Here is a 113,557-nt window from a genome sequence, read left to right as displayed (position 1 = left end):
TCCTGCAGGGCAGGACGGAGCTCCTCCCGCAGGAGCGTGAGGGCGGCGAGATGCAGGGCGGTGGGGATCACGTCGTTGCTGGACTGGCCCAGGTTCACGTGGTCATTGGGATGCACGAGCCGACTGCCCCGCGACCCGCCCAAGAGCTCCGTGGCGCGATTCGCGATCACCTCGTTGGCGTTCATGTTCGTGGAGGTTCCACTCCCGGTCTGGAAGATGTCCACCACGAACTGGTCGTCCCACCGCCCGTCCGCCACCTCCTGGGCCGCCTGGACGATCGCCTGCGCCACGCGGGCATCCAGCAGCCCCAGCTCCGCGTTCACTTCTGCCGCGTACCGCTTGATGAGGCCCAAAGCCCGCAGGAACGCCCGGGGGAACCGCAGGCCGCTGATGGGGAAGTTCAGGACGGCCCGTTGGGTGCTGGCCCCGTACAGGGCCTCCGCGGGGACCTCCATCTCGCCCAGGGAATCCCGCTCCACGCGTACATTGCCCCGGCTCTCGCTCATGGTCCTCCCTCCTCCCCGTGAGTTTTCCCTCCCCCCACTTCCGGTTCTAGCGCCAGCGACGCCCGGCGCAAGTGCTCCAGGGCCCGCACCCGCTGGTTGGAGACCGTGGTCACCTCCTGTCCCATGCGCTCCAGCTCCTGGACCGCCGCGCGGATCGCATCCCGCACGATCCCCAACACCCGCTCCTCCCGCCCCAGCCGCCCGAGCCCCATCCGCTGGCCCAGCAGGTACAGGCTCGCCGTGAAGGGGGCCAGGAGGGTGTACGGCACGAGGATGACCCGGTCCGGGATGAGATCGCGCAGGGCGCTCCGGCACAGGGCGTAGACGGGATCCGGAACCGCAGCCACGCCGAACCCCGCACAGGAGGGATCCACCAGGTAGCGTTGGGCGATCTCCTGCGCCCGCTCCCGGACGGATCGCACCAACCGCCGCTCCACCTCCCGGCGGGTCCCCTCATCCGCGGCCTCCCACGCGGATATGAGCTCCGGCGCGACCAGCTTGCTGTCCAGGGGGACCAGAAGGCCCCCCGGTAAGACCAGGGCGAACTCCACCTCCCCACCGCCCATGCGCACCCGTTCCCGAATCCAGCCCTCCGGGAGCCAGCCCAGGTGCCCTTCCATCCATCGCTCGCCGAGCTGCCCCCCGCCCCGCCCGAGCAAGGTGGACACCAGCCTGCCGACACCCTCCTCCACCTCCTGCACGCGGCGCTCCACCGCAGCCAGCCGCTCCACCTGCCGGGTCACCACCTCCAAGGTGGCGTGCAGGGCTCCCAGCCGCTCCGCGGTCCCCCGCAGGGGATCCCCGGCCTGCAGGGAGACGGCGGAGACAAGAGAGGCCAATCGGGCTTCCAGACGGACCAGGAGCAGGAGGAGGATCCCGAGACCCGCGAGGACGATCCCGACGATCAGCGGATCAATCGCCATCCCCGTCGCCCGAGGCGTGTTTCTCCAGCAAGGGAAGGAGTTCCTCGAGCGTCCGGATGAGGGGGACGTCGGATTGCTGGTAGACGTAGTCCCGGTCCAGCAGAACGGGCTGGATGCCGGCCGCCCGGGCCCCTTGGACGTCCGCCTCGTAGGAATCGCCCACGTGCACCGCGGTGTGCGGCGCCAACCGGAGGGCATCCAGGGCGACCCGGAAGATGCGGGGGTCGGGCTTGGCGGCTCCCACCACGGCACTCGCCACCACCACCTCGAAGGCATCCAGCAATCCCACCCTCCTCAACACCTCCGGCAGGTCCGGTTCCCAGTTGGAGACCACCGCGAGCCGGTATCCCCGGCGCCGCAGCTCCTCCAGGACCTCCGGAACCTCGGGATAGGGCGCGTACTCGGGGCGCACCTCCGCCAGGATCCGGTGCATGTGCTCCGCCAGCTCCTCCTCCCGCCCCGGGACCTGCAGGTGGGCGATCATCTCCCGCAGGAACCGCCGCTCCACCTCCGGGTTGACCGAGTCCGGCATGAGCGGAGTCAGCAGATCGCTCGCCCGCGCGTACGCCCGCTGCAGCGCCTCGCGATCAAGGGCCAGATCGAAGGCCGCGAGCGCCTCCTCCCAGATGTCGAACCAGGAGGGCCGACCCTCCAGGAGGGTGTGACCTGCATCCAAAAGGACCGCCCGGATGCCCACCGCGTGTCCCTCCAACTTCCTCTCATCCAAACAGGATACGCCACGGGGCTATTGTACACGGCCTCACTCCCTCCCCGTCGGCGCCCCGGCGGGCGCGTTGACAGGGCTTCCGGGGCTGGGCTACGGTAGAGGTGCAAAAATGATCTTATTGTCCGCATTACGGACAAGCCATCGATTCCGGGAAGTGGGATCCCGCGGCTTCCCGGATGGACTTTCGGGAGGATGCCCATGTCCCCAGCCGAACATCCGGAAGTCCCCCTCGCGGAGATCCTCGAAGGGTTCCGGTCCGTGACCACCCCATCGGTGGCGGATGCCGTGGACCGCGTGGTGCACCGCCCGGGCTTCATGTCCCATGAGATCAAGCCCGTGGTGGCGGGAAAGCTGGTGGGGCCTGCGGTCACGGTGTTGGAAGGTCCCGGTCTGGAGGCCGGACCTCCCCAGCACGCGCTGGAGGCCATCGACACCGCCCGTGCGGGGAGCGTGCTCGTGATCGGAACCGTGGACCCTGCAGCCGCCCGGGACGTCGCCTGTCTGGGGGGGCTGATGGCCACCGCGGCCGTGGTCCGGGGTCTTGGGGGAGCCGTTCTGGACGGAGGCGTGCGGGACGTGGAAGAGATCCGCCAGCTGGGGTTCCCCGTGTTCGCCCGAAGCGTGGTGCCCGCCACCACCGTGGGGCGCTACGGGACCCTTGCCCGGGATCTCCCGGTCCCGTGCGGCGGGGTGTGGGTGCGGCCCGGAGACATCATCGTGGGCGACACGGACGGCGTGGTGGTGGTGCCCCGGGAGCACGCCGCGGAAGTCCTGGCGGTGGCCTTGGAGATCGAGCAGACGGAGCGCCGGATGGCCGCCCGGATCCGCGAGCTCGGCTCCATCCGGCGTGCCTTGGAGGAGCTGGGACGCATCTAGTAGGAGGGAGGGTGCCGGAACTCGTCACGTTGGGAGAGCCCATGGTGGAGTTCGTGGCCCTGGAGAAAGGGCCTCTGGAGGAGGTCGTCACCTTCCGCCGCGGATGGGGCGGGGACACCAACAACGTGGCCGTGGCCGCCGCGCGCCTGGGCATGTCTGCGGGGTGCATCACCCGGGTGGGGCAGGACGAGTTCGGGCGTTCCCTCCTCGCCCTGTGGGATCGGGAAGGAGTGGACCGCTCCCGGGTGGTGGTGGATCCGGAGGGATACACCGGGATCTACTTCATCAGCTTCGACGCCGCGGGCCGACATGCCTTCACGTACTACCGAAAGGGCTCCGCGGCGAGCCGCTTGGGCCCCGAGGACGTGGATCCCGAGTACGTGGGGAACGCCCGGGTCCTCCACACGAGCGGGATCACCCAGGCCATCTCCCCCACCGCCCGGTCTGCCGCGGAAGCCGCGGTGGACGTGGCACGGGCACGGGGGGTCACCGTGAGCTACGACCTGAACCTCCGACCCCGGCTGCTCCCCCTGCCGGAACTCCGGGCGGCGGTCCTCGGGACCCTGCCGCAGGCCGACATCGTGTTTCTCAGTCTCGAAGACGCCGCCTACCTGGACGACACCTGCGCTCCCGAAGTCTTGGTGGAACGCCTCCTGGAGCAGGGGCCGCGCCTTGTGGCCCTCAAGGAAGGGGAACGGGGCTGCCTCGTGGCCGATGTGACGGGCGCCCGGGTACACGTCCCCGCCTACCCCGTGCAGCCCGTGGACACCACGGGCGCGGGAGACGCCTTCGACGCAGCCTTCCTGGCGAAGTGGACGCGGGGAGCCTCGCTGGAGGAAGCCGCGCGGTTCGCGAACGCGGTGGGAGCCCTGGCGGCGTGCGGACTGGGGGCCGTGGCCGCACTCCCGCTTCTGGCCGAAGTGGAGGCCTTTCTGCGAGAACGACAGCATGTCACAGGAAGGAGGGGATCGGGATGAGAAGACGCTCCACGGCACGGATCCGGGGAGGAACGGTCGTTGGGTTCCTGCTCGTGGCGGTGGTGTTCGCCTTCCTCCCCGCCACGCAGGCGGCTCCCGCCCTCACCAAGCTACGGGTGGGCATCGTGGCGGCCGTGGACCAGCTGGGGGTGCCCGTGGCGTTGGATCTGGGACTATTCGAGAAGTGGGGGCTAGATGTCACCATCGCCACGCCGTATCCCACAGGCGTGGACCTCCTCAACGCGCTCCAGGCGGGGGAGATCCAGATGGGGCAGGTGGGGGTCCCCATGATCGGTGCGGTCCTCCGGGGAATGGACCTGGTCATCCTGGGGAACTACAGCGGGAGCGCGGTGCGGCTCGGGGGAGACCACACCATGGCCCTGGTGGCCCGCCAGGGCAGCGGGATCCGGACCATCCGGGACCTGCGGGGGAAGCGGATCGCGGTGTCCTTCGGGACCATCAGCCACCTGTACATCCTCGGCATCCTGGAACGGGCCCGGCTCACCGTGAACGACGTCACCCTGGTGAACACGCCGCCCGCGGAGATGCCCGTGGCTTTACGGGGCGGGGCCGTGGACGCCTTCGCCACCTGGGATCCGTGGCCGGTGATCGCCCTCGCGAACGTCCCGGGAAGCTACGAGGTGGTCCGAGACGGCGGATTCATCGGCTTCATGGGGTTCAACGTCGCCCTGCGGCCGTGGGCGGAGCGCAACCAGGAGACCATCGAGCGGTTCCTGGCGGCCCGGGCGGAGGCGGACAAGTTCATGCGGGCGGAGCCCGTGAAGACCGCGGTGATCGCCGTACGCTGGTTGCCGGGCCTGCGGCCTGAGGTCGCGCTCCGGGCGGTCCGCAACAACCTCCCCACGGTGGACATCCGGATCTCCTGCTACAATTATCTGGCCCTGCACAACGCGGTGCAGACCCTGCACCGGTTGGGGTTCATTCCCGGAACCTTCGACGTCAACCGGGTGTTCATGCCCGGACCGATCCTCAACGTCATGCGCCGCCATCCGCAGCTCTTCGACGACCTCCCTCCCATCCCCCCGCGGGCCCGGGTGGGTCCCGGATTCACCTTCCAGGGCAGCTGCCCGTAGCGCCCGGTGGTGGAGGGGATGCGACCTTCAGCCTCCTTCCTCCGATGGCTCGGGGAAGTGATGTGGTTCGTGGTCCCTTTCCTCGTGCTCCTGGGGGCGTGGTGGGCGATCGTCCGGATCTCGCACGTCCCCCTCCGGGTCTTCCCCGCCCCCGGGGACGTGGCGCAGGCGTTCCAGGCACAGGCGCGCACGGGCGCCCTGACGGCCCATGTCTGGGCCAGCCTGCGCCGGGTGGCGATCGGCGCTTCCCTGGCCATCGCGGCCGGCATCCCTCTCGGCGTCGCCATCGGCACCAACCGCACCGTCGCTGCCCTCTTCACGCCCATCCTCCGGTTCTTCTCCGTCCTCGCGGGCATTGCCTGGATCCCCCTCGCCACCCTGTGGTTCGGCTACGGATTCGGGGCCATCACCTTCATCATCTTTAACGCGGTCTTCTTCATCGTGCTCTACAACACCATCCTGGGCGTCACCAGCATCCCGCAGGTCCTCCGGGACGCCGCGCGGAGTCTGGGAGCGAACCGATGGCAGGTGCTCGTGGAGGTCCTCCTTCCCGGAGCCCTCCCCAACGTCGTCACGGGGATCCGGACGGGGATGGGGTTCGCCTGGCGCGGGCTCATCGCCGCGGAGATCATCGCCACCAATGCCGGCCTCGGCTACATGCTCTTCCTGGCCCGGGATTTCTACCGAACGGAGGTCATCGTGCTGGGGATGATCCTGATCGGGATCATCTGGGTGCTCATCGACCGTCTCCTCCTCGCCCCCGTGGAGCGCCGCACCATCGAACGGTGGGGGCTCGCGCGCCCGGTCCCATGAGGCCGTTCTTCTTCCGGACCCTCCACCGCCTCCTCTCGCACCCCGCCGTGCAGGGGGCCGGTCCCTTCCTCCTGCTCATCGCCCTGTGGACCCTGGTGGCGGAGCTGAGGATCTACCCCCGGGCCTTCTTCCCCAGCCCCGGAGAAGTGGTCTCCGCCTTCTCCGCCCTGGTGTACAAGGGGATCCTCCCCGCCTACCTCCAGGACAGCGTGACCCGATTGGCGGTGGGAGCCGCGGCGGGGACCGCGGTGGGGATCCCCCTCGGGTTCCTCATCGGCCTTTCCCCCACCAGCTACCGGTTCTTCTGGCCGCTCGTCCTCTTCTTCCAGGCCATCGGGGACATCGCCTGGCTCCCCATATTGCTCATCTGGTTCGGGTTCACCCTCACCACCGTGACCTTCGTCCTCGTGTACACCGTGATCTTCCCCATGATCTTCAACACCGCTCTGGGGGTCCGTTCCGTCCCCCTGGAGATGATCCGCGCGGCCCAGAGCTTGGGGGCCTCCCCGGCGCGGGTTCTCTGGGAGGTGCTGATTCCAGGAGCCCTCCCGAACATCATCACGGGGCTGCGGAACGGGCTCGGCTATGGGTGGCGGGCCCTGATCGCCGCGGAGATCATCGTGGGCACGAGCGGCATCGGCTTCATGATGTTCGACGCCCGCCGGAGCGGCAGCGTGGTCGAGATGATCCTGGGGATGATCCTGCTGGGGCTCCTGTGGTACGCGGTGGACGCCTGGGTGCTCCGTCCCCTGGAACAGGCGACCATCGAACGGTGGGGCCTCGTGCGCCCCGCATCCTGAGGGATTCCGTGGAAGGCCTGGTGATCCGCAACCTCACGAAGGTCTATTACGACCCGTACATGGGCCAGCACGTGGTGGCGGTGGAGGACATCTCCCTCACCATCGGTCCGGGGGAGTTCGTGGCCATCCTCGGACCCAGCGGATGCGGCAAGACCACCCTGCTGAACATGGTGGCGGGCTTCATCCCGCCCACCCGGGGGGAGATCCTCCTGAACGGGCGCCGGATCACGGGCCCGGGGCCGGACCGGGGGGTGGTGTTCCAGAGCTTCGCCCTCTTCCCTTGGAAGACGGTCCTGGAGAACGTGGCGTTCGGCCTCAAGATGCGAGGCCTCCCCCGGGCGGAGCGGGAACGGATCGCCCGGGAGTACATCGCCCTGGTGGGTCTGGAGGGATTCGAGCACCGCTATCCCCACGAGCTCTCCGGCGGCATGCAGCAGCGGGTGGGCGTGGCCCGGGTGCTGGCCAACGATCCGGAGCTCATGCTCATGGACGAGCCCTTCGCCAGCGTGGACGCTCAGACCCGGATGAGCCTCCAGGAGGAGCTCGCCCGCATCTGGGAACTCCGGCATCCCACCATCCTCTTCGTCACCCACGACGTGGAGGAGGCGGTGTTCCTCGCAAACCGGGTGGTAATCCTCACCCACCGCCCCGGACGGGTGCGCACCATCCTGGAGGTGCCCCTTCCAAGACCCCGCCGCTGGCGGGATCTATTGGAGGATTCCGCGTACAAGGCCCTGGTGGCCCACGTCTTCGACCTGCTGCGATCCCCGCAGGAGCCCAGTCGCCCGGCCCAAAAGCCCGCCGCGGCTTCCCCGACTCCTCACCCGGGGGAGCCGCAAAGGCCGTGGTGGCGCCGGCTCCTGGAATCGCGCCTCGGACGGGCTCTGCTCGCGGTGACGCTGGCGGCGGGCGGCTGGCAAGGGTGGCTGGAGTACCAGGCCCGCACCAAGATGCCGGTCTTCCTGGAGCACCACCTCTCCCCGCGGGGGACCGTGGACCTACTCGTGCAGCTCCCCTTCCCGCCCGAGCGGTTCCACATCCTCGCCCTGCAGCGCTTTGGCCGGGTCTCCGGAACCCGAGAGCACGCGGTGGAGCTTCGCAGCGTCCCTCCCTCCAGGGTGCGGGAGATCGCCCGGTTGTACTGGGTCCGGGGCATCCTCCCCCTCTCGGAGGTCCCTCAGATCCCCCCGTAGGACCCCGATCCTTCGGACGAGGGATCGAGCAGTCCCTTGCGCCGGAGCACGGAGAGGACGGTGGTCCACGGGAATCCCCGCCGGGCCAGGTACGCGCCCAACCGCCGGGCGGCGACCTCGGGCTTTAAGCCCCGGTACGCGCGCAGGCGCGCATCGGCGAGCCGCTCCGCCAGCTCCGCCTCGTCCTCTTCCCGGATCGCCCGGAGAGCCTCCTCCGCCACCTCGCGGCTCACGCCCCTCGCGAGCAACTCCTTCCGGAGACGGGCAAATCCGAGTCCCCGGCGGGCCCGCCGGGACGTCACCCACAGCCGTGCGAACCGGAGGTCGTCCAGGAGCCCTTCCCGTTCCAGCCGCCGCTGGACCGCTCGCACCGTCTCGGGCGGGCCCAGGCGGGCAAGGTACCGGCCGAGCTCCGCGGTGGATCGCGGCCGGCGGGCAAGCAGGTGGAGAGCCCGTCGGTAGATCCGGCTCTCCCGATCCGCTTCCCGCAGGTGCGCCAGCATCTCCTCTGACACCTCGCTTCCCCCCGCGATGCCAAGTGCCCGCAGGAGATCTTCTGGGAGGTGCAGACTCTCCCCACTCGTCAGGCGAACGCGCACGAATCCCCGTGGGGTCCGACGAAGGCGCACCACGCGATCCGCCATTTTCAGGGGATCAGGAGGATCTTCCCGGTGGACTCCCGACCCTCCAGCCGCCGCTGGGCCGCGGCGGCCTCCGGGAGGGGGAAGGTCCGGTCCACCCGCACCCGGAGCTCCCCCGTGCGGACCCAGCTGAGGACATCCCCCGCTCGCCACAGGATCTCCTCCCGCGTGGCCGTATAGTGCCAGATGCTCGGCCGGGTGAGGTAGAGGGAGCCCTTCTGGCTGAGGACGAGGGGATCCACGGGGCCCACGGGCCCGCTGCTCTGCCCGAAGGAGACCATCATGCCCCGGGGCCGCAGGCAGTCGAGGCTGCGGTCGAAGGTGTCTCGTCCCACGGAGTCGTACACCACGTGGACCCCCTGCCCGTCCGTGATCCGCTTCACCTCCTCCCGGAAGTCCACCCGGGTGTAGAGGATGACCTCGTCCGCCCCCGCCTCCTGTGCCAACCGGGCCTTCTCCTCCGTGGAGGTGGTCCCGATCACCCGGGCGCCCCGGCGCTTGGCCATCTGCACCAGCAGCAGCCCCGTGCCCCCCGCCGCCGCGTGGATGAGCACCACGTCTCCGGGCCGGATGGGGTAGGTGGAATGGGTGAGGTAGTGGGCGGTGATCCCCTGCAGCATCACCGCCGCGGCCTGTTGGCCCGTGACGCCCTCGGGGATCGGAACCAGGCGCCAGACGGGGGCTACCACGTACTCCGCATACGCCCCCTGCACGTTCGTGAACGCGACCCGGTCTCCCACCCGCACCTCCCGGACATCCGGCCCCACCGCCTCCACCACCCCCGCTCCCTCCTGCCCTAGGGTCACGGGCAGGTCAGCCCGGTAGAGGCCCCGGCGCTGGTAGATGTCGATGAAGTTCACGCCCGCGGCTTCCAGCCGGACCAGGGCCTGGCCGGGACCGGGGGTGGGCGTGGGAACCTCCTCCACCTGTAGGACTTCCGGCCCGCCGTGTTCGTGGATGCGCACCGCCCGCATTCTTCCCTCCGCACGGGTTTTTAGCCAGGACGAGCCCATTGTACAATCCGGGTCCAAAGGCGCGGGGCGTGGGGGAGACCTAACCGAACAGATCCCGGGCTCTCGGGCGGACCAGCGCCCGGGCGGATCGTCCATCCCGCTCCACGGGCGCCCCCCGGATGAGGACGAGCGGGCGCCGTTCCGCGGATTGCCCCATGAGGAGAGTGGCCCCGGAAGCCAGCTCGTCCGCCACGGCCTCCACGGACGTGCGGAGGGTGTATCCGAAGAGGTCCGTGCGGCCCCGGTGATCCAGGAACGGAGACAGACCCGAAAGCCCGATACACACCCCCACCGCTCCCTCCCGGTGCGCCCGGCCGTGGGTGTCCGACACGATCACCCCGCACCGGGCTCCGAAGACCCGCTCGATGCGCTCCCGGATCTGGTGTGCGGACCGATCCGGATCCTCAGGCAGGAGGACGACCTTCCCGGGCCCCGCGTTGGACTGGTCCACGCCCGCATTGGCACACACGAACCCGAGCCGGTGGCGGGTGATCAGCAGGCCCGGACGGCTGCGGAGCACCTCCGCGGACTCCCGCAGGATGACCTCCACAAGCCGCGGGTCCTTCCCGACCTCCCGGGCCAGGGACTGAGCCCGCGGGGAGGGGACCACGGTTTCCAGGGAGACGATCCGCCCCTCCGCGATGGAGACCACCTTGTGCGCGATGACGACCACGTCCCCATCCCTCGGGGGAAGGCTCTCCAGACACCGCACCACCATCCCGGGGAGGTCGTCTCCCGGCCGGACCACGGGGAACTGCTCCGGGGCGTGGTACCAGATCTCCATGGCTGCGGCTTATCGTCCCTCATGGTAGCACGACGTCTCCAGGCAACACCCAGAAGGCAGCGGACCAGGCCCGGGCACCGCCACGGCCCACGCACTCCACCCGCACGAAGTCCTCGTCCATCCTCGGCTCGTACTGCGCCGCCGGGCCCGGGGCCTCGTACCGGAGCCGGTGCTGGGCATCGTAGAACCGGATCCGGGAAGCGTCCGTCTCCGCGAAGACGCACCCCTCCCGAACCCCGAACCGCGCCGTGGGCCCCGTGCTGGCGTACACCGCTCCCCGGAGCAGGGCGGTCCGAAGGGCCTCCTGGGTGATGGCCTCCACCCGGACCACGATCCATCCCCGGTTGAAATCCGCCTCCTCGTGGAGGTCATCGGAAGCCACGGGGGCCACGGGACAGCCGGGACCCTGGCGACGGCACGCGGCCACCCACCGTCGCACATCCTCCTCCGGATCCGAGTGAGGGTTCCACACCTCCACCAACCGGTACCCCCGCAGGCGCCGGAGAGCAGCTTCCGTCCACTGGGCACTCCAGAGGTTCCCTTTCCAGCTGGGGTGGTTCAGACAGGCGACGCCTCCCTGAACGGCCACATCCTCCAGCAGGGCCCGGGCATTGTGCCCTTCCGGGAGCCGGCGCACGAACAGGCAGCCCAGGTGCGGCCCGAGGGGCCGCACGGGACGAGGAACGGTACGCTCCACCCCCGGGATCAGACAGAAACCAGGGTCCCCCCCTCCTTCCACCTGGGTGATCCGGTCGTGGTCCGTGAGGGCCAGGAAGGCGTACCCCGCCTCCCGGTAGCGGTCCACCGCCTCCTCCGGGCGGAGTCTCCCGTCCGAAGCGGTGGTATGACAGTGCAGCTGGGCCTTACACTCCCTGCCCGGCACCGCGTACGGATCCAGAATGCGAAGGGACGCCGCGCACACCGTAAGCCCTCCGCGTTCCAGCGGTTACAATGACGGGGGAGAGAACCGGAGGCGGGAGGATGCACCATGCGGGTCCGGGTCCGGCTCTTTGCCGTCTATCGGGAGGCCATCGGAACCTCCCTCCTGGAAATCAACACGGACGGGGTGGCCACCCCTGCCTCCCTCTGGACCCACCTCACCGCCCGCTATCCAACTCTCCGGGCCCTGCCCTCCCCCCGCTTCGCGGTCGGAGAGGAGTACGTCCCCGAAACCCACCCCCTCCGGGAGGGGGACGAGGTGGTGCTGATCCCGCCCGTGAGCGGGGGAGCTGAGGCCTTCGTGGACCTCACGGAGGTGCCCATCCCCGTGGAGGACTTGCTGCGCCACGTGCGGCACCCGAACGCGGGCGCGGTGGTCCTGTTCTTGGGGACCGTGCGGCAGAATGCGCGGGGGCAGCAGGTGCTGCACCTGGACTACGAGGCGTACACCGCCCTCGCCCGCAGGGAGATGCTGCGGATCGCGGAGGAGATCACGGCCCGGTGGCCGGTGCTGCGGGTGGCCCTGGTGCACCGGCTGGGACGCCTGGAGGTGGGAGAGATCAGCGTGGCGGTGGCGGTCTCCGCCCCCCACCGCCGGGAGGCCTTCGAAGCGGGGCGGTACGCCATCGACACCCTCAAGGTGAGGGTCCCCATCTGGAAGAAGGAGGTATGGACCACGGGGGCCCGCTGGGTCGGCGTGGACGAACCCCGCGTCCCGTAGGGCCCGGGGAAGGCGAGGATCCGCGGGGCTCACGGGCGCACGCCCGCCGTCTGGTCGGCCTCCTGGTACACCTCGATCATCCGGAGGTAATTGGCCGCGACCCGCTGAGCGGCCTCTTCCCGGCTCGTCTTCCCTTCCAGATAGCCCTGGAGGGGATCGTGCCAGATGGTGCGGCCGATGGCGAATCCGATGTATCCGGGAACCCCGGCCCCCGCCTGCAGCCAGCGGACCACCGCGGCCTCGTCCGCGCCCCGGCCCAGGACCACGCACGCCACCCGGTCGCGGCCTCCGGAGCGCACTTGCGCGCTGACCCGCTCGCAGTCCGCGCGATCTTCCAGCCCCTCGATCTTCCACACGTCCGGCTCCACCCCCGCCTCCTGGAGCGCCCGAACGGCAGCCACCATGAGTCGGGGCCGGACCTCCCGATCGTAACGGTTCACGTCTCCCCCCACGGCGGCGAGCTGGAACTCCTCCGGCGGGATCAACAGCTCGAAGAGGAACTTCCGACCTCGCGCGTGCAGCCAGTCCGAGAGCCGCCGGAGTTTCTGAATCTGGCGCCGGTTCAGTGCCTCGTCCCCTTCGGGGTTGTACCGCACCAGGACCTTTGCGAAGGTGGGGTCGAAGGCCTCGATGTGCGCCCCGAAGGCCTCCCCGTACTCGAAGTCGAACTCCCTCTGGCCGGACTTCTCCACGGGCATGGCAAAGAGATACCCCTTCGATCTGGCGGTCCGGGCGATCTCCGCCCCGAATTCCTCATCCACCAAGATCCCGCACGCCTCCCGGGGCGCGCCCTCGCCCAGGGCCCGTTCGAACCCCTCGAAGATCACCTGCTTTGCCTCGGAGATCCTCTGGCGGTCCTCCGGGGTGGGCTCGCCCTTCACCCCCACCAGCTTCTTGAAGGACTCCCGGTGATCGAAGGCCAGGATGTACAGGGGACTCGTGTACCCGAGGGGCGTGCTCATGCTCCTCCCTCCTCTCTCGGCACCACGGGTTCCCGGTCGATCTGGGCCCGCTGGAGCCGGCCACTGTAATCGATGTAGACGGACTTCCATTCCGTGAACACATCCAACACCTGAATCCCCCCCTCCCGGTGTCCGTTCCCCGTGAACTTGGTCCCCCCAAAGGGCAGGTGGACCTCCGCCCCGATGGTTCCGTGGTTCACGTACACGATCCCCGTGTGAAGATCCTCGACGGCCCGCATGGCCTTCTGGATGTCCCGGGTGAAGATGGAGGCGCTGAGCCCATAGGGGACGTCGTTCACGATGCGGATGGCCTCCTCCAGGTCTTCCGCCTGCAGGAGCGCCACCACGGGGCCGAAGATCTCCTCCTGGGCGATGCGCATGCGGGGGTCTACCCAGTCGAAGACCGTGGGCCGGAAGAAGAATCCCCGCGCGAGGTCCCCCTCCATCGCCCGCTCCCCACCCACCCGAACCACCGCTCCCTCCTCCTGCCCGATCCGCACGTACCGCTCCACCTTCCGCAGCTGCGCCTCACTCACGAGGGGCCCCACCTCGGTTTCCGGGTCCAGGCCGTTTCCCAGCCGGAGGCGTCTGGCCCGGTCCACCAGAACATCTACCATCTCCCCGTGCACCCGGGGGTGCACCACGATGCGGCTGCAGGCGGTGCACCGCTGTCCGGTGGTCCCAAAGGCACTCCACGTGAGGGCGTCGGCCGCCAGATCCAGGTCCGCGTCGTCCATCACGATGGCCGCGTTCTTCCCGCCCATCTCCAGGGACACCCGCTTGCCCCGGGAAGCGCACTTCTCCGCCACCTGCAGGCCCACCTCCGTGGACCCTGTGAAGGAGATCAGGGCCACGTCGGGATGCTCCACCAGGGCCGCGCCCGCTTCATCCCCGCCCAGAACCAGGTTCAACACCCCGGGCGGCAGTCCCGCTTCCTCCAGCAATCGCACGAACTCCACGCCCAGGATGGGGACCTCCGGCGCGGGCTTGAAGACCACCGTGTTCCCGCACACCAGGGCCGGGACGATCTTCCAGCTGGGGATGGCGAAGGGGAAGTTCCACGGCGTGATGACGCCCACCACGCCCACGGGCTGGCGCACGCAGTACGCGGCCTTGTGGGGCATCTCGCTGGGCGTGGTGTACCCGTGCAGGCGGCGTCCCTCGCCCGCGAGGAAATAGGTCATGTCAATGGCTTCCTGCACATCCCCGCGGCTCTCGAGGAGGATCTTGCCCATCTCCAGGGTCATGAGCCGTGCGTAGTGCTCCTTGCGCCGCACCAGGAGCTCCGCGGCCCGGTAGAGGATCTCCGCCCGCCGGGGGGCAGGGATCTTGCGCCACCTCGGGAAGGCCTCCTTCGCCGCGACCACCGCCTCCGCCACGTCCTCCGGGCCGGATAAGGCACACAGCCCCAGGACTTCCCCGGTGGCAGGGTTGACGGACTCGAAGACAGCACCCGATCGAGCGGGCACCCACCGCCCGCGGATGTAGTTGTGGTAGACCTCCGGCATGCCGCCTTACCTCCGCGCCCGGCTCTGGGCAAGGAGCCGATCCGCCGCCTGGAAGAAGGCCTGGGCCGCGGGAGAACTAGGGTGCGTGCGCACAACGGGCTCCCCGCGATCGCTCCCCTCCCGCACCCGGGGATCGAGCGGAACCTCGGCCAGGAGTTCCGTGCCGATGCGCTCCGCCAGCGTCCGCCCTCCGCCCTTTCCGAAGAGGTAGACGGGATCCGCCTCCGGATGGGGACGGTAGTAGGACATGTTCTCGATCACCCCGGCCACCCGCATCCCCACCTTCTCCGCCATGCGGGCGGCCCGCTGGGCCACCTCCACCGCGGCCTCCTGAGGAGTGGTCACGATGATCATCTCCCCCCACGGCAGCAGCTGTGCGATGGAGATGGAGACGTCCCCGGTCCCGGGGGGGAGATCCAGCAACAGCACCTCGATGTCTCCCCAGTGCACCTCCTGGATGAAGGTGGTGAGGGCCTTATGGAGCATGGGCCCGCGCCAGATGACGGCCTCACCCGTGTCCACCAGCATGCCCATGGAGATGGCCCGAACGCCGTCCCGTTCCAGGGGCAGGATCATCTGGTCGATCACCGTGGGCCGTCCCTGGATCCCCAGCATCTTCGGGATGCTGAACCCGTACACGTCCGCGTCCAGCACCCCCACCCGCCGCCCGCGGTGCGCCAGGGCCGCGGCCAAGTTCGCGGTCACCGTGGACTTCCCGACCCCTCCTTTGCCACTCGCCACGGCGAGCACGCGCACCCCGCTCTCCGGCCGGAGGAAGGAGGCCGGCCGGCCGGGCATCTGCGATCCCCGCAGCTTCTCGATGAGGGCCTGTCGCTGCTCCGGGGCCATCACGCCCAAGTGCACCTCCACCCCCTCCACCCCGGGAAGCCGTCGCACCCGCTCCTCGATGGACTGGACGATGGTCTCCCGGAGGGGACATCCCGCGATGGTGAGCAACGCCTCCACCCGCACCACCCCGCCCCGGATCTGCACGTCCCGGACCATGTCCAGATCCACGATGGACCGGTGCAGCTCCGGGTCCTGCACATCCCGCAGCGCCTCGAGAACCTGCTCCCGGGTGGGCCCCTTGCGAAAGCCGAGCATGCCGCCTCCTCGCACTCCGTGGTCACCTCCATCGTACCACCCTACTCCGAGGGCCGCAGGAGGACCCCTTCGTACGGCCGGAGCTCCACGGGGGCCCGCTCCGGACCGGACCGATCAAGACGGGTGGAGAGGAGGACCTCACCCGAAGCCTCCACGGACCGTGCACGGTCCGAGAAGTTGAGGGCCGCCAGGACCCGATCCCGATCCGTGAAGCGCTCGTACGCGTAGACGCCCGGCGGCGCAGGGAGGGACCGGTAAGCCCCCACCAAAAGCGCGGGGGTCTGCCGGCGAAGATGCAGCAGGCGCCGAACGAGGTGGAACATGGAGGACGGGTCTTGCCGTTGCGCCGCCACGTTCCGCACGCGGAAATCCGGAGGGAGCGGAAGCCAGGGGATCCCCGTGGTGAACCCCGCTCCCGGAGAGTCGTCCCACGGCATGGGGGCCCGGGACGCGTCCCGGGACCACCGGCCCCCGTGCTCCCGAAGTCCGGGCAGGTCCCGCACCTGGTCCGGAGAGAGCTGTAGATCCTGGAGGCCCAGCTCGTCCCCGTAGTAGAGGGTTGGGGTCCCCCGCAGGGTCAGCAGCAGGAAGTGGGCGAGCCGGGTCCGCTCCTCCCCCAGGCGGGTGGCCACCCGAGGTCGGTCGTGGTTCCCGAGGACCCAGCTGGGCCAGGCCCAACCCGGCAAGAGGGATTCGTATGCTTCCACCAGGGCTTTCAGGTCTTCCGCGGTCCACCGCTCGGCCGGGAGATCCACCAGGGCGAAGTTGAAGGGGAAGTGGCACTCCGGTGCTTCCGGAGAACCGTAGTAGGAGATCAGGATCCCAAAGGGTGCATACACCTCCCCGATGAGGACGCGTTCCCGACCGGGCTCGCTGCACCGGTCCACCAGGGCCCGGAAGTGCCGGAGCACCGCGTGGGTCTCGGGCTGGTGGTCCGTGTACAGGTGGATCAGGCGGTCCCGTTCCCGCATCCCGGGCTGCCAGGCGGGGTTGGGCGGTTCGTCCCGGAAGGAGGCATCCTCCACGAGGTGGGCTGCGGCGTCCACCCGGAACCCGTCCACCCCGCGCTCCAGCCAGAACCGCATCACCTCCAGCATGGCCTCCAGGACCTCCGGGTTCCGGTAGTTCAGATCCGGCTGCTCGGGGAGGTAGTGGTGGAGGTAGTACTGCCCGGTCTGCGGGTCCAAAGTCCACGCGGGTCCCCCGAAGAAGCTGAGCCAGTTGTTGGGAGGCCCTCCATCCGGCCGCGGGTCCCGCCACACGTACCAGTCCCGCTTGGGGCTCGTGCGGCCGCGGCGGGATTCCACGAACCACGGGTGGTCGCTGCTGGTGTGGTTGGCCACGAGATCGAGGATCACCCGCAGTCCACGTCGGTGCGCCTCCCCCACCAGGCGATCGAAATCGGCAAGCGTCCCGAAGACGGAATCCACGTTCCTGTAATCCACCACGTCATACCCGAAATCCCTCTGGGGGGAGGGATAGAAGGGGCTGAGCCACACGGCCCCCACGCCCAGGTCCGCGAGATCGTCCAGGCGCTGGAGGATCCCGGGGAGATCGCCCACGCCGTCCCCGTCCGTGTCCTGGAAGGACCGGACGTAGATGTGGTAAACGACCGCGGTCCGCCACCAGGGAATCCGCGCCCTCGGATCCACGGCCCGGAGGCTATCGCTGCGGGACGTACGACCTCCACTCAAGGCGGCAGTCGGAGCACTTCAGGGCTCCGTACACGTTGTAGTAGCTGGCGTACCCGGTGCTGGTGTCCGACTTGGCCAGGGTCATCTCATGAACCCCCCTCCTTCTTCCGGGTTTCGATGGTTCACCCCACTGCCCTCTCAACCTCCTCCAACAGCCGATCCGCCGCCTCGATCTCCGCCCTCAGCCGGGGGATCCACGCGTCTCCCCAATAGAGATAGCAGCTCGTCTCGGCCCGGAGGATGGCCTCCCGGGCCCGGCTCAGCTTTTCCCGGACCTCCTCCGGCACCCCGGCCTTCACCCGTCGCCGGATCTCGTGGGAACGCCGGCTCACCTCCCACAGCGCCCTCAGAGCCCCCTGCTGCCCTGGGCTCTCCGCCCACTGGGAGAAGTCCTCCCCGCTCCGGGGGCCGATGTTCCAGGCGCCCCGCTCCACCCTGACCACGGATGCGGGCGGGTGGTCCCGCACGTACTCCGAAAGCAAGATGGGGCGGATGGAGATCTGGCCTGCCCGCACCCGTTCCATGTACGGCGAGAAGAAGTGTCCCAAAAACCCGCCTCTTCCCGAGTCTGCCGGAACCACCCTCCGTTCTCTCCATCCGTCCAAGTGGTCACCAGGCAGGGTTTGCGGGCCCTCGCCGTTTTGTGTCGCACCGCTCCATCAAGCCAGGTCGGATCCAGGCCACTCTGTTGGGCATTGCTGAGGTCGAGGGCATCCTCCCAATCCATGCGCTCCATCGGCCGGACATGCACGCCGTCCACCACCACGTACTCGTACCCGGACCGCACCAGCACCGGAATCATCTCCATGGTGAAGGCCAGCTCGGGAGGCCAGAAGATTCGCGGGTCCCGACCGAACACCTCCCGGATCCTTCTCCTTCCCTCTTCCACTTGATCCTCCCAGTCCTCGGGGGGATGAGGAGCTCCAGATTTCCGGGAGGTTGGTGCGTGTGGAGCCCCAGCAGATGGAACACCTCGCCCATAACCTCCTCCTCATGCGGTGTACACGGAGAGGGTCTGTTCCGCTACCCGATCCCAGCTAAAAGCGGTTTCCACCGCCACCCGTCCGTTCCGCCCCATCCACCGGGCCCGCTCGAAGTCGCGGAACAACGTTCCGATCCCCCATGCCACGGATTCCGGATGGGGATAGATCTTGAGACCGTTCACCTCGTGCCAAACGAACTCGTCCGGACCCCCGTTCTTCGTGGCCACCACGGGCTTTCCCGCGCTCCATGCTTCCAGGATGGTAATGCCGAAGGGCTCGTTCCGACTCGGCACGCAGACCACATCGCATGCCTTGTACAGTTCGGTGAGCTCCCGGCCGTTCCGGTACCCCAAAAACCGGCAGGCATGCGCCACCCCGAGTGCGTGGGCCTCCTGTTCGCAGATCCACCGCATATCCCCGTCTCCCACGAATACGAATTTCGCATGAGGATAGGAGGGGAGGACCATGGGGATGGCACCGATCAGGAGATCCGGACCCTTCTGGTACGTCATCCGTCCGCAGAACAGGACCGTGGGATCTAGGGGCCCGATCCCGTACCGGGCTTTTACCGCTCCCGCATCAAGGAAACCGTCGAAGGCATGCGGGTTGATCCCGTTGTAGATCACGTGGAGTTTCCAGGCGGGAAGGTGGTAGATCCACTGGAGCTCTCCACGGAGGGCGTGGGAGACCGTGATCACCCGATCCGCCACGTACGTTCCCTGCCACTCGATGTCGCGGATCCGGGCGGATCGGCCTCCGCAGAACCAGTTCCCGCATCGCCCGTACTCGGTGGAGTGCATGGTGAGGATCCCTCTCCGCCCCCTGCCCTCCTTAATCCAGATCATGGCCGGGGCCGTGAGCCAGTCGTGGGCGTGGACGACATCGAATCCCGCTCCCATGTAGTCCTCCGTGGCGAAGAGGTGGTGCACGAAGGAGCGGCACATGTTGTGGATCTCCTCCACGAAATCGGGATGCAGATCGAAAGGGCATCGGTGGTACCAGACGCCTTGGATCCGCTCCAGCTGAGGCTGGCCAGGCCCCATGCGGGTGAACACGTGGACCTCGTGGCCCTTCCGTTCCAGGGCCGCGGCCAGCTCCGTCACATGAACCGCCACCCCGCCCACGGGGATGGAGTGCAAGGACTCCCACGCGAGGAGGGCAACCCGCATGACATTCCCTCGACCGTCCACGGCACACGAAGCCCATCCACGAGTGGGCAGCGCGATCCGGTGGCAACGCCTTCACCGTGGGAAAATCGGACAAGGTGGGTCCGCGTTCCGTCGGGTAGATCGGCTCCGCGCTGTAGACTCTACGCCTCCGGAGAGCAGGACAGCAAGACCGAACGCCTGGCCGAGGGGAAAGGTCAGGTCCGTTCGAGGCGCACCGCCTCCAGCGCGGAGAGGACCTCGGGGAGGGAGTCCAGGTCCTCCAGGGCGTATCGGAGTCTTCGGCGCCAGTTGGGGTACTGGTGGCCCAGGGTTCCCGGGAGGTTCTGGGGTCTGTGCTCCTGCCACAGGTCCTCCAGGTTCACCAGCACGCACGCGGCCCGACTCGCGGCCAGGAACCGCAGGCTCGCGCGCAGTGCCCGTGCCACGTCCGTGGGATCCACCGAAAAGGCCCGGGCCAGGCCCGCCACCACGCGTTCCCGATGTTCCCGTTCTGACCGCGCCCGCTCCGCATCCACCAAGCCCAGCGCCTCCCGTTCCCGGACGTCCTCCCCGGTCCAAAAGGCGGCAAAAGGGGGGGTGTCATGGGTTCCCAGGGAAGCCACCGTATTGGGCGCGGGCTCCCGGGGCCCCCCCGAGGGATCCCCCTCAAAGATCAGGACGTACATGCGCCACAACCCATGCCTGTCGAGCCTCGAGCGCACTGCCCGCGGGACGGTCCCGAGATCCTCCCCCACCACCCCGGCCCCATGGCGCCAGGCTTCCAGGAGCAGCAAGGCGTACAACTCGTCCGCGGGATACCGCACGTACACGCCCTCGGAGGCGGGAAAGCCCCGGGGGATCCAGTAGAGCCGGTGGAGTCCCATCACGTGATCCACCCGGAGCAGCCGGGCCACCCGGAAATGGTGGGCGAGGCAGCGGCGGAGATACGCGTATCCCTCCTCCCGGATGCGCAGGGGGTGGAGCGGCGCAAAGCCCCAATCCTGGCCCTGCGCCGCAAACGGATCCGGGGGAGCGCCGACCGAAACGCCCTCCACGAAGAGGTGCTGGAACCGCCAGGCGTCGTAGCCGTCCGGATGTACCCCGAGGGGAAAGTCCAGATACAGCCCCGGACCTGCGCGCGCCGCATGCTCGAGCTGCCGGTGGGCCAAAAACTGTCCGTACGCATACGCGCGCACCGTGGCGGGCGAGACGCCCTCGAAATTCCGGCTCTCCCGCAGGGTCTCCGGCCAGGTCCGCCACGAGGGTGGGAAGCGCTCCAAGGCGGCCCGGAACCGGGCGTAGTCCTCCACGAGGGGATGCACGGCCCGCCACGCTTGAAATTCCGCCTCCTCTGCGGGATCCAGGTGGGCGCTTCGTTCCATCAGGCGATCCCGCTTTCGGGCGAAAACCGAGGGGTAATCCACGAGCTGCCCATCTGGAGATCCGCCATCCTCGGGCAGGCGTACGAAGAGCTCACTCCACACAAGCCGGCTGAGGGGACGGTATGGACTGGGATCCTCGGGAAACACGGGCAAAAGCGGCAGGGTCCCCACCCGATGTCCCCCGCGCGCGGCCACCCATTCCCCGAACCGACGGAGATCCTCGAAGTCCCCGATGCCCTGGCTCCCGCGAGACCACAGCCCGTAAAGCGGCGCGAACACTCCCCAGATCCCGCCCTGCAGGGCGATCCTGCGGGGGGCCGAGATCACCGTGGTCCGATACCCGTTTCCGCCCACCTCCACCCGGGCCTCGTGGACCCCGAAGGGGAACCGGCCCGGCATCCGCACCTCCCACCCTCCGGATCTCCGGGGCGAGGCGGTCAGGTGGCTCTCTCCGACCTCCTCCCCGTCCTCCCGCCGCACCCAGCAGGCCAATCGATCCGGCTCCGTGCGGAGCCGTAGGAGGATCCGGATCCTTCCCTCCCACGCCACGGTCACGGGTTCCACGATGGGCAACGGAGCGCGGGGATCAACTCCCAGGGCATCCACCACCGCGCGGACAGCATCGGGAGAGGAGCGACGCAGGCGGCCCGAGATGTCCCAGTAGGCGAGCTGGATCCCGAACGGACGTGCCCCTCGATCCCCTCTCACCGCTCGTCGCTCTCCACAGACGGGATTTCCCCCCGCAACACCACCAGCTGGCGCGCCGGGACGAGGACGGCCTCCTGGACTCGTGGGAGAATAGCCCGGTCCTCCGGATCCGTACTCCACACCCGCTCCCATCCCTCCGGGACTTCCGGGAGCGTAAACCGCACGGGATCCTCCCCACCGTTGAGCAGCACGAGAAAGGTTCCTTCTCCCCCCGGAAGGAGCATGCCGAACGCCCGTAGCGCCTCCCACTCCCCGCTCGCCACCTCCCGGCCCACGGGGTGCCACCACCGCACGGGCGGAAAGGTCTGCCTGCGGAACCCGGGATGCCTTTTCCGGAATGCCACCGCTTCCTGGACGAACCGCAAAAACGCCTGTCGGCGAGGATCGAGGTCCCAGGAATACCAGGAGATCTCGTTGTCCTGGCAATAGGCGTTGTTGTTCCCCTGCTGGGTTCGGGAGAGCTCGTCCCCGCCGAGCAGCATGGGCACTCCTTGGGAGAGCAGTACGGTGGCCAGGAGGCTGCGCTTGAGGGTCTCCCGGCAACGGACGACCGCGGGAGACCCGCTCGGCCCTTCCACCCCGCAGTTCGTGCTGTAGTTCTCCTCCGGGCCATCGCGGTTTTCTTCTCCATTCGCCTCGTTGTGCTTGCGCTGGTAGCTCACCAGGTCCTCCAGGGTGAACCCATCATGGCAGGTGACGTAGTTCACGGAAGCGAGAGGACCCCGCGAAGGGTAGAGATCCGGACTTCCCACCAGCCGCGCTGCCATCTCCCTGCTCATGCCCGCATCCCCCCGCCAGAACCGGCGCACCGCGTCCCGGTACCGGTCGTTCCACTCCCGCCAGGGTGGCAGAAATCGGCCCAGTTGATACCCGTCCGGGCCCAGGTCCCAGGGTTCCGCGATGAACTTCACCTGGGAGAGCACGGGGTCTTGGGCCACCGCCTCGAAGAAGGCGGAACGGAGGTCCACCCGATCCCCCACCCGGCCCAGAGCCGGGGCAAGGTCCAGGCGGAACCCGTCCACGTGCATCTCCAGGACCCAGTACCGGAGGGTGTCCAAAGCCAGCTGCACCACGAAGGGGCGCGCGAAGTCGAGGGTATTTCCCGTGCCCGTCACGTCCTCGTAGAAGCGGGGGGCCTCCGGCCGCAGCCTGTAGTACGCGCGATTGTCAATCCCCCGCAGGGAGAGCGTGGGCCCCCGGTGATCCCCTTCCCCCGTGTGGTTCAGCACCATGTCCAGGATCACCTCGAACCCCGCTCGGTGCAGCGCCCGCACCATGCGCTTGAACTCGCGGACCGCACTCACGCCATCCCCTGCGGCGAACCGGGGGTCCGGCGCCAGAAACGCCAGGGGGTTATACCCCCAGTAGTTTGCGAGGCCCCGCTCCACCAACCGCCGATCCTGGACCGCTGCCTGCACGGGCAACAGTTCCACCGTGGTGATGCCGAGCCGTCGCAGATGGTCCAGGATGGGCTCACAGACGAGTCCCAGGAACCTCCCCCGCAGTTCCTCCGGCACCTCCGGGTGGAGTCTGCTGATCCCCTTCACGTGTGTCTCGTAGATCACCGTCTCCTCCCACGGCACCCGGGGGGGACAGTCGTCCTCCCAGTCAAAGGAAGGATCCACCACCGCGCCAAGGGGCGCATACGGGGCGCTGCTCCGGGGATCGAAGGAGAGGTCTTCCTCCGGATCTCCCATCCGGTAGCCGTAGAGGCTGGCATGCCAGTGAAGGTTCCGACCGATGGCTCTGGTGTACGGGTCCAGCAGGACCTTGTTCGGATTGAATCGGTGGCCCCGGGAGGGTTCGTAGGGGCCGTACACCCGGTAGCCGTAGAGCTGTCCCGGTCGGAGTCCCGGCAGGTATCCGTGCCAGACGGAGGCCGTGCGGCCGGGCAGGGGAACCACATAGGCGGGCTCCGGGTCTTCGGGTCGGTCAAAGAGCAGAAGCTCTACCGCCTCCGCGTGCACGCTGAAGACCGCGAAGTTCACCCCCTGTCCGTCCCAGCAGGCGCCGAGGGGGTGGGGACTCCCGGGGAGGACCTTCATCCCCGCTCCCACCGCAAGAACACCGCCCCGAGGGGTGGGAGCGTCAGATCCAGTGAGTACGGCCGGCCGTGGGCGGGGATCGCCTCCGCCCACACGCCCCCCAGGTTGCCCCATCCCGATCCTCCGTAGGTCTCCGCGTCGCTGTTGAGGATCTCCCGCCAGTACCCGGGCCGGGGCACGCCCACCCGGTAGTGGGGCCTGGGAACCGGGGTGAAGTTGCAGGCCACCAGCACCAGGTCGCCCTGGCGGCCCTTGCGCAGGAACACCAGGACGCTGGCATCCCGGTCATGGGGTTCCACCCACTCGAACCCCTCCGGCTCGCAGTCCAGCTGGTGGAGGGCGGGCTCCGTGCGGTAGGCGTGGTTCAGGTCCCGCACCCATCGCTGCACACCCCGGTGGCGCGGGTCGGTCAGAAGGTGCCAGTCCAGCTCCATCTCGTGGCTCCACTCCCGCCGCTGGGCAAGCTCCGCGCCCATGAAGAGCAACTTCTTGCCGGGTTGTCCGTACATGTAGCCCAGCAGCAACCGCAGATTCGCGAACTTCTGCCAGTCGTCCCCGGGCATCTTCTCCAGCAGAGAGCGCTTCCCGTGCACCACCTCATCGTGGGACAGGGGCAGGACGAAGTTCTCCGTAAACGCGTAGAGCATGCGAAAGGTGAGCTCCTCGTGGTGGTACTTGCGATAAACGGGATCCCGGCTCATGTACCGCAAGGTGTCGTGCATCCACCCCATGTCCCACTTGAATCCGAATCCGAGCCCTCCCAGGAAGGTGGGACGGGAGACCAGGGGCCAAGCGGTGCTCTCCTCCGCAATGGTCTGCACGTCCGGATGGTTCTGATACACTGCCTCGTTCAGCCGTCGCAGGAAGGCGATGGCCTCCAGGTTCTCCCTCCCGCCGTACTCGTTGGGGATCCACTGTCCCTCGGGCCGGGAGTAGTCGAGGTACAGCATGGAGGCCACCGCGTCCACCCGGAGCCCGTCCGCGTGGTAGCGGTCCAGCCAGAACAGGGCGCTGCTGAGGAGGAAGCTCTGAACCTCGTGGCGGCCGTAGTTGAAGATGGCGCTTCCCCAGTCGGGGTGCAGGCCCCGGCGAGGATCCTCGTGCTCGTAGAGATGGGTGCCATCGAAGAAGGCCAAGCCGTGTGGATCCGTGGCGAAGTGGGAGGGGACCCAGTCCAGGATCACCCCGATCCCGTGCCGGTGCAGGGTGTCCACCAGGTACATGAAGTCCTGGGGCGTGCCGTAGCGGCTCGTGGGTGCGAAATAGCCCGTGAGTTGATACCCCCAGGAGCCGTCGTAGGGGTGCTCCATCACGGGCAGGAACTCCACATGGGTGAACTCCATCTCCTGGACGTACGGGGCCAATCGCGATGCGAGCTCCCGGTAGGAGAGGAAGCGGCCGTTCTCCCCTCGCCGCCATGACCCCAAGTGCACCTCGTAGATGGCGATGGGGGCCTCCCGGGCGTTTCGCTTTGCCCGGTCCGCCATCCACTCCCCATCCGTCCACCCATATGTGAGATCCCATACCACGGAGGCTGTCCCGGGCGGAGTCTCTGTCCGGAACGCAAAGGGATCCGCCTTGTCCAGCACCGGCCCGTGCCGGGAGGTGATCCGGTACTTGTAGAGGGCTCCCGGCCCGACTCCGGGTACGAAGCCTTCCCAGATCCCGGAACGCCCGCGAGGAGAGAGTGGGTGCCGGTATGGATCCCACCCATTGAAATCCCCTATGACGGAGACCCGCTGCGCGTTGGGTGCCCACACCGCGAAGTACGTTCCCCCTTCCACGGGGTGTGCCCCGAGCTTTTCGTACGCCCGTAGATGCGTCCCTTCGTTGAACAGGTAGACATCCTCCTCCGTAAGCAGGTGAAGAAGCATCTCATCCCTCGGACGCGTTCATGGAACTCTCGTCCTCCACCCCCTGAGACTGCCCCCGTCCCCGCTGGAGCCGGATCTCCTCGGCCAGGATGTCCCGCTCCGCGCTCCACTTCAGCCGGTTCAGGGTGTGCTCCACTTCCTGGACGAGGATCTGGTGAACCGCTTCCGGAGAGAGGAACGAAATCCCCGGATCCAGAACCACTCCGTAGCGAAGGAGAGTGCCCTCCTCCACGAGCTCCAGCTGAAAGCTTCCCGCATAGTCCAGGAACGTCCCGTACGCCTGCTGCCAGGCCACCTGGACGTGCGGGGTCAGGGTGGCCCGGATGACGGACTCCACGGGAATTCCTGCCAGATAGCCTTTCAGGTGCACCACCACCGCGTGGGGTTTGCGCTCCACCACCTCCGCCCGCATCCACACCCCGCTCCATCTCGGCAGGCGATCCAGCCGCGCCACCATCCCGTACACCTGCCGGGGAGGGACCCGGAAGTACCGGCTGCCCGTGTACGCGACGCCCCGGGGGGGAGACACGCCCGCCGGCGCGGCAGGGGCGGGAGGGGCCCGCCGCCGACGGCGCCGGGGGGAGCCGGATTCCGTCACGGGATCATGGCGCGCACGAGGCGGGCCGCTTCCACCATGGCCTGCAGCTTCGCCACGGCCTCCTCCACCGTGCACGTCCGGAGTCCGCAATCGGGCGAGATGTGCACCCGATGCGCGGGGAAAACTTCCAGGGCGCGCTGGATGCCGGACACCACCTCCTCCACGGGTTCCACCCGGTGGCGGGTCACGTCGATCACCCCCAGCCCCACGTCCCGGGTGAAGGGGTGCGTTCGGAACACTTCCAGCAGGGCGTAACGGGTGTTGGCGAGGGCCAGGTCGATCTGGTCCACCGGGAGACGCAGCATGTCGGGGTAGATCCTCGTCACGTCTCCGTAGCAGATGTGCACAATGGTGTAGACTCCCAGGTCCTCCGTGACGTGCGCCAAAGCTTCCCGGGCGAGCTCGAAGTCCTCCTCGGGTCGGCTGTGGATGGCGGGCTCATCGATCTGGATGTACCGGGCCCCCGCCCGCACCAGATCCTGGGCCTCCTCCCTGAGGACCCGTGCGAGATCCGCGATCAGATCCCGCCGCGCCGGATAGTACTCGTTGAAGGACCACTCCGCGAGGGTGTACGGGCCCGTGAGGACTGCCTTCACCGGTTTCGAGGTCAGGGACTGGGCGAACCGGAACCACTCCACCAGGAGGGGATGCCGCCGACCCACGGGCGCGACCACCACGGGCTTCCGATAGTACCGGTTCCCGAAAGCCCGCACCAACCCCGCGATCCGAAACCCGTCCAGCTCCTCCGCGAAAAAGGTCACCATGTCCGCCCGGTACTGTTCTCCGTCCACGAGGATGTCCAGCCCCAGCTCCTCCTGTCGGCGGATCCACTCCCGGGTGGCCTGCTGCTCCAGTCCCCGGAGGGCTTCCCGATCCAGCTGGCCGCGGCGGTACTTCCGCCGGGCCGCCAGGAGTCCGGGCGGTTTCGGGAAGGAGCCCACGGTGGTGGTCGGGAGGTATGGAGGGATCATACGCCCACTCCCAGGACCGTCCGTTTGGCCTCCACCAACCGTTGCAGTTTCGCCCGGGCCACCTTCCGCGGTAGGAACTCCAGCCCCGCGCTGGGGTTGAGGTAGATCCGGTCCAGGGGAACGTACCGGGAAACGCGATCCAGGGCCCTCAGCAGATCTTCCAAACTCTCCAGGCGCGTGTTCCGTGCATCCAGGATCCCGAATCCGAGCCACTTCTCGAAGGGGGCTTTCTCGAGGGCCTCCCAGTTCCGGGGCCCCGCCACGAAATCGAGCCCGATCACATCAAAGGGCAGGTCCAGGATCTCCGGGTAGATGTCCAACACGTCCCCGAAGTAGGTGTACAGGGCGAGGGGTGCCCGCACGCCCTCCGTCAGCGTGATCATGGCCTCCCGGAAGAGGGGGAAATCGCCCTTGTGTCGGAGGATGCCGGGTTCGTCCACCTGGATGAGGGGTGGATCCTCCGCATCGAGAGCCCGCAGCTCCTGATTCAGGGCCAGAGCCAGGTTCAGGACGAAGTCCTCAAAGGTGGCGTAGTACCGGTTCTGGCTCAGGCGGGCGAGGGTATACGGCCCCGTGATGACGGGCTTTACGGGCCTGGGGCTGTGGGCCTTGGCGAACCGGTAGTCCTCCACGGTGATGGGATCCGTCCAAAGCACCTCGCCCTCGGCCACGGGCATCCGGTAGTACATGTTCGTATCGAACCATCGCTGGAGGCCGTCCAGGGTGAACCCCGTGAGGCCCCGGGCGAAGTAGGTCTGGGCGTCTTCCCACCGGATCTGCCCGTCGGTGATGAGCTCGATGCCCGCCTCCACCTGCTCCTGGATCACCTCCAGGGTGACCTCCCGTTCCACCTGGAGGAACTCCTCCGGTGAGATCTCCCCCCGCTCCAGCTTCTCCTTCGCGCTCCGCCACCGGCCGGATGCCGGCAGATCGGGAATCTTGGGGTAGCTCCCCACCACGGTGGTGATCATGAGGATCCTCCGATGGTCTCCTTCGCGATGATGAGGCGCTGGATCTCGCTCGTCCCCTCCCCGATCTCGCACAGCTTCACGTCCCGATAATACCGCTCCACCGGGTAGTCCCGGAGGTAGCCGTAGCCTCCGTGGATCTGCACCGCCCGCTCCGCGGCCCTGCGGGCGGCCTCCGAGGCGAGCAGCTTTGCCATGCTCGCCTCCTTCCGGAACGGCAGCCCTTGGTCCGCCCGCCAGGCAGCCCGCAGCACAAGCCACCACCCGGCCTCCAGTTCCGTGTGCATGTCCGCCAGCATCCACTGGATGGCCTGAAAGCGCGCGACGGGCTGCCCGAAAGCGGTGCGCTGTCGGCTGTACGCGAGGCTCGCCTCCAGGGCCGCCCGTCCGATGCCGATGGCCATGGCTCCGATCCCGATCCGGCCCCGCTCCAGCACCTGCAGGGCCTGCACATATCCGTCCCCTTCCTCCCCGATCCGGTTCTCCTCGGGAACCTCCACTTCCTCGAAGACCACCTCCGCGGTGTCCGACGCCCGGAGCCCCAACTTCTTCTCCCTCTTCCCCACCCGCACGCCGGGGGTGTTCCGGTCCACGAGGAAGGCGCTGATCCCGTACCGGCCGGCCCGGGGATCCGTTTTCCCCAGCACCACATACACCCCCGCCACGGACCCCTGGGTCACGAACATCTTCGTGCCGTTGAGGACGTAGCGATCTCCCCGGCGCTCCGCCCGGAGGGAGATCGCGGCCGCATCGCTGCCCGCATGGGGCTCCGTGAGGCACCAGGCTCCCAGGGTTTCCCCGGAGGCGAGCCGAGGGAGGTAGCGGACCTTCTGGGCCTCGCTCCCGAACCGGGCGATGTGGGCCGCGGCCAGGCCGTTGTGGGAAGCCACGGTGAGGGCCACGCTGCCGTCCGCCCACGCCAACCGCTCGATCACCAAGACCTGGCTTACGAGGTCCAGCCCGACCCCCCCGTACCGCTCGGGAACCGTCATCCCCCAGAGCCCCAGAGAGGCCAGGCGGGGAACCAGCTCTTGAGGGAACCGGGCCTCCTCGTCCCACTCGCCCGCGTACGGCCGGATCTCCCGGGCCGCGAAGGCCTCCACCGTCTGCCGCAGGATGCGCTGCGATTCCGTGAGGTCGAACTCCACTATCCCTTCACGACCCCCATGGGCCGCATCTTCGCCACCTTGCGGGAGATCCCCGCGTGGTGGCAGACCTCCACCACGTCCGCCACGTCCTTGTAGGCCTCGCTCGCCTCCTCCGCGAGCAGGCTGCGGTTCTGGGCCCGCACCAGGATCCCCCGCTCCTCCAGGACCCGGGCAATGTCCACGCCCCGCAGCTCCCGCAGGGCTGCCTTGCGGCTGCGCACCCGGCCCGCGCCGTGGCAGGTGCTCCCGAAGGTCTCCTCCATAGCCCGATCCGTCCCCACGGCCACGAAGGAGTACCGGCCCATGTCCCCGGGGATGAGCACGGGCTGCCCGATCTCCCGGTACCGGGCAGGGATCTCCGGGTGACCCGGGGGAAAGGCCCGGGTGGCCCCCTTCCGGTGGACCACCAGCCGTTCCTCCTTCCCGTCCACGGGGTAGGTCTCCACCTTCGCGATGTTGTGGGCCACGTCGTAGACCACCTCGAGCCCGATCTCCGGGAGCGGCCGATCGAGCACCTTGCTGAACGACTCCCGCACCCAGTGGGTGATCATCTGGCGGTTCGCGAAGGCGAAGTTCGCGGCACAGCACATGGCCCGGAAGTAGTCCTGGCCTTCTGGGGACTGGAAGGGCATGCACGCGAGCTGTCGGTCCGGGAGCGAGATCCCGTACTGGCGGATGGCCCGGTCCGCCACCCGCAGGTAGTCCTCGCACACCGCGTATCCGAGGCCCCGGGAGCCCGTGTGGATGAAGACCACCACCTGTCCAGGCCGCTCGATCCCCATCGCCTTCGCGGCCCGCGCGTCGTAGATCTCCTCCACCACCTGGACCTCCAGGAAGTGGTTCCCGCTGCCCAGGGTTCCGATCTGATCCTTCCCCCGCTCCTTGGCCCGCGGGCTCACCTTCTCGGGATCCGCGTCCGGCAGCCTCCCGCCCGCCTCAATGGTCTCCAGGTCCTCCTCCCGGCCGAACCCTCGGCGCACCGCCCACCGGGCGCCGTGCGCCAGCACCTCGTCGATCTCCCGCATGGAGACCCGGACCTTCCCGGTGCTGCCCACCCCGGACGGCACGTTGCGAAAGAGCTCGTCCACCAGCTCCCGCAGCTTCGGCCGGACCTCCTCCTCCGTGAGGTTCGTGCGCAGCAGTCGTACGCCGCAGTTGATGTCGTACCCCACGCCGCCGGGCGAGATGACGCCGTCCTCCACCCGCATGGCGGCGACCCCCCCTACGGGGAAGCCGTATCCCCAGTGGATGTCCGGCATGGCCAGGGAGTACCGCACGATCCCCGGGAGGGTGGCCACGTTGGCCACCTGTTCCAGAGCCTGCTCCTGCCCGATCTGGTGCAGCATCTCTTCGTCCGCGTACACAAGTCCCGGAACCCGCATCCCCGGCTTGTAATCCCGGGGGATCATCCACCGGTAGTCGTCCACCTTCCGTAAAACCCGGGTCCAAGCGGTCGCCTGGGAGGACATGGGGATCACCTGCCCGTATGGCCTTCAACCATAATGGTAAACGAAAAAGCCCCCGTGCCCCCGGGGGCTTCCTGCTCCTTTGGGGGGCTGGGTTCAGAAGGGAACCGCTTCGACCGCCTTCACCTCCGGGATCTCCTCCCGGAGCATGCGCTCCACCCCCGCCTGGAGGGTCATGAGGGAGTACATGCACCCCACGCAGGCGCCGGCCAAGCGGATCTGCACGATCCCGTCCTGCACGTCCACGAGCTCGATATCCCCGCCATCCGCCTGGATGTACGGCCGGATGGATTCCAGAACCCGCTCCACCCGCTCGTAAAGATCCCGTTCCTGGTTGTCCACCGCTTCCCTCATCCCGCTCCCCCCTCAGATGGGCTCCGCCTCGCCGCAGGGCTCCACCTGCCCCTCCTCCTCCGCCACCTTGAAGGAGTGGCCGCATCCGCAGGTGGCCACCGCCCGCGGGTTATAGACCGCGAATCCCTCCCCCATCGGGGTCCGCCGGTACTCGATGCATGCCCCCCGCATGAGCCGCAGGGTCAGGGGGTCCACCACGAGCCGGATGCCGTGCTGCTCGAAGACGGTGTCCTCCTCCCGGCGCTCGGTGTCGAAGGCCATCCCGTACGAGAACCCCTCGCACCCGCCCTGGGTCACGAACAGGCGCAGGTAGGCTTCCGGCGCCCCGCTCTGCTCCATCAGCTCCCGGAGCTTGCTCGCCGCACTCGGCGCGATGGTGATCACGGTCCCCCTCCTCCCGACGTCAAGCCGATTGTAGACGCCCGCTGACCTCGTGTCAAACACCTAACGGGTCCGTCCCGCCTCCACCCGTTCCGGGAGGCCCGTGGCCACGGGCTGCTGCGCGTTCTGCCAGGCCAGGATCCCGCCCGCCAGGTTGTACACGTTGTCGTATCCCCTGGCCCGGAGCCACTCCGTGACCTTCCCGCTGCGCTGGCCGCTGGCGCAGTAAACCACCACGGGCCGGTCCCGGGCGATCTCCCCGTACCGGGTCTCCACCTCTCCCATGGGGATCCAGTGCATCCCCGGGATGTGGGCCTGGGCCACCTCCCAGGCCTCCCGCACGTCCACGAATTGGGCCCGGCCCAGCCACTCCGAGGCCTGCGCCACGGTCACCTCCGGCTTGCGCTCCGCCTGGTGGAGGTCTCGGCCCGGCAGCGGCACCCCGCAGAACTCCTCGTAGTCGATGAGGGTCCGGATGGTCGGCTCGTCCCCGCACACGGGGCACCGGGGGTTCCGCTGCCACCGCACGTACCGGATGTCCCCCTCGAGGACGTCCACCAGCATGAGCCGGTTGACCAGGGTGGCTCCCACCCCCAGGAGGATCTTGATGGCCTCCAGGGCCTGGTAGCTCCCCAGGAATCCCGCCACGGCCCCGATGATCCCCCCCTCCGCGCAGGAGGGGACGGCCCCGGGTGGTGGCGGCGAGGGGAACAGGCACCGATAGCATCCCCGTCCGGGAAGGTAGGTGGTGGCCTGTCCCTCCCACCGCAGGATGCTGGCGTCCACCAGAGGCTTGCCCAGCATCACGCAGGCATCGTTCACGAGATACCGGGTGGGGAAGTTGTCCGAACCGTTCACCACCACATCGTAGGGCCGCAGGATCTCCAGAGCGTTCTCGCTGGTGAGCACCGTCTGGTAGGTCACCACCCGCACATCCGGGTTGATGTCCTCCAGGGTCCGTCGGGCGGACTGGGTCTTGGGCCGACCTACGTCGTGGGTGAAGTGTAGGATCTGGCGCTGCAGGTTGGTGAGGTCCACCCGGTCACCGTCCACGATCCCGATGGTCCCCACCCCCGCCGCGGCCAGGTACAGGGCCGCGGGGGATCCGAGCCCGCCCGCGCCCACGATGAGGACGCTGCTGTCGAGCAGCCGCCGCTGTCCAGTAACCCCCACCTCCGGCAGGACGATCTGCCGGGAGTACCGTTGCATCTGCTCCTCCGTAAGGAGTGGTTGCGCCTGGATCACGGTTTTGCCCTCCTCGGATCCCGAAGTGTTGACTTCACGGGAATGCGGGGGCTAGTCCCTCCGCGGGCTACCCCCGCCGCGGACAGATGCACTCACGAGGCCGGTGGACGAAGGAAGGGGTACGCATCACGTCTCCTCTAGCAGGGTACCCGAGGATCCGAGGCGTGTCAAACCTCCTCCGGACCGGTACAATGACTCTGGACGAACACCCGACGGCGGAGCGGAGGCGCCATGGACCTCTACGACATTACCATCATTGGGGCAGGCCCCACGGGTCTGTTCGCGGCCTATTACGCGGGCTTCCGCGCCCTGCGCACCAAGATCATCGACAGCCAATCGGACCTCGGGGGTCAGGTGACCGCCCTGTACCCCGACAAGTACATCTACGACGTGGCGGGCTTCCCCAGGATCCTGGGAAAGGACCTCATCCGCAATCAGATCGAGCAGATGATGCAGTACAACCCGACCATCGTGCTCAACGAGCGGGTGGAACGGCTGGACCAGCTCCCGGACGGCACCTACCGGCTCACCACCCACACGGGGCAGGAGCACTTCACCCGGGTGGTCCTGATCGCGGCCGGCATCGGTGCCTTCACCCCCAAGAAGTACAACCGCCCGGAGATCGACCGGTGGGAGGGACGGGGGTTGGAATTCGCGGTGCGGAACCGGGAGGACTACCGCGACAAACGCGTCCTGGTGGTGGGCGGAGGCGACAGCGCCCTCGACTGGGCCCTCAACCTCCTGCCGCTCGCCAAGGAGCTCACCCTCATCCACCGACGGGACCAGTTCCGGGCCCACGAGGACTCCGTGCGCAGGCTCTTCGCGAGCACCGCCCGGGTGAAGCTCTTCTACGAGCTCAAGGCCCTCCAGGGCCGGGATCGGGTGGAAGCCGCGGTGGTCTTCAACAACCGCACGGGAGAGGAGGAGACCCTGGAAGTGGACGCGGTGCTGGCCTTCCTGGGACTCGTGAGCGACCTCGGGCCCATCCGGGAGTGGGGGCTGGAGCTCCACGAGGACAGCATCGTGGTGAACACGAAGATGGAGACCAACCGCCCCGGCATCTACGCGGCAGGGGACGTCACGTACTACCCGGGGAAGCTGAAGCTCATCGCCACGGGCTACGGGGAGGCGGCCACCGCGGTGAACAACGCGTACACCTACCTCCATCCGGGCGCCAAGGCCTTCCCCGGACACTCCAGTGCCATCATGGAGAAGAAGGAGAAGGAGGCCGCGAAGGCGGCGGGGCGCTGAACGGTCATTCCGGCCGTTCCACGGACTGCGCCACGGAGAGCCCGTGGGCCTCTCGTTCCACCTCCCGTCGGGCGATCCACGTCAGCCACCCCGCCAGGGTCCATCGGGCGGGCTTGCGGGGGAGTTCCCGGAAGGCCACCGTCAGGACGTCCGCCAGGACGTGCTCCAACTCCTCCGCAGTCCCCTCCCGCCCCACGGCCCGGAGTTCCCGTTCCAGGACGCGGCGCAGGTGAGGGAGCTCCTCCTCCACGAGGGCGTGGAAGGCTTCCCGGTCCCCTGCCAGGGCCTGATCCAGGAGCGCCCGTTCCTCCATCAGGGCCTGCTCGTACGCCCGGACCGCCTCCGCCGAGAGGGAGGCCCGTTTGCGTTCGTGGGCGTAGTCGCGGCGTAGCCGGGCCTTGAAGTGGCCGATCTGTTCCTCAAGATCCTCGAAGGCGGCTTTAAGAAATCCCTCCAGAGTCTCGGCCCGGTTCCGCCGCGCCGGGAGGACGTGCGTCCCGATCCGCAGACGCACGCTGCCCGTATACTCCTCCTTCCGGGCGGCCCGCTCCACGGTCAGTTCCAGGTGCAGCAGATCAGGCGGAAAGTGCCGCAGCCGGCGCCTGATGCGCTCCAGGTGCCGCTCCAGTGCCTTCTCCGCATCCCGGCTGAACGCGCACCGCTTCGTGACGAGATGGAGGTTCATCCCACATCATCCTCCCAGAGCGCCTGCTCCCAGGCGGGCTCCACGGTGCAGGTGGCGCACTCCGGCTCCTGGACCGCCACCCACCGCACCGTCTCCTCGACCTCCCGCCAGTCCACGGGGTCCGGGTGCCGCAACCACCATCCCTCCCAGTAGATCCCCCGGGCATCCACGCAGGCCAGCACCGCCTCCGCCTCCCGCCCCCCGTAGGCCCTGCGGTTCGCCCCCGCGGGGTCCCGCAGCTGGCTGAGGGGGAGATCCAGGAAGGGATCGGGCTCCGAGTGGAGGACCACGGGCTCCCCCTCCCAGACCCGATAGGCCGGGACGCGCTGGAGGAGCTCCCGGATCAAGCGCCCGCAGGCCGGACAGGTCGGGCCGTGTACCATCACGAGCAGCACGGGGCGGTGGAACGCCCACAGAGGTCGCACCTCCGTGTCTCCGGAGGGACCCACCACCAGGAGCGGCGGCGCGGCCCGGCGGGGACGGAGCGGAAGAGGCCTCACGGTGTGGAGGCCATGGCCCGGTCCACCTGCTCGTCCGCGTGGTAGCTGCTGCGCACGAGCGGGCCGGACTCCACGTGTCGGAACCCCATTTCGAGCCCGATGCGCTTGAGCTCCGCGAACTCCTCCGGGGGGACGTACCGGTGCACGGGCCAGTAGCCCTCCCCGGGGCTGAGGTACTGGCCCACGGTGAGGATGTCACAGCCGACCGCTCGCAGGTCCCGCATGGTCTCCAGGACCTCTTCAAAGGTCTCCCCCAACCCCACCATGAGCCCGCTCTTGGTGAGACACGGATATCCCCAGGCCTTCACCCGCCGCAACAGCTCCAGGGACCGGTCGTAGTTGCCGCCCGTGCGAACGAGCCGGAAAATCCGGCGCACGGTCTCGATGTTGTGGTTGAGGATATCGGGCCCGGCGTCCAGGACGGTGCGCAAGGCATCCGGATCGCCCTTGAAGTCGGGGATGAGGACCTCCACGGTGCAGGTGGGGAGGTATGCCCGGATCTTCCGGATGGTGGCCGCGAAGATGCCCGCTCCCCCATCCCGCAGGTCGTCCCGGTCCACGGAGGTGATCACCGCGTGCCGCAGTCCCATGGCCTGCACCGCCCGCGCCACCCGCTCGGGCTCCTGCAGATCCACCTCGCTGGGCAGTCCGTGGGCGATGGCGCAGTACGCGCAGTTCCGGGTGCACACGTTGCCGAGGATAAGGAAGGTGGCGGTGCGCCGCTCCCAGCAGTCCCCGATGTTGGGACAGCGGGCCTCCTCACAGACCGTGTGCAACCGCAGATTCCGCATGATGCCCACGAGTTCCTGGTAGTTGGGTCCGCCGGGAAGCCTGGCTTTCAGCCAGGGCGGCCGTGGGAGCGGAGCGGGCTTTGTCGCCTGAAGCGCCATCTCTGTCCTCCTTCGCCTCTAGCGGGTGACGGGATCCACCGCCTCGAGGCACTCCTTCACCCGGTTCAGGAACCGTACCGCCACCTCTCCATCGAAGACCCGATGATCGAAGGCCAGCCCCAGGTGCATGACGGACCGGATGGCGATCCCCTCGCCCCGGACCACGGGCCGCTTCGTGATGGCATCCGTAGCCAGGATGGCCGCCTGCGGGTGGTGGATGATGGGCATGGACCAGACGGAGCCGAACACCCCCGGGTTGGTGAGGGTGAAGGTCCCGCCCTGCACCTCCTCCAGGCTGAGCTGCCCCTCCCGGGCCCTGCGCACGAGCCGGTCCAGCTCCCGGACGATGCCCACAAGGCTCTTCTCGTCCGCGTCCCGGATCACGGGGACCAGGAGGCCCCGCTCCGTGGACACCGCCACCCCGATGTGGATCCTTCCCCGCAGCAGGATCCCCTCCTCCGTCCACTGGGCGTTCACCACGGGGTAGGCCCGCAGGGCCTCGACCGCGGCCCGCAGGAAGAAGGCGGTGTACGTCAGCCGGACCCCGTACCGACGCTCGAAGTCCTCACGATTCCGCTCGTAGTATCGCACGAGGTCCGTGACGTCCGCCTCCACCAGGGCGTAGGCATGGGGGATCTCCCGCACGGAGCGGCTGAGCCGCTCCGCGATGGTCCGGCGGAGGGGATCCAGGGGCACGAGACGATCCTCCCGTTCCCCCTGCACGGGGGCCGTCTCTGCGGGAGAAGGGGTTCCGCGCTGCTCCAGGTAGCGGAGGAGGTCGTGCTTCGTGATCCGGCCGCCGGCACCGGTTCCCGGGATCCGCTCCAGCTCCTCCCGGGAGATCCCGTGCTCCCGGGCGAGCCGGGCCACGAGGGGAGACAGCCGCAGGCTGCGCTCCTCCACGGCCCTTCCCTCCGCGGGAGGCGGCTGCTCCGTCTCCATCAGGGCGATGGGGGTTCCCGTGGGGACCGTCTGTCCCTCCGGGACCAGGATCTCCACCAGCCGGCCCCCGAGGGGGGCGGGCATCTCCACGTTCACCTTCTCCGTGATGAGCTCCACCAGGGGCTCGAACCGCTCCACCCGATCCCCCGGCCGCTTGAGCCACTTCCCCACCGTGGCCTCGTACACCGTCTCCCCGAGTTGCGGCAGCTTCACCTCCACGGGCATCTCCGACCTCAGTACCGTGCGAGGCGGCGGATGGCCTGGGCGATCCGATCCGCGTCGGGCATCCAGGCCTCCTCCAGGGATCGCGCGAAGGGCACCGCGGGCACGTCCGGCCCGCCCAGCCGCATCACGGGGCCATCCAGTTCCTCGAAGGCCTCCTCCGCGATGAGGGCCGCGATCTCCGCCCCGTACCCGCAGAACCGGTTGTCCTCGTACACCACCAGGGCCTTGTTGGTCTTCGCCACGGACCGGAGGATGGTGAGCTTGTCGAGGGGACGGAGGGTGCGGATCTCCACCACCTCCACCTCGATCCCCTCCGGCTGCACCATCTCCGCGGCCCGTAAAGTCTCGTGCAGCATCCAGCCGTAGGTGAACACGGAGAGGTGCTTTCCGGGCCGTCGCACCACCGCGGGTCCGATGGGCACCTCGTAGTCCTCCTCCGGCACCTCGCCCCGAACGATGCGGTACAGGCGCTTGTGCTCCAGAAAGAGCACCGGGTCCGGGTCCCGCACCGCGGCCTTCAGCATCCCCTTCGCGTCGTACGGGGTATACGGAGCCACCACCTTCAGGCCGGGCACGTGGGCGTAGAAGGCCTCCACACACTGGGAGTGGTAGAGGGCCGTTCCGTGTGCACCGCCGTAGGGGACCCGGATGACCAGGGGGCAGCCGAAGGCCCCGTTGCTTCGGTAGCGCATGCGGGCCGCCTCGCTCACGATCTGGTCGAAGGCCGGGTGGAGGAAGTCCGCGAACTGGATCTCCGCGATGGGCACGAGACCGTTTATGGCCATGCCGATGGCGCACCCCACGATGGCAGACTCCGCCAGCGGCGTGTCAATCACCCGCTCTTCTCCAAACCGCTCCAGCAGCCCCGCGGTGACCCCGAAGACCCCGCCCTTTGCGCCCACATCCTCTCCCAGCACCACCACCCGCTCATCCCGGGCCATCTCCTCGTGGTGTGCCCGGTTCAGGGCGTCCAGGTACCGCAGCTCCGGCATCCGGTCACTCCCGGGGAATCCAGTACACGGGATCCGCGGGCCGGTCCGGTTCGGGGTCGTGGTACACGTGCCGCAGGAGTGTGGCCGGATCGGGGTCCGGAGCCCGCTCCGCGGCCTCCGTGGCTTCATCCACCTCCCGCCTGGCCCTCGCCCACAGGGCCTGATCCCGAGTGTCGTCCAGCAGCCCCACGGATCGGAGATAGCCGCCGAACCGCACCAGGGGATCGCGCCGGCGGGCGGCCTCCAGATCCTCCGGGGAACGGTACCGTTCCTGCTGGTCCTCGCTGCTGTGGGGGCTGAGCCGCTCCACCCGGAACTCCACCAGGGTCGGCCCCTCGCCCCGCCGGGCGCGCTCGCAGGCCTCCCGCATCACCCGGTAGGCCTCCAGCACGTCGCACCCGTCCACGCTTACCCCCGGCATGCCGTAGCCCGCGGCCCGGACCGCCACGCTGTCCACCGCCATCTGTTTGTGCAGGGGCACGGAGATGGCGTAGCGGTTGTTCTCCACACAGAAGATGCAGGGGACCCGGTGTACCCCCGCGAAGTTCAGGGCTTCGTGCCAGTCGCCCTCGCTCGTTCCCCCCTCCCCGATGGACACCACCACCACCTCTCCCGTGCGCCGGACCTTCGCCGCGTACGCGATGCCCACCGCGTGCGGATACTGGGTGCCCACGGTGCTGCTCCCCGACAGGATCCTGAGACGTGGGGAGCTGTAATGGCCCGGCATCTGCCGCCCCCCGGAGCTCGGATCCGTGGCCTTGGCCAGGACCGAGAGGAGGATCTCCGTGGGCGTCATCCCCTTCACCAGGCACGCGGCCAGGGAGCGGTAGTAGGGCACGAACCAGTCCCGTTCCCTGTCCAGGGGCCACACCATGGCCACCTGTGCGCCCTCGTGGCCCGGGGCAGAGACCACGAACCGGGCCTTGCCGGCCCGCTGCAGCTGCCACATGCGCTCATCCAGCACCCGGGCCAGGACCATGTACCCGTACATCCTCAGCACGTCCCCGTCCGAAAGGCCCAGGTTCGTGTGCTGGGGCTTTGCGGTGATCTCCGGCGTCATGGGGGAATCCCGCCTCCTACGTGTGGATCACCCGGCCCAGGACGTCCAGGGCCGCCTCCCGGATCGCTTCCCCGAGGGTGGGATGGGCGTGGATGGCCCGCACGATCTCCTCCGCGGTGGCCTCCACGGTGCGGGCGAGGATCCCCTCCGGCAGCAGCTCCGTCACCCGGGGCCCGATCATGTGCACCCCCAAGATCTCCCCGTATCTCGCGTCCGCCACGATCTTCACAAACCCCTCCCGGATTCCGAGGATCGCGGCCTTGCTGTTCGCGGCGAAGGGGAACCGGCCCACGCGGACCTGGTAGCCCTGTTCCCGGGCCTGGGCCTCCGTCAATCCGAAGCTGGCCACCTCCGGCAGGGAATAGGTGCACCGGGGGACGGAGAGGTAGTCCACGGGTCGGGGATCAAGCCCCGCCATGTCCTCCACGGCCACCACCGCCTCCTCGCTCGCCACGTGGGCGAGCATGGGCACCTGGTGGACCACGTCTCCGATGGCCCAGATCCCCTCCACGGTCGTGCGCATCCGGGCGTCCGTCCGGATGAAGCCTCCTTCGTCCACCTGCAGCCCCACCGTCTCCACCCCCAGCCCCTCCAGGTAGGGCGCGCGTCCCACGGCCACCAGGAGCACGTCCACCTCCACCTCCACAAGCCCTCCGTCCTGAGCGGCCACCAGCCGCAGTCCGCCCTCTGTGGACTCCACCCTCTGGAGCTTTGCTTCCGTGTAGATCTTGATGCCCCGGCGCTCGAAGGCCCTGCGGAGGGCCTCGCTCACCTCCTCATCCTCGCCCGGGAGCACCCGGGGCAGGAGCTCCAGCATGGTGACCTCGCTCCCGAAGGACCGGAAGATGCTGGCGAACTCCACCCCGATCACCCCCGCGCCCAGGATTCCGAGCCGGCGGGGGACCTCCTGGAGGGCCACCACGTGGTCGCTGGTGAGGATGCGGCTGCCGTCCACCACCACCCCCGGGAGGCTCCGGGGTACCGACCCTGTGGCGAGCAGCACGCGCCGGGTCCGGAGCTCGGTCTCGGATCCGTCCTGGAGGGAGACGTGCACGAGGCCCCGATCCGCCAGGCGCGCCGTTCCCTGGAACACCGCGATGCCGTTCTTGCGCATCAGGTACTCCACGCCCCGGTGAAGGGTGTTGACCACTCGTTCCTTATACCGTTGGACCGCGGCCATGTCCAGGGAGGGCTCCCCCACCCGGATCCCGAACTCCCGGGCGCGCCGCGTCTCCTCCAGGAGCTCCGCCACCTGCAGCAGGGCCTTGGTCGGGATGCAGCCGAGGTGCAGGCAGGTTCCGCCGAGCTTGCGGCGCTCTACGATGGCGGTGCGCATCCCGAGCTGGGCGGCGCGGATGGCCCCCACGTATCCTCCGGGACCCGCTCCGATGACCACGAGATCATAGATGTCCTCCACGCGCTCCTCCCGCCGCCGCTTGGTCCGATCCTCCTCACACGATCGGGCCCCGCGCCCTGACAGCACCTCCGGGCGCAGGGCCTCCGGCCGTCGGTCTCACCCTCCGGGCCCGCAGGCTCAGCGGGTCTGCTGGCGGACGACCTCCGCGATGTGGCCGTAAAAGGCGTTCACTCCCGTCACCAGCGCCGCCAGCGCCATCACCACCAGCACCACGGCGCCCAGGTAGGCGAGGGTCCGCCGTCCCCCACCCTGGCTGTACGCGTACGGGAGCATCCCCACGCTGGCCAACCCCGCGGAGACCCACAGGACGAACGTCACCGGCGGGGTCCGCGTCAGCTGGAAGTCCAGGACCGCCCGCGCCCCCTGGAGCAGGAACAGCCCCATGAAGGCCGCGGGCCACGCCAGCATGCGGAGGTCGAGCCCCGTGTACAGGTAGAAACCCGCCATGATGAGCATCAGGGAGAACAGCCCGGTGCTGGTCCCGAACAGCTCCGAGTAGTGGCCGACCGGGAACCCGGCCCAGTCCGACCAGATGAGCTGGACGAACCCTCCCAGGGAAAACACCCCGAGGGCGAAGAACAGCGCCCCGAAGGACTTCCGCAGCTCCGCGGTTTCCTTGCCCGTAGCCACGGAGTACAGGTACACAGCACCCGCGATTCCCGCCGCGGTGACCAGGGCGAGGATCAGGACGAGAGGATTGTGCGAACTCAGGGCCTGTCTCACCGGCAACACCCCCTTTGCGGACGTGGTGGAGGGAACGGCCACGCGATCGGTTCTCCGATCCAGCCCTGAAGGCCGATGGGCCTGCGGCCAGTGAACCCTTCGTCCAGGCCGTGCCGGTACCGGATCTGCGGCTCACCGATCCTCCAGCAGTAGTATACGGGCTTTCCGGCCCGGAAGGTGAGAGCGCCCAGGCCACGGGGAGCTGGGATGCGGCCTCCTCGTCAGGGAAGAGGCCGCCTCACCCGTCCAGCTCCGAAGCACGGCTGTGGGCGAACAGCCGGATGATCTGCTGTTCCACGGTGGGCGAAAGTCCCTGCTCGAACCGGAGGGCCTCCCGGGCCGCCACTTCCGCCTCCATCCCCAGCACATCGCACAGGAACCGCTGGGAGAGGCGGTACCGCCGCTCCTTGCCGAAGGCCCGGTGGCTCCCCTCTGGGGTGAGGCGGATTCCCTCCCGCCGGGAGTACGTCACGAGTCCCATCCGCTCCAGCCGGCGTACCATCTCGTGTGCCGTGGGAGGCGAAACCCCCATCTGGCGGGCCAGGGCAGTCAGGGAGACCTTCCCTCCTCCGGCCCGCAGGTGCAAGATGGCCCGCAGGTACTCCTCGATCCGTCTGCTCGTCACCCGCATTCCGGACACCGTCCCCGCAGCTCCAGGTGCACGCCGGAAACGGAAAAGCCCTCCGGAAGCCATCTCCGGATCCGGGGAATCCAGCTCTCCTCCCCCAGGTCGTAAACCCGGTGGCAACGCTCGCAGATGAAGTGGGCGTGATCCGTGAGGACCCCGTCGTACCGCCGGTGCCCTCCCGTCACGATCTCGCGGACCAGCCCCTCCGCCTTCAGCACCCGGAGGTTCCGGTACACGGAGGCGAGGCTCGTACTCGGTAGATCTACCCGCACCCGCTGGAGGATTTCCTCCGCGGTGGGGTGCGACCGGGTCGCCCGGAGGGCCTCCAGGATGGCTTTCCGTTGCCGCGTCAGTCTCATAAGAACGAGAGTCGCTCTCATTATCTGGCAAAATGGAGCGGTTGTCTAGGGGGCTAGCGGACCGTAACCCGGATCACGTGGTAGCCGGTCGCGCCCTCGGGGAGGGAGGGTCTGGGGGCAGGGTCCTGGGGGAATCCCCGGCCGTCCCACGCGCGCACCGCCAGGGTGTACCGGCCCGGGCGGGCATCCCACCGGAGGGCCCACAGCACCCAGGTGTGTCGGCCGAGGGGAGGCTTGAGGGCAGCCCCTTGCCAGGTCCGCCCGCCGTCGAAACTCACCTCCACCGCCTTGATCCCGCGGTCGCCCGCGTACGCCACCCCTCCCACCCAGACCGGACCCGCGGGCAGGACCGCGCCGTTCCGGGGGGTGGTGAACTTCGAGAGGGTCTTGACCACGGCTTCGTCGCTCCACCCCTGGGACTCCCAGTAGCCCAGGTGGTCCTTGTCCGTGAGCTCGATCTCGGTGATCCACTTCGGGTTCTTCATCCCGTACAGGCCCGGAATCACGGCCCGGAGGGGGAAGCCGTGGGGCTTGGGAAGGACTTCCCCGTTCATCTCGTAGGCCAGGAAGGCGTCCGGGTCCAGGAGGTCCGCGAGGGGGACCGAGGTGTGGTAGCCGTCCGCGCACCGGAACACCACCCTCCGCGCCTGGGGCCTGGGCCGGGCGCGTTCCAGCAGGTCCCGGAACCGGACCCCCTTCCACACGGCGTTGCCGATGAGGTCTCCGCCCACGGGGTTGCTGATGCAGGCGAAGGTGTGGGGCCGGCTGACGGATGGAAGCCTTTTCAGGTCCTCCAGGGAGAGCACCAGCCGGTTCTCCACAAGGCCCGTCACCTCCAGTCGCCACCGCCGGGCGTCCACGTCCGGGTCGAAGAAGTTCTTGCTGACGGTGTAGAAGGCCCGGTTGGGCGTGATCTCCGGGGGGAGGCCCCGGATGCGGGCGAACAGGGCCTGTGCCCCTGCGGCCAGGCGCACCGCCCACTCCGCCAGGGCGGATCCCGCGAGCAACCCCGCCAAGAACCGCATCCCCCGCCGGAGCAATGCCCTCCGGCTCAAGGGGTTCTGGTCGCCGGTGGACGGTGCGTTAGCGTCTTTCCTTAGCAGGAGGACGAGCGGACCGGCATACGCAAGGCTCCACAGGCCTCCAAGCGCCGCCACGAGCTCCGGGGGCCCTGCCTTCTGGCCGAGGAGTCCCCCGCCCGCAAGCGGCAGGAGCACGAACATCCACGCCGTCCAGACGAGCAGGGTGGCCGCCGCAACCGCCATAGGCGTCGAGCGGACCTCACGGATCCACCGCCTCAGCCCCAGTGCTCCGACAGCCCCCAGCCCCGCCACCGTGAGGTTGGCCAGGGCGAGGGCCAGGATCTTCCCGAAGTGCTCCAGGCCCAGCACCGATCGGCCGAAGGCCTCCAGGGCGTTCACCAGGTAGGCGAACCAAACGGGGGGAAGCCACCGGAACAGGCGCTCGCCGATGAGTTCCACGGGGATCCGCACGCCCGCGGCCTCCCGCATCCAGAGGGGCAACCCGAGAATCAGGCCACCGAGGCGGAATCCGCCGAAGGCCAGCACGCCCAGCACCCCACCCCACAGCACCGCCCGCACACCTTTATTATGGCCTGACCCCTGGGCGTCTGATCGATCGTGCGAAAACCGGTTGCCCGCGCGTTCAGTCCCACGGAACGGGCAAGTGGTCTTCCCGGACGTCTTAAACGAATTCGGGGAGGTCCTGCGCCGGGCCGCAGAGGCCCTGAAGGGACCCGACCTGCGGGATGTGCCTTCCGGAGCCCGCCGGGGCCGATGATTCCCGTCCGCTCAAGGGAGATGGGACCCCCTGCGGCCTCCGGAGGGGGCGGGCTGGGCGTCGGTGTCGGAGGGCCGCTGGGGCTCGCGGGCCCGTCCGGGCTTGGGCCGCAGGCTGGGCTTGGCGCGGGAGACGAACTGAGCCACCGCCTCCAGGGTGACCCGGCCGATGAGCTGCGCGTCGAAGTTCGACACGGACACGTGGCTCCACCAGGGGCCCACCCACACGGAGGCCGAGGTCTGGCTGCGCTGCGCCTGCCCCTCGGGTCGCGCGAGCACCGCCGCGGTCTCCGCGTCCACCACCATCCCGCGGATGTGGACGGTGGTGGTGATGGTGTACGCACAGCCCACGAGGGGGAAGCACCCGCCGCGGTGATCTTGGTCGAACTGTTCCACCTCGCCCATGATCACGTCGTCCGCGCCCGCCCGTGCCGCCGCCCGGCTCACGTCCTGCACGTCCAGGATGCCCCGCGTGTCCAGGCGCTGGGCCTCGAGCGCGTTGCGGGTCTCCGACCGCGACAGCACCCGCACCGACCCGTCCTCCCGCAACCGCGCCACGATCCGGTCGGTCACCACCTCGGACGCGGGCGACCATCCCACGGACACCGCGAAGTCCACCACCATCACCACCGGCCGCCCGTCCTGCGCGGGCGCCGCCTGCGGCGCGGCCGCTAGACCGACGAGGAGGGCAACGAGGACCGGGACGGATCGCCGCACGGTTCTCACCTCCCCACCGACGTTCCCGTCACCGGCCGTGCCGGGCCGTCAAGGTGTAAGGTGTTCCACCAGGACGCCCGGAGCTCCTGCCGGTACGCGGTCGGCAACCTGGTCGTCCCACGCCGCCTTGCCGGCCGTTCCCTGGTCGGCGCGGCTCAGGGCGCCGCGCGCGGAGGTCCCTGTCGGTACATCAGGCCCACCCGGACGCCGTTGAAGTCGTGGAGGGGGCCGCGGCGGTAGCCCCGGGATTCCAGCCCGCGCACCAGATCCTCCGTGGAACCCGGAGGGACCGGGGAGACCAGGACGAGCCAGATCCGCCGGTGCTCGGGCCGCAGCAACCGCACGGCCTCCTGGAAGTGCTCGCGCATCGCCTCCCGGTTCCACCGCCGCACGTCCGGATCGATGGCGATCTCGGGTCCGGGCGGATCAAAATACCGGTGCAGCGCCGCTTGGGCCCCACCCATGTAGTACACCACCACGTCCGTGGGCCGATAATGCGCCCGCAGGTGCCGGGCCGCGAGGTCGTACCGGAACCCCTGGTAGGCGGGATTGCCCTGGAGGTTGTCGATGGCGGGCCACAGAAAGAGCAGCACTCCTGCCGCGGCCAGGGCACTCACCAGGAACGGGGAAGCCCGCCGCGCCGCCTCCCGCAGTCCCACGATCCCCGAGCCCAGCGCCACGGCCACAAAGGGCTGGAGGTGCGCGAGGTGGTAGAAATAGGCCGCCTCCCGTCGCAGCACGAGCGAGGCCAGGACGAAGACCGCCACGGGAAGGGCCCAGCACAGGATCAGGAGCCCGCAGCCTCCCCGGTCCCGCCGCCACAGCTCCCCTACCCCGGCCGCGGCCAGCACCGCGAAGGGGAACACCAGAAGCGGCTGGTACTTCCACTCCAGCCCTGGCCAGCGCAGGTACCCCGGCATGCCCAGGAGGTACCCCCCAAACGCGTGCACCGCGAACACCTCCAGCCCGTACGTGGGCCGCATGGGGTCCCGGTACGGGATGGGATTCGCAAACAGGGACCGGCCCAGGGCTGGAAGCCAGGGCAGGTAAAGCAGGAGGCCCGTACTCCCGCCGACCAGCAGCCCCCGCCACCGGCGTCGCAGCGCCATCCACACGCCGTGGGCCACCACCAGGGGCCCCGCGTAGTAGCTGAGGTAGAGCAGGAACGCGGCAGTTACGCCGTAGAGCGCCCAGTCGAGGTCCCGGTTCCGCCGATCCGCCCGGTGGAGCATCCAGGTAGAGAGGACCGCGGCCGCGGTGAGGGGGGCGTACATGCGGACCTCGTTGGAGTTGTAGATCTGGAAGGGGTTGAGGGCCACGAGGGCCGCGGCCGCGACCCCCACCGCAGGACCCCCGAGCCGCCGCCCGAACCCCCACGCGAGCACCACCCCCACCATCCCCCACACCACCGACAGGGTCCGGGCGCTCGCCACATCGCCTCCGAAAAGGCGAATCCACCCCTGCAGCATCAGGTAGTAGCCGGGCGGGTGAGGATCTACCCGCGGGAGGTTCGTCCAGATGTAGCCCACGGGCCTCCGCGCCACTTCCAGGCTGAAGGCCTCGTCGTGCCACAGGGAGCGCACGGAGAGCATCTCCAGCCGCAGGCTCAAGGCCAAAAACAGCACCGCGGCGAGGGCCCACGGCTCCCACCGCCGTCCCCGGTCCTGAGTCGTCTCCCCGGGAGGGCACGACTCCGCCTTCCGTACCAGCGCCTCCGTGGTCACCGTCCTCCCTCCCCGCGCACGAACAGGGTCACCCGCACGCCGCCGAACTCCCGGTGGTCCCGCACCCGATGCGTCCGCGCAAGCCACCGGTACGTGGCATCGAACAGCCCCGGGGGCATCGGGGGTTCCTCCAGGACCCAGATCCGTTTCCGCCTTGCCGCAAGCGCCGTCATCCCCATTCTCACCTCCCCGGGATCCGGCGCGTCCCGGCGGGTGCCGAGGAAGGCCCATTCCGCCCGCACTCCCGGTGCATAGTACGCGAGGCCGAGCCGTTCCCAGGAAGGGAACACCACCACCGCATCGTCTGCCCGGACGTGCGCCCGCAGGTACGCGCCCATGGATTTGCGGTCCCCTGTTCCCGCGGTGGGAGAGGCCGCGAACGCCGCGAGGGAGGCCAGGCTGAGGACGAACAGGATCCCGAACGCCACCGCTCCGGCCGCCCGCCGCCGCGCCGGTGCACGCCCGAGCTCCGCCACCGCCGCCCCCGCGGCCACGGCCCAGAAGGGCAGGGCGAAGACGAAGTAGCGGGGGTAGGCCACGAGGGACCGGGTCCAGAGGGAAACTCCCAGCAGCACCGCGGCCGGAAGCCCGACGCACCACCCGAGGAGAGCCCCCAACCGGCGGTCGCCCCGGACCACGGCACTCCCCCCAAGCCAGATCGCCCCCACGACCGGGAGCGCGAGGAGGAGCTGGGTGGTGAGGTCCGCGGTGGGGTGGAGGTACGGCGAGGCACTCCCGAACGCCCTCCCCCCGAACCCCACCAGGTGCAGGATCTGGAGCGGGAGGGTGGCGGGAAGCGGCCCCCGCCAGGGCGGGTTGATGCGGCCGTCGAGCACGTGGTGCCACAGGACCGGAAGCCAGGGCAGGAAGGCAAGTCCCGCGAGGGCGGAGGCCAGGAAAAACCGGAGGCGGGCCTGCGGGCTCCCACACCTCAGGACGAACCCGCCCAGGGCCGCGCAGAACACCGCGCCCAGGTAGTGGGTGTAGAGCAGCGCCCCCAGGAGCACTCCGAGAATCCAGGGACGACGACCCGGGTCCGACGTCATGCGCCACACCGCCAGGGCCGCGAGCGCAAACAGGGCCACAAGCAGCGCGTACCGGGTGGCCTCCACGGAGGCGTACAGGAACAGCGGCGAACCGAAAAGCCACAGGGCCGCGGCTTGACCCGCCCCGGGCGAGATCTCCGCGCCCAGCCGCGCCACGGCCCCCACCGTCCCGAGCCCCGCCAGGGCCGAGAGGGCTCGGAGGACCACCTCCCCGGAACCGAACAGGGAGATCCAGGCCCTGAGCAGGAGGTAGTACAGGGGCGGGTGGGCGTCGTGGAGGTACGTGAACCGCAGGAGGTCCCGGATCGGGAGCGAAGCCGCGTGGGCCGCGAAGAGCTCGTCGAAGGAGAGGCTCCGGCCTCCCACCAGGAGGAGGGCGCCCGCCAGGAGGGCACCTCCGGCCAGGCACAGGACATCCCGGGTCACGGGGCGCTCGGCCTCCGGAATCCGGACCGTCCAGCGGGAGGAAGAAGCCTGCACCGGCATAGACCCAGAGCAACTCCCCTGCCACCACGGGGCAGCCGCAACGGCGTCGGTGCTACGATAGACGGGTGGAAGGCGGGCGGCCGGGCCGGTCGCCCGGCCGCCCGCCAGGGGGGAGGGTGGTGCTACGGGCTAGAAGCCGCTGGAGTTGATGACCCGGCTCCCGTTGCTCTGGATGGTGTAGGTGATGGTGGCGCCATCCACCGGCCCTTGTCCTACCGCACTCGCGACGCAAGGGCCAGGGTTGCTGCAGTCTCCACCCTGAAAGTCCCAGTTGTTGGTATCCTCTGGGAGCGAGACGGCAGCTGTTCCGGCGAACTGGTTCTTCTCCACGTAGTACAGCCACTGGGCCGTGGCCCACTCCTGGAGCTTCTCCGCGGCCTCCGCGTAGTAAGCCTTGCGCCGGGTGCTGAGATAACTCGGCAGCGCCAAAGCCAGCAGGATGGCGAGGATCACGATCACCATGATGAGCTCGATGAGCGTGAACCCCCGCTCCTCCCTGAGTTTTCTGCGAATCCGTCCGAGCATACGTCCCTCCTTCCGGTCGAGGTTTTGGCCTTTCCCGCTCTCCGCCTCGAATCAGAGCAACTTCCGTGCCACCACCTCCTCCCTTTCTCATCTCCCTACCCGGTCTTCTACCCACCTCGGGCCCGTCTTAGACGCCTCCCTCCGGAGTTTTTTAGAACCCCTCCCAGGTCACCTGGCTCGTCCCGTCCCCGCTCAGGACCAGGAGCACCTTGGCGCCCTCCACGGGGGTGTTGTCGTTGCCCTTGGCGGTCATGGTGCACTTCGTGCCCGCGCAGGTCTCGTAGGCGAAGGTCCAATGGTCGGTGGGTGCGGCGGGCTCGTTGGGGAAGCCCGTGAAGGTCCCGTGGGCGAGGTAGTGGGCCCAGGCGGTCTCCCGCATCTCCTGGAGCTTCTCCCCCGCCTCTGCAAAGTAGGCCTTGCGCCGGGCGCTGTAGTAGTTGGGCAGGGCCAGGGCCACGAGGATCCCCAGGATCACCACCACCATCACGAGCTCCACCAGGGTGAACCCCGTCTCGGACCGCAGCGCCCGCCACACCATCCCGCCTGGGCAACGGAGCAATCTCCGTGCCATCCTAGAACCCGTACGACGCCACCTCCGCGGTCCCGTCCGCCCGGAGGGTCACCACCACCGTGGCCCCCGCGACCGGGGTCCCCTCCCTCCCCAGGGCCCGCAGGAGGCACACCCCGTCCCGGCACGGCCCGTAGCCGAAACGCCAGTGGGGGGTGGGCGGAGGGGTGGCCGTGGGGTAGCCGTCGAAACTGCCCCGGCGGAGGTAGTGGGCCCAGGCGGCCCGCCGCATGAGCTCCAGGGTCTGCTCCGCCTCCCGGTAGGCGGCCTGGCGCCGGGCCGCGTAGTGCTCCGGGATCCCCAGGAGCACCAGGGTGGCGAGGAGCAGGCCCAGGCTCAGCGCCGCGAAGGGATCCGGGGTGAAGAAGCCTCCCCGGCGCTCCCGGTTCCCCTCTCCCTTCTGCCCGTTCCCCATCCCGATCGAAGATCTGCCCAACTTCCCGGCTTTTTAGACACCTCTTCGGGCCGAAGGAGGGACGGACCTACCTCCCGGCAAGCCGCCTCCCCCGGCTCAGGGCGTGTCGGGCGAGAGGGACCTGTTCTACTTCCTCCTCGGTGTAGCAGAAGAGGTCAAGGGGAAGCCCGATGCCCTCGAAGTACGGGAGGTATTCGGAGGGACGCTCCATCCAGGGACGGTCGGAGGAGCGGAGGAGGAGCAGGAGGTCCGCGTCGCTTCCCGGAACCGCCCGGCCCTCGGCGAGGGATCCGAACAGGACTACGGCCTTCACCTCCGGCCGCTCCTCGACGACGCGCCGGGCGGCCTCCTCGAGCCGGCGCCACGCCTCCTCACGGTTCAGCCAGTAGACCCTGACAGAACCGTAGGATCGCCTCTCCACAACCGATGGCACGGCGGGCGTCCTCCTCCGTGTAGTACCTCCCCGGTGCTCCCTGGGCCCAAGCGTTCGGATACCGGGTGGGAATGTAGAACCGGTCCAGCCACCGCGCGCACTCCAGGATCTCCCCGGGTACATCCACCTGCCCGGCAAGGCCGTGCACGAGCTCCGTGAGCGCATGCCCCCACGCCTCTCCCCCGCGCTTCTGGTACACGGCCTTGATGGCCTTCTCCGCCGCCTGTTGGGCGATAAAGCAGGCCCACTCGAAGTAGCCGCCCTGCGCCTGCCACCGGGCGCTCTCGAGATCCCGGTGCGCCTGCTCCATCCAGTCCCGGCTGCGTTCTGCCATCCTCAAGCCAGCATAGCAAAAAGGGGGGCGGGACTCTGCCCGCCCCCCTCTTCGGACCGCGGAGACCGGGCCGGACTACGGCGTCGGCGTCTTCTCCTCCTCTTCCTCCTTCTTCTCCACCACCACGGCCTCGGTGGTGAGCAGCAAGCCCGCGATGGAGGCGGCGTTCTGCAGGGCACTGCGGACCACCTTCGCGGGGTCCACCACCCCGGCCTGGAACATGTCCTCGAACCGGCCGGTGACCACGTTGTAGCCCACGTTGACGTCCGGCTGCTGGCGCACCTTCTCCACGATGATGGACCCCTCCTGCCCCGCGTTCACCGCGAGCTGCCGGACGGGCTCCTCCAGGGCCTTGCGCACGATCTGGGCCCCCACGGCCTCATCGCCCTCCAGCTTCAGCTCATCGATGGCCTTCTGAGCGCGGAGCAGGGCCACGCCGCCGCCGGGGACGATTCCCTCCTCCACCGCGGAACGCGTGGCCGAGAGGGCGTCCTCCACCCGGGTCTTCCGGTACTTCATCTCCGTCTCGCTGGCGGCGCCGATGCGGATCACCGCCACACCGCCCACGAGCTTCCCGAGCCGCTCCTGCAGCTTCTCCCGGTCGTAGTCGGAGTCGGTCTCCTCGATCTGCTTGCGGATCTGCTGGATCCGCTTCTCGATCTCCTTGGGATCCCCCATCCCGCCGACGATGATGGTCTCCTCCTTGCGGACCCGCACCTGCTTGGCCCGGCCCAGCTGCGAGAGGTCCGCGTTCTCCAGCTTGAGGCCGAGCTCCTCGCTGATGACGGTGCCGCCCGTGAGGATGGCGATGTCCTGCAGGATGGCCTTCCGCCGCTCCCCGAAGGCGGGCGCCTTCACCGCGCAGACGCTGAGGGTGCCCCGCAGCTTGTTGACCACCAGGGTGGCCAGGGCCTCCCCCTCCACGTCCTCCGCGATCACGAGCAGGGGCTTCCCGGTCTGCACCACCCGCTCCAGCACGGGCAACAGATCCCGCACGGAGGAGACCTTGCGGTCCGTGATCAGCAGGAACGGCTCCTCCAGGACCGCCTCCATCTTCTCGGGGTCCGTGATGAAGTACGGGGAGATGTAGCCCTTGTCGAACTGCATCCCCTCCACGATCTCCACCGTGGTCTCGATGCCCTTGCTCTCCTCCACGGTGATCACGCCGTCCTTGCCGACCTTGTCCATGGCATCCGCGATGATCTTGCCGATGCCGGGGTCGTTGGCGGAGATGGTGGCCACCTGCTCGATGGCCTCCTTGGTCTCCACGGGCTTGCTGATCTTGCGGATGTACTCCACCGCGGCCTCCACGGCCCGGTCGATGCCCCGCTTGAGGGCCATGGGGTTGGCGCCCGCGGCCACGTTCTTCAGCCCCTCCCGGATGATGGCCTGGGCCAGGACCACCGCGGTGGTGGTGCCGTCGCCGGCCACGTCGTTGGTCTTGCTGGCCACCTCCCGCACGAGCTGCGCCCCCGCGTTCTCAAAGGGGTCCTCCAGCTCGATCTCCTTCGCCACCGTCACCCCGTCGTGGGTGATGGTGGGGGATCCCCACTTCTTCTCCAGAACCACGTTGCGGCCCTTCGGGCCGAGGGTGATCCGGACGGCATCCGCCAGCTTGTTCACCCCCCGCTCCAGGGCCCGACGGGCTTCCTCGTTGTACAGGAGCACCTTCGCCGGCATCCCACCTCACCTCCTTACGCCTTGGCCGCCGCGGGCTCGCGCTCCACGATGGCCAGGATGTCGCTCTGACGGAGGATCAGGTACTCCTGGTCGTCAATCTTCACCTCTGTGCCCGCGTACTTCGCGAAGAGCACCCGATCCCCCACCTTCACGTCCATGGGAAGGCGCTTGCCGTCTTCCGTGAGGGCTCCGGGACCGACCGCCACCACCTCCCCGTGCTGGGGCTTCTCCTTCGCCACGTCGGGCAGCACGATGCCGCCCTTGGTGCGCTCCTCCTCCTCCAGAGGCTTCACCACCACACGGTCTCCCAGGGGCTTGAGCCTCACGGCATATCCCTCCTTTCCCGGAGTTTTTTGGGGGTCCACCGAGCTGTTAGCACTCAGAGCCGACGAGTGCTAACGCCGGTACTAATACTATCCGCCCGGCCCCGGGGTTTCAAGAGGCCAGCCGGAGATGGGTCTGACCTCTACAGAGGCAGGTCGGGGGAGGCGTCGAGGGTCCAGGAGGAACGCTGACCTCGCTGGAGGCGTCGGAGGCCCGCGTAGGCGATCATGGCGGCGTTGTCCGTGCACAGGTCCGGAGGGGGTATGAGGAGCGGGATGCCGAGGTGCACTGCCTCTTCCTCAAGGCGCCTTCGAAGGAGGCGGTTGGCGGCCACCCCGCCCGTGAGGATCAGGGAGGCGGGGCGGTGCGCCCGGGCGGCCCGGAGGGTCCGGGAGACGAGGTGCTCCACCGCAGCCCGCTGGAAGGAGGCGGCCACGTCCTCGGGGCGCGGGGGAGGGGTCTTGCGGAGGGCCAGCACGACCGCGGTCTTGAGGCCACTGAAGCTGAAGTCGCAGCCCGGCTCCGTCTGCAGAGGGACCGGGAGCGGCAAAGCCTCCGCGTCCCCTTCCCGGCTCAGCCGGTCGATCTCCGGCCCTCCGGGATACCCCAATCCCAAGGCCCGGGCCACCTTGTCGAAGGCCTCTCCCGCGGCATCGTCCCGGGTGCGACCAAGCACCTCATACCGCCCCTCCTCCGGGATCCACACGAGATCCGTGTGGGCCCCGGAGACGATGAGGGCGAGGGCCGGAAGGGGAGCGGGACCGTGGGCGAGGAAGGCGGCGTAGAGATGCCCTTCCAGGTGGTTGATGCCCACCAGCGGGAGCCGGGCCGCGAAGGCCAGGGCCTTGGCATAGGCCACTCCGACCGCCAAGGCGCCGATAAGCCCAGGACCGCAGGTGACCGCGATGCCCGCGAGATCCCGGATCCCGACCCCGGCCCGCGCGAGGGCCTCCTCCGCCACGGGGATCAGCCGCTCGATGTGCCGGCGGGAGGCGAGCTCGGGTACGACGCCCCCGTACCGGGCATGGAGGTCCGCCTGGGAGGCCACCACGTTCGAAAGGATGACGCGGTCTTTGACCACCGCGGCCGCGGTCTCGTCGCACGAGGTCTCGATTCCGAGGACCGGCCCTTCCGTCACGGCTCGCCCTCCCGCGGCTGGAGCTGGGCCTTTAGGGCCTCGAACCGGGAGCGGAAGGGCTCCTCCAGGATGTTGCCGGTCCACATGATGAGGGCGTCCTCCCCGTTGTCCGTGTAGTAGCCCTTTCGTACGTGGACCTCCCGGAAACCGTACTTGCGGTACAGGTTCTGGGCGATGTGGTTGGACTTCCGGACCTCCAGGGTGACCCACCTGGCTCCCCGGTTGCGGGCCTCCTCGATGAGGGCGACGAGCAGTCGCTCCCCAACTCTCCGACCGCGCCACTTCGGGTCCACGGCGATGGTGGTGATGTGGGCCTCCTCCAGGATGACCCACATCCCCGCGTACCCCACCACCTCCTCCCCCACCCGGGCCACGATGTAGTGGGCGGTGCGGTTTTCCCGGATCTCCCGCCGGTACGCCTCCGGGGGCCACGGGGTGGGGAAGGAGGCCCGCTCGATCTGCAGGACCCGGGGGATGTCCTGTTCCCGCATGCGTTCGATCCGCACCGGAAGGAGGGTCTTCATTCTCCGCCTCCCCGCCGCGCCGCAAGCCACGCGGGAGGCCGGAACGTGGTGACCCGGCCGTACCGCGGCTGGATGGCCCCCAGGGGCTCCCCTCCGGAATGTAAAAGCCGCTCCCGGCCCAAAGCCGCCACCGCGGCCGCCCGAGGGCTCCACAGGACCCGGGGGCTCAGGTGCGCGTGGGGAAACGCCTGCCGCAGGAGGGACCCGTAGCGTAGGAGGCCATCCCCCACGAAGGTCGGATCCTCGATGCCCAGTTCCCTCAACCGGTCAATGACGGCATTCGGAGGAGCCGTGAGCTCCTCCGTGAGGGGACGATACGTCTCCCCCTCCCGGACGAAGGGCGCCACGGACACCTCCCCGCGCCTGGCGTCCATTACGGGCACCACGAGCAAAGCCCCGCACGTTGCCGCGAGAGCCTGCAGGGTGGAGACCCCGCAGGCGGGGACGCCCCGGGCCTGTGCCCACCCCACCGCGGTGGCGATCCCCACCCGCAGGCCCGTGAAGGAACCGGGCCCCGTGGAGACCGCCACCCCCTCCACGTCCTCCGGCCGCAATCCCGCGTCCCGGAGCATTCCCCCGATCGCGGGCACCAGCCACCCGAGCGCCCGCCGCGCCCGCAGGGCGCGTTCCGCCCGCAGTCCGTCCTCGTCCACCAGGGCGACGCTGATGGTCTCGGTGGCGGTCTCGATGCCGAGCACCAGCACGGTCAGCCCTGCACGGGGGAGGCGGCCTGGACCAAGGCCTCCGCGAGCCGGCGGCTGCGCACGCCCCGGGGTTCGAGCCGGATCGTCCGGGTGGACTCGTCCGCGATCTCCAGATGGATCCACAGGGTATCCGGAGGGAGGAGGCGTTCTGCCCGCTCTGCCCACTCCACGAGCACCACCCCGCCCTCGTCGAACAGCTCCTCGAGTCCCAGGGGCTCCAGGTCCTCCGGGCGCAGCCGGAACAGGTCCACGTGGTAGATGGGGAGCCGACCCCGGTACTCGTGCACGATGAGAAACGAAGGACTCGCCACCCGGCCCCGGGCCTCCAGGGCCGCCGCGATCCCCTGAACGAGGGTGGTCTTGCCGGAGCCCAGCTCGCCCACCAGGGCCACCACGTCTCCCGGTTGCAGGGCCGTGGCCAGCCGGCGCCCCAGCTCTCGGGTTTCCTCCGCGCTGTGGGTCGTAAACCGCATGGCTAGCCCCCTCTCGCGTCGCGGCCCAGGAACGGCCGCACGAGGTCGATGGGCAGCGGGAAGATGGTGGTGCTGTTCTGCTCGCTGGCGATCTCCGCCAGGGTCTGCAGGTAGCGCAGCTGCAGGGCGATGGGCTGCTCCGCCATCTTCCGGGCCGCCTCCACCAGACGTTCCGCGGCCTGGAACTCGCCCTCCGCGTTGATGATCTTGGCCCGCCGCTCCCGCTCCGTCTCCGCCTGCCGGGCCATGGCCCGCTTCATGCCCTCCGGCAGGACCACGTCCCGCACCTCCACCGCGGTCACCTTGATCCCCCAGGGCTCCGTGGCGTCGTCGATGATCCGCTGCAGCTGCGCGTTCACCTGGTCTCGCCGGGAGAGGAGATCATCGAGCTCATGCTGGCCCACCACGCTGCGGAGGGTGGTCTGGGCGTACAGGGCCGTGGCCCGCACGAAGTCCTCCACCTTCACGATGGCATCCTCCGGATTCACCACCCGGAAGTACACCACCGCGTCCACGGTCACGGGAACGTTGTCCCGGGTCATCATCTCCTGCCGGGGCACGTCCATGGTGACCACCCGCAGGTCCACCTTCACCATGCGGTCGATGAAGGGGATGAGCAGGATGAGACCCGGTCCCCGGGCCCCCACCAGCCGTCCGAGGCGGAAGACCACTCCCCGCTCGTATTCCCGCACGATCCGCACCATGCTGGGCAGGATGAGGAGCAGGAAGATGGCGAGGGCGATGAGTGCCGTCATGGACTTCCCTCCTTCCGGACCTTGAGCCGGAGCCCTTCCACCTCCACCACCCGGACCCGGGTGCCCTCCGGGATCCGGCCATCCACGGACTCCGCGGTCCACAGCTCCCCCTGGACGAACACCACCCCCTGTGGAGCGAGGTCCGAGCGGGCCTCCCCCACGGCACCCACCAGGGCCTCCCGTCCCGTGGCGGGCCGGCGGCGCTGTGCGCGGAGTCCGGCCCCCACCGCGAACAGGAAGAAGGCGGCGCTCAGCAGGGCGATGGCCACCGCGAGCTCGATGCTCAGGCGCAGGTACGGCTCCTGGTTGCTGGTGAGGAGGATGGCGCCCAGGATGAAGGAGATCACCCCGCCCACGGAGAGGATGCCGTGGCCGGGGATGAACAGGTCCGCCAGGAACAGGAGCACCGCGAGGCCGATGAGGGCAAGCCCCGCATAGTTCACCTGGAGGATGGCAAGGGAGGTCAACCCCAGCAAGAGGGCGATGGCGCCCACGATTCCGGGCAGGATGGCCCCGGGGTTGTTGAGCTCGAAGATGATGCCGTAGATCCCGATGGTGAGCAGGATGAGGCCGATGTTGGGATCCGCCAGGAGATCCAGCATCCGCTCCCGGAGGTCCATCCCCAGGTGCACGGTCTCCGCGCCCCGAGTGCGGAGCGTCACCCGCTCCCCCCGGACCTCCGCCACCCGGCCGTCCACCCGGTTCAGCAGGTCCCGCACGTCCCGCGCCAGGAGGTCCACCACCCGCAGCCGCACCGCTTCCTCTGCGGGAATGCTGGCCGCCTCCCGCACGGCCCGTTCCCCCCACTCCGCGTTGCGGCCCCGGCGGTGGGCAAGGGTGCGGATGCGGGCCACCGCATCCTCCGTGACCTTGCGCTGCAGGGCCCGCTGGTTCTCCGTCTCCTGCTGGTCCCCTCCGCCCGCGAACACGGGGGTGGCGGCCCCCACGTTGGTGGTGGGCGCCATGGCGGCCACGTGGGCGGCATAGAGGATGAACACCCCGGCACTGCCAGCCCGGGCTCCCGGAGGCGAGACGTACACGATGACGGGAACCGAGGACGCCAGGATGGCCTTCGTGATCTGGTCCATGGAGGTCATGAGGCCTCCGGGCGTGTCCAGCTCCACCACCAACGCCTCCGCGCCCGCCCGCTCCGCCTCCCGGATTCCCCGCTGGATGTAGATGGCGGTGGCCGGGGAGATGATGCCCTCCACCCGCAGCACATAAACCCGGGGCCGGGACGTTGCCGCCCAGAGCGGCAGCCACGCCACCAGGACAACCAGGTAAAAAGGCCAGCGCCGCACCGTTGCCCCCTGCCCTAACGGTACCCTACTCCGCTTCCCCCGAAAAGCGGCGTTGTTGGGCCCGGTACAAGGCCTCCACCTCCGCGAGGGTGCTCGCTTCCTCCGGCGATTTGTCGGGACGAAGGCGCTTGATCCGGGGAAACCGGAGGGCGTATCCGGAGTCGTGCCGGTCGCTGCGGGTCACCGCGTCGAAAGCCACCTCCAGCACCACGCGGGGCTCCACGACCTTCAGGCGGCCGTGGTCGCGCAGGGTGTGGGCCTCGAACCACGCGGTGAGCTCGCGGATCTCCTCGTCCGTGAGGCCGGAGTACGCTTTCCCCACGACCCGGAGGCGGTCTCCGTCCCGCACCGCGAAGGTGTAGTCGCTCAGCACCCCCGCACGCCTGCCGTGGCCCCGCTCCACCGCCACCACCACCACGTCCAGGGTCCCCATCTCCTCCTTCAGCTTCAGCCACGCGCGACCCCGGCGGCCTGGCTGGTAGGGCGCGTCCGGACGCTTGAGGACAAGGCCCTCGTTTCCCCGCTCCCGGGCTTGCCGGAACCGATCCCGCACGGACTCGGGATCCCTGACCTCCTCCGCCCGGGCAAGCCGCACCCGAGGCGTAAACCGGAGCCCGCTCAGGACCCCCCGCCGCGTGCTCAGAGGCTCGTCCAGGAGGTCGCGGTCCCCCAACCGCAGCAGGTCGAACAGGAACAGCACCACGGGGACCTCGCGGGTCAGAGGGGCCGGGCGCTTCCTCCTCAGCCGGCGCTGCAGGACCTGGAAGGAAAGAGCCCGATCCCCCCGCCAGGCCACGAGCTCCCCGTCCGCCACGTACGCCTCCGCCAGATCCCGCAGGTCCGGCACCAGCTCCGGGAAACTCTCGGTGATGTCGTCCAGGATCCGGGAGTACAGGGCCACCCTGTCCCGGAAGCGGTGCACCTGGACCCGGATGCCGTCGTACTTGTCCTCCGCGAGCCATTCCGGGGCTTCCCGGAAGGGCTCCTCCGGGGCGGAGATGGGCTCTGCCAGCATGAACCGGAAGGGCCGGAAGAAGAGCAGGCGCGCGTCCGAGAGCGCCCCGGCCCGGGCAAGGACCGCGACCTCCCCGGGGTCCGATTGCAGGAGCATGGCCCGGCGCACTTCCTCCGCGGGCACGCGGAACGCTTCCCCGATGGCTTCCTCCAGCAGCCCTTCCCTGAGCCCCACCCGCACCTCGCCCGTGAGGATCCGCACCAGGTACTTGGCCTCCCGCGGGGAGGCGGACTCCAGGAGGCTCCGCAGCACGCGGACCCGCGCGGCCCGGGCACCCTTGCCGACCGCCTCCGCCGCCCGATGCAGGGCCTGCTCTACCGCCTCCAGGGTGAGGGGCTGCGGGGGGAAGAGCGGGAGGGCCGTGCGGGCGGCGAGGAGGTCCTGGGCCACATCTCCCAGGTCGCCCCAGCGGAGGTAAGCCTCCTGGAGAGCACGGTCGTCCGCGCCCGCAAGCTCCCGCAGAGCCTGGACGATGGCGGACCCACCCAGGTTCGCGGTGCGGGGGTCCAGTGGGGGAAAGGTGCGACCGCTCAGAAAGGTGCACGCTCGGCGCAGGTCGGCCTCCTCCAGCTCCGCGAGGTACCGGGCGAGCAGGCGGACCTTCTCCCGGCGCGAGCGCGTACCGCGCACCGCTTCCAGGGTCTCCGCGAGGTCTTTCCAAAGGGCCATCTCACGCCCCTGCCGGGTGGACGATCTCCCCCGCCACCAGGGTGAGAACCGCCCGGTAATCCTCGTCCAGCACCACGAGATCCGCCCGCAACCCCGGCGCGATGGCGCCCCGATCCGCAAGGCCAAGCAGCCGCGCGGGGGTCGTAGCCGCGCTGCGCACCGCGTCCGAGAGCGGGATCCCCCACCGCACGAGGTTCGCGACCCCCTCATCCATCCGCAGCCCGCTGCCGGCCAGGGTGCCGTCCGGGAGTCGCGGGACCCCGTCGGAGCCCACGGAGATCTCCCGACCTCCGAGGGTGTACGTGCCGGGTGGCATGCCCGCGGCGGCGCAGGCATCCGTGGTGAGGATGATCCGGTCCGGTCCCACCAGCCGATACACCATCCGGACCACCGCGGGGTGGAGATGCACGCCGTCCGGGATGAGGCCTACCCGGCACCGGGGATCCTCCACCACCGCGCCCACGACCCCCGGCTCCCGGTGATGCAGACCCCGCATGGCGTTGAAGAGGTGCGTGACCATGCGGGCGTGATCCAGGGCCCGCCGGGTCTCTTCGTAGGTGGCGTCCGTGTGGCCGATGGCCACTACGACCCGCTCCTGAACCAGCCGCCGGATCAGGGCCTCCGCGCCCGGGAGCTCCGGGGCCAGGGTGCAAACCTGCAGGTCCGGGAGGGCGTCCGCGATCAGGCTCCACACCTCCGGGTCGTCCGGGGCCCGCAGGTAACGGGGATCGTGGGCTCCGCACCGGCCGGGGTTGAGCACGGGTCCTTCCAGGTGGATGCCCAGGAGCGCAGCCCCTTTAGGCCGTGCGCGGCGCAGCGTCCGCACGGCACCGCGGAGCCGGTCCATGGGGGCGCTCACCAGGGTCGCGAGGAACCCCGTGGTCCCCGTGGCCGCAAGGTCCCGGGACAGCTTCTCCACCTGCGTCTCGTCCGCGGTCAGGCAATCCACGCCGAAGCTCCCGTTCAGCTGGAGGTCGAGGAATCCGGGGACAAGGGTCCCCGCGGGGAAAACCCAATCCGCATCCCGGGGAATCCCTTCCCCCATCGCCGTGATGAGGCCGGATTCCACCACCACGTGGCCGGGTGCGAACTCCCGCGTGGCGCCGATGACGCGACCCGCCGCCAGGATCATGCCAAAGCTCCGGGAACGGTGACCGGGAGTCGGCCGGTGGGAGCCAGGCGCCCCACGAGCGCCCACGCCGCAGCTCTGAGGCTTCCGGGGTCCGGTCCGTAGGCCGCGAGATACGTCGCGACGCCGGGGAAGGCGGCGAGCTCGTACGGGGCCCCGGCTCCTACCACCACCAGCCGGTCCCGGTAGTGGGTCCACAGCTCCCGGACGGTGCCGGCATACGCCGTCCCGCGCCACCCCGGAGTGAGGACCACTAGGGTTTCCCACATTCCCAGCGCCTCCCGCAAGGACGTGACCACCTCCACCCCGGGTCGGAGGGCCCGGAGCTCCCCGACGAAGACGTCCCGGGCCGCTTCCTCCACGCCCAGGGAGAGGACGGCGGTGGGCCCGGGGGGAAGCGGAACCCGGCCTGCCCGGAGGAGGGTTAAGCCCCGCCGGGCGAGCTCGAGCGCCTCCTGGTGCAGCTCGGGAAGGGATGCGGGCTCTGACGGAGGGGGCACCGCGTACCGATCCTTGAGACGGCCTATGCGCCGGGCGCTGGCCCGGAGCTCCGCGGAGGCGAGTTGGCCCTGCCGGGCCGCCTCCCGAGCCGCCTCGATCCCGGCCCACTGCTCCTCGGGGCTCCCCAGGTTCAGGACCACGTCCACACCAGCCAGAAGGCTCAGCACCACCGCCTCCGCCCGGCTCCATCGCCTCCGCACGGCCCCCATGCCCAGGGCATCTGTGAACACGACGCCCTCAAACCCCATCTCCCGCCGCAGCAAGGTCCTCAGGATGCGGGGGGAGAAGGTGGCTGGGAGGTCCGGATCGAGGGCGGGGTAGAGGACGTGGGCGGTCATGAGGGCCTCCGCTCCCGCCTCGAAGGAGGCCCGGAAGGGCACGAGCTCGACCTGCTCGAGGTCTGCCTTCCCCTTGCGGACCACGGGAAGGTCGAGGTGAGAGTCCACCTCGGTCTCGCCGTGCCCGGGGAAGTGCTTCACGATCCCGAGGACCCCGCGCGACCGGAGGCCCTGCAGGTACGCGCATCCCAGCCGCGCCACCGCGTGGGGATCCTCCCCGAAGGATCGGGGGCCGATAATGGGATTCCGCGGGTTCGTGTTCACGTCCAGGACGGGGGCATGGTTGGCGTTGATTCCCAGCCACCGGAGCACGGCTCCCGTGATGCGCCCTGCCCGGTACGCATCGGCCTCCTCCCCGGAGGCGCCCAGCGCCATGGGGGAGGGGCAGAGGGGAACGTCCCGGAGGGTGTTCACCCACCCGCCCTCCTGGTCTACGGTGATCCACAGAGGGGGGAGGGAGGCCTCGCGGGCGAGCCCCTGCAGGTCCGCGATGAGCCTTCTCACCTGTTCGGGAGAAGCCACGTTCTTGGGAAAGAGGATCACCCCACCCACCCTCCCTTCCCGAACCAGGCGCTCCACCGCCGGGTCCAATTCCGTCCCCGCGAAGTCCACCACGAACCGCTGGCCCAGGAGGTCGTGGAGATCGCCCATCGCTCAGCCCGGGGTGAACCGCACCACTTCCCCGGGTCCGTACTGCGCGAACCGACCCAGCTCCTCCTCCGGGATCACCGCGAGCACGGGATATCCGCCCGTGGTGGGCCCATCCCGCATCAGGACGATGGGTTGCCCGTCCGGAGGGACCTGGACGGCACCGGGGAGCATGCCCTGGGAGAGGATCTCACCGGGGCCTGCATGGGGGATGCGGGGGCCCTCCAGACGGTAGCCGGAGCGGTCGCTGTGCGCGCTCACCGTGTAAGCGGAAGCCACAAACCGCTCGAAGGCACCGGCCGCGAAGGCTCCGAGGTGCGGACCCGGAAGGACCCGGACAGGGCCCCTCGTGGGCTCGGACGAGGGGGGCGTCCCGACCCCCAGCCCGTGCCCCACGGGGAGCACGTCTCCGGTCCGAAGGGGCCGACCCTCCAGTCCTCCCAGCCGGGCCCGGACGTGGGTGCTGCGGCTTCCCAATACGGGAGGAACCCGGATCCCGCCGCCGACCGCGAGGTAGGCCCACATGCCCCGCCTCCGGCCCCGAAACCGGACCACCTCGCCCCTCCGCCACCGCACGGGCCGGTTGAGGGGCACCGGACTCCCCCCCACCTCCGGGGCGAAGTCCGCGCCCCCAACCGCCACCACCAGGTCCACGAGCGCCTCCAGGACCGGTCCGGGCCAGGTGAACTCCAGGCCCGCGGCCTCCGGTGGGTTGCCCACGGACTCGTTGGCAGCCCTTAGGGCCTCCGGATCCATGGCTCCCGAGGGCGGGACCCCGTAGCGCCGGTACCCGTAGCGCCCCAGGTCCTGCACCGTGGTGCATAGGCCGCCCCGGAGGACCGCGATGGCGGGCCGATGCCCGAGCGGGGGCATGGGAGGGAGGGAGGGCTCGCGGAACTCCTCCTGAGGGATGGGGGAAAACCGCACCCGATCCCCCACCTCCAGGAGCGCGGGCGGCGATCGCGTGGGGTCGAAGATCAGGAGGGGGGTGCGCCCAAGGAGGTTCCATCCCCCCGCCGTGGGCGCGGGGTAGATCCCCGTAAGCCTCCCCGCGACCCCTACGGACCCTGAGGGTACCACCGTTCGGGGTCGCGGGAGGCGGGGTGCTGCGATGCGATCGGGTACGGTGGCCATATACGGGAATCCCGGGGCGAATCCCAGCATGTACACCAGGTACTCCGTGCCGCAGTGGAGCTCCACCACTTCCTCCGGGGACAGGCCTGCCCACGCGGCCACCCGATCGAGGTCCGGGCCGTGGACTCCCCCGTAGGCGACGGGGATCTCCCGGACCCTGTCGCCCGGGAGGGGCTCAGGCTCTCCCATCTGCCCCGCGAGGGCCTTCTCCACGGCCTGCACGTCCGCCGATTTCTCGAAGAAGGCGAGGACCGAGCCGTAAGCTGGAACCGTCTCCCTCACTCCCGGGACCCCCTGCAGGACTCGGTCCACGCTCAACACCCGGGCCAGCATCCGGGGCGAGATCTCCTCTCCCAGATCCACCAGCACCGCGCCCCGGCCGAAGGGAACCAGACGCATGGCTACCGATAGACCCGGGGGAGGTACGGGGAGAGGCGGGAGACGATCTCGTGGGGGATGGTGCCGCAGGCGGAAGCCACCTCCTCCACGGGCACGTGAGGCCCCAGCAACTCCACCTCGTCCCCCTCCTCCACGGGGAGGTCGCCCACGTCCAGCATCAGGGCATCCATGCAAACCCGTCCCGCGTACCGCACGAGGGTCTCCCGGAGAAAGGCCCTCCCGCGGCCGGAGAGCGAGCGGGGAAGCCCGTCCGCATACCCCACGGGCACCGTGACGAGGGTGGTTTCGCGGGGGGTGCGGTAGGTGCCCCCGTACCCGACCCGGGTGCCCTCGGGGACCCGCCGCACCTGGACCACCTGGGCGACCAGGCGCAGCGCGGGCCGCAGCGCCGGAGTACTCACGCCGGGAGAAAGGCCATAGAGGGCGATCCCCACCCGCACCAGGTCGTAATGGGCGTCGGGGAGGGTGAAGGTGGCGGCGCTGTTGGCCGCGTGTCGGAAGGGTACGCGGTGGCCCTTCGACTCCAGGGCCCCAAGGACCTCCTGAAACCGCCGCAGCTGGGTCCGGGCGAAAGCGGGATCCTCGTCCGCGGTGGCGAAGTGCGTGTAGATTCCCTCCAGGTGCAGGCCGGGCGTGGAGGCGATGGCGTCCGCCGCGGGCACGGCCTCTTCGGGCGGGAATCCGAACCGCCGCATCCCGGTGTCCACCTCAAGGTGGACCGCGATCCCGAAGGAGGACCGGGCCGCGGCCTGCCGCGCGGCCTCAAGGCTCCCGGGGGAGAAGACCGAGAAGGAAACCTGTTGAGGGGCGAGCTCCAGCATTTCCTCCGGCGTCGCGGGCCCCAACACCAGCACGGGAGCGGAGATCCCGGCCTGCCGCAGGGCCTTCGCCTCCGGGGGGAAAGCCACCCCCAACCACGCCGCTCCCGCCTCCACCGCGGCCCTCGCCACGGGAACCATCCCGTGCCCGTAAGCGTCCGCCTTCACCACCGCCATCAGCTGCGTAGACCGGCCCAGGACCCCGCACACCGTCACCACGTTGTGACGGACGGCGGCCAGATCCACCTCAACGCGGGCGGGCCGCATGGAGGTAGGTCACGGGTTCGGGCATCGTCCCTTCGTGGATGCGCCGGATGACCACGGGAATGGCGTCCGCCACCTCCCGGGCCAGGAGTCCCCGGTCGCCCAGGGAGGCCGCCACGAGGTCGCCCGCGGCCCCGTGGAGAAAGGCACCCACCCAGGCGGCGTCGAACGGGCCCAGGCCCTGGCCGATGAGGGCCGCGATGGCGCCCGTGAGCACGTCGCCCATCCCGCCCGTGGCCATCCCGGGGTTCCCCGTGGGGATCACCACCAGCCGACCGTTGGGCTCCGCCACCACGGTGCGGGCTCCCTTGAGCACGGTCACGGCCCCGGTGATCCGGGAGGCGGACTGGGCCGCGTGGATCCGTCCCCGCTGGATCTCCGCGGAGGAGACGCCCAGCAGCCGGGCGAGCTCTCCGGGATGCGGGGTGATGACCACGGGAGAACGGGCCTCCCGGAGGACCTCCGGGTGTCCCGCCAGCACGTTGAGGCCGTCCGCGTCCAGGACCACGGGACGGGGACTACCCCGGATCACCTCCCGAACCAGGTGCGGGACGTCTCCCCGGGTCGTCATCCCCGGGCCGATTCCCACCACATCCGCCTCATGCACGAGCTCCAGGATGGGTTCCAGGGAGGCGTTGCAGAGAACCCCCCCTTCGTCCGGAAGCCCGAGGGGCATCGCCTCCACCACGGAGCTGGCCACCGCGGGAAAGATGGATTCCGGCACCACGAGCCGCACCAGGCCCGCGCCCGCTCGCAGGGCTCCCAGGGCCATGAGCCGTGGGGCGCCGCTGAACCAGGTGCTTCCCCCCACCAGCAGCACCCGGCCGTAGGTCCCCTTGTGGGTATCGGGGGCCCGGGGGGGGAGGAGGGTGCGGACCTGCGCCACGGTGCTGAGCTCCGCCCGGATCTCGAGAGCCTCCACCAGGGCGCGGGGAATCCCGAGGTCCGCCACCACCACCCGGCCGCAGAACTCCGCACCTGGATGCACCACCATCCCCACCTTCGGAAACCCCATGGTGACGGTGACCGCGGCCCGCACGCAAGGCCCCTCCACCCGACCGGTGTCCGCTTCCAGCCCCGAGGGGACGTCCACGGCCAGAACGGGAACCCGGGACTCGTTGATGGCCTCGATGGCCCGGGCCGCCAGGCCCACCGCGGGCCCCCGGAAACCCGTGCCGAAGATGGCGTCCACCACCAGCTGATAACCGCCCAGAGCAGCCCGGAGGGCGGTGTCTACCGGGCCCACCACGTTGTCCACCTCGATCCCCGCTGCCCGGGCGACCCGGAGGTTCGCGGCCGCATCCCCGGAGAGGTCCTGGTCCCGGGCCAGCAGGATCCCGCGCACGGGGACGCCCGCGTTTTGCAGGTGCCGGGCCGCGCACAGCCCGTCCCCGCCGTTGTTGCCCTTGCCGCAGATCACCAGCACCCGGCCGCCGCCCCGTTCCCTGAGGAACTCGCAGGCCACCTGGGCCACCGCACGGCCCGCGTGCTCCATGAGCACCGCGGTGGGAATCCCGACCTCTGAGGCGCGACGCTCGATCATGCGCATCTGCTCCGAGGTCACCAGCTTCATCCCTCCCCCTCCCCCGGTTCCTCTCCCTCCGCGACCGCGAAGGCCGCGGCGTACTGGTGTCCGTGCGTCAAGGAGACGTGTACCTCCCGGATCCCCTTTCGCCGGGCGACCCGGGCCGCCCGGCCCCAAAGCCGTACCCGGGGTCGGCCCGTGGGATCGTTGGTGACCTCGATCTCCCGCCAGCCCACCCCCTTGCGGCCGGTTCCCAGGGCCTTCATCACCGCCTCCTTGGCCGCGAACCGGGCGGCGAGCCGGAGGACCCGGTTGGGACCCTCGCCCGCCCGGAGTCGCTCGGACTCGGTGAAGACGCGCGCCACGAACCGCTCCCCCCACCGCGCCAGGGCCCGCTGAACCCGGGGAACCTCCACCAGGTCCACGCCGATGCCGAGGATCCTCACGCGCCCTCGGATCCCTCCGCCTCCTCCACCAACATCACGGGGATGCCCTCCCGGACCGGGTAGCGCCGACCGCAGCGGGTACAGACCAGACGATCCCCCTCCGGGCGGACCGGGGTCTTACAAACCGGGCACACGAGCCACTCGAGGAGCTCCGGGTCCACCATCCCGGATGGGAGTTCGCGATGGAACCGGAAGGCTCCTCGGGAATTTTTACTCCACGGTGACGCTCTTGGCGAGATTGCGGGGTTGATCGATGTCGTGGCCGCGTTCCCGGGCCACGTGGTAGGCCAGCAGCTGCAGGGGCAGGATGGCCAGGACGGGGCTCAGGAGGTCGTGGGTGCGGGGAACGCGGAGGACCACATCCGCGTGCTTGCCGACCTCCCCGTCGTCCGCGTAGGCCACGGCGATCACGTACCCGCCCCGGGCCTTCACCTCCTGGAGGCTGCTGACCGTCTTCTCGTACACCTCCCGCTGGGTCAGCACCACCACCACGGGGGTGCCGTGGGTGATGAGGGCGAGGGTCCCGTGCTTCAGCTCGCCCGCAGGCATGGCCTCCGAGTGGAGGTAGCTGATCTCCTTGAGCTTGAGGGAACCCTCGAGGGCCACCGCGTAGTCCAGGCCGCGGCCGATGAAGTAGAGGTGCTCCGCCTCGCAGATCCGGCGCGCCAGCTGGATGATGTCCTCCTGGTCGTTCAGGACCTCCTGGACCTTGGCGGGCAGGTGCTGCAGCTCCTGGAGCAGGGCCTGGTGCAGGCCCGGATCGTACCCCATCCGGCGTTCCCGGAGGAAGAGGGCCAGGAGTACTTGGGCGACCAGCATGGCGAGGTAGGCCTTCGTGCTGGCCACCGCGATCTCCGGGCCCGCCCGGATGTAGAGGACGTCGTGGGCCTCCCGGCTTAGGGTGCTGCCCACCACGTTGGTGATGGCCAGGATCCGGGAGCCCCGGGCCCGGCACAGGCGCGCGGCCGCCAGGGTGTCCGCGGTCTCCCCGGACTGGCTGATGGTCACGGTGAGCGTGCCCGGTCCCAGGAGGGGATCCCGGTAGCGGAGCTCGTGGGCGTAGTCCGCCTCGACGGGGATCCGGACCAGGCGCTCCAGCAACATCCGGCCGTACAGGCCCGCGTGGAAGGCGGTGCCGCACGCGGTGATCCAGACCTTCTCAAGCCCCTCCACGAACCCCTCTGGGAAATGCACGTCTTCCAGGTAGATGCGGCCCTCGGGGGTGATCCGGCCCATCAGGGTCTCCGCCAGGACCTGGGGCTGCTCGAAGATCTCCTTCAGCATGAAGTGCGGATACCCCGCGCGCTCCGCCTGCTCCGCGCTCCAGGTCACGTGCACCCGATCCCGTCTCACGGGGGTGCCGTCCAGTCGGAGCAGCCGTGCCCCGTCCTTCGTGATCACCACCATCTCCCCGTCCTCCACCACCAGCACGTCCCGGGTGTAAGGGAGAAGGGCGGGGATGTCGGAGGCGAGGAGCATCTCGCCCAAGCCGAAGCCCACCACGAGCGGGCTGATCATCCGCACGGCCACCAGGCGATCCGGCTCCTGCGCGCACATGGCCACGAGGGCATAAGCGCCCCGGGCCCGCTGGACCGCCCGGCGAACGGCCTCCGCGAGATCCCCCCGGTACTCCTCCTCGATGAGGTGGGCGAGGATCTCCGTGTCCGTGTCCGAGCGGAAGACATGCCCCCGACGTGCCAGCTCTTCCCGGAGGGAAAGAAAGTTCTCGATGATGCCGTTGTGGATCACCGCGAACCGCCCGGACTCGTCCGCATGAGGGTGGGCGTTGGTGTCCGTGGGCTCCCCGTGCGTGGCCCAGCGGGTGTGCCCGATCCCCACGTGGCCCTCCACAGGTTCCCGCTCCAGGAGCTCCACCAGACGCCCCAGCTTGCCCGCGGTCTTCCGGACCGCGATGGCGCCATCATGGGCCACCGCGATCCCCGCAGAGTCGTACCCCCGGTACTCCAGGCGCCGCAGGCCGTCCAGCAATACCTCCACCGCGTTGCGCTCCCCGATGTACCCCATGATGCCGCACATGGATCCCCTCCAATTAAGGAAGAAGGGGGCGGACACCGATCCGGTCCCCGCCCCGCACCTTCCGCGACTCAGCTCGTGGCCGCGGGCGCTTCCTGCCGCACCACGTGGAACTCCTTCTCGAGCCGCTCCAGCCGCGCCACGATGCCGCCGTACTCCAGCTCGGAGTAGGGAAGCATGGCGGGCTCGAAGAACCCCTGCTTGCGCATCTCCAGGGCCTTGTCCACGATGCGCTCCCGCACGGGCGCCCACACGGGGTCGCTGAAGAGATCCACGGGTCCCGTGAGCTTCCCCTCGTGGAGGGCGAACCCCAGGGCGCACACCATGGGGATGCAGAAGAAGGTGCTCGCGGGGGTGTTCGCGGGCACGGGCAGGAGCGGCAGGTTGTGGCTCCCGCGGGTATCGCCGGCCACGAAGGCCCCCAGGGCAAAGGGTGGACCGAACTCCTCCGTGGCCGGAAAGATCTTCTGCACCCGCACGATGGCCACGGGATCGTCCTTGCCCACGTACCGGCCCGCGATGTTCCGCAGGCGCGTGGTGGAGACCACCACCGCCTGCTCCGTGGGGTACTTCCGGGACCAGATGGACTCGATCACGTAGCGGTGGGTGTCCCGCAGCAGGGCCGCGATGTCGTACAGGCGTTCCGGCGCATCCAACTCGATGATGCGATCCCCCTCCGTGTACTCCACGTCCATGATGCGGAACCGGAACCCGTCGTGGAGCTCCGTGCTGAGCAGCAGCCCGGGGGAGTACATGGGATCTGCGAAGGCCAGGTAGAGGGGCAAGTTGAAGGCACCCGGCTCGGTCTTGTCCGCGGCCAGGATCATGAGGGCCTCGTTGGGCCGCTCCTCGAAGGTCATCTCCGCCACCTGAGGCCCCATGCCCCGCACGTTGCCGCTGAAGGCGTCCACCAGGAGGTCCTGCCCGGCTCCGTACAGGCCTTGGGCTTTCGCCACCGCGGTGGCTGCCCGGAAGGCCTCCCACGCCAGGGCATGGACCCGCTCATGGCCAACCCCGTGGGTGTGGGTCATCACGATGGAGATGTCGTCCCCGCAGTGGAAGACGAAGGCGTCGAGGAGGAGCTTACCGCGCTCGGGGAAAACCCGATCCCGGACCGCCTGCAGGAGCTCCGCGCTGGGCAGGGTGTGCCCGCCGATGCTCCCGATGTCCGCCTTGATGATGCTCACGGTCACACGCATCCGGATCCCTCCCTTCGGAGATGTACCCGCTCCAGGAGCACGGAAGACTCCCCCGCACCTCCTGGGCTTCCCTCGGTTTTCAGGTCGGATGTCGGGCGCGAAGGGGGCAGCATCGCGCCCGGAAAGGCGTGAATCAGCTCTGCCGGCCAGGAGCCCTTTGTCCCGGGGTTACCCCCGCGGCTTTGTCAGCTCCCTTTTCCTCCACCGGATGGGTTTCCGGAGGCCCGCCGGCCGGGCCTGGGGTCACCCGCCGATCCGGAGCTTCCGCCCCGGTCGAGATCCCCCACCTCGTCAACCCACGGGAGGGCTTTCCCATGGGTCCTGGCGCTTCTCCCAACGGTTCCCCTCTCCCCTCCCTTCTCCGGACCCGCTTTGCCGGCCTTTCTTCGTCGGCCGGTCCGGCAGTCCTCTCCTGCTCCTCCAGTATACTCGGGAAAATCCTTCGAACGAAGGAAGTCCCAGGGCCTCTACCGGGTGGCGAGGAGGGCGATGAGGGTGCGGGCCACCGCGCGGGCGAGGGCGTGATGGCGCAGGCCCGCCCGCAGGGCAGCGGTGAGAAAGGGCCGGAACAGACGGGACTGGTACTGGGTATCGCCGTACTCCCCGATCACCCGCTGGAGATCCGGAGCTTGGACGATTCCGGCGAGGAAGCGGGAGACGTCCTCGTCCGGGATGCGGTCGAGGGCCCGACGCATCCACGCGGTGAAGGTGACCTCTCTCCCGAAACGGGCGCGCCAGGCCTGCTCGTAGGATCGCAGGGCCCCGCGCGCGCCCGAGAGGTATCGGGCCGCGGCCTGGGCGGCGAGCCGTCCCGCCACCAGGGAGTAGTAGATCCCTCCTCCGGAGGTGGCCTTTACGTGTCCCGCGGCGTCCCCCACCACCAGGAAGCCCGGCGCGTACGTGGGTCGGGCGTGCAGGAGGAGCGGGATCCAGCCGCCCAACCGGCGCACCACCCGAACCCCACGGGCCCGAGGCGAAAGGGCGGGATGGTTGCGGAGGAGATCCTCGAGGTAGGCGGCGGGCGGGCGCGGGGCAAGGTGCGGGTCCACGCACACCCCGATCCGGGCTTCCCGCTCTCCCAGCGGCATGAGCCAGGCAAAAAACCCGGGCGCCCATCGCCGGCCCAGGTACACCTCCACGGTGTCCGCCTCGTCGAGGGCGATGCCCGTGACCTGGTACTGGAGGCCCCGGAGCATCCGCCTGGGGGAGTCCACTCCCAGGAGGGTCGCGAGCCGAGCCCGCGCCCCCTCCGCGTCCACCACCACCGGAGCCCGGAACCGCAGGGAGGCCTGGTCCCGCACGGCTTCCACCACCATCTCATCTCGATCCCGGGTCACCGCGCACGCCCGGGTCCGAACGAGGAGCTCCGCGCCCGAGGCCAGGGCCTGCTGGACGAGCCACCGATCGAAGGCATCTCGGTCGACCACGTAGGAATCCGGGGTCTGGCGGCGAAGTGTGACGGGCCTGCCCTCCGGGGAGTACACGGTGGCCGCCCGGAGGGCGGTGCGGGCCAGGTCCTGGGGGATTCCGAACTCCGCAAACGCGTGCACGGAGAGCTTTCCCGCGCAGTGGGTGGGATCCCCGACCACGGGGTGCTCTTCCAGGAGGAGGACCCGCAGGCCCATCCGGGCCGCGGTCCAGGCGGCCATGCCGCCCGCAGGACCCGCCCCGACCACGATCACATCCCAGGAGGATTCCTTCATCTCCGTCCTGCCCGCACGAGGAGGTCCAGCAGCAGCCCCAGGAGGATGCCCGCGGCGTTCGCGGCCACATCCCCCAATTCCACGGTCCGCCATCCCACAAGTCCCTGCAGCCCCTCGATGCCTACCCCGTATGCCCACGCGGCCGCGGCCGCTCCGCAAGCTGAGAGGGGCCACCGTCGCAGGAGCACCACGAGGACCAGGAGCGCCACGAGGTGGGAAGGGGCACCGCTTAGGGGAAGTCCCGGGTTCACCTCTTCGGGAAGAAGGCCCAGGGTTCCCACCAGCGCCATCCACGCCACGGCACCCACGCGCCAGAGCCGGCCCAACCCTACGATCCCCCGGCCCGGGACCGGATGAGGTCCGCGAGCTCCCGGGCCAGGGCCTCCGCGACCCCGGCATCCTCGTGTTCCACCATGATCCGGACCACGGGCTCCGTGCCGCTGGGGCGCACCAGGAGCCGGCCGGCGCGGCCCATGGATTGCGCGGCGCGGGTCACGGCTCCCTGTACGGCCTCGTCCGCCAGGGCCGCCCGCGGATCCCGAACCGGGACGTTGTGCAGAACCTGGGGGAGGCGCTCCACGTCCGAGACGAGCTCGTGGAGGGGCTCGTCCGCGTCCACCATGGCGTTCACCAACTGCACCGCGGTGAGCAGCCCGTCCCCGGTGGTGGCGAGGTGGGAAAAGACGATGTGTCCGCTCTGCTCCCCCCCGAGCAGTGCTCCGGTCTTGCGCATGTGCTCAAGAACGTAACGATCGCCCACGGGGGCCCGCACCACCCGGATGCCTTCCCGCTCCAGTGCGCGTTCCACGCCCAGGTTGGTCATCACGGTGACCACCACCACCCGGGGCTCCAGTTTCCCCCTGCGCAGCAGGTGCCGGGCGCAGGCCACGAGGATGAGATCCCCGTCCACCACCTCCCCCCGACCGTCCACGGCGATCACCCGGTCTGCGTCCCCGTCGTGGGCGAATCCCAGGTCCGCCCCGTAAGCCCGGACCGCGGCCTGGAGGGGCTCCGGATGGGTGGAGCCGCAGCGCACGTTGATCCGGGTTCCGTCCGGCTCCTCGTGGAGAGCCACCACCTCCGCGCCCAGCAGCTCCCAAAGCCGGGGCGCCAGGCGGTAGGCGGCTCCGAAGGCGCAGTCCACCACCACCCGCAGACCGCGGACGGGCCGTGCGTGCGCCACGAGATAGCGGAGGTAGCGCTCCTCCCCGTCCACGAGATCCCGAACCCCTCCCACGCGGGTGCCCGTGGGCCGGGGCCCCGTTTCCGCGAGGGCCTGCTCGATCCGTTCCTCCACCTCGTCGGGGAGCTTGTAGCCGGTACGGTCGAAGAACTTGATGCCGTTGTCCTCGATGGGGTTGTGGGAAGCGGAGATCACCACGCCCGCATCACAGCCCAGGGCCCTGGTGAGGTAGGCCACCGCGGCGGTGGGGAGGATGCCGCCGCGAACCACGGAAACCCCCGCAGAGCAAAGCCCCGCGATCAGGGCCCCCTCCAGCATGGGGCCGCTCAGCCGGGTATCCCGACCCAGGAAGAACGCCCCGCCGCGGGGCGCGAGGACCCGGGCCGCGGCCCGGGCCACCTGAAAGGCCAGCTCGGGCGGAAGTGTGGCGTTGGCCACCCCTCGGATCCCATCCGTCCCAAACAGCCGGGCCATCCCTTTGCCCATTCTACGGCCGTCGCCGGATCCGCAGGGTGACCTCCGACGGTGTAGATGTCACCACCCAGATGCCCTGCGGTACCCGCACCTGCACGGGCCTTCGTGCGGTCCCGGGACCCAGTCCGGCCGCATCCACCACGGCCCGCACCTCCCCCTCCGGGAGGTTGACCACAGCTTCCTCGGACCCCACCACCCGGACCCGTACCCGATCGGGCTCCCAGGTCGCCTCCAACCCCGTGCCCAGCCCCTCCACCACCACGGGCACGTCCCGGATCTCCCGGGTCACGGGCGAGGGGAGGACCACGACCCGCACGGAGACCGCGGGGGGACCTTCTGGCTGCACGCGGTTTGGGAAAAGCACGCGCACCGTGTAGCGGGCTTCCCCCTGGAGATCCCGGACCTCGATGGGTTCCGTGGAGAGGAGCGTCAGGCGCGCCACCGCCTCTTCCGGACCCCGCACCCGCAGAAGGGGAGGCTGTACCTCCACCAAGGCGATCCGCGTTCCCGCGGGCAGGCTGGCCCGCACCTCGGGGACCACGGGCACAAGGCGCGTGAGCAGGGCCTCCTGAACCACGAGACGCACCTGGACCTGGGGAGGACGTACCTCCACCCCCTGCACCTCCTCCCCACCTTCCCCGAGGATCCGCACCCGCACGGTGACGGTCTGGGTGTTCTGCACCCCGCTGAGGTCCACGGAGGCCAGGGCCCGCCGGGCTCGCTGCACCGCGCTTCTGGGGCCGCTCACGGTGACCCGGGAAGGCCGGACCTCCGGTCGCTCCACGGCCATGCCCTGGGGGGTGCTGCCCTGGAGGGCCACTTCCACGGCGAGCTGGCGCTGCGTGAGGACGTCCACCGCCACCGTGGCCTGTTCCGGCACCACTTCCACCACCCGCACCCGGGGAGGAGCATCCACCCGGACGGGGAGACGGTGTTCCCCCGGCTCCGCATCTGCCAGATTCACCCACGCCGCCACGGAGCGGGGGCCGAGGTCGGCCAGGATTGCCCGAGGCGCCCGCACCCGGACGTCCACCCGGCGGGGTGCCCGCACCACGGCGAGGTCGGGAGGGAGGTTGCGGAGGGCGAGCTCCGTGCCGATCACCCGTTCCATCTCCGGATTCTGAGAGGCGGTCACCAGGTACCACAGGACCACCGCAATCCCTACGGAGAGGATCCGGTACAGGGTACGCTCCCGCCGACGCATGCCACGTCCTCACAGGCCTACCGCGCGGGCCCACCTGCCCTCTTCGGATCTCACGCGGGCCGGCTCCTCCACCAGGGCACCGGGCCCCGGGCGGGAGTGACCGCGAACAGGTTCAGCAAGGTGGCCCTGAGCTCTTCCTCGGAGAGCCCCCGCCGCAGGGAGCCCTCCTGGGCGAGGGAGATGGTCCCTGTTTCTTCGGAGACCACGATGGCCACCGCGTCCGTCCCCTCCGTGATCCCCACCGCGGCCCGGTGGCGGGTCCCCAGGGACCGGCTGAGCAGGGGGCTCTCGCTGAGGGGCAGCAGACACCCCGCCGCCACCACCCGGTTCCCCCGGACGATCACCGCGCCGTCGTGGAGGGGGGTGTTGGGATAGAAAAGGTTCAGCAGGAGGGGGACGGAGCACACGGCGTCCAGGCGGACGCCCGTCTCGATGAAGTCGTTGAGACCGGTCCGCCGCTCGATGACCATCAGGGCCCCGATGCGTCGCTGCCCCAGGATCCGGGCAGCCCGGGCGAGGTCGTTCGCCAGCCGCAGCGCCACGTCCCGTTCCATGGGAGCCGCGGCGCCCCACAGGAGACGGCCCCGGCCGATCTGCTCCAGCAGGCGCCGCATCTCCGGCTGGAACAGCACCAGCAGGGCCACGGGGATGATGCCGCCGAGATAACCGAGGATGGCCTGGAGGGTGTAGAGCTGCAACCAGGAGGCCAGGAGGTAGCCCGCCGCGAGGACGGCGATCCCCTGCACCAGCTGCACCGCCCTGGTGCCCCGGATGAGCATCATGACCTGGTAGACCACCACGGAGACGATGGCGATGTCCACCAGGTCGGTGATGCGAAGGGAAAGGGGCCAGCTCATCCCCCGAGCACCAGGGCCAGCAGGGCCTTCTGGACGTGGAGCCGGTTCTCCGCCTGATCCAGCACCACGGATCGGGGCCCGTCCAGCACCGCGTCCGTGATCTCCTCTCCCCGGTGCGCGGGGAGGCAATGCATCACCAGGGCCTCCGGACTGTGGGCGAGGAGAGCCTCGTTCACCTGGAAGCCCGCGAAGGCCCGGCGTCGCTTCTCCCGCTCGGCCTCCTGCCCCATGCTGGTCCACACGTCCGTGTAGACCACCTGGGCACCCCGCACCGCCTCCTCCGGCCGGTGGGTGAGCAGGATCCGGGCTCCCGTCCGCTCCCCGTAGTTCCGGGCGGCCTCCAGGATGGTCCGGTCCGGCTCGTAGCCTTCCGGCGTGGCCACCCGCAGGGAGAGCCCAACCTTGACCCCCCCCAGGAGCAGCGAGTGGCACACGTTGTTGCCGTCCCCCACCCAGGCCACCACGGTTCCCTGAAAGGTCCCGAACTTTTCCCGGATGGTCAGCAGATCCGCGAGGGTCTGACAGGGATGCTCCCGGTCGCTGAGGGCGTTGATCACAGCCACCTCCGCGGCCCGCGCGAGGTCCTCCAGCGTGCGGTGGCTGAAGACCCGGGCCGCGATCCCGTCCACCCACCGGCTGAGGTTGCGGGCCACGTCCGCCACGCTCTCCCGGACTCCCAGCCCGATGTCCTGCTGGGTGAGGGAGACGACATCGCCCCCGAGCTGCCGCATGGCCACCTCCAAGGTGACCCGGGTGCGGAGGGAGGGCTTCTCGAAGATGAGGGCGAGGGTCCGGCCCCGGAGCAGGCGATGAGGTCGCCGTACGCGTTGCTCCCGCTTGAGCTGGCTCGCCAGGTCGAGGATCTCCAGGATCTCCTCCCGGCTCAGATCCTCCATGGAGAGCAGGTCGCGCCCGCGGAGTCCCGAGCCCATGGCTACCTCGCGGCCTCCGTGCGGGACAGCCGGCCCACCCGCGCGAGCCACTCTTCCAGGATCCCCCGCAGTTGCGGGGTTGCCTCCTCGATCTCGTAGGTGACCCGTACCGCGGGCTTGTTGAGGCCGCGCAGCACCCGCGGCAGGTCCACGGGGGTCCCGAACACCACCACGTCCGCCTCCGCGCGGTTGATGGTCTCCTCGAGCTCCAGAAGCTGCTGGGGGGTGTAGCCGAGGGCGGGCAACACGTGCTGGAGATGGGGGTAGGAGGCGTAGGCCTCCCGGAGGGAGCCCACCGCGGCAGGACGGGGATCCACGATCTCCGCCCCGTACGCGCGGGCCGCGATGTATCCCGCTCCGTACCCCATGCCCCCGTGGGTGGTGGTGGGTCCGTCCTCCACCACGAGCGCCCGCCGGCCCCGCAGGAGGTCTGGCCGATCCACGGCCAGCACGCTGTCCACCTCCACGATGCGGGCCCGCGGGTTGACCGCGGCCACGTTGCGGCGCACGGCCTCCACATGCTCTCTGCGGGCCGTGGAGACCTTGTTGATCACCACCACGTCTGCCATCCTCAGGTTGGCTTCTCCCGGGTGGTAGTGCAGCTCGTGGCCGGGCCTCAGGGGATCGCACACCACCACATGCAGATCTGGCACGAAGAAGGGAAGGTCGTTGTTGCCGCCCTCCCACTGGATCACGTCCGCCTCCTGCTCCGCCGCGGCCAGCACCTGCTCGTAGTCCACCCCGGAGAACACCACCTGCCCCTGCCGCAGGTGAGGCTCGTACTCCTCCCGCTCCTCCAGGGTGAGGGAAGATCGCTCCAGATCCTCGAGGCTCGCGAATCGCTGCACCACCTGCGCCCGCAGATCCCCGTAGGGCATGGGGTGGCGGACCACCACCACCCGCTGGCCCAGTTCCCGCAGGAGGGCCGCGAGGTAGCGGCTCGTGGGACTCTTGCCCGCTCCCGTCCGCACCCCGCAGACGCTCAGGACCGGGCGGTCGCTGCGCAGCATGGTCTCCCGCGGGCCGAGGATTCGAAACCCCGCCCCCGCGGAGAGCGCACGGCTGGCCAGGTGCATGACGTGTTCGTGGCTGACATCGCTGTAGGCGAAGACCACCTCGTCTACCTGGTGGGCGCGGACGAGTTCCTCCAGGCGTTCCTCCGGCTCGATGGGAATCCCCTCGGGGTGGTGCGGGCCGCTCAGTTCTGGCGGGTAACGGCGGCCCGAGATGGCGGGGAGCTGCGCCGCGGTGAAGGCCACCACCTGGTACTGGGGCCGGTGTCGGTAGTACACGTTGAAGTTGTGGAAATCCCGCCCCGCTGCCCCCAGGATCAGCACCCGTGTTCTCGCCACCGGTCTTCCCTCCGCGGGCGGTTGCCCTTCCTTAACTTTAACACCGGATCCCCGGGAAGCGGCCCCTGAGCACGAGAAACGGAAAGGGGCGGCCTCCCGGCCGCCCCGGGTCTCCGGTTGTCCCGGAAACGCTAGCGCTTGGAGTACTGGAAACCGCGCCGGGCCCGCTTGCGCCCGTACTTCTTCCGCTCCTTCACCCGAGGATCCCGGGTCAGGAGGCCGTGCTGGCGCAGCACGCGCCGCAGGTCGGGGTCCACCTCCGCCAGGGCCCGGGCGATGCCGTGTCGCACCGCGTCGCTCTGGCCCGTCTGGCCTCCGCCCGCCACCGTGGCGTAGACGTCGAAACGTTCCAGGGTGTTCGTGAGGACGAGCGGCTCCACCACCCGCGCCCGCCGGGCCATGCCCACAAAGTACTCGTCGTAGGGCTTGCCGTTCACGAGGATCCGGCCGGACCCGGGTCGGAGGAACACCCGGGCGCTGGATTCCTTGCGCCGGCCGGTCGCCTGGACCTGGGGCACCGTGGCCGTGCTCATCCCTTCACCTCCAGCTTCTGGGGCTGCTGGGCCGCGTGCGGGTGGTCCGGGCCGCGGTAAACCTTCAGCTTGCGGAGCATCCGCCGGCCGAGCGGCGTCTTGGGGAGCATGCGCTGGACCGCCAGCCGGAAGAGTTCCTCGGGCTTGGTGCGCAGCAGCTCCCCGGCGGTGGCGGACTTGAGCCCGCCCGGGTAGCCCGAGTGCCAGTAGTACACCTTGCGCTCGGCCTTCCGTCCGGTGAGCCGCACCTTGTCCGCGTTCACCACCACCACGAAGTCCCCGCCGTCCACGTGGGGGGTGAAGGTGGGCTTATGCTTGCCCCGCAGGAGGCTCGCCACCTGGCTCGCCAGCCGGCCCAGGACCTTCCCCTGGGCATCCACGAGCCACCACCTCCGTTCCACCTCCGCCGGCTTCTGCTGGTAGGTCTTCACGCGTCCTCACCTCCGAATACGCCACCCGAGAGGGTACACGAGGGGCTCCCGGGTGTCAAACGGGACGGGGTCCGAGGACGCCCGTCGGGCCGCGGCCCTCGCGCCAGCCTGGGCTACCCAGACTCCCTCAACAGGTCGGCGGGGACGAAGAGGAGGTCGGGGACCCGGCCGCGCCGGTAGTCCCACCTCGTGGGAGGACGCATGCGGGTGCGCTCGGCCGGCCGCCCGGTCTGCGCAGAGACCACCGCGATTCCCAGGAGTCTCAGCCCGGGGGTGGTCCCGGACAGCCGGAAGCCGCCGAAGACGAACGCGAGGTAAAAGGCCGCCGACAGGGCCAGGAAAACGAAAAACTCTGGGTCTGACAGGCCGTCCCGCCTGTGGAGGCCGAGTCGGTCTTTCAGGCCAAGCCACACGGTCCACCCGGCCGCCGCGGCGGCCAGCACGTCCAGCAGGGAGGCGAGGCCGGCCCGCCACCGCGCCCGCCAGTGGGCCTCGTACAGCCTCCGGCGCACGGGGTCAGCCTCGAGACGGGCGAGCCATTCGGAGTACGCCTGCCGGTGGACAGGAGCCGCGACCCAGACCCTGTGGACCACCCACGCGACCACCGCCACGTCCGCAACGACCAGGATCGCGATCAGGACCGCCACCCAGGGCTCCACGGGACAATCCTACAGGGATTCGGCCGCGCCTGGGAAGGCAGGCTCCGAACTTCAGGGTCGCAATCCCCTTGGTTCGGGTCTCGGTGTTTCGTCTTGTGGGCAGCCTACCGATCTCCGCGCGCGGGCGCATGGGATCGGGTTCCCTTTCTGGTTAGGGACCGCTTCCCACCCCGCTTTAAGCCCTGTCGGCCAGCTCGAAGTACGGCGCCAGCTCCGCGAGCAGAAGGGCTCGGCTGGCCGGAGGCCCCGCGAACCCCAACCATTCCTGCAGCTTGCCGTACACGGCGCTCAGCTGGTTGGCCACGGTCCGCCGGCTGCGGTGCAGCCGGCGGGCGATGGCGGCGTTGTCCAGGCCCTGGCAGGCCAGGCGGGCCACGTCCCGCTCGGCCGGGGTGAGCCAGCGCTCCACGAACTCCCGCCGGCGGCGCATCCGCTCGCCCCGGACGATCTCCCCGTAGCGACGGATGGCCTCGGCTGGGTCGTCGAGCTCCGCCAGGGCCGCCAGCATGACCGCGGAGTCCGTCCACCGGAGCACGGGGACGGGGACGAGGTGGACGGGTTCTCCCGGATCCAGGTGCATCCTGCGGGGGGATCCGGGCGTCCACCCTTCGCTGAGCAGGTGCCAGGCGCGATCCTCGGGGCCGAACAGCAGCTGCGCCACCACCATGGCGGCCACGCTCATGACCTTGCGGCCGCCCGCCAGGGACAGGTGGACCACCGCGTGGCGGCGTTTGGCCTCGCGGACCGCGCGGTACAGGCTCGAGAGCAGGGCCCACACGTCCGCCTCCGTGCGGAAGTCGTCGAGCCTGGCCGCCTCGCCGCGGACCGGCACGGACCGCAAGACCGCGGGGTAGCGACCGGAGGCGAACTCCCGCCGGATCTCCCGCAGGCCCCGCAGCACGGCCGGGGAGGCGGTGTGGACGACCGTGACCTCCCCGATCTGGTGGCCGCGCTGGAGGAGGACGTCGAGGGAGATGGTCACCACCTGGGGCTCATGGCCCAGGGTGGCCACGAGGGCTTCCCCGCGATCCGTAGATCGTCGGGTCCGCTTCAGGTGGCGGGTCTGGGTTGCGGGTACCGCGCCCCCCATGTGGTCAGGAAGCCTGGGATAGCCGGATTCAGGGGGTCAGATTCTCCTCGGGGGCGGGGGTTCCTGCCATCGCGGCACACCGTGGGTGGAAGAGACCGGCACCCCCAACACGCCCGTCCTCCCCTCTACCCCCACCCGCTTCCATAGCGCCGCCAGTCAATCGGAGGGAGTCCCCACCGCGCGCGCCACGAGGTGAGGAGGGCCTCGATCCGCTGCTGCAGCAGTAGTCCGTCCCGAGCCAGGGCTTTGAGGTAGAGATCTCCGTAGCCGGTCCGCCCCGCCGCGAGGACCACGCCGTCGCCCTCCCGGAACTCCGGCTCTGCTCCTCCCCACCGCCAGAATCCGCTGCCCACGTACCTCGCGCCCTCCAGAAGGCCCGTCCCGTTGAGGGCTTCGACCGTGGGATCCAGGTGGAGGGCCTCGCGGTAGACGGGAGTTCCCTCCGCGTAAACCCCCAGATCCGCCGTGATCCGCCGGAAGGCCAACCGCTCTCCCCGGAGGATCCGACCCATGGCCCAGATCTCCAGAAACCCAAAGCGGGAACCTGAGGACAGGAACACCTCGGTTCGCTGGTGGTGTTCTGCCCCGGGGTACGGGATGGCGAGGCCCGGGTAATACTCCAGCTCCGCACCCTCCTCCAGGCAGAGGCACACCTGCTGGGCGGCCCTCAGGCCCTGCGGCATCCGGTGCACTTTGGTGGCGGATTGCTGCACCACCACCGCCTTCGCCCCTCGGCCCACGTGGATCTCGATCCCGAACCGATCTCCCCCCAGCAGGCCAGGCCCCACCGTAAGGATCTGGAGGAGGATCCGCCCCCGGGAGAGGGGAAACGGCCGAATGACCCGTAGAGGGCCGGCGCTCTCCAGATCTCCCACGCGGGTCCCCGTCTTCCCCGACTCCAGAAAGACCCGGAGCCTCCCCTCCACCGCAGCGGGCGCCCGGGGGTTCAGCATTCCGGGGTCCGGTGGCGGGCTTCCTCCTCGAACAGCACCTCCTCCTGGATCCAGCGGACGATCTGATCCAAGCCCTGTCCCGTCTTCAGGTTGGTGAACACGAAGGGCCGGTCTCCGCGCTGGGCCCGCGCGTCGCGCTCCATGACCCGGAGATCCGCGCCCACAAGCGGCGCCAGGTCAACCTTGTTGATCACGAGGAGGTCGCTGCGGAGGATGCCGGGGCCGCCCTTCCGGGGAATTTTGTCCCCTGCGGCCACGTCGATCACGTAGATGAACACGTCCACGAGCTCCGGGCTGAAGCTCGCGGCCAGGTTGTCTCCTCCGGACTCCAGGAACAGCAGATCGAGGTCAGGAAACCGGCGCAGCATCTCCTCCACCGCCTCCTGGTTGATGGAGGGGTCCTCGCGGATGGCGGTGTGCGGGCACCCACCGGTCTGGACCCCCAGGATCCGGTCCGCGGGCAGCGCTCCGGAGCGCACCAGGAACTCCGCGTCCTCGTAGGTGTAGATGTCGTTGGTGATGACGGCAATCCGGTACCGGCCGCGCATCGCCTTGCACAGCGCGTCCAGGAGCGATGTCTTGCCGGACCCCACAGGTCCCGCGACGCCGATCCGGGCCGGCTTCACGGTTCTCACCTCCTCTCCACGATGGCCCTAGCTCTGGAACAGGCGCGTGGGCAGCAGCGCCTGCTCGTGGGCCCGGATGTCCCAGGCCGGGGTACAGCTCCACAGGTGCCGGGGCGGATCCTCTGTTACCTCGTCCACCAGCGCGGCGAGCATTCCCTGAAGATCCCGGAGGATCTCCTGCGCCTGCTCCGGGCTCACGGGCATGCACCGGGTGGCCGCGTACAGGAGGGCGGTGAGGCCGCTGTGGCCGTACGCGAGGAGGAGGGCCGTCTCCGGAACTCCGAAAAGCCGCCCGCAGCAGCCCACCACCACGGCATGGTGGGGGTGCTGGAGACAGGGGATCTCCAGGGAAGGGTACAGACGCCGCACCATCCGCAGCCACCGGCGGCCCATTTTCAGGCTGGACTCCCGGGATCCGGGGATGGGCCGCCAGGCGGTGAGCTCCGCGCCGAGCCGCTCCAGCAGGACCGCGTCCGGCGCCGCCCGCCAGGCCAGGGCGCAGGCGGCCAGGTCCAGCCGGAGCCCCCCGAGCTTCAAGAACACCTCCGCGAGCCGCCGGAGTTCCGCCGGTCCCGCTCCCCGCTGGGCATACGCCTCTAGACCCCCCGAGTGGGCGTAGGCGCCCACCGGGAACTGGGAGTCGAACCACTGCAGCAGGAGCAGGAGGTCGCGGGGCGTCACGGGTGGCGGTGACCTTCCCCTGGCTTTCCGTGAAACGGGCGGCGATCCCGCTGTGCCTGCCAGCCCATCTGCCGGGCGCGGTGGAAGAGGACATCGTCCCAAGGGACGACCACCGCTCCACCCTGTACTTCGATCTCCCGGTGCAGGTTCCCGAAGAAGTGGCCGATCCGCACGGCCTCTTCGAGATCTCCGGGGTAAACCACCAGCACGTCCTCCTCCGCCGCCCTCACCCGGTAGGCGACTCCCTCCTGCACCGCCAGGACCTGCCCGGGCCGGAGGACGGTGCCCGTGGGGAGGGCGAGGAGCAGCACCCGGCCGTCCGGCGCCACCACCCGGCGCCGCACCCGGGAGCGTTCCTCCGCGGTCATGGGGATGTCCACCACCCGCAGCCCGTGGACCTCAGACACTTGGGGAAGTTCCGTGATCACCATGGCTAGAACAGGAAGTACCGCTGCGCGAGGGGCAGCACCCGGGCCGCCTGGCTCGTCACCCGAACCCCGTCCACCCGTACCTCGTAGCTCTCGGGATCCACCTCCACCCGGGGCAGGGCGTCGTTGAGCTTCAGGTCTCGCTTCGTCACCGTCCGGGTACCGCGCACCGGGAGCACCGCACGGCGCAGCCGGGGGGAGAGGGTGCCGCGTTCCAGGGAGACCTGGGAGACGAAGGTGACCGCCACCGCCTCCCGGCACCGACCCAGAGCCCCGAACATGGGCCGGTACCGCACCGGCTCCGGGGTCGGGATGGAGGCGTTCGGGTCCCCCATGAGGGAAGCCACGATCATGCCCCCTTTGATCACCAGCTCGGGTTTGACCCCGAAGAAGGCGGGGCGCCAGAGCACCAGGTCCGCGATCTTTCCCACCTCCACGGATCCCACATACGGTGCGATCCCATGGGCGATGGCGGGATTGATGGTGTACTTGGCGAGATAGCGCCGGATGCGGAAGTTGTCGTTCCGGGAGGAGTCCTCGGGCAGAGGACCCCGCTCCTGCTTCATCTTGTGCGCGGTCTGCCAGGTCCGGAGGATGACCTCTCCCACGCGCCCCATGGCCTGAGAATCGCTGCTCATCATGCTGATGGCCCCGAGGTCGTGCAGCACGTCCTCCGCGGCCATGGTCTCCGGACGGATCCGCGACTCCGCGAACGCCACGTCCTCGGGCACGTGAGGGTTCAGGTGGTGGCAGACCATGAGCATGTCCAGGTGCTCCTCCAGGGTGTTGACCGTATAGGGCATGGTGGGGTTGGTGCTGGAGGGCAGGACGTTCGGATGGCCCACCACCTTGAGGATGTCCGGGGCATGGCCCCCACCCGCCCCTTCCGAGTGGTAGGTGTGGATGGTGCGGCCCCGGAAGCTCGCGAGGGTGTCCTCCACGAACCCGCTCTCGTTGAGGGTGTCCGTGTGGATGGTGACCTGCACGTCGTAGTCCTCGGCCACGGAGAGGGCCGTGTCGATCACCGCCGGGGTCGCCCCCCAGTCCTCATGGATCTTCAGCCCGATGGCCCCCGCGAGGATCTGCTCCTCCAGAGCCGCCCGGGAGGAGGCGTTTCCCTTCCCGAGGAACCCGAAGTTCAGGGGAAGGGCCTCCACCGCCTCCATCATCCGGGCCAGGTACCAGGGGCCCGGGGTGCAGGTCGTGGCCTTCGTCCCCTCCGCGGGGCCCGTTCCGCCCCCGATCATGGTGGTGATCCCGCTGTAGAGGGCCTCCCAGGCCTGCTGCGGGCAGATGAAGTGGATGTGGGCGTCAATGCCGCCGGCCGTGAGGATCTTCCCTTCTCCCGCCACGATCTCCGTGCCCGGTCCGATCTCGAGCCCTGGGGTCACGCCGTCCTGGATCTCGGGGTTCCCGGCTTTGCCGATGGCCACGATCCTGCCGTCCCGGATGCCCACGTCCGCCTTCACCACGCCCCAGTAGTCCAGCACCACCACGTTGGTGATGACCAGATCCGGGCTTCCCTCTTCCCGGGACCTCTGGGACTGGCCCATCCCGTCCCGGACCACCTTGCCGCCCCCGAAGACCACCTCTTCGCCGGGGACCGTGAGGTCCTCTTCGATCTCCAGGATCAAGTCGGTGTCCGCGAGGCGGATGCGATCCCCTCTGGTGGGACCGTAGAGATCCGCGTACGCCCGCCGTGGGATCCTCATAGGAATCCCCTCTCCCGGGCCCGCGCGAACGCCTCGTCCCGACGGAGATCCAAAGGCCCCTGAACGAGGCCGTTCATCCCGTACACGGCCCTGCGGCCCCCGAGTTCCACCAGGGCCACCTCCCGTGCCTGACCCGGCTCGAACCGCACCGCGGTCCCCGCAGGGATGTTCAGCCGGAATCCGTAGGCCTTCACGCGGTCGAACCGCAGGGCCCGGTTGACCTCGAAGAAGTGCGCGTGGGAGCCCACCTGCACCGGGCGGTCGCCGGTGTTCTCCACCCGGAGCCGGATCACCCGGCGGCCCGGATTCAGCTCCACCTCACCGTCCTCCAGCAGGTACTCTCCCGGGATCACGTCCAGACCCCTCCCACGCGGAGCACCAGGAGGGCAACCCCCGCGAGGCGCACCAGACGATCGGGCCTCCGCAACCTCTCTCCCCACCGGAGAAGGCCTTCTCCCAGGAGGATCCCGAGGAGGTGGAGGAGGGCCGTGCTGCCGGAAAATCCCAATCCGTAGGCCCATCCCGCCGCGTTGAGCGGGACCTCTGTTCCGTGCGCATGGCCGTGGAAGAAGGCGAATAGGGCCACCATCGCCGTCCCCAGCGAGCTCGGCAGCCGCACCGCGGCAACCAGGAGAACGCCCAGAAGGAATGCGGAAGCGAGGATGCCCGTCTCCACCCAGGTCGCGGACCGGCCGTGCATCCCCACCCAACTCCCCGCCACCATGCTGGCGAGGAATCCGAGGGGAACGGCCCAGGTTCCCCGCCCTCCGAGGAATCGGGCCCAGATGCCCACCGCCACCATGACCGCCCAGTGGTCCACACCGTGGAGCGGGTGGAGCACTCCGGCCACGATCCCCTCTGTGGGGCCGGCCCTCACGTGCGCCCAGGCCGGACTCGCGAGCAGCAGGGCGAGCGCTCCCGATACCGTCCAGCACCTTCTCCGCATGCCATCGCCTCCTCAGGGAATGGGGTCGTGAACGGTCACGAGCTTGGTCCCGTCCGGAAACGTGCCCTCCACCTGGATCTCCCGCACCATCTCCGGCACTCCCTCCATCACGTCGTCCCGGGTGAGGATCTTCCGTCCGAGCTGCATGAGTTCGGGCACGCTTTTGCCCTCACGGATTCCTTCCAGGATCTCCGCGGTGATCAGGGCCACCGCCTCCGGGTAGTTCAGCTTGAGCCCCCGGGCCCGGCGACGCCGGGCGACCTCCGCGGCCACGAAGATCAGCAATTTCTCGATCTCCCGCTCCGACAGCCGCATCCTTCCTCCTACACGCTGAGCAGGTGAGCCACGTCCTTCCAGGAGACCTGCTGGGTCCTCCCCTCCTCTACCACGCGCCCTTTCTGCAGCACGTAGTACCGATCTGCCAGCGTCCAGGCGAACTCCAGGTATTGCTCGACCAGGAGGAGCCCGATCCCTTCCTGTTCCCGGATCTCTTGGAGGATCCGTCCCATTTCCTCCACCAGGGAGGGCTGGATCCCCTCGGTGGGTTCGTCCAGCAGCAGGATCCGGGGCCGCATCACCAGGGCCCGGGCGATGGCCAAGAGCTGCTGCTCTCCTCCGGAGAGGAACCCTCCCTTCCGGCGCCACAGGCGCCGGAGGACGGGGAATCGATCCGTGGCCTCCTCCAGGCGGATCGTCTCTTCCCGGCCTTGACCGCAGGCGGCCGCCGCGAGACGGAGGTTCTCCTCCACCGTGAGGTGCGGCAGGATCCCCCTTCCTTGCGGGACATAGGCCAGCCCGCGGCGGGCCCGTTCGTACGGAGGCCTCCGGGTGAGGTCCTCCTCCCCGAACCGGATGACCCCCCGGCGGACCGGATGCAGGCCCACGATGGTCCGCAGGAGCGTGGTCTTGCCCGCCCCGTTGCGGCCCAGCAGGCACACCGCCTCTTTGGGCCCGACTTCCAGATGCACGTCCCAGAGGACGGGACTCTCCCCGTACGCCGCGGAGATGCCCACCACCTTCAGCATCTGGCCTCCACCCTCCCCAGGTAGACGGCCCGGATCTCCGGATCCGACCGGATCTCCTCCAGGCTCCCCTCCCGGAGAACCCGGCCCATGTGAAGGACGGTGATCCTTGCGCCCAGCATCTCCACGAACTCCATGTCGTGCTCGACGACCAGCACCGTGTGCTGCTTCGCGAGAGCCCTCACCAGCTCCACGGTTCGGGCGGTCTCGTGGTGCGTCATGCCCGCCGTGGGCTCGTCCAGAAGGATCAGGCGGGGTCGGCCCGCGGCCACCATCCCGATTTCCAGCCACTGTTTCTCCCCGTGCGAGAGGGACCCCGCGGGTGCATGCCGTTTCGGCCCCAGTCCGATGATCTGCAGGATCTCCTCCACCACCTCCTCCGTGGCCCGCGCAGGCCGCCTGGCCAGCCGTTTCCACCCCTCCACGGCCCGCACCGAGAGGCGCAGGTTCTCCACCACCGTGAGCTCTTCCAGAACACTCGGCGTCTGGAACTTCCGCTGGATTCCCATCCTCGCCCGTTCGTGCTCGCTGCTCCGCGAGATGTCCCTCCCGTCCAGGAGGATGCGCCCCGCGGTGGGCTGGACCCGCCCCGTGATGGTGTCCAACAGCGTGGATTTCCCGGCCCCGTTGGGGCCGATGAGCACCCGTACCTCTCCCGGGCGCAACTGGAGGCTGACGTCGTCCAGGGCCCGGAATCCCTCGTAGAGGACGGTGATCTTCTCCACGGAGAGGAGCTCACGGGACATAGGCCACCTCCTGTTGCGAGGAGGAGGCGGAGAGTTTTGCCCGCCGGAGCACCCTCCACCGGCTCAGGGAGGGACCCAGGAGCACGGTGGCCAGAAAGAGAAGCCCCGCCAGGTACAGCCAGGCGTCCGGGAGGGCGCTGCTGATCCGGTCCTTGACCAAGTTCACCGCCACGGTGGCGGCCACGGCCGCCACGGGATGGGTCCGGCCGCCCATCGCAGCCCAGATCACCATCTCGATGGAGGGGACCACGCCCACCATGGCGGGAGAGATCACCCCCACGTGCAGGGTGAAGAGGGCACCCCCGAGCCCCGCCAGAAAGGCGGAGATCGCAAAGGCCACCACCTTGCACGGAGCAGGATCGTAGCCCAAGAAGCGTACCCGGTTCTCCGCATCGCGGATGGCCAAAAGCAACCGGCCGAAATCGGTGCGGACGAGCCACTCCGTTCCCACCAGCACGGCCACCACGAGGGCCACGGTGATCCAATAGAGCGCCCGGTGGAATCCTGGGGATCCCACGTCGAAGCCCAGGAAGGTGCTGAAGTTCGTGAGGCCGTTGAACCCGCCCGTGAGCCCCTGCTGGCTGATGAGGAGAGTGGCGAAGGCCAGAGCGAGAGCCTGGGTGATCAGGGAGACGTACACCCCGGTGATCCGCCTGCGGAACAGGAGGAATCCCAACGCCGCCGCGGTGGCCGGCGGGAGGCACAGGACCGCGAGAAGGCTGAAAACAGGGGATCGGAAGGGAGCCCACCACCAGGGGAGGACGCCGACGCCGTTCCAGACCATGAAATCCGGCAACTCCGAACCTGCCAGACCCACGAGCTTCAGGTGCATCGCGAGGGCGTATCCTCCGATCCCGAAGAAAACTCCCTGCCCCAGGCTCAGGATCCCTGCATAGCCCCACAGCCACACAATCCCCAGGGCCGGCAGGGCCAGCGCCAGGAACCGGCCCAGCAACGAGAGGTCGTACGCGGAGAGATACCAGGGCGCCGCGGCGAGGATCAGGATCAGCACCAGCCTCGTCACCCTACCCACGGGATCCCTCCTCCAGGGCCCGGGAACGCACCGAGACCAAACCCCGCGGACGGAGTTGCAGGAAGGCCACCACCGTGAGGAGGAGCAGCACTTTCGCAAAGCTCACGCTTGTGAACACCTGGAGGGCAGACGAGAGCACGCCCACGATCCCGGACGCGAGCGCGGTCCCCACGAGGCTTCCGAGCCCTCCCACGATGACCACCAGGAAGGCGTCCACGATGTAGCTCTGCCCTACCGTGGGGGTCACGGGCGCGATCAGGGCCAAGACGGCTCCGGCCAGCCCCGCCAGTCCGGATCCCAGCGCGAAGATCGCCCGATCCACCCGGGGCGTAAAGACCCCGAGGATGCCGCAGACCTCCCGGTCCTGGTTCACCGCCCGCACGTACAGGCCCATCCGGGTCCCGTGCAGCATTCCCCACACCCCCGCCAGCACGGCTCCGCTCAGAACAAGCACGAAGAAGCGCACGTGGGGGAGCACGAGCCCCGCCAGGGCCCCGCGGTCCACGGTGAGGGCTCCCTGGAGCCAGGAGGGGGCAGTGACCTCTACGCCCGTGGGCCCGAACAGGTTGCGGGCGGCCTGCTGGAGCAGGAGGCTCACCCCCCACGTGGCCAGGAGGGTCTCCAGGGGCCGCCCGTACAGGTGTCGGATCACCGCCCACTCCAGAAGCAGCCCCAACAGGGCCGCTCCGACGAAGCCGAAGAGGAGGGCCGGTAGGGGGAACAGAGGGCCCGGCACCCACAGGTGCGCGAGGTAGGCGAGGTACCCTCCCACCATCAGGAACTCGCCGTGGGCCATGTTGATCACCCGCATGAGCCCGAAGGTGAGGGCGAGCCCCAGGGCGGCCAGGAGCAGGATGGATCCCACGCTGAGCCCGTTAAAGAGCTGTCCGAGGACGAGCGCACCTTCCCGCACGTCGTGTCCCTCCTACGGGAGCTGGCAGGTCTTTCCGGGAAACACCAGGGGATCGTACGGCTCGGGCTTGATCGGCTCCCGGGACTGCCACAGGATGCGGAACTGACCGGTGCCGTCCAGCTGGCCCACATAGGCCGTCTGGTAGAGGCTCTGGTTCCGATCGAAGCGGACCTTGCCCATGGGGGTCTCCATCCACGGGAGCTGGACCGCGGCTTTGCGCACCGCGTTCGGGTCGAAGCTCCTGGCACGTTCCACCGCCGCCTTCCACACGAGCACGTCCACGTATCCGTGGACCATGGGATCCGTGATGGCGGCGTCCCGTCCATACTTCGCCTGGTAGGCGGCCACGAACCGCCGGTTGGCCGCAAGCGGCAGGCTCTGGAAGTAGTTCCAGGCCGCGTAGCTCCCCACGAGCAGGCTCGGCCCGATGGCCTTCGCCTCCTGCTCCGCGATGCTGAAGGACATCACCGGCAACCTGTCCGGCGTGAGCCCGGCGGCCGCCATCTGCTTGAAGAAGGCCACGTTCGAGTCCCCGTTGATGGTGTTGAACACCACCTGTGCCTGGGAGGCCCGGATCTTGTTGACCACGGAGCTGAAGTCCGTGCCCCCCAGGGGCACGTACTCCTCTCCCGCCACCACGCCGCCCCGCTGCTGGATGTGCTTTTTAAGGATCAGGTTGGCGGTGCGGGGGAAGACGTAGTCCGAGCCCACCAGGAAGACACGCCTGTACCCCTTCTGGAATGCCCAGTCCAGGGCCGGCAGCAGCTGCTGGTTGGGCTGAGCGCCCGAGTACATGATGTGGGCAGAGCACTCGTTCCCCTCGAACTGCACGGGATACCAGAGGAGGTGCCGGAATCGCTCGAAGACCGGCAGCATGGCCTTGCGGCTCGCAGACGTCCATCCGCCGAACACGGTCACGGCCCCGTCCTGCTGGATCAGCTTCTGCGCCTTTTGAGCGAAGGTCGCCGGTTCCGAGGCCCCGTCCTCCACCACAGCTTGGATTCGCCGTCCCAGTACACCCCCGGCCGCGTTGATCTCCTCGATGGCCAACAGGGTCGCGTTCTTGACCGTGACCTCGCTGATGGCCATGGTGCCCGAGAGGGAGTGAAGCACGCCCACCTTCACCACCGACTCCGCCGCGGGGCTCACCCCGAGGGTGGAGAAAACCGCCAGGGTCCCCAGAATGGCCATCCATCCCTTGCGCATGGCGTTCCCTCCTGAAAGGGTTTTTGAGCAAAACAAAAAGGGCGCCGGCCGAGGCGCCCTGGCCACTGGAGACCCAACGCCGTGGTTGAGCCTCACCTTGCTAGGCTAACTACCAGGGAAGAGGTGGAGTTGTCAAGTCCCCTTCTGTCCGGTTCATCCGGGATCGCGCTATGAACCCCCCAGCTCGATCTCGCTCTGGTCTCCCAGGTTCACCCGGCTGGGACGGCCCGAGAGGTAGGCACGTTCCCCGATGAGGGAGCCTTCCAGCACCACCTGTTCCACATTGGCGTTCCGGTTCACGATGGAGTTGCTCACCACGGACCGCACGATTCGGGCCCCCTCCGCCACGGACACGTAGGGGCCGATCACGGAGGCCTCGATCACGGCGCCCTCCGCGATGGCCACAGGCGGCTGCACCAGAGCCCCCGGGAGGTCCGGCGGCGGCGGATTCAGGACGTCCAGGAGGGCCCGGTTGGCGCTCAACACCGCCTCCACGGTCCCGCAGTCGTACCATTCCTCCACGGGGTAGGTGCGGATGACCTCTCCGGCATCCACGTAGAACTGGAGGGCGTCCACGAGCCAGTATTCCCCCGCCACCCGGTGATCCTCCTCCACGAGACGCTCCAGGCACCGGCGGAGCAGCCGCGTGTTCGTGAGGTAGTACAGGCCCACGATGGCCAGGTTGGAAGGGGGGTGCTGGGGTTTTTCCACGAACCGCCGCACCCGGCCGTCCGGATCCAGCTCCACGACCCCGAACCGTCGCGGATCCGCCACCTCCCGCACCCCGATGAGGGAGGTGGTGCTCCGCACCACGGGGCGCAGCTCCCCGCGCAGGATGGTGTCCCCGAGCAGGATGAGCACGGGCTCGCCCGTGAGGAACTCCCGGGCCACGTAGATGGCGTGCCCGTTCCCGAGGGGCTGGTCTTGGCGGACGAAGTGGGCGGTGAGGGCGTAGTGCTCGCGCACGTACGCCTCGATCTTCTCCCCGAGATGCCCGACCACCAGGACCACCTCGCGGATCCCCAGATCCAGAAGGGTATCCAGGATGTGGCCCAGGATGGGCTTGCCGGCCACGGGGATGAGGGCCTTGGGAAGCGTATAGGTGTGTGGCCGCAATCGGGTTCCGAACCCTGCCACGGGCACGATGGCACGCACCGTCATCCCTCCATCTCTTCCTCCTCTATCCTGATGCCTTCGCCCGCCGCACCACCTCCACCAGACGCGGGACGATCTCGAAGAGGTCCCCCACCACCCCCAGGCTCGCCACCTGGAAGATGGGCGCGTTCGGGTCCTTGTTGATGGCAACGATGTACTTGGATCCGGACATGCCCGCGAGGTGCTGCGGCGCTCCGGAGATGCCCACCGCGATGTACACGGTGGGGCTCACGGTCTTCCCGGTCTGCCCGATCTCGTAGTCGTGGGGCACCCAGCCGCTGTCCACGGGGGGGCGGCTGGAGCCCACCGCGGCTCCAAGCTCTGCCGCGAGCTCCTCCAGCAGGGCGAAGTTCTCCGGGCCCCGCAATCCGCGACCTCCGCTCACGACGATCTCCGCCTCCGTGAGCGGCACCCTCTCCCGCCGCACCTCCCGCCGCTCCACCTCCCGGGTCCGCACCGGGACCCCTTCCCACTGCACCGCCAGTCGCCGCACCTCCGCGCTCCTCCCCTCCTGCCGGTCTGCGGGCGGGAACACCTTCGGCAGCACCACCGCGAGGTGGGGGCCCTCCCCCACGAAGGCCACGATGCCCACCGCCTTGCGGGTGTACATGGGCCGCCGGGCCATCAGCTGCTCCCCTTCCGTCCACAGATCCTCCACGTCCGTCACGATTCCCGCGCCCAGCCGTGCGGCCACGCGGGGGGCGAGATCGCGGCCGTTCGCGGTGGAGGGCACGAGCACTGCCCATGGACGGTGCTCCCGGATGGCCTCGGTCATCGCGTGGGTGTACGCCTCCACGCGGTACGACGCCAGCATCGGATGATCCGCCAGGAGAACCCCGTCCGCCCCGTGTTCCGCAAGCGGGCTCGCCAGGTGCTCGACCCCGTGGCCCAGGACCAGGGCCACGAGCCTCGCCCCGCGGGCATCCGCGAGAGCTCGGCCCTTGCCCAGAAGCTCCAGGGTAATCCGCCGCAGCTGCCCTTCCGCGTGATCCGCGAGAACCCAGATCTCCCTCATGGCCTCCCCTCCTACAGGACCTTCGCCACGTCCCGCAGAAACGCCGCGATGCGCTCCGCGGCTTCCTCCGGATTTTCCGGCCGGATCACCTCCCCTGCCTCCCGCCGGGGCGGTGGATCGAAGCGGACGGTTCGGACCCGCGCGGCCTGCGCTCCGGCCTCCGAGGGCGCAAGGCCCAGATCCGCCAGGGTCAGGGTACGGATCTCCTGGCGCTTGGCCCGCATGATGCCCGGAAGGGTGGGATATCGCGGCTCGTTGATGGTGCGTTCTACGGTGAACACGGCCGGAAGTTGTACTTCCAGGACCTCTGCTCCGCCCTCCACCTCCCGTTCCACCCGAGCCATCCCCTCCCCGACCTCCAGTCTGGTGATGGCGGTGGCCTGGGGGACGCCCAGGAACTCCGCCAGGGCCGGGCCTACCACCGCGGCGTTGTCGTCCGTGGCGAGTCGGCCGCAGAGCACCACGTCCCAGGTGAGGCGCTGGATGGCCCGGGCCAGTGCCCGCGCCAGGCCCAGGTGATCCGCTCCCTCCAGAAGGGGGTCGCTGATCAGCACTCCCTCGTCCGCCCCCATGGCCAGCGCGGTGCGGATGGCCTCCGTGGCCCGCGGGGGACCCACGCACACCACGGTCACGGTGCCCCCGTGCTTTTCCCGCAGGCGGAGCGCTTCCTCCACCGCGTGCTCGTCGTAGTAGTTGAGGATCCAGTTGAGTCCCTGCTCCTCGATGCCGCTTCCATCCGGCTTCACCCGGATGGGCTGCTCGGTATCCGGCACCTGCTTGATGCACACCACCACGTTCATGGGCTCCCTCCCTCCAGGAGTCTGCGGGCGATGATGATCCGCTGGATCTCGCTGGTGCCCTCGTAGATCTCCGTGACCCGCGCGTCCCGGAAGTGCCGCTCCGCGGGGTAGTCCCGGAGGTATCCGTAGCCGCCGAAGACCTGCATGCCCTGGTGGGCGGCCCACATGGCGGTTTCGCTGGCGAAGAGCTTCGCCACGGACGCCTCCAGGGTGTGCGGGCGACCCCGGTCCCGCAACCACGCGGCCCGGTGGGTCAGCAGTCGCGCAGCCTCGATGCGGGTGCTCATGTCTGCAAACTTCCACCGGATGGCCTGGAAGTCCACCAGCTTTCGGCCGAACTGCTGGCGTTCCCGGGCATAGACCAGGGCGTCCTCCAGAGCGGCCCGGGCAATCCCCACGGCCTGAGCCGCGATCCCGATCCGGCCGCCGTCCAGGGTGCTCATGGCGATGCGGAACCCCTGCCCTCGCCCGCCCAGCAGGTTCTCCTTGGGAATGCGGCAGTCCTCCAGCCGGATCTCACAGGTGCTGGAGGCGTTGATCCCCAGCTTCCGCTCCATCCGCCCCACGACGACGCCGGGCCGATCCTTCTCCACCAGGAACGCGGAGATCCCCCGACTGCCCTCCACGGGCTCGCTGCGGGCGAACACGAGACAGAGCCAGGCTTCCGCGCCGTTCGTGACGAAGCTCTTGGTGCCGTTGAGGACCCACTGCGATCCGTCTTCGACGGCGGTGGTGCGCAGGCTGGCGGCATCCGAGCCCGCACCGGGCTCCGTGAGGCAGTAGCAGCCGATCTCCTGGCCCGACGCCAACCGCGGCAGGTAGCGGCGCTTCTGCGCCTCCGTCCCGAACCGCAGGAGGGGGTCACACACCAGGGAGTTGTTCACCGCCATGATGGTCCCCGTCCCCGCACAGGCCCGGGAGATCTCCTCCAGGGCGATGGCGAGGGCCAGGGTGTCCATCCCGGCCCCGCCGTACCCCTCGGGGACCAGGATGCCCATCAGGCCGAGCTCCCCGAGCTTGCGGACGATCTCCGCGGGGAACCGGTGCTCCGCATCCAGACGGGCGGCTTGAGGCAGGATCTCCGCGGTGGCGAACGCCCGGGCGGTCTGCTGCAGGAGCCGGTACTCCTCGGGGAGCGCGAAATCCATGCCGACTCGATGGTACCGTTTGCCGGAAGAGCCGAGCAACTGCCTGAGACCGGGAAGTTGGTGTATCCTGCCCGTGGGGACCCATGGAGCGGATCCCGTCCAGGGTGCGCACGGACACGGAGGAATTCCGGCGGAATCGGGCCCACCACCTGCGGCTCGTGGAGGAGCTGCGGGAGCGGCTCCGGTGGGTAAGCCAGGGCGGAGGCGAGCGGGCCCTGCGCCGGCAGCGGGAGCTCGGCAAGCGCACCGCCCGGGAGCGCATCGAGCACCTCCTGGATCCCGGCTCCCCGTTCCTGGAGCTCTCGCCCCTTGCGGCCTGGGAGATGTACGACAACGAAGCCCCTGGGGCGGGCCTGGTGACGGGCATCGGCCGGGTGAGCGGGGTGGAGTGCATGATCGTGGCCAACGACGCCACCGTCAAGGGCGGGACGTACTTCCCCATGACCGTGAAAAAGCACCTGCGGGCCCAGGAGATCGCCCTCCAGAACCGCCTGCCGTGCGTCTACCTCGTGGACAGCGGCGGAGCCTACCTGCCCCTCCAGGCGGAGGTGTTCCCGGATCGGGACCACTTCGGCCGCATCTTCTACAACCAGGCCCGCATGAGTGCTCTGGGGATCCCCCAGATCGCCGCGGTGCTGGGGATGTGCACCGCGGGTGGGGCCTACGTGCCCGCCATGAGCGACGAGGCGGTGATCGTGCGGGGGACGGGGACCATCTTCCTGGCCGGCCCACCCCTCGTGCGGGCCGCCACGGGGGAGGAGGTCACCCCGGAGGAGCTCGGAGGCGCGGACGTGCACGCCCGTCGTTCGGGCGTGGTGGACCACTCCGCGGAGAGCGAGCTGGAGGCCCTGCGCATCGTGCGCTCCATCGTCTCCACCCTCAACCGCCGCAAGCCCCCACCGGAGGTGGAGATCGCCCCTGCGGAGGATCCCTACTACGATCCCGAGGAGATCTACGGGATCCTGCCCCGGGACCTGCGGCAGCCCTACGACGTCCGGGAGATCATCGCCCGGATCGTGGACGGCAGCCGATTCGCGGAGTTCAAGGCCCTCTACGGCACCACCCTCGTGTGCGGGTTTGCCCGCATCCACGGGATCCTGGTGGGGATCGTGGCCAACAACGGAGTGCTGTTCGTGGAGAGCGCGGAGAAGGGCGCCCACTTCATCGAACTGTGCGGCCAGCGCCGCATCCCCATCGTGTTTTTGCAGAACATCCCGGGGTTCATCGTGGGCCGGCAGTACGAGGCCGCGGGCATTGCCCGGGCAGGTGCCAAGATGGTGCACGCGGTGGCCACGTGCCACGTGCCGAAGTTCACGGTGATCATCGGGGGTTCCTACGGGGCCGGGAACTACGCCATGTGCGGCCGGGCCTACGAACCGCGCTTTTTGTGGATGTGGCCGAACGCCCGGATCAACGTCATGGGTCCGGAGCAGGCGGCGGAGGTCCTGGTCACGGTGAAGCGGGAGCAGCTTCAACGGGAGGGAAAGACCCTCTCCCCCGAGGAGGAGGAGGCCATCGCCCGCCCGATCCTGGAGAAGTACGAGCGGGAGGGGAGCCCCTACTACAGCACCGCCCGGCTGTGGGACGACGGGATCCTGGACCCCATCGCGACCCGGGATGCCCTGGGCTTAGCGCTCTCCTTGGCCTTCAACGCCCCCGTGGAGGGGATGAAGCCCGGGGTGTTCCGCATGTGAGGGAGGAAGAGGATGCCACCGGTTCACGTGCGAGGGGAGGGGCTGCGGGTGGTGATCACCCTGGCGCGACCGGAGGCCCACAACGCGCTCCACCCGGATCTTATGGAGGCCCTCACCCAGGCGTTCCGGGATGTGGGAGAGCAGGATCACGTGCGGTACGTGGTGCTGGCCGCGGAAGGCCCCTCCTTCTGCGCGGGCGCAGATCTCCACTGGATGCAGGCCGCCCTGGAGGCCACCCCGGAGGAAAACCGCCGCGACGCGGAGCGCCTGTTCACCTTGCTGGAGAGCATCGCCGCGTGTCCCAGGCCCGTGGTGGCCCGGGTGCACGGGGCGGCCCTGGGAGGGGGCGTGGGGCTGGTGGCGGCCTGCGACCTCGCGGTGGCCCATCCGGACGCGTCCTTCGGCCTCCCGGAGGTACGGCTGGGACTTGCGCCCGCCATGATCCTCCCCTTCCTCCTACGGCGGGTGAACCGGTCGGAGCTCCTGTGGGCGGCCCTCCTGGGAAAGCGGTTCTCCGCGGAGCGGGCGAAAGCCATGGGCCTCGTGCAGGAAGTCAGCCCGGATGTGGACGGGGTGATCGAGAGCTGGGGAAACGCGCTCCTGGCCGCAGGCCCCGGAGCCCTGGGGGCGGTGAAGCGGCTGTTCGGAACCGTCCCTTCCCTCCCGTGGGAAGAGGCGAAGCGGTTCACGGTGGACCTCCTGGCGGAGCTGCGGGCGGGGCCGGAGGCGCAGGAGGGGATGCGGGCGTTTCTGGAAAAGCGGCCGCCCGCCTGGCTCGGCCGATGATGTTCCGCAAGGTCCTGGTGGCCAACCGGGGGGAGATCGCGGTGCGCGTCCTGCGGGCCTGCCGGGAGCTCGGGATCCGTACCGTGGCCGTGTACTCGGAGGCGGACGAGGACAGCCTCCACGTGTGGTTGGCGGACGAAGCGGCGCTGATCGGGCCTTCTGAGCCCGAGCGGTCCTACCTCCACATCGGGCGGATCCTGGACGCGGCCCGGGCCACGGGCGCGGAGGCCATCCACCCCGGATACGGGTTTCTCGCGGAGAACCCGGAGTTCGCCGCGGCCTGCCGGGACGCGGGCATCGCCTTCATCGGGCCGCCGCCGGAGGTCCTGGAGGCCGTGGGGGATAAGGCACGGGCCCGGCGGCTGGGCGCACGGCTGGGGATTCCCGTGCTGCCGGGCACCGACCACCCCGTGGGAGACGAGGAGGCCCTCCCCCAAGCGCACCGGATCGGATTCCCGCTCCTGCTCAAGGCCGCGGGCGGAGGAGGCGGGAGGGGCATGCGGGTGGTGCGGAGTCCCGAGGAGCTTCCGCAACTCCTTCCCGACGCCCGGCGGGAGGCCCGGGCCGCCTTCGGCACGGACGCCATTCTCCTGGAGCGGTACCTCGAGCGACCGCGGCACATCGAGATCCAGGTCCTCCTGGACCGGTACGGAGGGGCGGTGCACCTCGCGGAGCGGGAGTGCTCCATACAGCGCCGGCATCAGAAGGTGATGGAGGAGGCCCCATCCGTGGCGGTGGATCCGACGCTGCGCGGACGGCTTGCGGAGGCGGCCCTGCGGATGATGCGGGAAGCGGGATACGTGAACGCGGGAACCGTGGAGTTCCTGGTCGACCGGGAGGGCGATTTCTACTTCCTGGAGGTTAACGCCCGGCTGCAGGTGGAGCATCCCGTGACGGAACTGGTGACCGGCGTGGACCTCGTGCACCAGCAGCTGCGCATCGCGGCGGGAGAGGCCCTGGCGATCCGCCAGGAGGCGGTGACGCTGCGGGGATGGGCCATCCAGGCCCGGGTCTACGCGGAGGATCCGGAGCGGGACTTCGCGCCCTCCGCGGGAACCGTGCTGCACCTGCAGGAACCGCACCTCCCCGGGGTGCGGGTAGACTCCGGGATCCGCGTGGGCCAACGGATCCCGGTGCACTACGACCCGCTCCTCTCCAAGGTCATCGCCTGGGCCCCGGACCGCCCCACCGCCATCGCCCGGCTGCGCCAGGCCCTCGCCGCCTATGTGGTCCTGGGTCCCACCACAAACCTCGGATTCCTCCTCGACGTCCTGGGGCATCCGGGGTTTGCCTCGGGCGAGGTCTCCACCACCTTCCTCGCCGACCACTTCCCGGACTGGCGGGCCCGGGAACCCTCGGAGGAGGCGTTCGCCGTGGCCGCGGTTCTCGCGGGTCGCGCCTGGACCACGGGCGCCCCGCCCCAGGGGTTTGCGGATCCCTGGGATCGACTGCGGGGCTGGAGGATGGGATGACGCGGCAGCGGCTGGTGCTGCGGTGGCGGCATCGCCTCGTGGAGGCGGAAGTGGTGGAGGCGTCCTCCTCGTGGCGGGTCCGCCTCGGAGACCGCACGATTTCCGTCTCCATCCGGCCCCTCGGGCCCCATGTCTACGCCATCACCGTGGACGGACGCCGAGGGATCGCGCACTTCGCCGCGGAAGCAGATGCCTACCACCTGCACTTGGACGGGAACACCTACACCATCAGCCGCGGAGGCCTCGGAGCCGGCGGTCCGGGCGGACCCGATCCCGCAGACGTACGGGCGCCCATGCCAGGGGTGGTGACCCGGATCCTGGTGCGAACCGGACAGGTGGTGGAAGCGGGCGAGCCTCTGTACGTGCTGGAGGCCATGAAGATGGAGACCGTGGTTCGGGCCCCGGTCCGGGCTCGGGTGGTGGAGATCCGGGCAGAGCGTGACTCGCAGGTGGAGGGCGGAGCCACGGTGGTGGAGCTGGAGGGGCTTCCGTGACCCTCCCCCTCGATCTCCTCCCTCGATCCGTGCGGGTGGTGGAGGTGGGACCCCGGGATGGGTTCCAGAACGAGCCAGAGCTCCTGCCCACGGACGTAAAGGTGGCCTTCATCGAGGCCCTGGCGGACGCGGGGCTGCGGTGGATCGAGGTGGGGTCCTTCGTCCGGCCCGACCGCGTGCCGCAGATGGCGGACACGGAGGCGGTGGTGCGCCGGCTGCGGCCCCGGGAAGGGGTCATGTACCTGGCTCTGGTGCCAAATTTGCAAGGGCTCGAACGCGCGGCCGGCTGCGGGGTGCGGGCGGTGGCGGTGTTCACCGCGGCCACGGATGCGTTCGCGCAGGCAAACCTCGGCATGACGGTGGAGGCGTCCCTGCGGATCTTCCGGGAGGTGGTGCGGGAGGCGAACCGGACGGGAATGCGGGTGCGCGGATACGTGAGCGTGGCTTGGTGGTGCCCCTACACGGGTCGGGTGGATCCGCAGGCTGCGCGGCGGGTGACCCTGGAGTTGCTGGAGATGGGGTGCGAGGAGGTGAGCTTGGCGGACACCGTAGGAGCCGCCACCCCCCGGGAAGTCCAGGAACTTCTCGAGCTCCTGGAGCGGGAGATCCCTCCGGACCGGATCGGCGTTCACTTCCACGACACCCGGGGAACGGGCCTCGCGAACGTCCTCGCCGCCCTGCAGATGCAGGTGCCCACCGTGGACGCCTCCGCGGGCGGGCTCGGGGGGTGTCCCTTCGCCCCCGGAGCCCTCGGAAACGTGGCCACGGAAGACGTGCTGTACCTCCTGCACGGGATGGGAATCGAGACCGGGGCGGACCTGGAGCGGGTACGGGAGGCCACTCGGCAGCTCGAGTCCATCCTGGGTCGCCGCCTTCCTTCCCGGGTGCTGCAGGCGGGCCTTTTCCGCACCGGTCGAGTGGGTACATAGATCAATCGGCCCCGCACCCGATCCCGGATCGGACGGGCACCCGATGGCGGACCCGGCCTCCCTTTGCCTTTTGTAAAAACGGACTCTTCGGGTCCAGTAGATCCACCACCGAGGGAGGTGGGAGGCCGTGAACGGCCCTGGGTCTCCGTGGTCCCGCCTCGTGGACAGCATCTGGTTCTGGCTGGTGGCCAGCAACGTTTTCTTCTTCGTCGTGTACCTGCTCTGGGGTGCCTGGGACGTGCTGCGGATTCCCGCCCGCTAGGAGGTGAGGGATGGCGCCGGGCGCATGGTGGGAGGAGCGGGTCCATCCTCTGGAACGGGCTTGGGTCACGATCGCGTTCTTCATCGCCGTGGTCTTCTTCTCCGCCATGATGCTCATCTGGCACGGGGTGGGCCGTCAAAACGTCACGGGCCGGGCCTACCGGGTGGATCCGAAAGCGTACCAGGCGGAGGTGGAGCGGTTCGTGCAGCAGTACAAGGTGGGGGAGGAAGCGGGGCAACCTGTGGTGGCGCCTCCCCCCGGAAGCGACGTGTACATGCTGGCTCAGCGCTTCCGCTTCTACCCCATCCTGAAGCTCAAGGCGGGCGAGCGGTACGTCCTGCACGTGGCCAGCATCGACTACCTGCACGGCTTCAGCATCACGCAACCCCACGTATGGAACCTGCAGCTGTATCCCGGATACGAGTGGGTCGTCCCCTTCGTACCGCGGGAACCCGGCACCTACCACATGGCCTGCAACGAGTTCTGCGGGGTCGGCCACGAGATGATGCTCGGGAAGATCGTGGTGGAGAGGTGAGGCCATGATCGGGGAAGCCCGCACCTGCCCCGTGACCGGGTTCCGGGTCCACCGGGCCGCGGAGGACCTGGTGAAGGCGAACGCGGTGGCCGCGGTGGTGGCGCTGTTGCTGGGCGGGATCGCCGCCGTGGTGGTCCTGTTCACCCGCTGGATGGGCGCCTTCCCGCCCGAGACCTTCTACCAGTCCCTGGCCCTCCACGCGTGGAACATGCTGATCTTCTGGATCATCTTCTTCGAGATCGCCCTGCTGCACTTCGCGGGCAGCATCATGCTGAACACCCGGCCCGCGAGTCCCGCGGCCGCGTGGCTGGCGTTCGGCCTCATGGTCCTGGGCGCGTTGACGGTGAACCGCGCGATCCTCACGAACCCCCTCAACCACCTGTCCTTCCAGCCCTACCCGCCCCTGCGGGGAACGCCCGACTTCTACCTGGGGACCATCCTGTTCGCGGTGGGAGCCCTGGTGGGGGTCGGGCACTTCTTCGCCACGGTCCACAGGGCGTATCGGGAGCGCACGCACGAGGGGCCGCTTCCCCTGGTGGTCTTCGGCGCCTTCGTGGCCGCGGTGCTGGCCGTGGCCACGCTCCTGGTGGGGGCCCTGGTGTACGTCCCCGCGTTCCTGTGGTCCGTGGATGTCCTGCCGAACCTCGACCCCTTCCTGTGGAAGCTGGCGTACTGGGGGTTCGGGCACCCCTCCCAGCAGATCAACCTGGCGGCCACCATCACCGTGTGGTACCTGCTGGCCCAGCTGACCGTGGGCGGGCGGACCCCCAGCGAGAAGGTTTCCCGGGCCGCCTTCGTCCTGTACCTGGTGGCCATCAACCTGGGAAGCGCCCACCACCTGCAGACCGAGCCGAGCGGAGCCCTGTCCGTGGGCTGGAAGTGGGTCAACACGGGCTACCTCATGCACCTGGCGGTACTGGGGAGCATGATCCACGCCTTCGCGGTGCCCGGAAGCGTGGAGGTGGGCCAGCGGCTGCGGGGGTACACCCGGGGCCTGTTTGAGTGGCTGGTGCGCGGCCCGTGGCACAACCCCGCGTTCACGAGCCTGGTCCTGTCGGTAGCCCTGTTCGGTTTCCTGGGAGGAACCACGGGCGTGATCGCCGGGACCGAGCAGCTGAACTTGAAGTGGCACAACACCACAGCCATCATGGGGCACTTCCACGGGGTCGTGGTGGCCGGCACCACCCTCGCCTTCATGGGGGTCACGTGGTACGTCCTGCCCCTCGTCTTCCGGCGCCGTGTGGTGGCCGAACGCTGGGCCCGCTGGCAGCCGTGGCTGTTTGGAATCGGGGTGGGCCTGCTGGTGCTGGCCTTCCTGCAGCTGGGCGTCCGGTACGGGCTGCCGCGCAAACAGCCCGACATCTTCCGCTTCCGGGGTCTGCCGCTGGCCTTCCAGTGGCCGGCGGAGGTCTACGCCCTGCTGACCGTGGCAGGTGTCGGAGGAGTCCTAGCCCTTCTCGGCGGCGCTCTGTTCGTCGTCCTGGTGGTGGCCACGGTGCTGGCCGGCTCGCGCCTGACGGACGAGGAGCTGCGGCGGGAGTACGCGCTTCCCGTACCGGCCGGCAATCCGGGACACCCGACGAAGGAGGTGCCCGCGGTCCCCGGCACCTTCGTCCTGTGCCTGCTCTTCGCGGCCTTCTTCGTCCTCATGTACTTGGGCAACTACTGGAACCTCTCCCGCTCCTGGCCCATCGGCCGCTGAGGGCAGGATGGCACCGAACGGCCGCGGCGGCGTGGTGGCATGGGTGGAGGTCTCCCTGGCCGCCGCGGCCATGGCCGGGCTCCTGGCCGTCCTCATCACCGCGGGAAGGCTTGCGCCCCTTGTGCGCCACATCCCTCCCGAGCTCTTCTACAAGGCACTGGTGGGCCACGTGACCTTCTCCCTGGTGGTGTGGCTGATGAGCTGCAGCGCCGCGGTGGCCCTCCACCGGTCCGGTACCCGGCCGGCCCCCCTCAGCCCGTACCTGGCCATCCTCGGCCTGGGTGGGTTATTGGCAGGCCTTGCACTCCCTGGCCGGCCCGTGGTGGTGGACTACCTCCCCTACGTGGCCTCCCCGATCTACGCGGTGGGCTACGGACTCGTGGCCCTCGGCGCGCTCTCGGCCCTCACTCCATGTCTGCGGATTGAGGGTCGGGAGATCTCCGCCCATGGCGCCCGCTCCCTGGCCCTGGCGTACATCGCGAGCCTCCTGGCGGCTGCGGTGGGCCTGGGACGGATCGGGACGGCCAACCCGCAGGTGGCCCTATGGGGAGCCGGGCATGCCCTGCAGTTCGTGTACGTGACCGCCCTGGCCCTCGCCTGGCACGCCTTGGCGGAGGCCGGATACGGAGTCCCCCCCGCGGACGGACCCGCGGCCCGTTCCGCCTACACCCTCTCCGCCCTCCTCCCCTTCCTCTCCATCCTGCTCTACTTGGCCCCGGATCCATCCGGCCTGCCCCGCTGGACCCTGACGAACGCGGCCCTGGGAGGAGCCCTGAGCATCCCCACCCTGCTCCACCTCTCGGCGATCCTCCCCCGCATCCGCGAGGCTTCCCCCAGGCCCGGCGGATCCATCGAACGGACGGCCCTGTGGTGGTCCGTGGGCCTGTACCTGCTGGGCGGAATCCTCGCGCCCATCGGCGCCGTCCAGAGCCTCCGGATCACCGCCCACTACCACGCCATGCTGGTGGGCGGGGTGACCACGGCCTTCATGGGGATGGTGTACCGGATGCTGGAGGAGAACGGGTACGGGGTCTTGCCCCGCGCGGGCAGGGCGCAGCTGAACCTTTTCGGGGGCGGGGCGATGCTCACGGTGGCCGCCCTGCTCCTGGCCGCGGGATCCGGAATGCCCCGAAAGGCCTATCTGGCGGGCCCGCACCCCTGGAACCTCCCCCTCGCCCTGCTGGCGGCCGCGGGCTTGCTTGCGGCCTGCGGGGGCGGGTGGTTTCTGATCTCCGCCTGGCGAATCCTGAGTCGCCGGGCTCCTGAGCCTGCCGCGATCCCGGCCCTCCTGCGGGGACCGTAGGCTTATCCGAGAAGCCCCCTCCGGTGCCGCCCCCGCAAAAGACTTCCCTCCTGGAATCGTCGGAGGGAGAACATCCTCAAGTCCACCGTGGGCTCCTCGCCCACCATCCACCGACTCAGCTCCTCGCCCAGGGCCGGGCTCAGCTTGAACCCGTGCCCGCTGAAACCCGCGGCCAGGTAAAGCCCTTCAATCCCCTCCACGGGACCCAAGATGGGCTGCCAGTCCGGGGTGACGTCGTAGAGGCTGGCGTACCCACCGCGGAACTGCGCCTCCTGGGCCCCCGGGAATCGCGCGCTCCACAGGCGCGCCACCCGCTCCACGAAGTCTAGGTCCACGCTTGTGGTAAAACCGTCCGGGTCCACGATCTCCTCCGGCTCTTCCTCCAGCACGCCCACGAGGGCCGTACCCCCCGTCTCCGGCCGCGCGTAAAAGCCCAGGGCGAGGTCCTCCACCACGAATCCCAGGGATCCAAAGGCCTCCGGCGGCGCGAGGTGCACCACCTGCTCCCGGGCCGCCACGATGGGAAGATCCACGCCGAGGGGCCGCAGGAGCGCCGTGCTCCACGCGCCCGCGGCCACGAGAACCGTCCGCGTGTCCACGACCCCCGCGTGGTGCGCACGCGGGCGACCCTCCCGCCTCGCACCTCGATGGCCTCCGCCCGAACTCCCTCCTCGATCTGTGCGCCGTGCTCCCGGGCCGCGGCGGCGAACGCCGTGGCGGTGGCGTACCCGTCCGCGAACCCACTCTCCGGCTCGTACGCCCCACCCGCGATCCCCTCCGGGTTCAGCCGGGGGTCCAGCCGCACCACCTCTTCGGCCGTGAGGATCTCCACCTGAACCCCCAGGCGGCGCTGGAGCGCCACGTTGGCCACTAACCCTTCCCACTCCGCCTCCGGCACCAGCAGCAGGAAGCCCGTGCGGGTGAAGTCCGCGCTGCGGCCCGTGAGGGCCTCGAAGCGAGCGAACGCATCAAGGCTGCGCAGGGCAAGCCGGATGAGGGGCTCGTGGGAGTAGTGCAGCCGGATGATCCCCACGGTGCGCCCGGTGGGACCCGTGCCCACCCGGTCCCGTTCGAGGAGAAGCACTGTGTGCTTCGCGCCCCGTGCCAGGTGGAAGGCAACGCTGGCGCCGATGCACCCGCCGCCGATGATGACCACGTCCGCAGGTGCCATGCACCTCCATTGTACTCCCGCCTTGCCGCGGCCTGAGGCACCCGGTAAACTTAAAGCCGTGATCGAGCGGCAGGTTACCGTCTTCTTCGCGCCCCGCCAGTGTATCTGTCCTGTGCGGGGGCTGAGGCTACCCGCGTAGCCTTACCCCCGCTTCCCCGGGAATCCCGAAACCTTCCTGGAGGGTTACCCCATGCGTGCGGACAACCCGGTTCCCCTGGAGACGGAAGCGCCCGCGGACGCGGTGCTGGACTGCCGGGGCCTGCTGTGCCCGCTGCCCCTCCTGAAGGCCCAGGAGGCCCTCCGTGGCCTTCGGATCGGGCAGGTGCTGGAAGTGCTTGCGACGGATCCCCAGGCCGAGGCCGACCTCCGGAACTGGGCCCGGCAGGGGGGGCACGAGGTCGAACCGCTCGCCGGACGGGACGGGATTTACCGGTTCCGGATCCGCCGGATGCGCTGAGGGGGTGGATGGCCGTGGCGCGGTGGCCCGCGATTCTCCTGGCACTTTTGCTGAACGGGTTCCTCGCACTCCAGATGCTCCTTGCCCAAGAAGAGGGACGGAGCCCGGAAGCCCCGGCCCTGGTCCTCCGGGACGACGCCGTGCTGAAGCGGGTGGTACGGCCGGGAGAGCGCACGGTGGTGGAGGTGCGCACCGTGGGCCTCGTGGAGGTGGTGATCTACGAGCACAATGGGAACTCCGAGGAGCTCGCGCAGTTCCGCGCCGGGCAGATCCCCCGCACCGCCAAGGTGTTCACCCACGTGAAGGAGCTCCGCTACCCGCTCGCCAGCGACTCCGGCAGCGAGTTCCACCTGCGCATCCGCCATCTCCTCCCCGGAGAGACCTCCCTCCGGTACGAGCCGGGCACCATCGAGGAGGCCATGGCCCGCCTGCGCAGAGGTCAGAACCTCGTGCGCAACCAGGGCACGGTCCAGGTGCGGGGCGGACGCCTGCTGCTCCCGGTTTACCAGCTCGTGCCCGGCACCCTCCTCCGGGTGGAGGTGCGGTCCGGGAAGGGCGTCGTGGGCTTGCTGAGGACCCGGGACTACCTGGAGGTGCGGGACGGGCGGGCTTCCCTGCAGAGCCGGTGCGGACCGAATACCTGCCTGCTGACCTCCTCCGGCCGTGGGATGGTGGAGCTGTACCTCGCGGACTACGAGGACCGGTACCTGGTGGCGGAGGGGGAGGATCTCGTCTTCTCCTATCAGGTGATCGCCACGCCGGAAGTCCTGAATTACATCGCCACGTGCACCTAAGGGGTGAAGCGATGGATCGGCTCACGCGAAGGCAGGTCCTCAAGGTGTTGGGCGGGGCCACCCTGGCCGCGGCCACCGGGGGCTTCGGGAAGGGACTCCTGGGCTGGGCCACAGCCCAGGAACCCAGCCGGCCGCTCCTGCCCCGCCCCGGCCGCCGGGTGGTGATCGTCGGCGCGGGCATCAGCGGCGCCATGTGCGCCCGGACCCTGCGCAAGCTGGCCCCTGAGGTGGAGGTGGTGGTGCTGGAGCGCAACCCCACCTACGTCTCGGGTCCCTCCCACGTGGACTACATCGTGGGCCTGGAGGATCCCAAGAGGGTCACGGTGAACTTCGAGGGGCTTGAGCGGGACGGGATCAAGGTCCTCCGGACTCCCGTCACGGGGCTGCGCCTGCGGGACAACCGGGTGATCACGCCGCGGGGCTTCGTGGAGTACACGGTGCTCGCGGTGGCCACGGGACTGGTTCCCGCGGAGGACGAGATCCGCAACCTCCTGGAGAACCGCAGGCTGAGCCCGCACGCATGGACCTGGGCGGGGACCCTGGAGCTGCGGCATGCGGTGGAGGCGTTCCGGGGCGGGACCTTCGTCATCGCGGTTCCTCCTCCCCCCTACAAGTGCCCTCCGGGTCCGTACGAGATCGCGTGCCTGGTCCAGGAGTACTGGAGGAACAAGGGGGTGCGCGCGGAGGTGGTGGTGCTGGATGCCAGCGACCGGCCCCAACCGCCTGCCCTCGCGGATCTGTGGCGCCGGATCCTCTCCGAGAAGGGCATCGTCTACAAGCCCTCCTTCAAGGTGGTGGAGCTGGACCCCTCCACCCGCACCCTCATCTCCGACCGGGGCGAGCGGCAGCGGTTCGACCTCGCCAGCGTGATCCCGCCCCAGCGGGCGCCCCTGTTCGTGGAGGAGGCAGGGCTGGGGACTCCCTTCATCCCCATCGACCCCGCCACCTTCCGCACGCGGGCGCAGGAGAACGTCTACGCGTTCGGGGACGTGGCGGCTTCCCCCTTCACCAAGTCCGCCTTCACCGCCTTCCTGCAGGGCCGCAACGCCGCCTACGCCATCGCCCGGGCCCTGGGGCGGGATCGGGGGGAACCGGATCCCGTCTTCAACCAATGCTGGCCCTACGTCTCCCGCAGGGAGGCCCTCCTGGTGGAGGCCGCCTGGGACCGGGAGGGACGGCCCGTCGGAGCCCGCAGCCGAACCGCGCCCGCCAGTCCCAAGCACGTGGAGGACCGGAAGCGTTGGGAGTACGGGATCCTGCGGGCCGCGTACGGCTGATCCGGAACGTCCTCACGGTCCTCCTCCTCGCGGCCTTCTTCGTAGGCTGCCGGACCGGGGGCCGGTCGGCAGGCGGAGAACAGCTCCTCGTGGTCACCGCGGATGTGGGGATGCGGTTCGGCGGCCGCGTCCCCGGCCCCACCCTCCGGGTCCGGACGGGACGGCCGGTGCGGCTCGTGCTGGAGAACCGGGATCGCCTCCAGCACGATCTGTGGGTGGTGGGCCCGCGGGAGCGAGCCCCGTATCTGGAGCCCGCCTTCCCCGGCGCGAAGACCCGGGTCCTGGGACCCGGGGAGCGGGAGGAGATCCGGTTCGTAGCGGACCGGCCGGGCCGGTACCGGTACGTGTGCACGGTACCGGGGCACGACGTCACCATGTACGGGGAGTTCGTGGTGGAGGAGTGAGGAGGTGAGTCCGACGGCGGCTGCGGCGGCGGTGGTGGCCCTGAGCGCGGCCACCGCGGGGCTGGCCTGGGCTCAAGGCCTGCGGGCCGCCGCCATACTCCTCCTGCTGGGACTGGGCTACGGCTTCGTGCTGCAGCGCACGCGGCTGTGCTTCGCCTCCGCCCTGTACGGGAACCGGGAACTGCTGCGGGGGATCCTCCTGGGGCTGGCAGCGGCCTCCGTGGGATCCGCCCTGGTGATGGAACTGGGGTTAAACCGCGCGCCCCGCATCCCCTTCGGATGGCACACCCTCGTGGGCGCCTTTCTGTTCGGCCTAGCCATGCCCTTTGCGGGCGGGTGCATGACGGGAACCCTGTACCGCCTCGGCACGGGACAGCCCAAGAGCCTTGCGGCCTTTTTGGGAATCCTCGTAGGGAACGGTCTCGGTGCCGCGTACGCCTGGCCCTACACGGAGCGGCTCCTGGAATGGGGGTGGCGGATCTACCTCCCGGATCTCATCGGCCTCGGCCCCGCCACCCTCCTCAACATGGCCATCCTGGGAATCCTGCTGCTACGCCTCCGTCCGCACGAGAGCGCGCTCTCCTCCCCCCGTCCGGGGACGTTTCTCGACCGCGCCCTCCGGCATCCCTGGCCCGCGTGGGCGGGCGGGCTGGTCTTTGCGCTCCTGTTCGTGATCCAGTTCGCGTACCACTCCGCCCTGGGGGTGCAGCTGCCCCTGGCCCGGTTCGTGCTGTGGGTGGTGGGGACCGCGGAGGCGGGGGTGCGGGAGCTCCCGTGGGCGCGGTACTGGGGGATGCGGATCCCGGCCCTCGACCCGGGGTTCCACCTGGACGCGGGCCTGATCCTGGGCGCGCTCACGGGGGCCCTGGCCGCGGGCGAGTTCGTGGGCTTCCGCCCCTGGCGGGCCAGAGATGCCGCCGTGGGGTTCCTGGGGGGCCTCGTGATGGGCGTGGCCGTGTGGGTGGCCATCGGCTGCAACGTCTCGGGCTTCTGGAGCGCGGTGGCCACCCTGCGGGTGGACGGGTGGATCTACGCCCTGGGTCTGTACCTGGGGGCCCGAACGGGACTGAGGGCCACCGCCTTCCTCGTAGGTCGAGGGTTCCTCTGAAATTCAGGCTCACACCCGATGTCCCATCGGATCGGGAACCGATGGATCCGGGGATCTTTGGGGGCTATCCGTAGGTGTGGACTGAAAGAGTCCACAGGATCAGAACCATCCGGGACAGCACGTTCGCCGGGGTGTGAATGTGCTGTCCCAAGCTCTTTTTGGGGCAATTGAGGAGAATCCGGATCTGTTGAATCCGACTTTTGCCTGATCCGCGCAGGCATCCGAGGAGGTGGCCGCCGTGGACCAAGGCTTCCGCATCACCCGCCGGGAGTTCCTCGCAAGCCTTCCCGCCGCTGCCGCCGCCCTCCTGAGGTCGGATCTCCCGGAGCAGCTCCTGAGCTTTTCGATCCTGCAGCCCCTCGAACCGGGTCTCAACCCCCTGCAGCGCTACCCGAACCGGGACTGGGAAAGGGTGTACCGGGAGCTGTACACCCCTGACTTCACCTTCCACTACCTGTGCGCGCCCAACGACACCCACGGCTGCCTGCTGCGCGCCAGCGTGAAGAACGGGGTCGTGGTGTACGCGGACCCCAGCTTCGGCTACGGAAAGGCCACGGACCTGTACGGCAACCAGGCCTCGGCCCGGTGGGACCCGCGCATCTGCATCAGCGGCCTCGCGTACGTCCGCCGCTTCTACTCCGACCGCCGGGTCAAGGGCCCCATGATCCGCAAAGGATTCAAGGAGTGGGTGGACGCGGGGTTCCCGCGCGACCCCGAGACGGGCCGGCCGCCCGCCCGGTACTTCGAGGGCCGCGGGAAGGAGGAGTTCGTGCGCGTGCGCTGGGACGAGGCGTTCACGTACGTGGCGAAGACGCTCCTGAACATCGCCCAGACGTACTCGGGAGAGCTGGGCAAGCAGCGGCTCCTCCGCCAGGGCTACGACCCCGACATGGTGGAGGCCATGGAGGGAGCCGGTACCCGCACCCTCAAGTTCCGCGGCGGCATGCCCTTCATCGCGCCCTTCCGGGTCGGGGGCCTCTACCGGATGGCCAACATGATGGCCCTGCTGGACGCCCACGTGCGCGGGGTGGGGCCCGAGGAGGCCAAAGGGGGCCGGCACTGGGACAGCTACTCCTGGCACACGGACCTGCCTCCGGGCCACCCCATGGTCACCGGCCAGCAGACGTTGGACTTCGACCTGTACACCGCGGAGAACGCGCGATTGATCACCCTGTGGGGCAAGAACTGGATCGCCACGAAGATGCCGGACGGGCACTGGCTCACGGAGGCCAAACTGCACGGCGCCAAAGTGGTCACCATCGCGCCGGAGTACCAGTCCAGTAGCTCCAAGGCGGACGAGGTGATCATCATCCGGCCGGGCACGGACGCGGCGCTGGCGTTGGGGATCGCGCACGTGCTGATCCGGGAACGGTTGTACGACGAGGCCTTCGTCCAGCAGTTCACGGACCTGCCTCTGTTGGTCCGCATGGACACCCTGAAGGAGCTGCGGGCCCGCGACGTGTTCCCGGACTACCGGCCGGCCCCCCTGCACAACGCCACCCGGGTGCTGAAACCCGGGGAACCCGTCCCGCCCCCGGCCGAGCAGGACGCCCAGCTGATCCCCCAAGCCCTCCGGGAGCAGTGGGACGACTTCGTGGTGTGGGACCGGAAGACCAACGCCCCCAGGGTGGTGACCCGGGACCAGGTGGGCCGCCACTTCGCGGCCACGGGGCTGGACCCGGCCCTGGAGGGCGAGTTCGAGGTCACCCTCCGGGACGGAGGCCGGGTGAAGGTCCGGCCCGTGTTCGACCTCCTCAAGCAGTACCTCCTGGACACCTGGACGCCGGAGAACACCAGCCGCGTCACGGGGGCCCCGGCGGAGGCGGTCCTGAACCTGGCCCGGGAGATCGCGCAGAACAAGACCAAGACCCTGTTCGTGACGGGGATGGGCCCCAACCACTTCTTCAACAACGACCTGAAGGACCGGGCCATCATCCTGGTGGCCGCCCTCACGAACAACATCGGCCACTTCGGCGGTACGGTGGGGAGCTACGCGGGGAACTACCGGCTCGCCCTGCTGCCCGGCATCGTCCAGTACATCAACGAGGACCCCTTCCACCCAGAGCTTGACCCCAGCCGGCCCGCCCGCACCCGCGCCTACGTGAAGGGTGAATCGGCCCACTACTTCAACTACGACGACCGGCCCCTGCGGGTGGGCCGCAAGCAGTTCACCGGCAAGACCCACATGCCCACCCCCACCAAGTCGGCCATGTGGGCCCTCTCGAACTCCATCCTCGGGAACGCCAAGTGGGCCCACAACGTCATCGTGAACACCCTCCCGAAGATCGAGATGCTGGTGGTGGCGGACTGGTTCTGGACCGCCACCTGCGAGTACGCGGACGTGGTGTTCGCGGTGGACAGCTGGGCTGAACGGAAGCTCCCGGACGTGTACGGGTCCGTCACGAACCCCTTCCTGCAGGCGTGGCCGCCCTCGCCGCTGCCGCGCATCTTCGACACCCGGGACGACCTGGAGTGCTGGGCCGGGGTCGCGGCGAAGCTGGCGGAACTCACCGGAGAGCGCCGGTTCCGCGACTACTGGCACTTCGTGCTGGAGGGCAAACCTGAGGTGTACATCGACCGCGCTTTCCGGGCCGGCAACACCACCCGCGGGTACACCTTCCAGCAACTCCTCGAGAGCTGCCGGAACGGGACCCCCCTGTACCTGCTGACCCGCACGAGCCCCAAGGTGGTGGGCTGGGAACAGACCCAGGAGAGCAAGCCCTGGTACACGAAGACCGGCCGGCTGGAGTTCTACCGGGAGGAGGACGAGTTCATCGAGTACGGGGAGAACCTACCGGTCCACCGGGAGCCGGTGGACGGCACCCACCACGAACCCAACGTGATCGTGGCCAACCCCCACCCCGCCCTGCGGCCCGCGCCCCCGGAGGCCTACGGCCTGCGGCCGGACGACCTGCGCACGGAGGTCCGGCAGGTCCGCAACGTGGTGCGCAGCCCCGAGGAGGTGGCCCGCAGCCGCCACCCCCTGCGCAAACTGGGCTACACCCACATCCTCATCACGCCCAAGTACCGGCACGCCTGCCACTCCACGGGCGCCAGCACAGACCTCGACGTGGTGTTCTGGGGACCCTTCGGGGACTTCTACCGGCACGACCGTCGCAAGCCGTGGGTCAGCGAAGGCTACATCGACCTCAACCCCGAGGACGCGAAGCGACTGGGGATCGCGGACGGCGACTACGCGTGGTGTGAGGCGGACCCTCAGGATCGTCCCTTCGTGGGCCACGAGCGCAAGCCGGAGGAGCGGCGGATCTTCCGGTGGCTCGTGCGGGCCCGCTACCACCCCAGCATCCAGCCGGGGACGGCCCGGGCCTGGTTCCACTTCTACATCGCCACCCACGGCAGCGTGGAGGGGCACGAGAAGCGGCCCGACGGGCTCGCCAAGAACCCGAGGACCAACTACCAGGCCGCCTACCGGTACGGGAGCCACCAGTCCGTCACGCGTGCCTGGCTGCGGCCCACCCTGCAGACCGATAGCCTGGTCCGCAAGGACCCCATCGGCCAGCTGCTGGGCACCGGGTTCGCGCTCGACGTCCACTGCACCGTGGGCGCGCCGAAGGAGAGCTACGTGCGGATCCGCCGGGCGGAACCGGGCGGGGAGGACGGGAAGGGCCTGTGGACTCCGGCCGCACAGGGCTTTCGGCCCCGCTTCGAGTCCGAAGCTCTGCGCCGGTACCTCGCGGGCCAGTTCATCACCGTGAAGCGGAGGTAGGCCATGCCGAAGGTGTACAACTGGCAGATCAACCGTGAGATGGACTACCCCTTCGAGGGCCACAGGCCCCGGCGGCAGGCGGCCGCGGTGTTCGACACCAACAAGTGCATCGCCTGCCAGACCTGCACCATGGCCTGCAAGACCACCTGGACCTCCGGCAAAGGCCAGGAGTACATGTTCTGGAACAACGTGGAGACCAAACCCTGGGGCTCCTACCCCCTCGCGTGGGACGTGCGGGTCCTGGAGATGCTGGGTCCTCAGGCGTGGGAGGACGGGGTGTACCGGGGAAAGACCATCTTCGAAGCTGCACCGACCGGGGAGCGGGCCCTCGGGTATCTGCCCGAGGACCTGGACTACGCCTACCCCAACCGGGGGGAGGACGAGACCAACGTCCCCGTGACCGAGGAGCGCTTCTACCTCCGCCTTCCGCACGACGCGTGGTTCTTCTACCTCCCCCGCATCTGCAACCACTGCACGTACCCCGCGTGCCTCGCGAGCTGCCCCCGCACCGCCATCTACAAGCGGCCGGAGGACGGCATCGTGCTGCTGGATCAGCAGCGGTGCCGGGGCTACCGGGAGTGCGTGAAGAACTGCCCCTTCAAGAAGGTGTTCTACAACCACACCACCCGGGTCTCGGAGAAGTGCGTGCTGTGCTTCCCCGCGGTGGAGCGGGGGATCCAGCCCCGGTGCATGCGCAACTGCATCGGGAAGATCCGCACCTTTGGATTCATCAGCACCCCCGACCGCGCCCGGCCTGACAACCCCGTGGACTTCCTCGTGCACGTGCGCAAGGTGGCCCTGCCCCTGCTGCCGCAGCTGGGCCTGGAGGCCAACGTCTACTACATCCCGCCCGTGCACGTGGGAAACCTGCGGTTCCTCCAGATGCTGTTCGGGCCCGGGGTGGAGGGTGCCATCGCCGCGTACCGCCGGGCCATGGAGGGCAAGGACGAGGAGCTGCGGGGGGTGCTGCTGCTCGCGGTGAGCACGGACCGCATCGTGCACCGGTTCCGCGTGGCCCGGGGCCAGGTCTACGGCTACGACGAGCGCGGCGAGGAGGTGGTGCGGGTGCCGCTCCGGGAGCCCACCATGGTGCGACCAGCCTACGACCCGCAGCACAGGGCCTATCGGTACAACGTGACGTGAGGTGGACCATGGGGGAGCGGAAACTGACCCGACGGGAAGTCCTGATGGGGCTTGTGGGTCTCGGTACCATCGCCCTCTCCGAGCCCGTGCAGGCCCAGCCCGCCCAGCAAGCGGCTCTGCTCTCCGTACGGATCCCCTCCCCCGTCCCCGTGGATCCCGAGGCGGAGGTCTGGCGGCGTGCGCGCACCGTGGAGATCGGCCTCCTTGGCCAGGC

Annotated in this window: 115 protein-coding genes and 1 pseudogene (2 of these 116 cut by a window edge); 25 read left to right on the top strand and 91 right to left on the bottom strand. The window is 69.5% G+C overall.

Annotated features, from left to right (window positions below; translation table 11 throughout):
• The 3 genes in view from QN206_05680 to QN206_05670 are tightly spaced (each overlapping or abutting the next) and all read right to left on the bottom strand, a layout consistent with a single transcriptional unit that may run on beyond the window.
• On the bottom strand, positions 1-506 hold the 5' portion of the coding sequence (locus tag QN206_05680) for a class II fumarate hydratase (GenBank protein ID MDR7614298.1). It extends 916 nt beyond the left edge of the window; the window shows 506 of its 1,422 coding nt (coding positions 1-506); its start codon is at positions 504-506; its stop codon lies beyond the left edge, outside the window.
• Complete coding sequence (gene rmuC, locus QN206_05675; GenBank protein MDR7614297.1) at positions 503-1,429, bottom strand: DNA recombination protein RmuC; 927 nt, start codon at positions 1,427-1,429, stop codon at positions 503-505. The genes QN206_05680 and rmuC overlap by 4 nt, the downstream gene beginning before the upstream one ends.
• A complete protein-coding gene (locus QN206_05670; protein ID MDR7614296.1) occupies positions 1,419-2,126 on the bottom strand; it encodes an HAD-IA family hydrolase in 708 nt (235 codons plus the stop codon). The genes rmuC and QN206_05670 overlap by 11 nt, the downstream gene beginning before the upstream one ends.
• A gap of 228 nt (positions 2,127-2,354) precedes the next feature.
• On the opposite strand from QN206_05670, the gene QN206_05665 reads away from it, so the two are divergent.
• From QN206_05665 to QN206_05640, 6 genes are read left to right on the top strand one after another with little or no spacing between them, the layout of a single operon-like run.
• A complete protein-coding gene (locus tag QN206_05665; GenBank protein MDR7614295.1) occupies positions 2,355-3,032 on the top strand; it encodes an RraA family protein in 678 nt (225 codons plus the stop codon).
• An 11-nt stretch (positions 3,033-3,043) separates the two neighbouring features.
• Positions 3,044-4,009, top strand: coding sequence for a sugar kinase (locus QN206_05660; GenBank protein ID MDR7614294.1), 966 nt, complete (start codon positions 3,044-3,046; stop codon positions 4,007-4,009).
• Positions 4,006-5,103 carry an NrtA/SsuA/CpmA family ABC transporter substrate-binding protein gene (locus QN206_05655; GenBank protein MDR7614293.1) on the top strand — a complete coding sequence of 366 codons (1,098 nt, stop codon included), beginning with the start codon at positions 4,006-4,008 and terminating at the stop codon, positions 5,101-5,103. The genes QN206_05660 and QN206_05655 overlap by 4 nt, the downstream gene beginning before the upstream one ends.
• A gap of 18 nt (positions 5,104-5,121) precedes the next feature.
• A complete protein-coding gene (locus QN206_05650) occupies positions 5,122-5,916 on the top strand; it encodes an ABC transporter permease (protein MDR7614292.1) in 795 nt (264 codons plus the stop codon).
• Positions 5,913-6,716 carry an ABC transporter permease gene (locus tag QN206_05645; GenBank protein MDR7614291.1) on the top strand — a complete coding sequence of 268 codons (804 nt, stop codon included), beginning with the start codon at positions 5,913-5,915 and terminating at the stop codon, positions 6,714-6,716. Before QN206_05650 ends, QN206_05645 begins: the two co-directional genes overlap by 4 nt.
• Before the next feature lie 8 nt (positions 6,717-6,724).
• On the top strand, positions 6,725-7,909 hold the full coding sequence (locus QN206_05640; GenBank protein MDR7614290.1) for an ABC transporter ATP-binding protein: 1,185 nt from the start codon (positions 6,725-6,727) through the stop codon (positions 7,907-7,909).
• On the opposite strand, the gene QN206_05635 is transcribed toward QN206_05640, so the two are convergent.
• The 4 genes from QN206_05635 to QN206_05620 form a co-directional block, all read right to left on the bottom strand.
• Positions 7,894-8,553 carry a regulatory protein RecX gene (locus QN206_05635; GenBank protein MDR7614289.1) on the bottom strand — a complete coding sequence of 220 codons (660 nt, stop codon included), beginning with the start codon at positions 8,551-8,553 and terminating at the stop codon, positions 7,894-7,896. The two genes, QN206_05640 and QN206_05635, sit on opposite strands and share 16 nt — an antisense overlap.
• A gap of 2 nt (positions 8,554-8,555) precedes the next feature.
• The gene (locus tag QN206_05630; protein ID MDR7614288.1) at positions 8,556-9,524 is read right to left on the bottom strand and encodes a quinone oxidoreductase; all 969 of its coding nucleotides are present in this window, start codon (positions 9,522-9,524) and stop codon (positions 8,556-8,558) included.
• 79 nt (positions 9,525-9,603) lie between these two features.
• On the bottom strand, positions 9,604-10,347 hold the full coding sequence (cofE, locus tag QN206_05625; GenBank protein ID MDR7614287.1) for a coenzyme F420-0:L-glutamate ligase: 744 nt from the start codon (positions 10,345-10,347) through the stop codon (positions 9,604-9,606).
• A gap of 19 nt (positions 10,348-10,366) precedes the next feature.
• Complete coding sequence (locus QN206_05620) at positions 10,367-11,269, bottom strand: CehA/McbA family metallohydrolase (GenBank protein ID MDR7614286.1); 903 nt, start codon at positions 11,267-11,269, stop codon at positions 10,367-10,369.
• 66 nt (positions 11,270-11,335) lie between these two features.
• On the opposite strand from QN206_05620, the gene QN206_05615 reads away from it, so the two are divergent.
• Positions 11,336-12,007, top strand: coding sequence for a molybdenum cofactor biosynthesis protein MoaE (locus QN206_05615; GenBank protein MDR7614285.1), 672 nt, complete (start codon positions 11,336-11,338; stop codon positions 12,005-12,007).
• A 29-nt stretch (positions 12,008-12,036) separates the two neighbouring features.
• Here QN206_05615 and QN206_05610 read toward each other — a convergent pair whose 3' ends face one another.
• The 17 genes from QN206_05610 to moeB all read right to left on the bottom strand — a co-directional run bounded on the left by QN206_05610 (position 12,037) and on the right by moeB (position 32,546).
• Positions 12,037-12,969: a DUF2090 domain-containing protein gene (locus QN206_05610; GenBank protein MDR7614284.1), complete on the bottom strand. Its 933-nt coding sequence runs from the start codon at positions 12,967-12,969 to the stop codon at positions 12,037-12,039.
• Positions 12,966-14,477, bottom strand: coding sequence for an aldehyde dehydrogenase family protein (locus QN206_05605; GenBank protein MDR7614283.1), 1,512 nt, complete (start codon positions 14,475-14,477; stop codon positions 12,966-12,968). Before QN206_05605 ends, QN206_05610 begins: the two co-directional genes overlap by 4 nt.
• 6 nt (positions 14,478-14,483) lie before the next feature.
• A complete protein-coding gene (locus tag QN206_05600; GenBank protein ID MDR7614282.1) occupies positions 14,484-15,581 on the bottom strand; it encodes an Mrp/NBP35 family ATP-binding protein in 1,098 nt (365 codons plus the stop codon).
• Positions 15,582-15,622: 41 nt separating this feature from the next.
• Positions 15,623-17,215 carry an alpha-amylase family glycosyl hydrolase gene (locus tag QN206_05595; protein MDR7614281.1) on the bottom strand — a complete coding sequence of 531 codons (1,593 nt, stop codon included), beginning with the start codon at positions 17,213-17,215 and terminating at the stop codon, positions 15,623-15,625.
• Positions 17,216-17,397: 182 nt separating this feature from the next.
• Positions 17,398-17,823, bottom strand: coding sequence for a hypothetical protein (locus QN206_05590; protein ID MDR7614280.1), 426 nt, complete (start codon positions 17,821-17,823; stop codon positions 17,398-17,400).
• A gap of 443 nt (positions 17,824-18,266) precedes the next feature.
• Positions 18,267-19,427 (bottom strand): glycosyltransferase family 4 protein, encoded by a 1,161-nt coding sequence (locus QN206_05585; GenBank protein ID MDR7614279.1) that lies wholly within the window; start codon positions 19,425-19,427, stop codon positions 18,267-18,269.
• Between the two features lie 194 nt (positions 19,428-19,621).
• Positions 19,622-21,496 carry a 4-alpha-glucanotransferase gene (locus QN206_05580; GenBank protein ID MDR7614278.1) on the bottom strand — a complete coding sequence of 625 codons (1,875 nt, stop codon included), beginning with the start codon at positions 21,494-21,496 and terminating at the stop codon, positions 19,622-19,624.
• Positions 21,493-23,541: a glycogen debranching protein GlgX gene (gene glgX, locus QN206_05575; protein ID MDR7614277.1), complete on the bottom strand. Its 2,049-nt coding sequence runs from the start codon at positions 23,539-23,541 to the stop codon at positions 21,493-21,495. Before glgX ends, QN206_05580 begins: the two co-directional genes overlap by 4 nt.
• Positions 23,538-25,415 carry a 1,4-alpha-glucan branching protein GlgB gene (gene glgB, locus QN206_05570; protein MDR7614276.1) on the bottom strand — a complete coding sequence of 626 codons (1,878 nt, stop codon included), beginning with the start codon at positions 25,413-25,415 and terminating at the stop codon, positions 23,538-23,540. Before glgB ends, glgX begins: the two co-directional genes overlap by 4 nt.
• A 1-nt stretch (position 25,416) precedes the next feature.
• Positions 25,417-25,944: an SRPBCC family protein gene (locus QN206_05565; GenBank protein MDR7614275.1), complete on the bottom strand. Its 528-nt coding sequence runs from the start codon at positions 25,942-25,944 to the stop codon at positions 25,417-25,419.
• Between the two features lie 65 nt (positions 25,945-26,009).
• Complete coding sequence (locus tag QN206_05560) at positions 26,010-26,984, bottom strand: methionine synthase (protein ID MDR7614274.1); 975 nt, start codon at positions 26,982-26,984, stop codon at positions 26,010-26,012.
• Entirely contained in the window at positions 26,981-27,955 is a 975-nt protein-coding gene (locus QN206_05555) for a methylcobamide--CoM methyltransferase (protein MDR7614273.1), read from the bottom strand. Before QN206_05555 ends, QN206_05560 begins: the two co-directional genes overlap by 4 nt.
• Positions 27,952-29,100 carry an acyl-CoA dehydrogenase family protein gene (locus tag QN206_05550; GenBank protein MDR7614272.1) on the bottom strand — a complete coding sequence of 383 codons (1,149 nt, stop codon included), beginning with the start codon at positions 29,098-29,100 and terminating at the stop codon, positions 27,952-27,954. The genes QN206_05555 and QN206_05550 overlap by 4 nt, the downstream gene beginning before the upstream one ends.
• Positions 29,100-30,569, bottom strand: a complete 1,470-nt coding sequence (locus QN206_05545; GenBank protein ID MDR7614271.1) for an RtcB family protein — start codon at positions 30,567-30,569, stop codon at positions 29,100-29,102. The genes QN206_05550 and QN206_05545 overlap by 1 nt, the downstream gene beginning before the upstream one ends.
• 93 nt (positions 30,570-30,662) lie before the next feature.
• Positions 30,663-30,920 carry a NifU family protein gene (locus QN206_05540; GenBank protein ID MDR7614270.1) on the bottom strand — a complete coding sequence of 86 codons (258 nt, stop codon included), beginning with the start codon at positions 30,918-30,920 and terminating at the stop codon, positions 30,663-30,665.
• A gap of 12 nt (positions 30,921-30,932) precedes the next feature.
• Positions 30,933-31,304, bottom strand: coding sequence for an iron-sulfur cluster assembly accessory protein (locus QN206_05535; protein MDR7614269.1), 372 nt, complete (start codon positions 31,302-31,304; stop codon positions 30,933-30,935).
• A 60-nt stretch (positions 31,305-31,364) separates the two neighbouring features.
• The gene (moeB, locus tag QN206_05530; GenBank protein ID MDR7614268.1) at positions 31,365-32,546 is read right to left on the bottom strand and encodes a molybdopterin-synthase adenylyltransferase MoeB; all 1,182 of its coding nucleotides are present in this window, start codon (positions 32,544-32,546) and stop codon (positions 31,365-31,367) included.
• Between the two features lie 231 nt (positions 32,547-32,777).
• Here moeB and QN206_05525 point away from each other — a divergent pair, with 231 nt between their 5' ends.
• On the top strand, positions 32,778-33,797 hold the full coding sequence (locus QN206_05525) for an NAD(P)/FAD-dependent oxidoreductase (GenBank protein ID MDR7614267.1): 1,020 nt from the start codon (positions 32,778-32,780) through the stop codon (positions 33,795-33,797).
• A gap of 4 nt (positions 33,798-33,801) precedes the next feature.
• Here the strand turns inward: QN206_05525 and QN206_05520 are convergent, their stop codons facing one another.
• The 66 genes from QN206_05520 to QN206_05195 all read right to left on the bottom strand — a co-directional run bounded on the left by QN206_05520 (position 33,802) and on the right by QN206_05195 (position 94,085).
• Positions 33,802-34,482: a hypothetical protein gene (locus QN206_05520; GenBank protein MDR7614266.1), complete on the bottom strand. Its 681-nt coding sequence runs from the start codon at positions 34,480-34,482 to the stop codon at positions 33,802-33,804.
• Entirely contained in the window at positions 34,479-34,907 is a 429-nt protein-coding gene (locus QN206_05515; protein ID MDR7614265.1) for a hypothetical protein, read from the bottom strand. Before QN206_05515 ends, QN206_05520 begins: the two co-directional genes overlap by 4 nt.
• Before the next feature lie 71 nt (positions 34,908-34,978).
• Positions 34,979-35,872, bottom strand: coding sequence for a lipoyl synthase (lipA, locus tag QN206_05510; protein MDR7614264.1), 894 nt, complete (start codon positions 35,870-35,872; stop codon positions 34,979-34,981).
• A gap of 18 nt (positions 35,873-35,890) precedes the next feature.
• A complete protein-coding gene (locus tag QN206_05505) occupies positions 35,891-37,039 on the bottom strand; it encodes a dihydrolipoamide acetyltransferase family protein (protein MDR7614263.1) in 1,149 nt (382 codons plus the stop codon).
• Between the two features lie 8 nt (positions 37,040-37,047).
• On the bottom strand, positions 37,048-38,031 hold the full coding sequence (locus QN206_05500) for an alpha-ketoacid dehydrogenase subunit beta (GenBank protein MDR7614262.1): 984 nt from the start codon (positions 38,029-38,031) through the stop codon (positions 37,048-37,050).
• Positions 38,032-38,035: 4 nt separating this feature from the next.
• Entirely contained in the window at positions 38,036-39,091 is a 1,056-nt protein-coding gene (locus QN206_05495) for a thiamine pyrophosphate-dependent dehydrogenase E1 component subunit alpha (protein MDR7614261.1), read from the bottom strand.
• A gap of 16 nt (positions 39,092-39,107) precedes the next feature.
• Entirely contained in the window at positions 39,108-40,574 is a 1,467-nt protein-coding gene (gene lpdA / locus QN206_05490) for a dihydrolipoyl dehydrogenase (GenBank protein ID MDR7614260.1), read from the bottom strand.
• A 51-nt stretch (positions 40,575-40,625) separates the two neighbouring features.
• Positions 40,626-41,231: a DUF981 domain-containing protein gene (locus tag QN206_05485; GenBank protein ID MDR7614259.1), complete on the bottom strand. Its 606-nt coding sequence runs from the start codon at positions 41,229-41,231 to the stop codon at positions 40,626-40,628.
• Positions 41,228-41,422 carry a DUF2203 family protein gene (locus tag QN206_05480; protein MDR7614258.1) on the bottom strand — a complete coding sequence of 65 codons (195 nt, stop codon included), beginning with the start codon at positions 41,420-41,422 and terminating at the stop codon, positions 41,228-41,230. Before QN206_05480 ends, QN206_05485 begins: the two co-directional genes overlap by 4 nt.
• Before the next feature lie 47 nt (positions 41,423-41,469).
• On the bottom strand, positions 41,470-41,862 hold the full coding sequence (locus tag QN206_05475) for a metal-dependent transcriptional regulator (protein MDR7614257.1): 393 nt from the start codon (positions 41,860-41,862) through the stop codon (positions 41,470-41,472).
• Positions 41,853-42,218: a transcriptional repressor gene (locus QN206_05470; protein MDR7614256.1), complete on the bottom strand. Its 366-nt coding sequence runs from the start codon at positions 42,216-42,218 to the stop codon at positions 41,853-41,855. The genes QN206_05475 and QN206_05470 overlap by 10 nt, the downstream gene beginning before the upstream one ends.
• A 53-nt stretch (positions 42,219-42,271) precedes the next feature.
• Positions 42,272-43,819 carry a molybdopterin-dependent oxidoreductase gene (locus QN206_05465; GenBank protein MDR7614255.1) on the bottom strand — a complete coding sequence of 516 codons (1,548 nt, stop codon included), beginning with the start codon at positions 43,817-43,819 and terminating at the stop codon, positions 42,272-42,274.
• 210 nt (positions 43,820-44,029) lie between these two features.
• Positions 44,030-44,734: a CsgG/HfaB family protein gene (locus QN206_05460; protein MDR7614254.1), complete on the bottom strand. Its 705-nt coding sequence runs from the start codon at positions 44,732-44,734 to the stop codon at positions 44,030-44,032.
• A gap of 155 nt (positions 44,735-44,889) precedes the next feature.
• Positions 44,890-46,458 (bottom strand): glycosyltransferase family 39 protein, encoded by a 1,569-nt coding sequence (locus tag QN206_05455; protein ID MDR7614253.1) that lies wholly within the window; start codon positions 46,456-46,458, stop codon positions 44,890-44,892.
• On the bottom strand, positions 46,455-47,930 hold the full coding sequence (locus QN206_05450) for a glycosyltransferase family 39 protein (GenBank protein ID MDR7614252.1): 1,476 nt from the start codon (positions 47,928-47,930) through the stop codon (positions 46,455-46,457). Before QN206_05450 ends, QN206_05455 begins: the two co-directional genes overlap by 4 nt.
• Positions 47,931-48,119: 189 nt before the next feature.
• Positions 48,120-48,515, bottom strand: a complete 396-nt coding sequence (locus QN206_05445) for a prepilin-type N-terminal cleavage/methylation domain-containing protein (protein ID MDR7614251.1) — start codon at positions 48,513-48,515, stop codon at positions 48,120-48,122.
• 151 nt (positions 48,516-48,666) lie between these two features.
• Positions 48,667-49,053, bottom strand: coding sequence for a prepilin-type N-terminal cleavage/methylation domain-containing protein (locus tag QN206_05440; GenBank protein ID MDR7614250.1), 387 nt, complete (start codon positions 49,051-49,053; stop codon positions 48,667-48,669).
• 34 nt (positions 49,054-49,087) lie between these two features.
• Entirely contained in the window at positions 49,088-49,519 is a 432-nt protein-coding gene (locus QN206_05435; GenBank protein ID MDR7614249.1) for a hypothetical protein, read from the bottom strand.
• 46 nt (positions 49,520-49,565) lie between these two features.
• Positions 49,566-49,919 (bottom strand): nucleotidyltransferase domain-containing protein, encoded by a 354-nt coding sequence (locus QN206_05430; GenBank protein MDR7614248.1) that lies wholly within the window; start codon positions 49,917-49,919, stop codon positions 49,566-49,568.
• On the bottom strand, positions 49,870-50,265 hold the full coding sequence (locus QN206_05425) for a HEPN domain-containing protein (protein ID MDR7614247.1): 396 nt from the start codon (positions 50,263-50,265) through the stop codon (positions 49,870-49,872). Before QN206_05425 ends, QN206_05430 begins: the two co-directional genes overlap by 50 nt.
• A gap of 75 nt (positions 50,266-50,340) precedes the next feature.
• A complete protein-coding gene (gene groL / locus QN206_05420; protein MDR7614246.1) occupies positions 50,341-51,945 on the bottom strand; it encodes a chaperonin GroEL in 1,605 nt (534 codons plus the stop codon).
• A gap of 14 nt (positions 51,946-51,959) precedes the next feature.
• Complete coding sequence (groES, locus tag QN206_05415; protein MDR7614245.1) at positions 51,960-52,271, bottom strand: co-chaperone GroES; 312 nt, start codon at positions 52,269-52,271, stop codon at positions 51,960-51,962.
• A gap of 140 nt (positions 52,272-52,411) precedes the next feature.
• Positions 52,412-53,407 (bottom strand): tRNA (adenosine(37)-N6)-threonylcarbamoyltransferase complex transferase subunit TsaD, encoded by a 996-nt coding sequence (gene tsaD / locus QN206_05410; protein MDR7614244.1) that lies wholly within the window; start codon positions 53,405-53,407, stop codon positions 52,412-52,414.
• Positions 53,404-53,931, bottom strand: a complete 528-nt coding sequence (gene rimI / locus QN206_05405) for a ribosomal protein S18-alanine N-acetyltransferase (protein ID MDR7614243.1) — start codon at positions 53,929-53,931, stop codon at positions 53,404-53,406. The genes tsaD and rimI overlap by 4 nt, the downstream gene beginning before the upstream one ends.
• On the bottom strand, positions 53,928-54,635 hold the full coding sequence (gene tsaB / locus QN206_05400; protein ID MDR7614242.1) for a tRNA (adenosine(37)-N6)-threonylcarbamoyltransferase complex dimerization subunit type 1 TsaB: 708 nt from the start codon (positions 54,633-54,635) through the stop codon (positions 53,928-53,930). The genes rimI and tsaB overlap by 4 nt, the downstream gene beginning before the upstream one ends.
• A gap of 2 nt (positions 54,636-54,637) precedes the next feature.
• Positions 54,638-55,108 carry a tRNA (adenosine(37)-N6)-threonylcarbamoyltransferase complex ATPase subunit type 1 TsaE gene (gene tsaE, locus QN206_05395; GenBank protein ID MDR7614241.1) on the bottom strand — a complete coding sequence of 157 codons (471 nt, stop codon included), beginning with the start codon at positions 55,106-55,108 and terminating at the stop codon, positions 54,638-54,640.
• Positions 55,109-55,110: 2 nt separating this feature from the next.
• The gene (locus tag QN206_05390) at positions 55,111-55,863 is read right to left on the bottom strand and encodes a slipin family protein (GenBank protein MDR7614240.1); all 753 of its coding nucleotides are present in this window, start codon (positions 55,861-55,863) and stop codon (positions 55,111-55,113) included.
• The gene (locus tag QN206_05385) at positions 55,860-57,164 is read right to left on the bottom strand and encodes a nodulation protein NfeD (GenBank protein ID MDR7614239.1); all 1,305 of its coding nucleotides are present in this window, start codon (positions 57,162-57,164) and stop codon (positions 55,860-55,862) included. Before QN206_05385 ends, QN206_05390 begins: the two co-directional genes overlap by 4 nt.
• A 25-nt stretch (positions 57,165-57,189) precedes the next feature.
• Entirely contained in the window at positions 57,190-58,848 is a 1,659-nt protein-coding gene (locus QN206_05380) for an ATP-dependent DNA ligase (GenBank protein MDR7614238.1), read from the bottom strand.
• Position 58,849: 1 nt separating this feature from the next.
• Positions 58,850-59,980 (bottom strand): N-acetylglucosamine-6-phosphate deacetylase, encoded by a 1,131-nt coding sequence (nagA, locus tag QN206_05375; protein ID MDR7614237.1) that lies wholly within the window; start codon positions 59,978-59,980, stop codon positions 58,850-58,852.
• Positions 59,977-61,467 carry a beta-N-acetylhexosaminidase gene (gene nagZ / locus QN206_05370; protein ID MDR7614236.1) on the bottom strand — a complete coding sequence of 497 codons (1,491 nt, stop codon included), beginning with the start codon at positions 61,465-61,467 and terminating at the stop codon, positions 59,977-59,979. The genes nagA and nagZ overlap by 4 nt, the downstream gene beginning before the upstream one ends.
• 3 nt (positions 61,468-61,470) lie before the next feature.
• Positions 61,471-62,997: a 5-oxoprolinase subunit PxpB gene (gene pxpB, locus QN206_05365; GenBank protein MDR7614235.1), complete on the bottom strand. Its 1,527-nt coding sequence runs from the start codon at positions 62,995-62,997 to the stop codon at positions 61,471-61,473.
• 2 nt (positions 62,998-62,999) lie between these two features.
• On the bottom strand, positions 63,000-64,082 hold the full coding sequence (gene alr / locus QN206_05360; GenBank protein ID MDR7614234.1) for an alanine racemase: 1,083 nt from the start codon (positions 64,080-64,082) through the stop codon (positions 63,000-63,002).
• On the bottom strand, positions 64,063-65,652 hold the full coding sequence (locus QN206_05355; GenBank protein MDR7614233.1) for an NAD(P)H-hydrate dehydratase: 1,590 nt from the start codon (positions 65,650-65,652) through the stop codon (positions 64,063-64,065). The genes alr and QN206_05355 overlap by 20 nt, the downstream gene beginning before the upstream one ends.
• A complete protein-coding gene (locus tag QN206_05350; protein MDR7614232.1) occupies positions 65,649-66,050 on the bottom strand; it encodes a holo-ACP synthase in 402 nt (133 codons plus the stop codon). The genes QN206_05355 and QN206_05350 overlap by 4 nt, the downstream gene beginning before the upstream one ends.
• Positions 66,047-66,214, bottom strand: a complete 168-nt coding sequence (locus tag QN206_05345) for a Trm112 family protein (GenBank protein ID MDR7614231.1) — start codon at positions 66,212-66,214, stop codon at positions 66,047-66,049. The genes QN206_05350 and QN206_05345 overlap by 4 nt, the downstream gene beginning before the upstream one ends.
• Positions 66,215-66,260: 46 nt before the next feature.
• Positions 66,261-68,087 carry a glutamine--fructose-6-phosphate transaminase (isomerizing) gene (gene glmS / locus QN206_05340; GenBank protein MDR7614230.1) on the bottom strand — a complete coding sequence of 609 codons (1,827 nt, stop codon included), beginning with the start codon at positions 68,085-68,087 and terminating at the stop codon, positions 66,261-66,263.
• Positions 68,088-68,155: 68 nt separating this feature from the next.
• Positions 68,156-69,283 (bottom strand): fructose-1,6-bisphosphate aldolase/phosphatase, encoded by a 1,128-nt coding sequence (gene fbp, locus QN206_05335; GenBank protein ID MDR7614229.1) that lies wholly within the window; start codon positions 69,281-69,283, stop codon positions 68,156-68,158.
• A 467-nt stretch (positions 69,284-69,750) separates the two neighbouring features.
• Positions 69,751-70,986, bottom strand: coding sequence for an NAD(P)/FAD-dependent oxidoreductase (locus tag QN206_05330; GenBank protein ID MDR7614228.1), 1,236 nt, complete (start codon positions 70,984-70,986; stop codon positions 69,751-69,753).
• Positions 70,983-71,312, bottom strand: coding sequence for a hypothetical protein (locus QN206_05325; protein ID MDR7614227.1), 330 nt, complete (start codon positions 71,310-71,312; stop codon positions 70,983-70,985). Before QN206_05325 ends, QN206_05330 begins: the two co-directional genes overlap by 4 nt.
• A 2-nt stretch (positions 71,313-71,314) precedes the next feature.
• Positions 71,315-72,643 carry a phosphoglucosamine mutase gene (gene glmM, locus QN206_05320; GenBank protein ID MDR7614226.1) on the bottom strand — a complete coding sequence of 443 codons (1,329 nt, stop codon included), beginning with the start codon at positions 72,641-72,643 and terminating at the stop codon, positions 71,315-71,317.
• 13 nt (positions 72,644-72,656) lie between these two features.
• Positions 72,657-73,847 carry a CdaR family protein gene (locus tag QN206_05315; protein MDR7614225.1) on the bottom strand — a complete coding sequence of 397 codons (1,191 nt, stop codon included), beginning with the start codon at positions 73,845-73,847 and terminating at the stop codon, positions 72,657-72,659.
• A 50-nt stretch (positions 73,848-73,897) separates the two neighbouring features.
• Positions 73,898-74,704 (bottom strand): diadenylate cyclase CdaA, encoded by an 807-nt coding sequence (gene cdaA, locus QN206_05310; protein MDR7614224.1) that lies wholly within the window; start codon positions 74,702-74,704, stop codon positions 73,898-73,900.
• Positions 74,701-75,636, bottom strand: a complete 936-nt coding sequence (argF, locus tag QN206_05305) for an ornithine carbamoyltransferase (protein ID MDR7614223.1) — start codon at positions 75,634-75,636, stop codon at positions 74,701-74,703. The genes cdaA and argF overlap by 4 nt, the downstream gene beginning before the upstream one ends.
• A gap of 2 nt (positions 75,637-75,638) precedes the next feature.
• A complete protein-coding gene (locus QN206_05300; GenBank protein ID MDR7614222.1) occupies positions 75,639-76,988 on the bottom strand; it encodes a cyclic 2,3-diphosphoglycerate synthase in 1,350 nt (449 codons plus the stop codon).
• A gap of 131 nt (positions 76,989-77,119) precedes the next feature.
• A complete protein-coding gene (gene rpsI, locus QN206_05295; protein ID MDR7614221.1) occupies positions 77,120-77,521 on the bottom strand; it encodes a 30S ribosomal protein S9 in 402 nt (133 codons plus the stop codon).
• Entirely contained in the window at positions 77,518-77,952 is a 435-nt protein-coding gene (gene rplM / locus QN206_05290; protein MDR7614220.1) for a 50S ribosomal protein L13, read from the bottom strand. The genes rpsI and rplM overlap by 4 nt, the downstream gene beginning before the upstream one ends.
• 113 nt (positions 77,953-78,065) lie before the next feature.
• Complete coding sequence (locus QN206_05285) at positions 78,066-78,611, bottom strand: hypothetical protein (protein MDR7614219.1); 546 nt, start codon at positions 78,609-78,611, stop codon at positions 78,066-78,068.
• A 175-nt stretch (positions 78,612-78,786) separates the two neighbouring features.
• A complete protein-coding gene (locus tag QN206_05280; GenBank protein ID MDR7614218.1) occupies positions 78,787-79,623 on the bottom strand; it encodes a CRISPR-associated ring nuclease in 837 nt (278 codons plus the stop codon).
• 203 nt (positions 79,624-79,826) lie between these two features.
• Positions 79,827-80,654: an urease accessory protein UreD gene (locus QN206_05275; protein MDR7614217.1), complete on the bottom strand. Its 828-nt coding sequence runs from the start codon at positions 80,652-80,654 to the stop codon at positions 79,827-79,829.
• Positions 80,648-81,280: an urease accessory protein UreG gene (ureG, locus tag QN206_05270; protein MDR7614216.1), complete on the bottom strand. Its 633-nt coding sequence runs from the start codon at positions 81,278-81,280 to the stop codon at positions 80,648-80,650. Before ureG ends, QN206_05275 begins: the two co-directional genes overlap by 7 nt.
• 27 nt (positions 81,281-81,307) lie before the next feature.
• Positions 81,308-81,961, bottom strand: coding sequence for an urease accessory UreF family protein (locus tag QN206_05265; GenBank protein MDR7614215.1), 654 nt, complete (start codon positions 81,959-81,961; stop codon positions 81,308-81,310).
• Positions 81,958-82,368 (bottom strand): urease accessory protein UreE, encoded by a 411-nt coding sequence (locus tag QN206_05260; protein MDR7614214.1) that lies wholly within the window; start codon positions 82,366-82,368, stop codon positions 81,958-81,960. Before QN206_05260 ends, QN206_05265 begins: the two co-directional genes overlap by 4 nt.
• Before the next feature lie 26 nt (positions 82,369-82,394).
• On the bottom strand, positions 82,395-84,101 hold the full coding sequence (locus QN206_05255) for an urease subunit alpha (GenBank protein ID MDR7614213.1): 1,707 nt from the start codon (positions 84,099-84,101) through the stop codon (positions 82,395-82,397).
• Entirely contained in the window at positions 84,098-84,454 is a 357-nt protein-coding gene (locus QN206_05250; protein MDR7614212.1) for an urease subunit beta, read from the bottom strand. The genes QN206_05255 and QN206_05250 overlap by 4 nt, the downstream gene beginning before the upstream one ends.
• A complete protein-coding gene (locus QN206_05245) occupies positions 84,451-85,047 on the bottom strand; it encodes a HupE/UreJ family protein (GenBank protein ID MDR7614211.1) in 597 nt (198 codons plus the stop codon). Before QN206_05245 ends, QN206_05250 begins: the two co-directional genes overlap by 4 nt.
• A 12-nt stretch (positions 85,048-85,059) precedes the next feature.
• Entirely contained in the window at positions 85,060-85,362 is a 303-nt protein-coding gene (locus QN206_05240) for an urease subunit gamma (GenBank protein MDR7614210.1), read from the bottom strand.
• Positions 85,363-85,370: 8 nt separating this feature from the next.
• Entirely contained in the window at positions 85,371-86,072 is a 702-nt protein-coding gene (gene urtE / locus QN206_05235; protein ID MDR7614209.1) for an urea ABC transporter ATP-binding subunit UrtE, read from the bottom strand.
• The gene (gene urtD / locus QN206_05230; GenBank protein ID MDR7614208.1) at positions 86,066-86,815 is read right to left on the bottom strand and encodes an urea ABC transporter ATP-binding protein UrtD; all 750 of its coding nucleotides are present in this window, start codon (positions 86,813-86,815) and stop codon (positions 86,066-86,068) included. Before urtD ends, urtE begins: the two co-directional genes overlap by 7 nt.
• Complete coding sequence (gene urtC / locus QN206_05225; protein MDR7614207.1) at positions 86,805-87,848, bottom strand: urea ABC transporter permease subunit UrtC; 1,044 nt, start codon at positions 87,846-87,848, stop codon at positions 86,805-86,807. Before urtC ends, urtD begins: the two co-directional genes overlap by 11 nt.
• A complete protein-coding gene (gene urtB / locus QN206_05220) occupies positions 87,841-88,761 on the bottom strand; it encodes an urea ABC transporter permease subunit UrtB (GenBank protein ID MDR7614206.1) in 921 nt (306 codons plus the stop codon). The genes urtC and urtB overlap by 8 nt, the downstream gene beginning before the upstream one ends.
• Positions 88,762-88,773: 12 nt before the next feature.
• Positions 88,774-89,967 carry an urea ABC transporter substrate-binding protein gene (gene urtA, locus QN206_05215; GenBank protein MDR7614205.1) on the bottom strand — a complete coding sequence of 398 codons (1,194 nt, stop codon included), beginning with the start codon at positions 89,965-89,967 and terminating at the stop codon, positions 88,774-88,776.
• A gap of 168 nt (positions 89,968-90,135) precedes the next feature.
• The gene (locus QN206_05210) at positions 90,136-91,128 is read right to left on the bottom strand and encodes a sugar phosphate nucleotidyltransferase (GenBank protein ID MDR7614204.1); all 993 of its coding nucleotides are present in this window, start codon (positions 91,126-91,128) and stop codon (positions 90,136-90,138) included.
• A 19-nt stretch (positions 91,129-91,147) separates the two neighbouring features.
• On the bottom strand, positions 91,148-92,137 hold the full coding sequence (locus tag QN206_05205) for an electron transfer flavoprotein subunit alpha/FixB family protein (GenBank protein ID MDR7614203.1): 990 nt from the start codon (positions 92,135-92,137) through the stop codon (positions 91,148-91,150).
• 11 nt (positions 92,138-92,148) lie between these two features.
• Positions 92,149-92,937: an electron transfer flavoprotein subunit beta/FixA family protein gene (locus tag QN206_05200; GenBank protein MDR7614202.1), complete on the bottom strand. Its 789-nt coding sequence runs from the start codon at positions 92,935-92,937 to the stop codon at positions 92,149-92,151.
• A complete protein-coding gene (locus QN206_05195) occupies positions 92,934-94,085 on the bottom strand; it encodes an acyl-CoA dehydrogenase (GenBank protein ID MDR7614201.1) in 1,152 nt (383 codons plus the stop codon). The genes QN206_05200 and QN206_05195 overlap by 4 nt, the downstream gene beginning before the upstream one ends.
• An 83-nt stretch (positions 94,086-94,168) precedes the next feature.
• Between QN206_05195 and QN206_05190 the strand changes: the two genes are divergently transcribed.
• The 9 genes from QN206_05190 to QN206_05150 all read left to right on the top strand — a co-directional run bounded on the left by QN206_05190 (position 94,169) and on the right by QN206_05150 (position 103,262).
• Positions 94,169-95,779, top strand: coding sequence for a carboxyl transferase domain-containing protein (locus QN206_05190; GenBank protein ID MDR7614200.1), 1,611 nt, complete (start codon positions 94,169-94,171; stop codon positions 95,777-95,779).
• 12 nt (positions 95,780-95,791) lie between these two features.
• Positions 95,792-96,565: an enoyl-CoA hydratase-related protein gene (locus QN206_05185; protein MDR7614199.1), complete on the top strand. Its 774-nt coding sequence runs from the start codon at positions 95,792-95,794 to the stop codon at positions 96,563-96,565.
• The gene (locus QN206_05180) at positions 96,565-98,037 is read left to right on the top strand and encodes a biotin carboxylase N-terminal domain-containing protein (protein MDR7614198.1); all 1,473 of its coding nucleotides are present in this window, start codon (positions 96,565-96,567) and stop codon (positions 98,035-98,037) included. Before QN206_05185 ends, QN206_05180 begins: the two co-directional genes overlap by 1 nt.
• Positions 98,034-98,531, top strand: coding sequence for a biotin/lipoyl-containing protein (locus tag QN206_05175; protein MDR7614197.1), 498 nt, complete (start codon positions 98,034-98,036; stop codon positions 98,529-98,531). Before QN206_05180 ends, QN206_05175 begins: the two co-directional genes overlap by 4 nt.
• The gene (locus QN206_05170; protein MDR7614196.1) at positions 98,528-99,460 is read left to right on the top strand and encodes a hydroxymethylglutaryl-CoA lyase; all 933 of its coding nucleotides are present in this window, start codon (positions 98,528-98,530) and stop codon (positions 99,458-99,460) included. The genes QN206_05175 and QN206_05170 overlap by 4 nt, the downstream gene beginning before the upstream one ends.
• 127 nt (positions 99,461-99,587) lie before the next feature.
• Positions 99,588-99,722, top strand: a complete 135-nt coding sequence (locus tag QN206_05165; protein ID MDR7614195.1) for a hypothetical protein — start codon at positions 99,588-99,590, stop codon at positions 99,720-99,722.
• Between the two features lie 10 nt (positions 99,723-99,732).
• Positions 99,733-100,257: a cytochrome C oxidase subunit II gene (locus tag QN206_05160; protein MDR7614194.1), complete on the top strand. Its 525-nt coding sequence runs from the start codon at positions 99,733-99,735 to the stop codon at positions 100,255-100,257.
• Between the two features lie 4 nt (positions 100,258-100,261).
• Positions 100,262-101,959, top strand: a complete 1,698-nt coding sequence (locus tag QN206_05155; protein ID MDR7614193.1) for a cbb3-type cytochrome c oxidase subunit I — start codon at positions 100,262-100,264, stop codon at positions 101,957-101,959.
• A gap of 7 nt (positions 101,960-101,966) precedes the next feature.
• The gene (locus QN206_05150; GenBank protein MDR7614192.1) at positions 101,967-103,262 is read left to right on the top strand and encodes a hypothetical protein; all 1,296 of its coding nucleotides are present in this window, start codon (positions 101,967-101,969) and stop codon (positions 103,260-103,262) included.
• 2 nt (positions 103,263-103,264) lie between these two features.
• Here QN206_05150 and QN206_05145 read toward each other — a convergent pair.
• Positions 103,265-104,433 (bottom strand): annotated as a pseudogene (locus QN206_05145) (FAD-binding oxidoreductase).
• A 190-nt stretch (positions 104,434-104,623) separates the two neighbouring features.
• Here QN206_05145 and QN206_05140 point away from each other — a divergent pair.
• From QN206_05140 to QN206_05105, 8 genes are all read left to right on the top strand, one after another.
• Positions 104,624-104,890 carry a sulfurtransferase TusA family protein gene (locus QN206_05140; protein ID MDR7614191.1) on the top strand — a complete coding sequence of 89 codons (267 nt, stop codon included), beginning with the start codon at positions 104,624-104,626 and terminating at the stop codon, positions 104,888-104,890.
• A gap of 8 nt (positions 104,891-104,898) precedes the next feature.
• A complete protein-coding gene (locus QN206_05135) occupies positions 104,899-105,684 on the top strand; it encodes a hypothetical protein (protein ID MDR7614190.1) in 786 nt (261 codons plus the stop codon).
• Between the two features lie 11 nt (positions 105,685-105,695).
• Positions 105,696-106,961 (top strand): FAD/NAD(P)-binding oxidoreductase, encoded by a 1,266-nt coding sequence (locus QN206_05130; protein MDR7614189.1) that lies wholly within the window; start codon positions 105,696-105,698, stop codon positions 106,959-106,961.
• A complete protein-coding gene (locus QN206_05125) occupies positions 106,925-107,365 on the top strand; it encodes a plastocyanin/azurin family copper-binding protein (GenBank protein ID MDR7614188.1) in 441 nt (146 codons plus the stop codon). Before QN206_05130 ends, QN206_05125 begins: the two co-directional genes overlap by 37 nt.
• 4 nt (positions 107,366-107,369) lie before the next feature.
• Positions 107,370-108,473 (top strand): YeeE/YedE family protein, encoded by a 1,104-nt coding sequence (locus tag QN206_05120; protein ID MDR7614187.1) that lies wholly within the window; start codon positions 107,370-107,372, stop codon positions 108,471-108,473.
• 238 nt (positions 108,474-108,711) lie between these two features.
• Entirely contained in the window at positions 108,712-112,200 is a 3,489-nt protein-coding gene (locus tag QN206_05115; GenBank protein ID MDR7614186.1) for a molybdopterin-dependent oxidoreductase, read from the top strand.
• 3 nt (positions 112,201-112,203) lie between these two features.
• Entirely contained in the window at positions 112,204-113,343 is a 1,140-nt protein-coding gene (locus QN206_05110) for a 4Fe-4S dicluster domain-containing protein (GenBank protein MDR7614185.1), read from the top strand.
• Between the two features lie 8 nt (positions 113,344-113,351).
• A protein-coding gene (locus tag QN206_05105) for an ethylbenzene dehydrogenase-related protein (GenBank protein MDR7614184.1) crosses the window boundary here: on the top strand, positions 113,352-113,557 show its beginning. 694 nt of this gene lie beyond the right edge of the window; only the first 206 of its 900 coding nucleotides appear in the window; its start codon is at positions 113,352-113,354; its stop codon lies beyond the right edge, outside the window.

It is taken from the genome of Armatimonadota bacterium, assembly GCA_031460175.1.
Lineage (GTDB): Bacteria > Sysuimicrobiota > Sysuimicrobiia > Sysuimicrobiales > Sysuimicrobiaceae > Sysuimicrobium > Sysuimicrobium tengchongense.
Note: the sequence above shows the minus strand (reverse complement) of the source record. Positions and strands in the feature narration are given on the sequence as shown.

What these genes read in the sequence shown, in the direction of transcription:
- rmuC (MDR7614297.1), bottom strand. Translation starts at nt 1,429, where the DNA reads ATGGCGATTGATCCGCTGATCGTCGGGATCGTCCTCGCGGGTCTCGGG.
- QN206_05665 (MDR7614295.1), top strand. Translation starts at nt 2,355, where the DNA reads ATGTCCCCAGCCGAACATCCGGAAGTCCCCCTCGCGGAGATCCTCGAA.
- QN206_05655 (MDR7614293.1), top strand. Translation starts at nt 4,006, where the DNA reads ATGAGAAGACGCTCCACGGCACGGATCCGGGGAGGAACGGTCGTTGGG.
- QN206_05650 (MDR7614292.1), top strand. Translation starts at nt 5,122, where the DNA reads ATGCGACCTTCAGCCTCCTTCCTCCGATGGCTCGGGGAAGTGATGTGG.
- QN206_05645 (MDR7614291.1), top strand. Translation starts at nt 5,913, where the DNA reads ATGAGGCCGTTCTTCTTCCGGACCCTCCACCGCCTCCTCTCGCACCCC.
- QN206_05635 (MDR7614289.1), bottom strand. Translation starts at nt 8,553, where the DNA reads ATGGCGGATCGCGTGGTGCGCCTTCGTCGGACCCCACGGGGATTCGTG.
- QN206_05630 (MDR7614288.1), bottom strand. Translation starts at nt 9,524, where the DNA reads ATGCGGGCGGTGCGCATCCACGAACACGGCGGGCCGGAAGTCCTACAG.
- cofE (MDR7614287.1), bottom strand. Translation starts at nt 10,347, where the DNA reads ATGGAGATCTGGTACCACGCCCCGGAGCAGTTCCCCGTGGTCCGGCCG.
- QN206_05615 (MDR7614285.1), top strand. Translation starts at nt 11,336, where the DNA reads ATGCGGGTCCGGGTCCGGCTCTTTGCCGTCTATCGGGAGGCCATCGGA.
- QN206_05610 (MDR7614284.1), bottom strand. Translation starts at nt 12,969, where the DNA reads ATGAGCACGCCCCTCGGGTACACGAGTCCCCTGTACATCCTGGCCTTC.
- QN206_05605 (MDR7614283.1), bottom strand. Translation starts at nt 14,477, where the DNA reads ATGCCGGAGGTCTACCACAACTACATCCGCGGGCGGTGGGTGCCCGCT.
- QN206_05600 (MDR7614282.1), bottom strand. Translation starts at nt 15,581, where the DNA reads ATGCTCGGCTTTCGCAAGGGGCCCACCCGGGAGCAGGTTCTCGAGGCG.
- QN206_05585 (MDR7614279.1), bottom strand. Translation starts at nt 19,427, where the DNA reads ATGCGGGTTGCCCTCCTCGCGTGGGAGTCCTTGCACTCCATCCCCGTG.
- glgX (MDR7614277.1), bottom strand. Translation starts at nt 23,541, where the DNA reads ATGAAGGTCCTCCCCGGGAGTCCCCACCCCCTCGGCGCCTGCTGGGAC.
- glgB (MDR7614276.1), bottom strand. Translation starts at nt 25,415, where the DNA reads ATGCTTCTTCACCTGCTTACGGAGGAGGATGTCTACCTGTTCAACGAA.
- QN206_05560 (MDR7614274.1), bottom strand. Translation starts at nt 26,984, where the DNA reads ATGATCCCTCCATACCTCCCGACCACCACCGTGGGCTCCTTCCCGAAA.
- QN206_05555 (MDR7614273.1), bottom strand. Translation starts at nt 27,955, where the DNA reads ATGATCACCACCGTGGTGGGGAGCTACCCCAAGATTCCCGATCTGCCG.
- QN206_05545 (MDR7614271.1), bottom strand. Translation starts at nt 30,569, where the DNA reads ATGTCCTCCCAGGCGACCGCTTGGACCCGGGTTTTACGGAAGGTGGAC.
- QN206_05540 (MDR7614270.1), bottom strand. Translation starts at nt 30,920, where the DNA reads ATGAGGGAAGCGGTGGACAACCAGGAACGGGATCTTTACGAGCGGGTG.
- QN206_05525 (MDR7614267.1), top strand. Translation starts at nt 32,778, where the DNA reads ATGGACCTCTACGACATTACCATCATTGGGGCAGGCCCCACGGGTCTG.
- QN206_05520 (MDR7614266.1), bottom strand. Translation starts at nt 34,482, where the DNA reads ATGAACCTCCATCTCGTCACGAAGCGGTGCGCGTTCAGCCGGGATGCG.
- lipA (MDR7614264.1), bottom strand. Translation starts at nt 35,872, where the DNA reads ATGGCGCTTCAGGCGACAAAGCCCGCTCCGCTCCCACGGCCGCCCTGG.
- QN206_05505 (MDR7614263.1), bottom strand. Translation starts at nt 37,039, where the DNA reads ATGCCCGTGGAGGTGAAGCTGCCGCAACTCGGGGAGACGGTGTACGAG.
- QN206_05500 (MDR7614262.1), bottom strand. Translation starts at nt 38,031, where the DNA reads ATGCCGGAGCTGCGGTACCTGGACGCCCTGAACCGGGCACACCACGAG.
- QN206_05495 (MDR7614261.1), bottom strand. Translation starts at nt 39,091, where the DNA reads ATGACGCCGGAGATCACCGCAAAGCCCCAGCACACGAACCTGGGCCTT.
- QN206_05475 (MDR7614257.1), bottom strand. Translation starts at nt 41,862, where the DNA reads ATGCGGGTGACGAGCAGACGGATCGAGGAGTACCTGCGGGCCATCTTG.
- QN206_05470 (MDR7614256.1), bottom strand. Translation starts at nt 42,218, where the DNA reads ATGAGACTGACGCGGCAACGGAAAGCCATCCTGGAGGCCCTCCGGGCG.
- QN206_05445 (MDR7614251.1), bottom strand. Translation starts at nt 48,515, where the DNA reads ATGCTCGGACGGATTCGCAGAAAACTCAGGGAGGAGCGGGGGTTCACG.
- QN206_05440 (MDR7614250.1), bottom strand. Translation starts at nt 49,053, where the DNA reads ATGGTGTGGCGGGCGCTGCGGTCCGAGACGGGGTTCACCCTGGTGGAG.
- QN206_05425 (MDR7614247.1), bottom strand. Translation starts at nt 50,265, where the DNA reads ATGGCAGAACGCAGCCGGGACTGGATGGAGCAGGCGCACCGGGATCTC.
- groL (MDR7614246.1), bottom strand. Translation starts at nt 51,945, where the DNA reads ATGCCGGCGAAGGTGCTCCTGTACAACGAGGAAGCCCGTCGGGCCCTG.
- rimI (MDR7614243.1), bottom strand. Translation starts at nt 53,931, where the DNA reads ATGAAGACCCTCCTTCCGGTGCGGATCGAACGCATGCGGGAACAGGAC.
- tsaE (MDR7614241.1), bottom strand. Translation starts at nt 55,108, where the DNA reads ATGCGGTTTACGACCCACAGCGCGGAGGAAACCCGAGAGCTGGGGCGC.
- QN206_05390 (MDR7614240.1), bottom strand. Translation starts at nt 55,863, where the DNA reads ATGACGGCACTCATCGCCCTCGCCATCTTCCTGCTCCTCATCCTGCCC.
- QN206_05380 (MDR7614238.1), bottom strand. Translation starts at nt 58,848, where the DNA reads ATGGCCCTTTGGAAAGACCTCGCGGAGACCCTGGAAGCGGTGCGCGGT.
- nagA (MDR7614237.1), bottom strand. Translation starts at nt 59,980, where the DNA reads ATGATCCTGGCGGCGGGTCGCGTCATCGGCGCCACGCGGGAGTTCGCA.
- nagZ (MDR7614236.1), bottom strand. Translation starts at nt 61,467, where the DNA reads ATGGGCGATCTCCACGACCTCCTGGGCCAGCGGTTCGTGGTGGACTTC.
- pxpB (MDR7614235.1), bottom strand. Translation starts at nt 62,997, where the DNA reads ATGCGTCTGGTTCCCTTCGGCCGGGGCGCGGTGCTGGTGGATCTGGGA.
- alr (MDR7614234.1), bottom strand. Translation starts at nt 64,082, where the DNA reads ATGCGGCCCGCCCGCGTTGAGGTGGATCTGGCCGCCGTCCGTCACAAC.
- QN206_05355 (MDR7614233.1), bottom strand. Translation starts at nt 65,652, where the DNA reads ATGAAGCTGGTGACCTCGGAGCAGATGCGCATGATCGAGCGTCGCGCC.
- QN206_05345 (MDR7614231.1), bottom strand. Translation starts at nt 66,214, where the DNA reads ATGGTGGACCCGGAGCTCCTCGAGTGGCTCGTGTGCCCGGTTTGTAAG.
- glmS (MDR7614230.1), bottom strand. Translation starts at nt 68,087, where the DNA reads ATGTGCGGCATCATGGGGTACATCGGGGAGCGCAACGCGGTGGAGGTA.
- fbp (MDR7614229.1), bottom strand. Translation starts at nt 69,283, where the DNA reads ATGCGTGTGACCGTGAGCATCATCAAGGCGGACATCGGGAGCATCGGC.
- QN206_05330 (MDR7614228.1), bottom strand. Translation starts at nt 70,986, where the DNA reads ATGAAGGAATCCTCCTGGGATGTGATCGTGGTCGGGGCGGGTCCTGCG.
- glmM (MDR7614226.1), bottom strand. Translation starts at nt 72,643, where the DNA reads ATGGCCCGGCTGTTTGGGACGGATGGGATCCGAGGGGTGGCCAACGCC.
- QN206_05315 (MDR7614225.1), bottom strand. Translation starts at nt 73,847, where the DNA reads ATGCGTCGGCGGGAGCGTACCCTGTACCGGATCCTCTCCGTAGGGATT.
- cdaA (MDR7614224.1), bottom strand. Translation starts at nt 74,704, where the DNA reads ATGAGCTGGCCCCTTTCCCTTCGCATCACCGACCTGGTGGACATCGCC.
- argF (MDR7614223.1), bottom strand. Translation starts at nt 75,636, where the DNA reads ATGGGCTCGGGACTCCGCGGGCGCGACCTGCTCTCCATGGAGGATCTG.
- rpsI (MDR7614221.1), bottom strand. Translation starts at nt 77,521, where the DNA reads ATGAGCACGGCCACGGTGCCCCAGGTCCAGGCGACCGGCCGGCGCAAG.
- QN206_05275 (MDR7614217.1), bottom strand. Translation starts at nt 80,654, where the DNA reads ATGCTGAACCCCCGGGCGCCCGCTGCGGTGGAGGGGAGGCTCCGGGTC.
- QN206_05255 (MDR7614213.1), bottom strand. Translation starts at nt 84,101, where the DNA reads ATGAGGATCCCACGGCGGGCGTACGCGGATCTCTACGGTCCCACCAGA.
- QN206_05245 (MDR7614211.1), bottom strand. Translation starts at nt 85,047, where the DNA reads ATGCGGAGAAGGTGCTGGACGGTATCGGGAGCGCTCGCCCTGCTGCTC.
- QN206_05240 (MDR7614210.1), bottom strand. Translation starts at nt 85,362, where the DNA reads ATGCGGCTGTCGGAGCGGGAGATCGAGAAATTGCTGATCTTCGTGGCC.
- urtE (MDR7614209.1), bottom strand. Translation starts at nt 86,072, where the DNA reads ATGCTGAAGGTGGTGGGCATCTCCGCGGCGTACGGGGAGAGTCCCGTC.
- urtD (MDR7614208.1), bottom strand. Translation starts at nt 86,815, where the DNA reads ATGTCCCGTGAGCTCCTCTCCGTGGAGAAGATCACCGTCCTCTACGAG.
- urtA (MDR7614205.1), bottom strand. Translation starts at nt 89,967, where the DNA reads ATGCGCAAGGGATGGATGGCCATTCTGGGGACCCTGGCGGTTTTCTCC.
- QN206_05210 (MDR7614204.1), bottom strand. Translation starts at nt 91,128, where the DNA reads ATGACGGTGCGTGCCATCGTGCCCGTGGCAGGGTTCGGAACCCGATTG.
- QN206_05205 (MDR7614203.1), bottom strand. Translation starts at nt 92,137, where the DNA reads ATGAGGGAGATCTGGGTTCTCGCGGATCACGCGGAAGGGCAGCTGCGG.
- QN206_05200 (MDR7614202.1), bottom strand. Translation starts at nt 92,937, where the DNA reads ATGAACGTGGTGGTGTGCATCAAGCAGGTGCCGGATACCGAGCAGCCC.
- QN206_05195 (MDR7614201.1), bottom strand. Translation starts at nt 94,085, where the DNA reads ATGGATTTCGCGCTCCCCGAGGAGTACCGGCTCCTGCAGCAGACCGCC.
- QN206_05190 (MDR7614200.1), top strand. Translation starts at nt 94,169, where the DNA reads ATGGAGCGGATCCCGTCCAGGGTGCGCACGGACACGGAGGAATTCCGG.
- QN206_05185 (MDR7614199.1), top strand. Translation starts at nt 95,792, where the DNA reads ATGCCACCGGTTCACGTGCGAGGGGAGGGGCTGCGGGTGGTGATCACC.
- QN206_05180 (MDR7614198.1), top strand. Translation starts at nt 96,565, where the DNA reads ATGTTCCGCAAGGTCCTGGTGGCCAACCGGGGGGAGATCGCGGTGCGC.
- QN206_05175 (MDR7614197.1), top strand. Translation starts at nt 98,034, where the DNA reads ATGACGCGGCAGCGGCTGGTGCTGCGGTGGCGGCATCGCCTCGTGGAG.
- QN206_05160 (MDR7614194.1), top strand. Translation starts at nt 99,733, where the DNA reads ATGGCGCCGGGCGCATGGTGGGAGGAGCGGGTCCATCCTCTGGAACGG.
- QN206_05155 (MDR7614193.1), top strand. Translation starts at nt 100,262, where the DNA reads ATGATCGGGGAAGCCCGCACCTGCCCCGTGACCGGGTTCCGGGTCCAC.
- QN206_05150 (MDR7614192.1), top strand. Translation starts at nt 101,967, where the DNA reads ATGGCACCGAACGGCCGCGGCGGCGTGGTGGCATGGGTGGAGGTCTCC.
- QN206_05140 (MDR7614191.1), top strand. Translation starts at nt 104,624, where the DNA reads ATGCGTGCGGACAACCCGGTTCCCCTGGAGACGGAAGCGCCCGCGGAC.
- QN206_05135 (MDR7614190.1), top strand. Translation starts at nt 104,899, where the DNA reads ATGGCCGTGGCGCGGTGGCCCGCGATTCTCCTGGCACTTTTGCTGAAC.
- QN206_05130 (MDR7614189.1), top strand. Translation starts at nt 105,696, where the DNA reads ATGGATCGGCTCACGCGAAGGCAGGTCCTCAAGGTGTTGGGCGGGGCC.
- QN206_05110 (MDR7614185.1), top strand. Translation starts at nt 112,204, where the DNA reads ATGCCGAAGGTGTACAACTGGCAGATCAACCGTGAGATGGACTACCCC.